Annotated in this window: 127 protein-coding genes and 2 pseudogenes (2 of these 129 running past the window's edge); 100 read left to right on the top strand and 29 right to left on the bottom strand. The window is 35.8% G+C overall.

Annotation, left to right across the window (positions count from 1 at the left end; all coding sequences use genetic code 11):
- The 3 genes from MUA40_RS09530 to sufB all read left to right on the top strand — a co-directional run.
- Positions 1-812 carry the 3' portion of a cysteine desulfurase gene (locus MUA40_RS09530; protein ID WP_262569504.1) on the top strand. The gene continues 430 nt to the left of window position 1, outside the view, so the window shows 812 of its 1,242 coding nt (coding positions 431-1,242); its start codon lies beyond the left edge, outside the window; it ends in the stop codon at positions 810-812.
- Entirely contained in the window at positions 802-1,251 is a 450-nt protein-coding gene (gene sufU / locus MUA40_RS09525) for a Fe-S cluster assembly sulfur transfer protein SufU (RefSeq protein WP_016424581.1), read from the top strand. Before MUA40_RS09530 ends, sufU begins: the two co-directional genes overlap by 11 nt.
- A 96-nt stretch (positions 1,252-1,347) precedes the next feature.
- The gene (sufB, locus tag MUA40_RS09520; RefSeq protein ID WP_016424582.1) at positions 1,348-2,745 is read left to right on the top strand and encodes a Fe-S cluster assembly protein SufB; all 1,398 of its coding nucleotides are present in this window, start codon (positions 1,348-1,350) and stop codon (positions 2,743-2,745) included.
- 67 nt (positions 2,746-2,812) lie between these two features.
- Here sufB and MUA40_RS09515 read toward each other — a convergent pair whose 3' ends face one another.
- The 4 genes from MUA40_RS09515 to MUA40_RS09500 all read right to left on the bottom strand — a co-directional run bounded on the left by MUA40_RS09515 (position 2,813) and on the right by MUA40_RS09500 (position 7,354).
- Positions 2,813-3,862, bottom strand: a complete 1,050-nt coding sequence (locus tag MUA40_RS09515; RefSeq protein ID WP_262569501.1) for a site-specific integrase — start codon at positions 3,860-3,862, stop codon at positions 2,813-2,815.
- 71 nt (positions 3,863-3,933) lie between these two features.
- Positions 3,934-4,587, bottom strand: coding sequence for a CPBP family intramembrane glutamic endopeptidase (locus tag MUA40_RS09510; protein WP_262569499.1), 654 nt, complete (start codon positions 4,585-4,587; stop codon positions 3,934-3,936).
- A 1,003-nt stretch (positions 4,588-5,590) separates the two neighbouring features.
- Entirely contained in the window at positions 5,591-6,631 is a 1,041-nt protein-coding gene (locus MUA40_RS09505) for a 3'-5' exonuclease (RefSeq protein ID WP_262569495.1), read from the bottom strand.
- Between the two features lie 12 nt (positions 6,632-6,643).
- Positions 6,644-7,354 carry an XRE family transcriptional regulator gene (locus MUA40_RS09500; RefSeq protein WP_262569494.1) on the bottom strand — a complete coding sequence of 237 codons (711 nt, stop codon included), beginning with the start codon at positions 7,352-7,354 and terminating at the stop codon, positions 6,644-6,646.
- Between the two features lie 142 nt (positions 7,355-7,496).
- On the opposite strand from MUA40_RS09500, the gene MUA40_RS09495 reads away from it, so the two are divergent.
- Genes MUA40_RS09495 through MUA40_RS09485 form a run of 3 tightly spaced genes read left to right on the top strand, consistent with a single transcriptional unit; the run spans position 7,497 to position 8,723 of the window.
- The gene (locus MUA40_RS09495) at positions 7,497-7,715 is read left to right on the top strand and encodes a helix-turn-helix transcriptional regulator (protein WP_262569492.1); all 219 of its coding nucleotides are present in this window, start codon (positions 7,497-7,499) and stop codon (positions 7,713-7,715) included.
- A gap of 14 nt (positions 7,716-7,729) precedes the next feature.
- Entirely contained in the window at positions 7,730-8,485 is a 756-nt protein-coding gene (locus MUA40_RS09490; RefSeq protein WP_262569490.1) for a phage antirepressor KilAC domain-containing protein, read from the top strand.
- 13 nt (positions 8,486-8,498) lie between these two features.
- The gene (locus tag MUA40_RS09485; RefSeq protein WP_262569488.1) at positions 8,499-8,723 is read left to right on the top strand and encodes a hypothetical protein; all 225 of its coding nucleotides are present in this window, start codon (positions 8,499-8,501) and stop codon (positions 8,721-8,723) included.
- A 2-nt stretch (positions 8,724-8,725) separates the two neighbouring features.
- On the opposite strand, the gene MUA40_RS09480 is transcribed toward MUA40_RS09485, so the two are convergent.
- Complete coding sequence (locus tag MUA40_RS09480; protein ID WP_194746656.1) at positions 8,726-8,902, bottom strand: hypothetical protein; 177 nt, start codon at positions 8,900-8,902, stop codon at positions 8,726-8,728.
- A gap of 86 nt (positions 8,903-8,988) precedes the next feature.
- On the opposite strand from MUA40_RS09480, the gene MUA40_RS09475 reads away from it, so the two are divergent.
- On the top strand, positions 8,989-9,129 hold the full coding sequence (locus MUA40_RS09475) for a hypothetical protein (protein WP_096556146.1): 141 nt from the start codon (positions 8,989-8,991) through the stop codon (positions 9,127-9,129).
- Here the strand turns inward: MUA40_RS09475 and MUA40_RS09470 are convergent.
- Positions 9,122-9,331, bottom strand: coding sequence for a hypothetical protein (locus tag MUA40_RS09470; RefSeq protein WP_262569484.1), 210 nt, complete (start codon positions 9,329-9,331; stop codon positions 9,122-9,124). The genes MUA40_RS09475 and MUA40_RS09470 overlap by 8 nt on opposite strands.
- Before the next feature lie 146 nt (positions 9,332-9,477).
- Between MUA40_RS09470 and MUA40_RS09465 the strand changes: the two genes are divergently transcribed.
- From MUA40_RS09465 to MUA40_RS09435, 7 genes are all read left to right on the top strand, one after another.
- Entirely contained in the window at positions 9,478-9,690 is a 213-nt protein-coding gene (locus MUA40_RS09465; RefSeq protein WP_262569482.1) for a hypothetical protein, read from the top strand.
- Positions 9,680-9,856: a hypothetical protein gene (locus MUA40_RS09460; RefSeq protein WP_262569481.1), complete on the top strand. Its 177-nt coding sequence runs from the start codon at positions 9,680-9,682 to the stop codon at positions 9,854-9,856. Before MUA40_RS09465 ends, MUA40_RS09460 begins: the two co-directional genes overlap by 11 nt.
- 79 nt (positions 9,857-9,935) lie before the next feature.
- Positions 9,936-10,202 carry a DUF1108 family protein gene (locus MUA40_RS09455; protein ID WP_262569479.1) on the top strand — a complete coding sequence of 89 codons (267 nt, stop codon included), beginning with the start codon at positions 9,936-9,938 and terminating at the stop codon, positions 10,200-10,202.
- The gene (locus MUA40_RS09450) at positions 10,202-10,738 is read left to right on the top strand and encodes a host-nuclease inhibitor Gam family protein (RefSeq protein WP_167697123.1); all 537 of its coding nucleotides are present in this window, start codon (positions 10,202-10,204) and stop codon (positions 10,736-10,738) included. The genes MUA40_RS09455 and MUA40_RS09450 overlap by 1 nt, the downstream gene beginning before the upstream one ends.
- Positions 10,739-11,506 (top strand): ATP-binding protein, encoded by a 768-nt coding sequence (locus tag MUA40_RS09445; RefSeq protein WP_262569476.1) that lies wholly within the window; start codon positions 10,739-10,741, stop codon positions 11,504-11,506.
- 20 nt (positions 11,507-11,526) lie between these two features.
- Positions 11,527-12,084: a single-stranded DNA-binding protein gene (locus tag MUA40_RS09440; RefSeq protein ID WP_262569473.1), complete on the top strand. Its 558-nt coding sequence runs from the start codon at positions 11,527-11,529 to the stop codon at positions 12,082-12,084.
- Positions 12,085-12,096: 12 nt separating this feature from the next.
- Positions 12,097-12,771: a putative HNHc nuclease gene (locus MUA40_RS09435; protein ID WP_262569471.1), complete on the top strand. Its 675-nt coding sequence runs from the start codon at positions 12,097-12,099 to the stop codon at positions 12,769-12,771.
- A gap of 11 nt (positions 12,772-12,782) precedes the next feature.
- On the opposite strand, the gene MUA40_RS09430 is transcribed toward MUA40_RS09435, so the two are convergent.
- Positions 12,783-13,256 carry a hypothetical protein gene (locus MUA40_RS09430; RefSeq protein WP_262569470.1) on the bottom strand — a complete coding sequence of 158 codons (474 nt, stop codon included), beginning with the start codon at positions 13,254-13,256 and terminating at the stop codon, positions 12,783-12,785.
- 43 nt (positions 13,257-13,299) lie between these two features.
- Here MUA40_RS09430 and MUA40_RS09425 point away from each other — a divergent pair, with 43 nt between their 5' ends.
- The 46 genes and pseudogenes from MUA40_RS09425 to MUA40_RS09200 form a co-directional block, all read left to right on the top strand.
- Positions 13,300-14,004, top strand: coding sequence for a helix-turn-helix domain-containing protein (locus MUA40_RS09425; protein ID WP_262569469.1), 705 nt, complete (start codon positions 13,300-13,302; stop codon positions 14,002-14,004).
- On the top strand, positions 14,004-14,351 hold the full coding sequence (locus tag MUA40_RS09420) for a replicative helicase loader/inhibitor (RefSeq protein WP_262569468.1): 348 nt from the start codon (positions 14,004-14,006) through the stop codon (positions 14,349-14,351). Before MUA40_RS09425 ends, MUA40_RS09420 begins: the two co-directional genes overlap by 1 nt.
- Positions 14,338-15,585, top strand: coding sequence for a DnaB helicase C-terminal domain-containing protein (locus MUA40_RS09415; RefSeq protein WP_262569467.1), 1,248 nt, complete (start codon positions 14,338-14,340; stop codon positions 15,583-15,585). The genes MUA40_RS09420 and MUA40_RS09415 overlap by 14 nt, the downstream gene beginning before the upstream one ends.
- Complete coding sequence (locus tag MUA40_RS09410; RefSeq protein ID WP_262569466.1) at positions 15,585-15,803, top strand: hypothetical protein; 219 nt, start codon at positions 15,585-15,587, stop codon at positions 15,801-15,803. The genes MUA40_RS09415 and MUA40_RS09410 overlap by 1 nt, the downstream gene beginning before the upstream one ends.
- Positions 15,760-16,209, top strand: a complete 450-nt coding sequence (locus MUA40_RS09405; protein ID WP_316959775.1) for a RusA family crossover junction endodeoxyribonuclease — start codon at positions 15,760-15,762, stop codon at positions 16,207-16,209. Before MUA40_RS09410 ends, MUA40_RS09405 begins: the two co-directional genes overlap by 44 nt.
- The gene (locus MUA40_RS09400) at positions 16,206-16,904 is read left to right on the top strand and encodes a hypothetical protein (protein WP_155976421.1); all 699 of its coding nucleotides are present in this window, start codon (positions 16,206-16,208) and stop codon (positions 16,902-16,904) included. Before MUA40_RS09405 ends, MUA40_RS09400 begins: the two co-directional genes overlap by 4 nt.
- A gap of 186 nt (positions 16,905-17,090) precedes the next feature.
- On the top strand, positions 17,091-17,366 hold the full coding sequence (locus MUA40_RS12145) for a DUF3310 domain-containing protein (protein ID WP_191876928.1): 276 nt from the start codon (positions 17,091-17,093) through the stop codon (positions 17,364-17,366).
- Between the two features lie 5 nt (positions 17,367-17,371).
- Positions 17,372-17,560 carry a hypothetical protein gene (locus MUA40_RS09390; protein ID WP_126496584.1) on the top strand — a complete coding sequence of 63 codons (189 nt, stop codon included), beginning with the start codon at positions 17,372-17,374 and terminating at the stop codon, positions 17,558-17,560.
- On the top strand, positions 17,557-17,778 hold the full coding sequence (locus MUA40_RS09385) for a DUF3269 family protein (RefSeq protein WP_126496585.1): 222 nt from the start codon (positions 17,557-17,559) through the stop codon (positions 17,776-17,778). Before MUA40_RS09390 ends, MUA40_RS09385 begins: the two co-directional genes overlap by 4 nt.
- A 12-nt stretch (positions 17,779-17,790) precedes the next feature.
- Positions 17,791-18,021 (top strand): hypothetical protein, encoded by a 231-nt coding sequence (locus MUA40_RS09380; RefSeq protein WP_126496586.1) that lies wholly within the window; start codon positions 17,791-17,793, stop codon positions 18,019-18,021.
- Position 18,022: 1 nt separating this feature from the next.
- Positions 18,023-18,205 carry a type II toxin-antitoxin system antitoxin HigA gene (gene higA, locus MUA40_RS09375; protein ID WP_155976419.1) on the top strand — a complete coding sequence of 61 codons (183 nt, stop codon included), beginning with the start codon at positions 18,023-18,025 and terminating at the stop codon, positions 18,203-18,205.
- Positions 18,198-18,737 (top strand): dUTP diphosphatase, encoded by a 540-nt coding sequence (locus MUA40_RS09370; protein WP_262569460.1) that lies wholly within the window; start codon positions 18,198-18,200, stop codon positions 18,735-18,737. Before higA ends, MUA40_RS09370 begins: the two co-directional genes overlap by 8 nt.
- Before the next feature lie 36 nt (positions 18,738-18,773).
- Positions 18,774-18,932, top strand: coding sequence for a DUF1381 domain-containing protein (locus MUA40_RS09365; RefSeq protein WP_126496182.1), 159 nt, complete (start codon positions 18,774-18,776; stop codon positions 18,930-18,932).
- The gene (locus MUA40_RS09360) at positions 18,919-19,122 is read left to right on the top strand and encodes a hypothetical protein (RefSeq protein ID WP_126496181.1); all 204 of its coding nucleotides are present in this window, start codon (positions 18,919-18,921) and stop codon (positions 19,120-19,122) included. Before MUA40_RS09365 ends, MUA40_RS09360 begins: the two co-directional genes overlap by 14 nt.
- A complete protein-coding gene (gene rinB, locus MUA40_RS09355) occupies positions 19,115-19,291 on the top strand; it encodes a transcriptional activator RinB (protein ID WP_126496180.1) in 177 nt (58 codons plus the stop codon). The genes MUA40_RS09360 and rinB overlap by 8 nt, the downstream gene beginning before the upstream one ends.
- Positions 19,288-19,467: a DUF1514 family protein gene (locus tag MUA40_RS09350; RefSeq protein WP_236744682.1), complete on the top strand. Its 180-nt coding sequence runs from the start codon at positions 19,288-19,290 to the stop codon at positions 19,465-19,467. Before rinB ends, MUA40_RS09350 begins: the two co-directional genes overlap by 4 nt.
- Before the next feature lie 11 nt (positions 19,468-19,478).
- Complete coding sequence (locus tag MUA40_RS09345; RefSeq protein WP_126496187.1) at positions 19,479-19,901, top strand: DUF722 domain-containing protein; 423 nt, start codon at positions 19,479-19,481, stop codon at positions 19,899-19,901.
- Between the two features lie 230 nt (positions 19,902-20,131).
- Entirely contained in the window at positions 20,132-20,500 is a 369-nt protein-coding gene (locus MUA40_RS09340) for a hypothetical protein (protein ID WP_126496179.1), read from the top strand.
- The gene (locus MUA40_RS12075; protein WP_126496178.1) at positions 20,491-20,868 is read left to right on the top strand and encodes an HNH endonuclease; all 378 of its coding nucleotides are present in this window, start codon (positions 20,491-20,493) and stop codon (positions 20,866-20,868) included. Before MUA40_RS09340 ends, MUA40_RS12075 begins: the two co-directional genes overlap by 10 nt.
- A 92-nt stretch (positions 20,869-20,960) precedes the next feature.
- Positions 20,961-21,434, top strand: a complete 474-nt coding sequence (locus MUA40_RS09330; RefSeq protein ID WP_019165882.1) for a phage terminase small subunit P27 family — start codon at positions 20,961-20,963, stop codon at positions 21,432-21,434.
- A complete protein-coding gene (locus tag MUA40_RS09325) occupies positions 21,434-23,137 on the top strand; it encodes a terminase large subunit (RefSeq protein ID WP_262569457.1) in 1,704 nt (567 codons plus the stop codon). Before MUA40_RS09330 ends, MUA40_RS09325 begins: the two co-directional genes overlap by 1 nt.
- Positions 23,138-23,353: 216 nt before the next feature.
- Positions 23,354-24,610, top strand: coding sequence for a phage portal protein (locus tag MUA40_RS09320; protein WP_019165879.1), 1,257 nt, complete (start codon positions 23,354-23,356; stop codon positions 24,608-24,610).
- Between the two features lie 418 nt (positions 24,611-25,028).
- Positions 25,029-25,628 carry an HK97 family phage prohead protease gene (locus tag MUA40_RS09315; protein ID WP_262570113.1) on the top strand — a complete coding sequence of 200 codons (600 nt, stop codon included), beginning with the start codon at positions 25,029-25,031 and terminating at the stop codon, positions 25,626-25,628.
- A 69-nt stretch (positions 25,629-25,697) separates the two neighbouring features.
- On the top strand, positions 25,698-26,942 hold the full coding sequence (locus MUA40_RS09310) for a phage major capsid protein (protein ID WP_262569456.1): 1,245 nt from the start codon (positions 25,698-25,700) through the stop codon (positions 26,940-26,942).
- 12 nt (positions 26,943-26,954) lie between these two features.
- Positions 26,955-27,113 (top strand): hypothetical protein, encoded by a 159-nt coding sequence (locus MUA40_RS09305; RefSeq protein ID WP_165544995.1) that lies wholly within the window; start codon positions 26,955-26,957, stop codon positions 27,111-27,113.
- A gap of 9 nt (positions 27,114-27,122) precedes the next feature.
- A complete protein-coding gene (locus MUA40_RS09300; protein WP_126496174.1) occupies positions 27,123-27,422 on the top strand; it encodes a head-tail connector protein in 300 nt (99 codons plus the stop codon).
- Positions 27,394-27,726: a phage head completion protein gene (locus MUA40_RS09295; RefSeq protein WP_126496173.1), complete on the top strand. Its 333-nt coding sequence runs from the start codon at positions 27,394-27,396 to the stop codon at positions 27,724-27,726. Before MUA40_RS09300 ends, MUA40_RS09295 begins: the two co-directional genes overlap by 29 nt.
- The gene (locus MUA40_RS09290) at positions 27,726-28,103 is read left to right on the top strand and encodes an HK97-gp10 family putative phage morphogenesis protein (protein ID WP_165544994.1); all 378 of its coding nucleotides are present in this window, start codon (positions 27,726-27,728) and stop codon (positions 28,101-28,103) included. Before MUA40_RS09295 ends, MUA40_RS09290 begins: the two co-directional genes overlap by 1 nt.
- Positions 28,100-28,462: a DUF806 family protein gene (locus tag MUA40_RS09285; RefSeq protein WP_182364543.1), complete on the top strand. Its 363-nt coding sequence runs from the start codon at positions 28,100-28,102 to the stop codon at positions 28,460-28,462. The genes MUA40_RS09290 and MUA40_RS09285 overlap by 4 nt, the downstream gene beginning before the upstream one ends.
- Before the next feature lie 11 nt (positions 28,463-28,473).
- Entirely contained in the window at positions 28,474-29,415 is a 942-nt protein-coding gene (locus MUA40_RS09280; RefSeq protein ID WP_262569455.1) for a major tail protein, read from the top strand.
- Positions 29,416-29,480: 65 nt separating this feature from the next.
- A complete protein-coding gene (gene gpG, locus MUA40_RS09275) occupies positions 29,481-29,927 on the top strand; it encodes a phage tail assembly chaperone G (RefSeq protein WP_262569454.1) in 447 nt (148 codons plus the stop codon).
- Positions 29,928-29,968: 41 nt separating this feature from the next.
- Positions 29,969-30,112 (top strand): phage tail assembly chaperone GT, encoded by a 144-nt coding sequence (gpGT, locus tag MUA40_RS09270; RefSeq protein WP_164905402.1) that lies wholly within the window; start codon positions 29,969-29,971, stop codon positions 30,110-30,112.
- 15 nt (positions 30,113-30,127) lie between these two features.
- Entirely contained in the window at positions 30,128-34,981 is a 4,854-nt protein-coding gene (locus MUA40_RS09265; RefSeq protein WP_262569453.1) for a phage tail tape measure protein, read from the top strand.
- On the top strand, positions 34,981-36,471 hold the full coding sequence (locus MUA40_RS09260; protein WP_262569452.1) for a phage tail family protein: 1,491 nt from the start codon (positions 34,981-34,983) through the stop codon (positions 36,469-36,471). Before MUA40_RS09265 ends, MUA40_RS09260 begins: the two co-directional genes overlap by 1 nt.
- Before the next feature lies 1 nt (position 36,472).
- Positions 36,473-40,264 (top strand): phage tail spike protein, encoded by a 3,792-nt coding sequence (locus tag MUA40_RS09255; protein WP_262569450.1) that lies wholly within the window; start codon positions 36,473-36,475, stop codon positions 40,262-40,264.
- Positions 40,251-40,400 carry a hypothetical protein gene (locus MUA40_RS09250; RefSeq protein ID WP_182364549.1) on the top strand — a complete coding sequence of 50 codons (150 nt, stop codon included), beginning with the start codon at positions 40,251-40,253 and terminating at the stop codon, positions 40,398-40,400. The genes MUA40_RS09255 and MUA40_RS09250 overlap by 14 nt, the downstream gene beginning before the upstream one ends.
- A 46-nt stretch (positions 40,401-40,446) precedes the next feature.
- Positions 40,447-40,722, top strand: coding sequence for a hypothetical protein (locus MUA40_RS09245; protein WP_126496168.1), 276 nt, complete (start codon positions 40,447-40,449; stop codon positions 40,720-40,722).
- A gap of 8 nt (positions 40,723-40,730) precedes the next feature.
- On the top strand, positions 40,731-41,030 hold the full coding sequence (locus MUA40_RS09240; protein WP_262570111.1) for a DUF2951 domain-containing protein: 300 nt from the start codon (positions 40,731-40,733) through the stop codon (positions 41,028-41,030).
- A gap of 138 nt (positions 41,031-41,168) precedes the next feature.
- Positions 41,169-41,567, top strand: coding sequence for a phage holin (locus MUA40_RS09235; RefSeq protein ID WP_262569447.1), 399 nt, complete (start codon positions 41,169-41,171; stop codon positions 41,565-41,567).
- A gap of 1 nt (position 41,568) precedes the next feature.
- A complete protein-coding gene (locus MUA40_RS09230; protein WP_155976414.1) occupies positions 41,569-43,026 on the top strand; it encodes an SH3 domain-containing protein in 1,458 nt (485 codons plus the stop codon).
- A 633-nt stretch (positions 43,027-43,659) separates the two neighbouring features.
- Positions 43,660-44,217 carry a PBECR4 domain-containing protein gene (locus MUA40_RS09225; protein WP_262569446.1) on the top strand — a complete coding sequence of 186 codons (558 nt, stop codon included), beginning with the start codon at positions 43,660-43,662 and terminating at the stop codon, positions 44,215-44,217.
- Positions 44,218-44,699: 482 nt separating this feature from the next.
- Positions 44,700-44,900, top strand: a pseudogene (locus MUA40_RS09220) (helix-turn-helix domain-containing protein); the annotation flags it as partial.
- On the top strand, positions 44,898-45,281 hold the full coding sequence (locus MUA40_RS09215; protein ID WP_262570109.1) for a hypothetical protein: 384 nt from the start codon (positions 44,898-44,900) through the stop codon (positions 45,279-45,281). The pseudogene MUA40_RS09220 and the gene MUA40_RS09215, both read left to right, overlap by 3 nt.
- Positions 45,282-45,601: 320 nt before the next feature.
- The gene (locus tag MUA40_RS09210; RefSeq protein ID WP_126496212.1) at positions 45,602-46,288 is read left to right on the top strand and encodes a CPBP family intramembrane glutamic endopeptidase; all 687 of its coding nucleotides are present in this window, start codon (positions 45,602-45,604) and stop codon (positions 46,286-46,288) included.
- Positions 46,289-46,712: 424 nt separating this feature from the next.
- The gene (locus MUA40_RS09205) at positions 46,713-47,711 is read left to right on the top strand and encodes a hemolysin family protein (protein WP_262569445.1); all 999 of its coding nucleotides are present in this window, start codon (positions 46,713-46,715) and stop codon (positions 47,709-47,711) included.
- Positions 47,712-47,761: 50 nt separating this feature from the next.
- Positions 47,762-47,988: pseudogene (locus MUA40_RS09200) on the top strand (nitronate monooxygenase); the annotation flags it as partial.
- A 236-nt stretch (positions 47,989-48,224) separates the two neighbouring features.
- On the opposite strand, the gene MUA40_RS09195 reads toward MUA40_RS09200, so the two are convergent.
- Entirely contained in the window at positions 48,225-48,428 is a 204-nt protein-coding gene (locus MUA40_RS09195) for a helix-turn-helix domain-containing protein (RefSeq protein WP_228446187.1), read from the bottom strand.
- Positions 48,429-48,512: 84 nt separating this feature from the next.
- Positions 48,513-49,208: an alpha/beta hydrolase gene (locus tag MUA40_RS09190; RefSeq protein WP_016424587.1), complete on the bottom strand. Its 696-nt coding sequence runs from the start codon at positions 49,206-49,208 to the stop codon at positions 48,513-48,515.
- A gap of 180 nt (positions 49,209-49,388) precedes the next feature.
- Here MUA40_RS09190 and MUA40_RS09185 point away from each other — a divergent pair, with 180 nt between their 5' ends.
- The 5 genes from MUA40_RS09185 (at position 49,389) to MUA40_RS09165 (ending at position 53,798) form a co-directional block, all read left to right on the top strand.
- Positions 49,389-50,237: a DUF72 domain-containing protein gene (locus tag MUA40_RS09185; RefSeq protein WP_016424588.1), complete on the top strand. Its 849-nt coding sequence runs from the start codon at positions 49,389-49,391 to the stop codon at positions 50,235-50,237.
- 15 nt (positions 50,238-50,252) lie between these two features.
- Positions 50,253-51,077 carry a sulfite exporter TauE/SafE family protein gene (locus MUA40_RS09180; protein ID WP_016424589.1) on the top strand — a complete coding sequence of 275 codons (825 nt, stop codon included), beginning with the start codon at positions 50,253-50,255 and terminating at the stop codon, positions 51,075-51,077.
- 14 nt (positions 51,078-51,091) lie between these two features.
- A complete protein-coding gene (locus MUA40_RS09175) occupies positions 51,092-52,411 on the top strand; it encodes a bifunctional metallophosphatase/5'-nucleotidase (protein WP_262569444.1) in 1,320 nt (439 codons plus the stop codon).
- Between the two features lie 85 nt (positions 52,412-52,496).
- A complete protein-coding gene (lipA, locus tag MUA40_RS09170) occupies positions 52,497-53,414 on the top strand; it encodes a lipoyl synthase (RefSeq protein WP_016424591.1) in 918 nt (305 codons plus the stop codon).
- A gap of 18 nt (positions 53,415-53,432) precedes the next feature.
- Entirely contained in the window at positions 53,433-53,798 is a 366-nt protein-coding gene (locus tag MUA40_RS09165; protein ID WP_016424592.1) for a YutD family protein, read from the top strand.
- Between the two features lie 317 nt (positions 53,799-54,115).
- Here the strand turns inward: MUA40_RS09165 and MUA40_RS09160 are convergent, their stop codons facing one another.
- Entirely contained in the window at positions 54,116-54,382 is a 267-nt protein-coding gene (locus tag MUA40_RS09160; protein WP_016424593.1) for a DUF3055 domain-containing protein, read from the bottom strand.
- A 100-nt stretch (positions 54,383-54,482) separates the two neighbouring features.
- On the opposite strand from MUA40_RS09160, the gene MUA40_RS09155 reads away from it, so the two are divergent.
- The 3 genes from MUA40_RS09155 to MUA40_RS09145 are packed head-to-tail and all read left to right on the top strand — an operon-like array spanning position 54,483 to position 56,681.
- Positions 54,483-54,917, top strand: a complete 435-nt coding sequence (locus tag MUA40_RS09155) for a DUF86 domain-containing protein (RefSeq protein ID WP_016424594.1) — start codon at positions 54,483-54,485, stop codon at positions 54,915-54,917.
- Positions 54,918-55,703: a TIGR01457 family HAD-type hydrolase gene (locus tag MUA40_RS09150; protein WP_016424595.1), complete on the top strand. Its 786-nt coding sequence runs from the start codon at positions 54,918-54,920 to the stop codon at positions 55,701-55,703.
- A 6-nt stretch (positions 55,704-55,709) separates the two neighbouring features.
- Positions 55,710-56,681 carry a 2-hydroxyacid dehydrogenase gene (locus MUA40_RS09145; RefSeq protein ID WP_016424596.1) on the top strand — a complete coding sequence of 324 codons (972 nt, stop codon included), beginning with the start codon at positions 55,710-55,712 and terminating at the stop codon, positions 56,679-56,681.
- A gap of 338 nt (positions 56,682-57,019) precedes the next feature.
- Here MUA40_RS09145 and MUA40_RS09140 read toward each other — a convergent pair whose 3' ends face one another.
- Complete coding sequence (locus tag MUA40_RS09140) at positions 57,020-57,262, bottom strand: NifU family protein (RefSeq protein ID WP_016424597.1); 243 nt, start codon at positions 57,260-57,262, stop codon at positions 57,020-57,022.
- 101 nt (positions 57,263-57,363) lie between these two features.
- Between MUA40_RS09140 and MUA40_RS09135 the strand changes: the two genes are divergently transcribed.
- Positions 57,364-57,693, top strand: a complete 330-nt coding sequence (locus MUA40_RS09135) for a YuzD family protein (protein ID WP_016424598.1) — start codon at positions 57,364-57,366, stop codon at positions 57,691-57,693.
- A gap of 212 nt (positions 57,694-57,905) precedes the next feature.
- Here the strand turns inward: MUA40_RS09135 and MUA40_RS09130 are convergent, their stop codons facing one another.
- Positions 57,906-58,970, bottom strand: a complete 1,065-nt coding sequence (locus tag MUA40_RS09130) for an NAD(P)/FAD-dependent oxidoreductase (protein ID WP_016424599.1) — start codon at positions 58,968-58,970, stop codon at positions 57,906-57,908.
- A gap of 280 nt (positions 58,971-59,250) precedes the next feature.
- Between MUA40_RS09130 and MUA40_RS09125 the strand changes: the two genes are divergently transcribed.
- The 6 genes from MUA40_RS09125 to MUA40_RS09100 all read left to right on the top strand — a co-directional run bounded on the left by MUA40_RS09125 (position 59,251) and on the right by MUA40_RS09100 (position 65,481).
- The gene (locus MUA40_RS09125; RefSeq protein WP_016424600.1) at positions 59,251-59,487 is read left to right on the top strand and encodes a YuzB family protein; all 237 of its coding nucleotides are present in this window, start codon (positions 59,251-59,253) and stop codon (positions 59,485-59,487) included.
- Positions 59,488-59,500: 13 nt separating this feature from the next.
- A complete protein-coding gene (locus MUA40_RS09120) occupies positions 59,501-59,860 on the top strand; it encodes a HesB/IscA family protein (RefSeq protein ID WP_016424601.1) in 360 nt (119 codons plus the stop codon).
- A 439-nt stretch (positions 59,861-60,299) separates the two neighbouring features.
- Positions 60,300-61,502: an NAD(P)/FAD-dependent oxidoreductase gene (locus MUA40_RS09115; protein WP_016424602.1), complete on the top strand. Its 1,203-nt coding sequence runs from the start codon at positions 60,300-60,302 to the stop codon at positions 61,500-61,502.
- Between the two features lie 357 nt (positions 61,503-61,859).
- Positions 61,860-63,353, top strand: a complete 1,494-nt coding sequence (locus tag MUA40_RS09110; protein ID WP_016424603.1) for a leucyl aminopeptidase family protein — start codon at positions 61,860-61,862, stop codon at positions 63,351-63,353.
- Positions 63,354-63,756: 403 nt separating this feature from the next.
- Positions 63,757-65,070 carry a Na+/H+ antiporter family protein gene (locus MUA40_RS09105; RefSeq protein WP_016424604.1) on the top strand — a complete coding sequence of 438 codons (1,314 nt, stop codon included), beginning with the start codon at positions 63,757-63,759 and terminating at the stop codon, positions 65,068-65,070.
- A gap of 24 nt (positions 65,071-65,094) precedes the next feature.
- Complete coding sequence (locus MUA40_RS09100; RefSeq protein WP_016424605.1) at positions 65,095-65,481, top strand: PaaI family thioesterase; 387 nt, start codon at positions 65,095-65,097, stop codon at positions 65,479-65,481.
- A gap of 196 nt (positions 65,482-65,677) precedes the next feature.
- On the opposite strand, the gene MUA40_RS09095 is transcribed toward MUA40_RS09100, so the two are convergent.
- The 8 genes from MUA40_RS09095 to kapB all read right to left on the bottom strand — a co-directional run bounded on the left by MUA40_RS09095 (position 65,678) and on the right by kapB (position 71,958).
- Positions 65,678-66,034 (bottom strand): Na+/H+ antiporter subunit G1, encoded by a 357-nt coding sequence (locus tag MUA40_RS09095; protein ID WP_016424606.1) that lies wholly within the window; start codon positions 66,032-66,034, stop codon positions 65,678-65,680.
- Positions 66,012-66,305, bottom strand: a complete 294-nt coding sequence (locus tag MUA40_RS09090) for a Na(+)/H(+) antiporter subunit F1 (RefSeq protein WP_016424607.1) — start codon at positions 66,303-66,305, stop codon at positions 66,012-66,014. The genes MUA40_RS09095 and MUA40_RS09090 overlap by 23 nt, the downstream gene beginning before the upstream one ends.
- Entirely contained in the window at positions 66,305-66,784 is a 480-nt protein-coding gene (locus tag MUA40_RS09085; RefSeq protein WP_016424608.1) for a Na+/H+ antiporter subunit E, read from the bottom strand. Before MUA40_RS09085 ends, MUA40_RS09090 begins: the two co-directional genes overlap by 1 nt.
- Position 66,785: 1 nt before the next feature.
- Positions 66,786-68,285 carry a Na+/H+ antiporter subunit D gene (locus MUA40_RS09080; protein ID WP_016424609.1) on the bottom strand — a complete coding sequence of 500 codons (1,500 nt, stop codon included), beginning with the start codon at positions 68,283-68,285 and terminating at the stop codon, positions 66,786-66,788.
- The gene (mnhC1, locus tag MUA40_RS09075) at positions 68,275-68,622 is read right to left on the bottom strand and encodes a Na+/H+ antiporter Mnh1 subunit C (RefSeq protein ID WP_016424610.1); all 348 of its coding nucleotides are present in this window, start codon (positions 68,620-68,622) and stop codon (positions 68,275-68,277) included. Before mnhC1 ends, MUA40_RS09080 begins: the two co-directional genes overlap by 11 nt.
- Complete coding sequence (locus MUA40_RS09070) at positions 68,622-69,050, bottom strand: Na(+)/H(+) antiporter subunit B (RefSeq protein ID WP_262569438.1); 429 nt, start codon at positions 69,048-69,050, stop codon at positions 68,622-68,624. Before MUA40_RS09070 ends, mnhC1 begins: the two co-directional genes overlap by 1 nt.
- Entirely contained in the window at positions 69,031-71,448 is a 2,418-nt protein-coding gene (locus tag MUA40_RS09065) for a Na+/H+ antiporter subunit A (RefSeq protein ID WP_126496208.1), read from the bottom strand. Before MUA40_RS09065 ends, MUA40_RS09070 begins: the two co-directional genes overlap by 20 nt.
- A 129-nt stretch (positions 71,449-71,577) precedes the next feature.
- Positions 71,578-71,958, bottom strand: coding sequence for a sporulation phosphorelay system protein KapB (gene kapB / locus MUA40_RS09060; protein ID WP_262569437.1), 381 nt, complete (start codon positions 71,956-71,958; stop codon positions 71,578-71,580).
- 72 nt (positions 71,959-72,030) lie between these two features.
- Between kapB and MUA40_RS09055 the strand changes: the two genes are divergently transcribed.
- The 4 genes from MUA40_RS09055 (at position 72,031) to MUA40_RS09040 (ending at position 74,458) form a co-directional block, all read left to right on the top strand.
- A complete protein-coding gene (locus tag MUA40_RS09055) occupies positions 72,031-72,624 on the top strand; it encodes a peptidylprolyl isomerase (RefSeq protein ID WP_016424614.1) in 594 nt (197 codons plus the stop codon).
- Positions 72,625-72,645: 21 nt separating this feature from the next.
- A complete protein-coding gene (locus tag MUA40_RS09050; protein WP_016424615.1) occupies positions 72,646-72,777 on the top strand; it encodes a hypothetical protein in 132 nt (43 codons plus the stop codon).
- A gap of 224 nt (positions 72,778-73,001) precedes the next feature.
- On the top strand, positions 73,002-74,192 hold the full coding sequence (gene fmdA, locus MUA40_RS09045; protein WP_016424616.1) for a formamidase: 1,191 nt from the start codon (positions 73,002-73,004) through the stop codon (positions 74,190-74,192).
- The gene (locus MUA40_RS09040; RefSeq protein ID WP_016424617.1) at positions 74,192-74,458 is read left to right on the top strand and encodes an FmdB family zinc ribbon protein; all 267 of its coding nucleotides are present in this window, start codon (positions 74,192-74,194) and stop codon (positions 74,456-74,458) included. Before fmdA ends, MUA40_RS09040 begins: the two co-directional genes overlap by 1 nt.
- A gap of 72 nt (positions 74,459-74,530) precedes the next feature.
- Here MUA40_RS09040 and MUA40_RS09035 read toward each other — a convergent pair whose 3' ends face one another.
- Positions 74,531-74,731 carry a cold-shock protein gene (locus MUA40_RS09035; RefSeq protein ID WP_016424618.1) on the bottom strand — a complete coding sequence of 67 codons (201 nt, stop codon included), beginning with the start codon at positions 74,729-74,731 and terminating at the stop codon, positions 74,531-74,533.
- Positions 74,732-75,098: 367 nt separating this feature from the next.
- Positions 75,099-75,488 (bottom strand): S1 domain-containing post-transcriptional regulator Ygs, encoded by a 390-nt coding sequence (gene ygs, locus MUA40_RS09030; protein WP_016424619.1) that lies wholly within the window; start codon positions 75,486-75,488, stop codon positions 75,099-75,101.
- A gap of 428 nt (positions 75,489-75,916) precedes the next feature.
- Between ygs and pruA the strand changes: the two genes are divergently transcribed.
- From pruA to MUA40_RS09015, 3 genes are all read left to right on the top strand, one after another.
- Positions 75,917-77,461 carry an L-glutamate gamma-semialdehyde dehydrogenase gene (gene pruA, locus MUA40_RS09025; protein WP_016424620.1) on the top strand — a complete coding sequence of 515 codons (1,545 nt, stop codon included), beginning with the start codon at positions 75,917-75,919 and terminating at the stop codon, positions 77,459-77,461.
- A 174-nt stretch (positions 77,462-77,635) separates the two neighbouring features.
- Positions 77,636-78,835: an ornithine--oxo-acid transaminase gene (locus MUA40_RS09020; protein WP_167732574.1), complete on the top strand. Its 1,200-nt coding sequence runs from the start codon at positions 77,636-77,638 to the stop codon at positions 78,833-78,835.
- A gap of 109 nt (positions 78,836-78,944) precedes the next feature.
- On the top strand, positions 78,945-80,189 hold the full coding sequence (locus tag MUA40_RS09015) for a Glu/Leu/Phe/Val family dehydrogenase (protein ID WP_262569436.1): 1,245 nt from the start codon (positions 78,945-78,947) through the stop codon (positions 80,187-80,189).
- A 281-nt stretch (positions 80,190-80,470) separates the two neighbouring features.
- Here the strand turns inward: MUA40_RS09015 and MUA40_RS09010 are convergent, their stop codons facing one another.
- The 3 genes from MUA40_RS09010 to MUA40_RS09000 form a co-directional block, all read right to left on the bottom strand.
- A complete protein-coding gene (locus MUA40_RS09010) occupies positions 80,471-81,439 on the bottom strand; it encodes a glycerophosphodiester phosphodiesterase (protein ID WP_167732575.1) in 969 nt (322 codons plus the stop codon).
- A gap of 301 nt (positions 81,440-81,740) precedes the next feature.
- A complete protein-coding gene (argH, locus tag MUA40_RS09005; RefSeq protein WP_016424624.1) occupies positions 81,741-83,126 on the bottom strand; it encodes an argininosuccinate lyase in 1,386 nt (461 codons plus the stop codon).
- Complete coding sequence (locus tag MUA40_RS09000; RefSeq protein ID WP_126496205.1) at positions 83,119-84,321, bottom strand: argininosuccinate synthase; 1,203 nt, start codon at positions 84,319-84,321, stop codon at positions 83,119-83,121. The genes argH and MUA40_RS09000 overlap by 8 nt, the downstream gene beginning before the upstream one ends.
- Before the next feature lie 193 nt (positions 84,322-84,514).
- On the opposite strand from MUA40_RS09000, the gene MUA40_RS08995 reads away from it, so the two are divergent.
- The 7 genes from MUA40_RS08995 (at position 84,515) to MUA40_RS08965 (ending at position 96,497) form a co-directional block, all read left to right on the top strand.
- Positions 84,515-85,846 carry a glucose-6-phosphate isomerase gene (locus MUA40_RS08995; RefSeq protein WP_016424626.1) on the top strand — a complete coding sequence of 444 codons (1,332 nt, stop codon included), beginning with the start codon at positions 84,515-84,517 and terminating at the stop codon, positions 85,844-85,846.
- A 367-nt stretch (positions 85,847-86,213) separates the two neighbouring features.
- Positions 86,214-86,744, top strand: coding sequence for a signal peptidase I (lepB, locus tag MUA40_RS08990; RefSeq protein WP_016424627.1), 531 nt, complete (start codon positions 86,214-86,216; stop codon positions 86,742-86,744).
- Between the two features lie 3 nt (positions 86,745-86,747).
- Entirely contained in the window at positions 86,748-87,329 is a 582-nt protein-coding gene (gene lepB, locus MUA40_RS08985) for a signal peptidase I (protein WP_016424628.1), read from the top strand.
- 331 nt (positions 87,330-87,660) lie between these two features.
- Entirely contained in the window at positions 87,661-91,119 is a 3,459-nt protein-coding gene (gene addB, locus MUA40_RS08980) for a helicase-exonuclease AddAB subunit AddB (protein WP_126496204.1), read from the top strand.
- A complete protein-coding gene (addA, locus tag MUA40_RS08975) occupies positions 91,116-94,760 on the top strand; it encodes a helicase-exonuclease AddAB subunit AddA (protein WP_126496203.1) in 3,645 nt (1,214 codons plus the stop codon). The genes addB and addA overlap by 4 nt, the downstream gene beginning before the upstream one ends.
- 83 nt (positions 94,761-94,843) lie before the next feature.
- Complete coding sequence (locus MUA40_RS08970; protein ID WP_167732579.1) at positions 94,844-95,755, top strand: fumarylacetoacetate hydrolase family protein; 912 nt, start codon at positions 94,844-94,846, stop codon at positions 95,753-95,755.
- Positions 95,756-96,107: 352 nt separating this feature from the next.
- On the top strand, positions 96,108-96,497 hold the full coding sequence (locus tag MUA40_RS08965; RefSeq protein WP_016424632.1) for a YisL family protein: 390 nt from the start codon (positions 96,108-96,110) through the stop codon (positions 96,495-96,497).
- Positions 96,498-96,747: 250 nt separating this feature from the next.
- Here MUA40_RS08965 and MUA40_RS08960 read toward each other — a convergent pair whose 3' ends face one another.
- Positions 96,748-98,073, bottom strand: a complete 1,326-nt coding sequence (locus tag MUA40_RS08960) for a CoA-disulfide reductase (RefSeq protein ID WP_016424633.1) — start codon at positions 98,071-98,073, stop codon at positions 96,748-96,750.
- Positions 98,074-98,115: 42 nt separating this feature from the next.
- The gene (locus MUA40_RS08955) at positions 98,116-98,937 is read right to left on the bottom strand and encodes a Cof-type HAD-IIB family hydrolase (RefSeq protein ID WP_262569435.1); all 822 of its coding nucleotides are present in this window, start codon (positions 98,935-98,937) and stop codon (positions 98,116-98,118) included.
- A gap of 114 nt (positions 98,938-99,051) precedes the next feature.
- Here MUA40_RS08955 and MUA40_RS08950 point away from each other — a divergent pair, with 114 nt between their 5' ends.
- The 4 genes from MUA40_RS08950 to MUA40_RS08935 all read left to right on the top strand — a co-directional run bounded on the left by MUA40_RS08950 (position 99,052) and on the right by MUA40_RS08935 (position 105,935).
- Positions 99,052-99,360, top strand: coding sequence for a metal-sulfur cluster assembly factor (locus MUA40_RS08950; protein ID WP_016424635.1), 309 nt, complete (start codon positions 99,052-99,054; stop codon positions 99,358-99,360).
- 679 nt (positions 99,361-100,039) lie between these two features.
- The gene (locus MUA40_RS08945) at positions 100,040-101,881 is read left to right on the top strand and encodes an acyltransferase family protein (protein WP_051116759.1); all 1,842 of its coding nucleotides are present in this window, start codon (positions 100,040-100,042) and stop codon (positions 101,879-101,881) included.
- A gap of 300 nt (positions 101,882-102,181) precedes the next feature.
- The gene (clpB, locus tag MUA40_RS08940; protein ID WP_262569432.1) at positions 102,182-104,800 is read left to right on the top strand and encodes an ATP-dependent chaperone ClpB; all 2,619 of its coding nucleotides are present in this window, start codon (positions 102,182-102,184) and stop codon (positions 104,798-104,800) included.
- Positions 104,801-105,038: 238 nt separating this feature from the next.
- Entirely contained in the window at positions 105,039-105,935 is an 897-nt protein-coding gene (locus tag MUA40_RS08935; protein WP_262569431.1) for a 5'-nucleotidase, lipoprotein e(P4) family, read from the top strand.
- 275 nt (positions 105,936-106,210) lie between these two features.
- Here the strand turns inward: MUA40_RS08935 and MUA40_RS08930 are convergent, their stop codons facing one another.
- On the bottom strand, positions 106,211-106,393 hold the full coding sequence (locus MUA40_RS08930) for a DUF2929 family protein (RefSeq protein ID WP_016424639.1): 183 nt from the start codon (positions 106,391-106,393) through the stop codon (positions 106,211-106,213).
- A 149-nt stretch (positions 106,394-106,542) separates the two neighbouring features.
- On the opposite strand from MUA40_RS08930, the gene MUA40_RS08925 reads away from it, so the two are divergent.
- Both MUA40_RS08925 and fabF read left to right on the top strand, forming a co-directional pair.
- A complete protein-coding gene (locus MUA40_RS08925; RefSeq protein WP_016424640.1) occupies positions 106,543-107,484 on the top strand; it encodes a beta-ketoacyl-ACP synthase III in 942 nt (313 codons plus the stop codon).
- 17 nt (positions 107,485-107,501) lie between these two features.
- Positions 107,502-108,746, top strand: coding sequence for a beta-ketoacyl-ACP synthase II (gene fabF, locus MUA40_RS08920; RefSeq protein WP_016424641.1), 1,245 nt, complete (start codon positions 107,502-107,504; stop codon positions 108,744-108,746).
- A 557-nt stretch (positions 108,747-109,303) separates the two neighbouring features.
- Here the strand turns inward: fabF and MUA40_RS08915 are convergent.
- The gene (locus MUA40_RS08915; RefSeq protein WP_016424642.1) at positions 109,304-109,681 is read right to left on the bottom strand and encodes a DUF3899 domain-containing protein; all 378 of its coding nucleotides are present in this window, start codon (positions 109,679-109,681) and stop codon (positions 109,304-109,306) included.
- A gap of 249 nt (positions 109,682-109,930) precedes the next feature.
- Between MUA40_RS08915 and opp3b the strand changes: the two genes are divergently transcribed.
- The 5 genes in view from opp3b to MUA40_RS08890 are tightly spaced (at most 52 nt apart) and all read left to right on the top strand, a layout consistent with a single transcriptional unit that may run on beyond the window.
- Complete coding sequence (gene opp3b, locus MUA40_RS08910; protein ID WP_016424643.1) at positions 109,931-110,857, top strand: oligopeptide ABC transporter permease; 927 nt, start codon at positions 109,931-109,933, stop codon at positions 110,855-110,857.
- On the top strand, positions 110,857-111,918 hold the full coding sequence (gene opp3C / locus MUA40_RS08905; RefSeq protein WP_037559206.1) for an oligopeptide ABC transporter permease: 1,062 nt from the start codon (positions 110,857-110,859) through the stop codon (positions 111,916-111,918). The genes opp3b and opp3C overlap by 1 nt, the downstream gene beginning before the upstream one ends.
- 14 nt (positions 111,919-111,932) lie before the next feature.
- Positions 111,933-113,006 (top strand): ABC transporter ATP-binding protein, encoded by a 1,074-nt coding sequence (locus MUA40_RS08900; RefSeq protein ID WP_167732584.1) that lies wholly within the window; start codon positions 111,933-111,935, stop codon positions 113,004-113,006.
- A complete protein-coding gene (locus tag MUA40_RS08895; protein WP_016424646.1) occupies positions 113,006-113,938 on the top strand; it encodes an ABC transporter ATP-binding protein in 933 nt (310 codons plus the stop codon). Before MUA40_RS08900 ends, MUA40_RS08895 begins: the two co-directional genes overlap by 1 nt.
- Before the next feature lie 52 nt (positions 113,939-113,990).
- On the top strand, positions 113,991-115,343 hold the 5' portion of the coding sequence (locus MUA40_RS08890; RefSeq protein ID WP_037559208.1) for a peptide ABC transporter substrate-binding protein. Its footprint extends 282 nt past the window's final position; only the first 1,353 of its 1,635 coding nucleotides appear in the window; its start codon is at positions 113,991-113,993; its stop codon lies off the right edge, out of view.

The following is a 115,343-nucleotide window of genomic DNA, read 5'->3' as shown; positions in this document are numbered from 1 at the left end:
TCAAATTCATACCGATGTCAGAAGATGGCACATTATCCATTGAAGCGGTTAAAGAAACGATTACCGATCAAACTAAAATTGTGGCCATTGCGCATGTTTCAAATGTCTTAGGTACAATTAATGATATTAAGGCAATTGCTGAAATAGCCCATGCACATGGTGCCATAATCTCAGTTGACGGTGCACAATCTGTACCGCATATGAAAGTAGATGTACAAGATTTAAACGTTGATTTTTATAGTTTTAGTGGCCACAAAATGCTTGGACCTACTGGTATCGGCGTTTTATATGGTAAACGTGAACTATTAAATGAAATGGAACCGACAGAGTTCGGTGGAGATATGATTGATTTTGTTGGTTTGTATGAAAGTACATGGACAGATTTACCTACAAAATTTGAAGCGGGAACACCTCTGATTGCACAAGCGATTGGTTTGCAAGCAGCGATTGAGTACATTGAGTTTATTGGATTTGATGCTATTCATGCGCATGAGCAAGCATTGACGCAATATGCTTACGAACAAATGTCTCAAATCGAAGGTATTGATATTTATGGTCCAGCTAAAGACAATCGTGCTGGTATTATCACCTTCAACCTCAAGGATGTTCATCCTCACGATGTGGCAACTGCTCTAGATACGGAAGCTGTCGCAGTTCGTGCAGGCCATCATTGTGCACAGCCGTTAATGAAATGGCTCAATGTATCATCAACAGCGCGGGCAAGTTTTTATATCTATAATACAAAAGAAGATGTGGATCAACTTGTCGAAGGATTGAAACAAACGAAGGAGTTTTTCTCATATGAATTTTAATAACCTAGACCAATTATATCGTTCAGTTATTATGGATCATTATAAAAATCCTCGTAATAAAGGTGTAATCGAGGATGGTACGATGACAGTGGATATGAATAACCCAACATGTGGTGACCGTATTCGTCTCACATTTGATATCGTCGATGGCATTATTAAAGATGCGAAATTCGAGGGTGAAGGTTGTTCGATTTCAATGTCGAGTGCGTCAATGATGACTGAAGCGATTAAAGGGCATAGTTTAAAAGAAGCAATGCAAATGAGCCAAGAGTTCACAAAAATGATGCTTGGTGAAGATTATGAGATTACTGAAGATATGGGAGATATCGAAGCGTTACAAGGTGTTTCTCAATTTCCAGCACGAATTAAATGTGCCACACTCGCATGGAAGGCACTTGAAAAGGGTACAGTTGAAAAAGAAGGTAAAAGTGAAGATTAACACTAAATGGTGTATACGAGAAAACGTATTTCAAAATAGAGAATTGGGTAGTCAAAGGGTACTCATGTATTAATTAAGAAATAGGAGTGATGATTGATGGCTAAAAAAGCACCTGATGTAGGCGATTATAAATATGGCTTCCATGATGAAGACGTATCTATTTTTAGATCAGAGCGTGGTTTGACAGAAAATATTGTACGCGAAATTTCAAGAATGAAAGATGAACCTGAATGGATGTTAGACTTTCGTTTGAAAGCTTTAAAGTTATTCTATAAAATGCCGATGCCTCAATGGGGTGGAGATTTATCAGAATTAGACTTTGATGACATTACGTATTATGTCAAACCTTCAGAACGTTCAGAGCGTTCTTGGGATGAAGTGCCAGAAGAAATTAAACGTACGTTTGATAAATTAGGTATCCCAGAAGCAGAACAAAAATATTTAGCAGGTGTTTCTGCACAATATGAATCTGAAGTTGTTTACCATAATATGGAGAAAGAATTAGAAGAAAAAGGTATTATCTTCAAAGATACAGATACTGCACTTAAAGAGAATGAAGACTTGTTTAAAGAGTATTTCGCATCTGTTATCCCTGCTGGTGACAATAAGTTTGCTGCTTTAAACTCAGCAGTTTGGTCAGGTGGTTCATTCATCTATGTACCTAAAAATATTCAATTAGATACACCTTTACAAGCATACTTCCGTATTAACTCAGAAAATATGGGACAATTTGAGCGTACACTCATTATTGCTGATGAAGGTGCCTCTGTTAACTATGTTGAAGGCTGTACAGCACCAGTGTATACAACAAACTCTCTACACTCAGCGGTTGTAGAAATTATCGTCCACAAAGATGCACATGTACGTTATACAACAATCCAAAACTGGGCTAACAATGTTTATAACTTAGTTACTAAACGTACGTTCGTTCATGAAAATGGTAACATGGAATGGGTCGATGGAAACTTAGGATCTAAGTTGACAATGAAATATCCTGCCTGCGTATTATTAGGTGAAGGTGCTAAAGGTAGCACACTTTCTATCGCTTTTGCAGGTCAAGGTCAAGTCCAAGATGCAGGTGCAAAAATGATTCATAAAGCACCAAACACATCTTCTACTATTGTGTCAAAATCAATTTCTAAAGATGGCGGTAAAGTGGTTTATCGCGGTATCGTTCACTTTGGACGTAAAGCGAAAGGTGCACGTTCTAATATCGAATGTGATACTTTAATCCTTGATAACGAGTCAACTTCTGACACAATTCCTTACAACGAAATTTTCAATGACAATATCTCACTTGAACATGAGGCAAAAGTTTCTAAAGTTTCTGAAGAGCAATTGTTCTATCTCATGTCACGTGGTATTTCTGAAGAAGAAGCGACAGAAATGATCGTTATGGGATTTATCGAGCCATTCACAAAAGAATTACCAATGGAATATGCCGTTGAAATGAACCGATTAATCAAATTCGAAATGGAAGGTAGTATAGGCTAGTTTTAACTACTGATGTAGTGCGATTTTTATCCTTGTAACATGGGTACTGATACCATTTTGATACCATTTACTTATCGAATATAGAAATAGCATCATGTTTCTTTTGAGTATATAAGTGGCTATATGTACCCATTGTTTCAGTTATTTGAGCATGACGCATTAGTGATTGCAGCACAAATATATCTACTCCATTGTTTGCTAAGAAAGACGCATAAGAATGTCTTAAAGCGTGTATGTTATAATTAGGGAAAGCTTTGTTGAATTTCTTATGAACATGGCTATAGTGCTTAGGTGCTAATCCGCCAAAAATAAAATAATTCTGTTCATCAAAGTATTTGTTCATCTGTTTTTCACGTTGGTAGCGTTCAGATAACATCTCGTTGATGAAATTAGGTAAGGGTACAATATCTTCAGAGCTTTCGGTTTTAGCTCTGGGGTATATAGTCCGATTAGAGATGTCCATTGTTTTATTGATGGATATCTCTTTTTTATATTTATTGTAGTCCGTCCAAACTAAAGCCATTGCTTCACCTACTCGTAACCCTGTGTAAAACATTAAAGTAAAAAGTTCCCGATAGTCCTGTTCTTCTACATCTTTTACACGATCTTCAAATTCTTCCCTCATCATAAATTTTGGTTTCGGTTTAGATCTTGGAATTGGTTTTATAGAAATAGTGGGGTCGATTCGTAAACCAAAATATTTTTTAGCATAATTAATTACAACTTTAAACCCTGACCAAACTGTACGTGCGCTATTAACTGAATTGATATTGTCCATGAGATACTTACGGAATTCTTGGCATTGTTGTTGTGTGATTTTATTCATTTTGATATGTCCGAATTTAGATTGTATATGAAGTTTATATTCATTCTCTTTGCGCTTTTTAGTTTTAGGACGCAAGTCACTGTTTTCTAAATAGTGATAAAAAGTATACTCAAATGTGTTTGAGTCACTATAACCTTCATTAACTTCTGTTAAAAATTCGGCTTCTGCACTTTTAGCTTCACGTTTCGTTTTGAAACCACGTTTAAGTTTTCTTTTATTATTGCCATAAACATCTTTATATCTAGTTGAAAAATACCATTTACCTGTTTTGTTATCTTTATAAACCGCCATTTCACTCAATCCCTCCTTAAAAAAGTAAAAAAATAATAAGGGTACGTGGGAGTACCCTGTATCCAATTAGATTAGTTAAAATATTCAAAAAGAGTTATAAAGTTATTTAAGAAATGAATAATTATAGCAACTTCTAATCTTTTAGTAATAAGATAAGATATACCAACAATAAGACCAAAATAAAAATAAGGGATATAGTCTATAAAAGTATTTCCTTCATGTAATAACGCGAAAATAATACTTGAAATAATTAATCCTATAAATAAATGTCCTCTAAAAACTACACGGAGTAAAAATCCTCTTAAAATAATTTCTTCTACAATAGCAGGAATAAGTGCGATACTAATTATTAGAAGTATAAAAGGTGTTCCTGAGAATTCATGAACAATTAATGTGTCGTTAGGCGATAATCCAGGTTTCAAATATTCAAATATTTCATCGAAAGAGTACAATAGAATGAAACCTAGTATAGTAATTAATATATCTTTTCTGTTTAATGTTTTAAGTTGCAATAAATTAAATTTTAATCTATTAGTAGCCCACACTCCTATTATAATTATAATAATTGCAATGATTGCAAATATATAGTTTTTTGTAACGTAATCACTTAATGCGAATGCATTATAAAAGATATAAGAGAGAAATAAAGCTTTTAATACAGCCTTCCAGTATACATCATTGTTGACTAAGTGGTTATCTTCAAATAATAATTTTAGTTTTTTCATAAGCAATCTCCTTAGATGTTTTAGTGTTTATATTTAAATTATATTAATAATTACTGTGTTGGCAAGAACATTTTATAAATAACGAAATAAGATGAGATATTTTATGTTTGAAATATGTCTATTTGCCCCTTTTCAAATCATCTAGGGATATTGGCGTTCCATTATATTAACCTCAAATATATCTATCTCAAAAATTTGTCACTCTGATATCTCAAATTAATTTAAAAATTAATAAAATTAATAAAATTATAATCGTGATAAGAAATGTTAAAATTTTATAAAAAAAGCAATCTCTGCTACTCTTCAATTTTATTCTCCTTTTTATTTTTAGCAATTAGATCAAAAAACTCTTCTTTTGATATGTTTTTCAACCTTTTTTGTGATTTTTTCAGTAACGTAGGGGAAGCTATTAACTCTTTTTAAAATTTCTACTAAATCCTAACCTATTTCTTCAGTAATTTCTTTTATAGCCATTTTAACCAAACTCCTTTAAGCTAATAAGTCAAATTAAGATAACTAACAAAGGTAGTACAAGTAAAACTAGAGCTAAGGCAACAAATGATAAATCTTCTCCCATGTAATTATCATTTCGTTTATTCAACTTAAACATCTCCCCTTGAAGATTAAAAATGATATTGGTAAAATAAAAACAGTTCATATTATTAATATTGAACTGAGCGCGAGTATACTTTTCACCGTCCTTTCCAGACAGGGGCGGTGTTTTTTATAATTTCCTTAACATAATAGAATTTGTTATAATAAGTTTAGAAGTTGAAAACACTTCTGCGAGGACTTTATACCTTTTTCAAATATTTTTTCCGCCGTCTGATTTTCTATATGTTATCAGGTGGCGGTTTTTGTTTTCTGAAATTGATTTAATTAATCTTCCTCACCTCAAAAACCCTCAACGGCTGAAATGTAATTGCCGTGTTTATAAAATCACTTTGCCTACTAATTAAAAAGGTTTGCGGGAGTAGAGAGAGCATAAAAAAGGGTAGTCGGGCTACCCTGAAAATTGCATTCTCTCAATTAACAAAAGTGCTAATTTTCCCGTTGCTCTTGCATCATTAATAGCTTCGTGAGAATCTCCATCGTCTAAATTAAAGTGATTTTTTAGTGTTTCTAATTTGTGATTAGGTGTCTCGTGTATTAATCTTCTAGATGCCGGTAAGGTGTCAAAAACTCTAAATTTATCGTGTTCAACATTGAAATTGTGTAAATATTTTATTAGATATTTCATATCAAAAGGAGCGTTATGAGCTACTATCGTATTACCTTTTAATAGTTCATATAATTCGACTAAATCATCTTTGTGTATCGAAGGTTTATCTTCTAAAAACTCATTAGTAATACCAGTCTTTTTCATAACGGTTTTACCTAGTTTTTTGTTTGGTTTAAAATATTTACTGTATTCATTAACAATCATTCCGTTTTCAAATACGACAACACCATATTGGAAAAATTCGTTTGTTTTATAATCTATACCAGTGGTTTCGAAGTCTAACACAACAAACGAATTATCGATTTTTCTTGCTTTAGTATAAGTTAAGTCCAAAGGTTTATTTTTATAAATAGGTTCTTCATCGTACTTTTCAATTTCAAAATCATTTTCCTGCGAGTCATTTTGTGAAAATATTTCTAAACGATTTTGTTCTTTTTCGTTCTCGAGCTCCTTAATATAATTTTCTTGTGTTTTTAAAATCTTTTCGTGTTCATTAATTGCTTGAGATAAAACCTCTATAGCTATAACAGATTCAACATTAGTGAGTTTAAATGTTAAGTTCTTAGATGAATTATCATAAGTTAAGTAGATATTGTTTGTTATAAATGTTTTTTTAGTAGAAATAGAGTTTATATCAGACCATGGAATTACATATATAAAATTCTTTTTTTCACATACAAAAGCTATCTCTTTGAAAGAAGATATAATTGAACCGTTGTATTCTGTTCCTTGATAATTTGTTGATCCAGTTGTTTCTATAATGATTCTGAAATCAGGAAATTTATTTAAAAGTGAATCTTTATCCCTTTGTTTAGCTTTCATAATTAATTCCTCCTACAATATAACTTTTCCTGCTACTTTAATATCGTGACTACTATCAAAATTTAAGTCAGGATATTTTGAGTTCAACGAAACCAAACGTATACCTTTGTCACTAATGAACACTTTTTTTAAATAAGCCTCACCATCAATAACAAAGATGCCGATTTGACCACTATTTATTTGCTTTGTTTTATCGATAAAGATAATCTCTTTATCTTCGAACATGGGCTCCATAGAATCGCCGTTGACCTGCAATGCAAAATCGTGATTAGGTATGTGGCCGTTGTATTGTGTTGTGAACTCGACACCATCTATTAACGTTTCTCCAGTACCTGCTGAAGCATAACCGTATACAGCAACTTCTTCGGATATTATATTGTGTGAATTTATATGTAAGACTTTGTTATTTTGCTCATTTAATTGCTCGTTAGCAAAGTCCAGTACGCGTTTTTGACGAGGAGGAGTGAGTTGATTGTACACAGTTGTGATGTCGTTATTCTTACTAGGTCTTTTAGGGAATAAGTCGTCGATACTAATGTTTAAAATATGTGCTATTTCAAATAAATCATCTTGTTTAGGGGTTCTATAACCTGTTTCATAGTTTGAAATAGTAGCTTTTTTAGTATTAAGTTTTTCTCCGAGCTGGTCTTGAGTTAAATTCATTTTAGTTCTATAGTATCTGATTTTATTACCTATAAATCTTGCTAATTCTTTTTTATCCATTTTTTTACCTCCTCTAAATGTACCTATAGTATATCCCAATTATTTTTGGTATTCAACAAAAAAATACACGAAATGCAAACTTTTGTGTTGACTAAGGTACACGATTCGTGTATAGTTAGTTTTGTAAGCAGGAGGTGACAACATGCAATGGAATTTAATAAGACTTAGAAAAGAAAGAAAATGTACTCAAGAAGACTTAGCAAATCTCCTGAATATATCTACTGAAGGATATCGTTTAAAAGAATTAGGAAAGCATCAATTTAAAAACGATGAGATGTTTATTATTGCTGATTTTTTCGATGAAAACATTGGGAATATTTTTTTACCCACAAAGTACACGAAACGCAAACAAAAAACTTAATAGGAGGAAAACAAATGCAAGGTTTACAAAACAAACCGAACATTGGAGAGATGTTCAATATTCAAGAAAAAGAAAATGGAGAAATCGCAATCAGTGGTCGAGAACTTCATCAAGCATTAGAAGTTTCAACTAGGTACGATAAGTGGTTCGAAAGAATGACAGAGTATGGTTTTGAAAACGGAATAGATTTTATTTCGCAAGTTGAAAAAGTACACGGTCAAAAAAGGGCGCGTACTTATGAACAAGTCAATCATATTCTTACACTCGACACTGCTAAAGAAATAGCAATGATACAACGAAGTGAACCAGGAAAACGTGCACGTCAATATTTCATTCAAGTGGAAAAAGCGTGGAACAGTCCAGAAATGGTTATGCAGCGTGCTTTGAAGATTGCTAATAACACAATCAATCAACTTGAAGCAAAGATTGAGAAAGACAAACCTAAAATTGTTTTTGCTGATGCGGTGGCTACTACTAAAACATCAATTCTGGTTGGTGAGTTAGCGAAGATTATTAAACAAAACGGCATCGATATCGGTCAGCGTAGGTTGTTCGAATGGTTACGTCAAAACGGATTTCTCATTAAACGTAAGGGCGTCGATTACAACATGCCAACTCAATATTCGATGGAACGAGAATTGTTTGGAATCAAAGAAACTACGATTAGTCATTCTGACGGACACACATCGATTAGTAAGACACCTAAAGTCACTGGAAAAGGTCAGCAATATTTCATTAATAAATTTTTGAACGAAAAACAACCAACATAAAGGAGGATAAAGAATGCAAGAGTCAAAAATTAAGCAATTAAAAGAAATTGAAAAATCATACGAAGCATTAATTAAAGAAGTGGTTGATGACATCTTAATTAAGTCAGAAAACTACGGAGCAGCAATAAAAGAAGCTTCAAAATTATTGTGGTATACAAATAGCCATGATTTTGTCGAAAAATTAAATAACGAAATTAATAAAAGAATGGAATTAGAAGTCCCGTCGAAACGGGACTGAGATTAAAAACGATTCTTTCTAGCAGTTTCACGTTCGTTGGTTTCTATAATATTTTTGATAAATTGCTTATCTTTTGAGAGGGCATAAGCAATTTCTTTAACTGCATCAGAAACGTTTTTGTCTGATATGCCATGCTTTTCAAGTATGACATCAATCATATTATTTTCAATTTTATTCATAAGTTTTTCACCTCCTTAACAGGAGTATAGCAGAAAACTTATGAACAAAACCCACAATCGAAAAACCAAATTAAGGAGGACTAATAATGTTTAAACTACTACAAATCAGAAGTGAAAAGAATAAATTAAAGCTCAAATTACTAAAGCACGCTAGCCACTGTTTAGAAAGAAACAACAACCCTGAACTGTTGCGAGCAGTTGCAGAGTTGTTGAAAAAGGTTAACTAAATTCTACCGTGAGAATTTGTCCAGCTTCTACACTTAGAGTTTGAGCGCCAACAAACACATAAGCATTTGTAGGTTCTAGAAAAAATGTTTCAATTTGGTCTTTTGTGATAATTTCAATGTTTTCATATCCAGGATAAACAATTTTCTCTAAATCAGAAACATGCTTTTTAGAACCATCTTTTAAAGTAACCAAAACTTTCATACTTATCACCTCCTTTCATAAGGAGATAAGAACATTATACACGAAAGGATTACTTATATGACCACATTAATAATCGCATTAAACATTATCGCAGTCATCACTTGTGTGACGCTGCAATACAAAAATAGATATTAGGAGGTTTAATCATGAAGCCACAATATTTAAACATTAAGCACATCATGTTAATCGCTGGAGTATCAAAAAGCAAAGCGACATCTATTGTCAGAAATTTAAACAAAGAGTTAGAAAAAGAGGGCTACATCACTATATCCGGAAAAGTACCGATTCAATTAGTGCGAGAAAAAATGCCTTACTGGGATTTATCAGACGAGGTAGTGGAGGGATTACATGCAGGATAAATTGATAGCACTATTAATCGCATTTTTAACAAGCTTTGTAATGACTACGCTATTCGCTTTTCACACATATTTCACAACGACGTTATTCGTAGCGATAACAACTGTAGTAACAACTTACTACACTGCTAAATATGTAATCAACACATTAAAAAAGACTGAATGCTAGCTGCAACTAGCAAACAGTCAGGGGTTGGAATTTCTATGAATATCTAGCCTCATTCTACCAAAAATGGAGGAAATTTCAAATGTATTACGAAATTGGACAAGAATTTTCGAAAACAATCACGATAGATGGATTTAAGTTTTACATGTACGTCGCTAAAACTGAATTCGGAGTCGATGTAACAATTCAAGATCGTGATGACAATACTGTTAGTGAAATCACAATCTATGACGTATATGGTATAGAAAGTGCCATTGATATTTTAATGTATGAAACACGTGTATGGATTGCTGAAAATATTGATAACTATGACCGCATAATGAGTAGACTGTTGGGAGGGGTTAAGTAGTGGCTAATTTATTACAGGAATCAGAACTACAAAATGAAGTTAAAAGCACATTCGAAGTTACAGACTTATCTAGTGCTAACTGGGTCTTTAAAAAGTTGGAAGCGATAAGTGCTAAGGAAAAAGAAATTAAAGATTTAGCTCAATCAGAAGTAGACCGTATTAAAGAATGGGAATCTAAAGAGCTTGAGAGCTTGCAGGGCAATAAAGAGCATTTAGAATACCTTGTTACTGAATACTACAGAGCAGAGAAAGAAAAGGATAGTAAATTCAAATTGAACACGCCATACGGAAAGGTAACATCTCGTAAAGGCTCAAAAGTTTTTGAAGTCAAAAACGAACAAGATGTTATTGATCAATTAGAACAAAGAGGGTTTACAGACTACGTTAAGACAACTAAGAAGTTAAATCAAGCAGACATGAAGAAAGCTTTTAACGTATCTGACGACGGTACTGTCATTGACGATAACGGCGAAGTATTAGACGGAATAAGAATGGTTCAAAAACCAACATCTTATTCAGTAAAGGTGGGGTTATAAATGACTGAGCAACAGGACATTTTAACACAATTAGGCATTAAGGATATTAGTCAACAAAACGCTAATAAATTTTACAAATTCGCTGTATATGGAAAGTTTGGGACTGGTAAGACTACATTTTTGACAAAAGACAACAACGCACTTGTATTAGACATCAACGAAGACGGAACAACAGTTACAGAAGATGGTGCTGTCGTACAAATCAAGAATTACAAGCATTTTGCAATGGTAGTAAAGATGTTGCCTCAGATTTTAGAGCAATTAAGAGGTAACGGAAAGCAAATTGATGTTGTTGTTATAGAGACCATTCAAAAATTGCGTGACATCACGATTGAAGACATTATGGCAGGCAAGACTCGTAAGCCGACATTTAACGATTGGGGAGAAACTGCAACACGTATTGTGCACATGTATAGATACATTTCAAAATTGCAGGAACATTACCAATTCCATTTAGCAATTAGTGGACACGAGGGCATCAACAAAGAAAAAGACGAAGAAGGAAGCACGATCAATCCTACCATCACGATTGAAGCGCAAGACCAAATCAGAAAAGCGGTTGTTAGTCAATCTGATGTACTAGGAAGAATGACTATTGAAGAATATGACCAAGACGGACAAAAGGCGTTTAACTACGTATTTAACGCAGAACCATCGCCAGTCTTTGAAACAAAAATAAGACACTCACAAAGTGTACAAATTAACGATAAAAAGTTTATCAACCCAAGTATTGATGATGTAGTACAAGCAATCCGAAACGGAAACTAAATAAAGGACGGTAACTAATTATGAAAATTACAGGTAGAGCAAATCATATTACAGAAACGAATCAAGAAGCATTTATGAAAGGCGGAGAGTTCTTAGGCGCTGGAGAATTTACAGTGAAAGTTAAGGATATTGAAGCAAATGATGCAGAGGGGCGTTATTTCACTGTCGTTTTTGAAAACAACGAGGGTAAGCAGTTCAAACACAATCAGTTTGTTCCACCCTTTGAATTTGACGGACAAGAAAGACAATACATCGAGTTATTGACACGCTTAGGAATCAAATTAAAATTACCTGACTTAACATTTGATACTGATCAACTTATCAATAAGTTTTGTAACATCGTTGTCAAATGGAAGTTTAGAGAGAATCTAGGACGATATATGGCACAACTATCATATATCAAAGTTTGGAATAAAGGTGATGAAGTAGTTAATAAACCAACACCTAAAACAGACGAACAAAGAGCAGAAGAAACTCAAAATAATTCCAATCAACAACAAACACCTATGTCTCAACAAAGTAATCCATTTGCAGGCAGCGACTCATTAGGATATGACGACCAAGATTTAGCATTTTAAGGTGTGATATAAATGCAACATATTACAAGATACCAGGCAGATAACGACGGTACGTATTCCGTCGTTGCTACTGGTGTGAAACTTGAGCAAAGTCATATTGAACTTTTAGAAAATGGTTATTCGATAAACGCAGATGTAGAGGTACACGACAATAAAAGAATTTCGAGCGATCAACGTAAAAAGATATTTGCGCTATGTAGAGACATAGAACTGCATTGGGGCGAACCCGTAGAGTCAACAAGACGAATATTCCAATCTGAATTAGAGATTATGAAAGGTTATGAACATATAAGTCTAAGTAATTGCAGCATGAAAGTAGCAAGTGAATTGATAGAGCTGATTGTAGCGTTTATGTTCCATAATCAAATACCAATGCAGGTTGAAACAAGTAAGTTATTGAAAGAAGATAAAGCGTTGTTGTATTGGGCTACTGTTAACAGAAACTGCGCAATATGTGGTAAGCCTCACGCTGAACTAGCGCATTATCATGCAGTCGGTAGAGGACGCAACAGACGCAAAATAGACCATACAGATAATAAGGTGCTTGCGCTTTGCCATAGACATCATACAGAACAGCACAACATAGGTATGGATAGCTTTAACGATAAATACCACCTACACGACAGCTGGGTTGATGTAGATAAAAGATTAAACAAAATGCTGAAAGGAGGAAAAGCAGATGAATAAAAAAGACTATATTATTTACTTATTCTTAATTGGGCTAAGTTTAACAGGCGTTGTTCTTTCAATACTTTCATTTTTTGTTCAGTAAAACAAACGCCCTTACTTGTAAATATTTTAAATACACAATCATCAATTTTATATTTCGTATCAAAAACTATAAAAGCTTTGATTGAAGAATACGAATTTAAATTAATAGGAAGTGGAGTGCTTTCGTTTCGTATATGTTTTGTTTTAGTTAGTAAAACTCTGTTTTCTTCAGATGTAAAATGATGTTTTTCGTTTACTAAAGCAATCCTAGTTATAGAAACAACATTCTTTGTATTATTTACAAAGTTAGCTTCAATAACATGTCTACCATGAGCAATATAATGGTTCTTTAAATGAACTGAAATATTCAACAGATTTTCTTTATAATCAGTCCAAAGTTTATAGGCGGTCAATCCCAAAGACAATATAGATACAAATAAAGCAGTGATTGAAATCCACATAAATATTCACCTCAGAAAAATTATACCAGAAAGGAGAATGTAAATGACTGAGCAACCAAATTATTATTCGATAATCCCTGCAAACGTAAGGTATGACAAAGAATTAAAACCGATGGAAATCATAATGTATGGAGAAATAACCGCACTAGCAAATAAATATGGTTATGCTTACGCCAGCAATAGTTACTTTGCAGAGTTGTATCAAGTTCATAAAAAAACGGTATCGAATTGGATCAACCATTTAAGAGACAAAGGATACATTCGAACTGTTGTGACAAGAAATGAAGACATGTCTGTAAAAGACAGAAAAATTTATATTATACCCCCCTATGAACAAAAAGATGGAGAGGGGTATCCGCAAAAAGATTCCCACCCTATCCACGAAAAGACGGAAGAGAATAATACAAGGTTTAATAATACAAGTATTAATAGAGACAGGGACGAGACATCTAAATTATTTCAATTAATTAGTAAAAAAATAGAGATGATACAAAATCCTTTAAAAGCACAACAATTAGAACAATGTATTGAGTCTTTTAAAGACAATAAATTAGAGATAGTACAAGTAGCTATTGATTACTGTAAACAGAACAACAAAGGTATCAACTATCTAATTAAAGTTTTGGAGAATTGGAACAAAGAGGACGTTTCTTCAAAAGAAGAAGCAGAGAAAAAGGTTAAGCCTAAAAAACAAACATCAAAATCTGCATTAGATGAAATAGCGGAAGAATTGGGAGTTGGTTACTAATGATGACCAAACAAGAAGCTTTATCAATACTAAGATTGGTCGATGATGCTTTTTCTATGAACTTTAATAAAGAGACTATAAAGACGTGGATAGACATCATTTCAGAAAAGGGCGACTATGAACCGACCTTAAAGAAAACGAAACATTATATCGCAAATAACAGTTACAGACCCAAGATTGCAGACATCGTCGCTTATAAACCTAAATATTTTAATTACAGTAAAATTCCCGAAAAAGAAACAAAAGAATACCGTCTTAAAAACGACCCTAACTACAAAAAGGAATTAGAGGCAGCACGTGAACGTTGGCAGAAAATGAAAGAGGATTTAGGCATTGTCGAACATTGACGTACTAACAACAGAAGAATCTATTATATCCAACCTGATGCGCAATCCAGATTTGCTAAGTAAATTCAAACTAAAGCCTGAAATGTTTCGTGATCCAGACGCACAAAAATTCGTTCAATATATTTTGGAAATTGGAAAGGTAGACGTCAATCAAATCTACTATAAGTCAAGAGAAGATAAAGATTTCGTGAGTACAAAGCGTCTAACAGACTTATTCAATTCTAAGGGCACTGAAAAAGTATTTTTCATGAATGACCAAGAAAACATATTGCAAGAATATGTAGTGAATCAGTCAATTTATGAGATGAACGACTATTTAAAGGCGCCTAGTAGAGAGGATTTAAAGTACCTTAAAGAGAAATTGAGCGAACTTGACAAACTTAAAATAGCCAAATCAAACCCTACCGATTCGTTTTTGGCGGAAATTATGGAAAATGTGTTGAGCGATGAACCAAGAGCGTTTGTTAAAACAAATTACGCAAAGTTAGATAACAAAATTTTAGGTTTTGAAAGGTCTCAACTCAATATATTAGCAGGTCGTCCTTCGACAGGGAAAACCGCGTTTGCTTTAAATATTATGTGGAATATGGCGAGACAAGGATATCCGACAACATTTTTTAGTTTAGAAACAGGCGGGACGAACATTGGAGAACGCTTAATATCTATGATCACTAATATTCCGCTGTCCAAAATAAAACAATCACAAGGATTAAGTACTGATGAGACAAACGCAATTATGGACGCTATAAATCAAATCAAACAATTAAATAAACTGTCTATTCATGATGGTGCTGTTATAACACCGTCAGACATTAGAGAACAAGCAATGATTGAAAGTGATAAACCTCACATTATTTTTATTGATTATCTAACACTAATGAAATCAGATGTTCCAATGAAAGATAGACGATTGGAAGTTGAAAAGATAAGTCGTGATTTGAAAATCATTGCGAAAGAAACGGGTTGCATCATTATAGCTTTAGCGCAATTAAGTCGAGGGGTTGAAAGTAGACAAGACAAACGACCAATGATGAGTGATCTACGCGAAACGGGCGGTATTGAACAAGATGCGCACTTCATCTTTATGCTGTATCGAGATGATTATTACGACAGGGACCTAGTAGACAATCAAACTGGCAAATCGGATATAGAGGTAAATGTGGTCAAAAATAAAGACGGAGAAACCGGAGTGGTTGAAATGGAATTTTATAAAAAGACGCAGAGGTTTTACTGATGACAATTGGAGAAATGCAAGATTTTTTGGGAGGTCTCTATAGAGACACGTACAAAGGCGACACGCTCATTCAAGTCAATTTGGTACAAATGGGTTGGGCGATAGAAAGATTGCTAGCTAGAGGTCGAATAACGCCATTTCACGACTATGATGAAGTAAGTCATTTGATATTTGATGAAATCGACTTTAAGCAAAGGAGTAAACATGAAAGAAACTAGAATAGAAATATTTTATCGAGAGGACGACAGGAACTTAGGTAATCCGAAAGGGTCATCACGCCCCAGATTTACACGAGGCGGGCATACTTACATGCCTGCACCTTATGTAAAGCATAAAAAGTTTGTAGCTGATCAGTTACCAACTTTGATGATAGACAAGCCAATACGGCTCACGATTGAGTTTTACTTTAAACCTAGTAAGTCGTGGCCAAAGCACAAAAAGGAATCGCATATCGGACAACCACACACCATTAAGCCAGACATTGATAATTTGTTGAAAACAATACTTGATGCTGGCAATGGCAAAGTATGGACGGACGATGTGCTGATATCGGAAATCAGAACATTCAAAAAATGGGATGGCGTAGCACGTACAGTACTTGTCATAGAGGAGGAAGAACAGTGATTGAATTACCAGTAATAGAGAACGATAGATCAAAAAGAATTGAACATAAAGGGCAAGTGATAACAATCAAGCAACTTGCTGAAGCGTGTGGTGCAACACCGCAAGTTGTTAGACAACGTTTATTTAGACACGGATGGTCTGTTGAAGATGTGCTGAACAATGGGGCTAATCGTACTAATAAAATTGACCTCACCAAAGAACAACATACTAATTTTGTATCAGCTAACCTAACTTATGGATTGGTAAGGGAACGTCTTTCAGCAGGCTGGGATTTAGACCTTGCTTGCAGACTATCTAAAAAGTTTAAAGGAGACGCAGATAATATTTACTACGATTTCCACAAAGGCGATAGAAAAATCAAAGCACCTTATTCAAGAATGTTAGAAGCACAAGAATATGGCGTTGACATTAAAACGATAACTAGACGTTTGGCTAAAGGATATGACTTGGAAGATGCTTTAAACAAGCCAATTAAAAGAAAATACCAAGAGCCGATATATATCGAAAGGGATTACGCACTCGAAAGTTACCAGGCTTACCAAAGATATATGGCAGAAAAGAGCCGAAACAGAAAGCCTTGGCTTAAAACGGTACCACAACGTCACGAGCGTACGGATTACGGCGACTATTTATTCGAACATGCTGGTACTGCCAAAATTAAAACTGATATGTATGGACATCAACAACTAATTTAAAAGGGGGCGTAATTAATGAACGAGATTTTGAGTAAAGGCGACAGAGTGAGAGTTGTTACAGGTTGTCATAAGGCTAACGATGGAGATAAATGGATTGATGAATCTATATGGGAGACAGGCACTGTAAAAGGCTATTGGGCGCCAGGAATTACAATCATCAATTTGGATAGTGGTGGTACAAAGTGGCTGAAAGACAGTGAAGAGTGGGAAAAATTACCGGTCAATCGAAAAATTGCAACACACAAAGAAGATGTGGTTAACCAACCTGAACATTACACTTACGGCGACATAGAGGTTATCGACTATTGCGATCAAGTGTGCAAAACGTATCCGCCAGAACTAGCACCTTATGTATTTAACGCTATCAAGTATGTGAGTCGTGCGACACATAAAAACGGCAAAGAGGACATTGCTAAAGCGAAGTATTATGTACAGCGATTGTTTGATAAGTGGGAGGCGTAAGCAACATGAGGAATTTAAGTGACACGGTAAAACAACGCTACCGCATTAATACGGCTGGTAAGTCGCCGACACAGTTACAAAAGGAGTTACGCAAGCGTGGTGTAAAAGGTTTTGTGGTTGGTGTAAACCATAATCGTGTAGCAATGCTGATTGATCCACGCGATAAAAAACGGAATAAGGAGTGCATGCTATGAGTATTTTCGACAAATATAACTTATTCGACCAAGACGGTCGCAAGGTTATCAGTGTTGTACCTATTAAGGATAGATACAACGTTGCAGGCGTGGCGAACGCTATCTTTGCAGGGCAAATGTGGGATATGAGCGAGGCGGAATTAATGCGGTTTAAAGCGACGCATAACTTGTTCCTAGAGCAAGAGCTAGGTACGCAAAAGACGATATTTGATTTTTAAGGAGGGATAGGAATGAATGCTTTAGTAAATTTGGGCGAGAGAATAATTCAACTCGAAAAAGAAAGTGACTCACTCATCACAGACGTAGCCAATTTACGTAACCAACGTGACAAGTTGCAGCGTAAGTTAGATGAGGTGGTTGAGTTGTTTAACACACACCTAGCGTATAAAAAGGCGTGGTCGGATAATCCTTACTACGATAAGTTGGAGAATGAATTAAATAGAATATTGGAGGACGAGTGAAATGGCTATCAGTGTAGGAGATAAAGTATATAACCCTGAAACAAATGAAATGTTAGAAATTGTGCAACTGGTTGGAGATATTAGAGAGACGCATTATAAGCTGTCTGATGATTCCGTTATTGGACTTATAGATTTTATCATCAAACCAATTTATTTAATTAAGGAGGACGTAAACAATGACTAATACATTAACAGTAGATCAATTACAAGAGTTGCTACAAATACAAAAGGAATTCGATGACAGAATACCGACTAAAAACCCAGAAGATACCCATAAAGCTTATGTAGAAGAATTTTTTGAATGGTACAACACAATAGAACCTTTTAAGAATTGGAAAAAGAACAAAGGCAAGCCTTTTGAAGAACAACTTGATGAACTGGCAGACATGTTAGCTTTCGCATTGTCCTATTCTTTAATGAGTATTGGTTTTGATGAAAACGGTTTTAAATATTTTTTTAGTAAGATTCCGAAGTTATCACATCAATATTTATTGTTAGCGAACATACTTGATGTAGATGAAGCATATGGCCGAATTGGAGATGCTGACATTAATGATATTCTGAATCTTATGAGAGAAGTAGATTTAGTTTTACCGTTCAAAATTGCTATTCAATACTACACTATCGATGACCTCATTGCAGCGTACAAAAAGAAAATGGAGCGTAACCATGCAAGACAAGACGGAACAGCAGACAAAGACAAAGGATACGTCTAAAGACATACTAACAAGAGTGAAAGAGGTGCTGGGGAAGTGACACAGTATTTAATTACTACCTTTACAGACTCGACAGGACAAACGTTTAAAGAAGTAATTAAACCACAGCATAATCAAACGTTTACTGTCATAGATGCAGATAGTAAGGAGCAGGCACTAAAGATATATGAGGAGGCAAAAGATGAAGCAAATTAATATAATGCTACTCAATGGGACACATTTTGTTTTGGAAGAAGATAAAATAATCGAAAGTCCTCTAAAAATTTTAAAAGATTACCAAACTACATACGCTTACTTGGTGATTGATAAAATTTCTTGTGGACAACTCGTATTAAACAAAAAATATATAGTGGCTATAAATGTGGAGGAGGCAGACAATGATTAAACGTATTATAAACTTACTTATCACATTAGCGTTATATGAGTTAGGTAAATACCTAACAGAGCAAGTGATCATCTTACTAACAGCGAATGACAGTGTGGAAGCACCTAATGATTTTTACATTGATAATCATATACATTTAAACGATTTTAAAGCAGAGGTGAGCGAGTGATTTGGATTATCATATCGGTAATACTTGGATTAATAGTATTAATACTATTGGCAGACAATAGCCTTTTGCGGAAAGAGAATGACGCCCTAAAGTATACCAATATCTATTTAAGCTTTAAGTTTAAAGACGATGTTGATCCTAAAGAATTCGAACGCTTTACTGAAAGATATAAATAATGGAGGTAAACATGACTGATATTAAACCTGGTACTTTTAGATATATAGAATCAGAAATATACAATCTTGATAATACAAAAAAAGACATACAACGATTAAGATTAGAGATACTTAATCCAACTCAACCCGTCGATAATAATATCATCTATGGTCCGCTTCAGTCAGCTGAACCTGCAAGAACAACAGAGATTATGGCAACACGGTTAATGACAAATAAGATGCTGCGGAATCAAGAAGAAATGGTTCAAGCAATCGAACGTACGTATAGCAAACTACCTGTCGAACATAAGAAGGTTATACAACTTAAGTACTGGTCGTCTAATCATTTGAAGATGGAACACATTGCTGACGAGTGCCACATGCACCGTAATACTGCAGGCAAGATTCGGAAGAACTTTGTAAAGGCTGTCGCGTTGGAAGTAGGAATGAAATAATGGTGTGTGCATAGCGTGTGCATAGAGCGTATTATTTAATGATATTATGATATTATCAGGTACTATATTATAGAGCGTTTAGGTTCACCCCTTAGCCTAAGCGCTTTGTATATTGATATGAGTCACACACGTGTGATTGATATGAGTGTACAACTCAAATAAAATACCCAAAACAAAATCACTAGGTACTGTTAACCGCAGTACCTTTTTATTATGCAAGGAGGTAGACAATGGAATTCAATAAGTACCAATCATTAAAGCAACCAACTGATCAGCAGACACATCTACTGTCACTTATGAATGTGGTAGGAAAACTCACACACAACAATGACATCGATACATTAACTGTATTACTAGGTGATGCACTAGAACATATTACATCTATTGCTACACTCAATAACATTACACTCGATACTGTTGCAGGTATCAACGCTAATTCCTATCAACCTAACTTGCATAAGATGATTAACAAAGGCGATACGATTATCTATCAAAAAGATAAATACATTGTGCATGATGTGATTGGTAATCAATTACTTGTGGCTAATCAAACAAGAGATATGGTGATTGATATAAACGATGTGAGCTTATGCCAGTAATGCGACGTTGTAGTCATCCGACATGCAACAAACTAATTAGCTTTAACGAAAGCTATTGCGATAAGCATAAGACGTATACAAACGCTAAATACAACGATGTAAGGCAAAGGAATGACCCAGAATACCTAAGGTTCTATAAATCAAAACAGTGGCAGAATTTGAGGGAAATCGTGATGATGGAGAACGATTATATTTGTCAATCGTGTGGAAGACAAGCAAATGTCGTTGACCATATTATCCCGACAAAAGTAGATTGGTCAAAACGATTGGATAAAAACAATTTGCAACCATTATGCAACGAATGCCACAACAGAAAAACGAAAAGAGAGCAGAAGGAAGTCCCCCACATTAATGAACGGGGGCGGTGAGGAAGGCGCTGAAGAACGGCGCCCACTCTTTTTCTTAAAGATTTCCCTTAATTTTTAATACCAGGTACTAAAACATAATGGAGGTGCTAAAAATGGCAGGTAGACCTCGTAAACTTCTGCATAATTCGAAGAAGAATTACACCAAAGAAGAAATAGTCGAAAAAGAGCGTCAAGAAGCGCAATTAAACAAATTTTCAAAGATAGATTCACATCCACCTGACTTTTTAGATGATATCGCGAAAGAAGAATACCTAAGAATATTACCTTACATGCAAGAATTGCCAATATCAAATTTGGATAAAGCACAACTTTCACAATACTGCAGTTTTTACAGTGATTTTGTAAGAGCAAGTCTGCATTTAGAAGCAACAGGTGGCGTCGTTATTGAAGGAGCGAATGGAGAATCTAAAGTAAATCCTGCTTTTACTGCTAAAGAGAAAGCGGGTACTCGAATGCAACAAGTAGCTAACACGCTAGGATTAACAATCGATAGCCGATTACGCATCGTCGTCCCTGAAGAGAAAGAGGATGATGACCCATTCAAAGAGTTTGTGAGTGACGATTGATGTTAGATTACACAACAATTTATGCACAAAAAGTAGTCAAAGGCGAGATACTTGTAAGTAAGAAGAATTTTAAAGTGGCTGAACGTCATTTGAATGATTTAAAATATCCACCTGAAGGTTGTTATTGGGATGTGGATAAAGCAAATAAGGCAATCAAATTCATCGAGATGTTACCTGACCCTAAAACGAATGAACCTATGCCTTTAATGCTCTTTCAGAAGTTTATCGTAGGGAGTATTTACGGTTGGCGACGTGATGGTGGCTTTAGGCGGTTTACTAAATGTTATGTAAGTATGGCACGTAAACAAGGTAAATCGCTAGTGGTATCGGGAATGTCGCTTAATGAGTTGCTTTTTGGTCAATATCCGAAATACAACCGACAAATATATGTATCATCATCAACTTACAAGCAAGCACAAACGATATTTAAGATGGCAAGTCAACAAATCAAATTGCTACGTTCAAAAAGCGATTACATTCGTAAATCAACAGATGTACGCAAAACAGATTTAGCACATATTGATTCAACAAGCGTGTTCGAACCGTTATCAAACAATCCTGATGCTGTTGATGGTAAAGACCCAACTGTAGCTATACTGGATGAATTGGCAAGCATGCCAGACGATGAAATGTATTCAAGATTTAAAACGGGTATGACACTGCAGAAGAACCCACTCACCCTCTTAATTTCGACGGCAGGGGATAACCTCAATAGTCAGATGTATCAAGAATATAAATACATCTCGAAAATATTATCGGGCGAAGTTAAAGCGGATAATTACTTTGTATACTGTGCCGAAATGGATTCAGAAGATGAAGTGAATGACGAATCACTGTGGATTAAGGCAATGCCGCTTTTAGAGTCTGAGGAACATAGAGACACAATACTGAGAAATATTAAAGCGGATATTCAAGATGAATTAGAAAAAGGTACGTCATTCCATAAGATTTTGATTAAAAACTTTAACCTTTGGCAAGCGAACAAAGAAGATAGCTTAATCAATATTAATGAATGGGAATCAATCGAAGTGAATCGTGATGATTATAGTTTGTACGGCAAAGACGTTTATATCGGTGTCGATTTATCACGACTTGACGACTTAACTTCTGTAGGGTTTATATTCCCAACAGATGATGGTGATATGTTAATCGACAGCCATTCGTTTATTGGATTAAGGACCACGCTCGAACAGAAGTCGAAACGTGACAAGATTAATTACGAAAAATTAATTAATACAGGAGAGGCGGAAGTGACCACATCGGAAAGTGGCATGAATGATTACAAGCGTGTTATTGAGTATATATTCGACGTTGTGGAAGAGTATCAGTTAAACGTAAAAGCGTTGTGTTATGATCCATGGAATGCACAATCATTTGTGACCACGCTAGAATCCATGGTGATTGATTGGCCTCTAATTGAAGTTGGGCAAAGTTTCAGAAGCCTTTCACAACCTATTAAGCAATTTCGAGTATGGGTTGCTGAAAAGACGATTAAACATTTTGGTAATAACCTATTAACCATTGCCGTAAATAACGCTGTTTTAATTTACGACGGAGAGGACAACGTTAAGATTAACAAGAAGATGAATCGACAAAAGATTGACCCTATCATCTCTGTCATAACTGCTTTTAGTGAAGCGAGTATGCATGAATTCGAGGTGGATTGGTCATCAATATATGAAAATGAAGAATTCGGATTTTAAAAGGGGGTGCAATGATGAAATTGAACAAGCTTTTAATACCGTTAAAACTATTGGTTGTTAACATTGTTAGCATCCTTTTTTTATTAGGTTTAATCATAATGAATACCGCAACTTACTTAGCATTTGGGGTTGAGTTAGGACTAGCTAACACAGGCGTTTTCCTAGTGGTTATTGCATTAATCATTGACAACGAATCACGGGAAAGGAGGTGATTAAGTGGGTATCTTCTTAAGAAACGAAAATAGAGATTTACAGTATAACGAAGACGATTTACAAATGATGGTTCAGACGTTACCTGGTTTTCAGGGTACTAATTTAAGACAGTATACGCCTATAGATGCCATTAAGCACAGTGACATTTTTACAGCAGTAATGATGATTGCGTCTGATTTAGCACGTATGCCTATTAGATTAAACGTTAACGGTCAGATTGATTATAGTAATAAGGTTGTTAATTTGCTTAATACTAGGCCGAATTCACTGTATAACGGCTATATCTTTAAATTGGTTGTATTTGCCAATGCTTTATTGACTTCTCATGGTTACGTTGAAATCACGCGTGATAAGTTAGGTAACCCTATTAGTTTAACTTTTAGAAAAACTTCAGAAGTAGAATTAAAATCCGACCGAATGGGACGTCCTTATTATTCACATGAACGTACTGATGATAACGGTAAGTTTATTAGGCGAAACATTAAATATGAAGATATGTTAGACATTAAATTCTATTCATTAGACGGGATTCATGGATTGTCGTTACTTGATACACTGAGCAAGACTATTGATTCTGATAACAATGGTAAGGACTTTTTAAACAACTTCTTACGTAATGGCACGCATGCAGGCGGAATACTTAAGATGAAAGGCGTCTTAAACGATAAAAAAGCAAGAAACCGTGCGAGAGAGGAATTCCACAAAGCGTTTAGTGGTACAAAGCAAGCAGGTAAGGTTGTTGTACTAGATGAGTCAATGACGTTTGATCAGCTAGAAGTGGATACAGAAGTTTTAAAACTAATCCGTGAGAATAAATCGTCCACACGTGAGATTGCCGGTGTATTCGGCATTCCGTTGCATAAATTCGGTATCGAAACTACGAACATGAGCATTACAGACGCAAACTTGGACTATCTTTCAACGTTAAAACCTTACATTACATGTGTGTGTGCAGAGTTGAATTTCAAATTTAATGATGAATACACAGACAAAGTTTGTGAATTTAAATTCGATACGACTGAAATACGTGTAGTTGATGAAAAGACACAAGCTGAAATCGATAAAATTAATATTGATTCAGGTAAAACAAACATTGACGAAGTCCGTAAGCGTGATGGTTTACCACCTATACCTGGGGGTTACGGTAGTATCCATCGTGTTGACCTCAACCACGTGAATATTGCGCTTGTTGATGAGTACCAAATGAATAAATCACGTGGCACTGACAACAAATTGAAAGGTGGTGAGGAAGATGGCTAAATTAACTGTAGTCAAAGGACCACCGTGTGCTGGTAAATCTACTATGGTTCAACAAAGATTAACGGACAAAGACGTTGTGTTCGACTGGGATTTGATGCAACGCGCTATCACTCATTTGGATATTCATGATCATAATGAAAATGCTAAACACATAATCGCGGGTTTTCGAAAAATATTTATAAATGATTCGCAGACAAATAAAGACTTTGATAATTTTTATCTTTTAACATGTAATATGACCGAATCGCTTAATCGACAACTTGAAGGTTGTGATTATGACATTGAAGAAGTTGAAGCAACGGAAGAAGAATGTTTAAGTCGTCTTGAAAAGGATGAAAGTAGACCCAATAAGGAAATATTCAAACAACGCATTCATGAATATTTCGAGCAAAAGACTTCTGAAGAGGAGGTGAGGAAGATGGCAAAGGAAACGAGAATCGGAAATATCACAGAAGTCCGTTCGAATGATGATAATGAAATGGTCATCGAGGGTTACGCTTTGAAATTTGATACCTGGTCAGAGAATTTAGGTGGATTTAAAGAAACTATATCACGTAGCGCTTTAGAAAACACTGATTTATCTGATGTACGTTGTTTAGTAGACCACGTGCCATCACAAATTATTGGTAGAACGAAGTCTGGAACTTTGGAACTTGAAACTGATGATGTTGGCTTGAAATACCGTTGTAAGTTACCGAATACAACGTTTGCACGTGACTTGTACGAGAATATGCGTGTGGGTAACATCAATCAATGTTCATTTGGTTTTATGCTCGATGAGCAAGGTGATGAAATGCGTTTTGACCAACAAGAAAACATCTACAAACGTACTTTAAAAGCGATACGTGAGCTTACAGATGTATCTGTGGTGACCTATCCGGCATACAAAGATACGGATGTTAAACCGGCATTACGTAGTATTGAAAACATTGAAAATGAAGAACGTAAGAAGGCTTTAGCATTAAAACTTAAGAAACATTCTATTACAAATAAGCTTGGTGAAGTTGGACACCGTTAACAAATGCAACCATAGGACGTGCTTAAAAGCGACGTCTATTTTTTATGTAAGAATTTAGGAGGAATTTAAATGAATAAAAAAGATATTTTACATTCTGAAATTTCGGATTTAAAACGTAGTATTGACTTAAAAATCAAATATGCTACACGTGCATTAGACAATGATGAATTAGAGAAAGCAGAGACTTTAGAAAAGAAAATCGCAGACTTGCGCTCTCAAATTCAAGAGAAAGAAGCAGAGCTAAAGAAATTAAAAGATAAAGTCGATGAAGCAGAAAATGCAAATCCACAACCTGTAGTGGTTGAACAAGAACGTTCATACCGTCAAGCGCCTAACTTAAATGATTTAGGTATTTCAATCCAAGATACTAAAGTAACTTCACAAGAAGTTAGAGATTTTACTAATTATCTTGAAACACGCGAAGATATTAAGGGTGGTTCTTTAAAAACAGATTCAGGTTTTGTAGTTATTCCGGAAGAAATCGTAACTGACATTCTTAAATTGAAAGAAGTAGAGTTTAACCTTGATAAATATGTAACTGTTAAACGTGTTACTAATGGTTCTGGTAAATACCCTGTTGTACGTCAATCAGAGGTTGCGGCGCTTGAAAAGGTAGAAGAATTAGAAGAAAACCCTGAATTAGCGGTTAAACCATTCTTCCAATTAGCATACGACATCGACACACACCGTGGTTACTTCCGTATTTCTCGTGAAGCAATCGAAGATGCGAAAGTTAATGTACTGCAAGAATTAAAATTATGGATGGCACGTACAATTGCGGCTACACGTAATAAAGCGATTATTGATGTAATTACTAAAGGTTCGACGGGTTCTAAAGATAGCGGTTTTGAAAAAGAAGGCGCTAAACTTGAAACTAAAAAAGCAAAATCATTAGACGATATTAAAGACGCTGTGAATTTAAATGTTAAACCTAATTACGAACATAATGTTGCCATTGTATCTCAAACAATGTTTGCCAAATTAGACAAAATGAAAGATAAATTAGGTAACTACTTAATCCAACCTGATGTTAAAGAAAAAACGCAGCAACGTTTATTAGGTGCTAAAGTGGAAATTTTGCCTGATGAAATGCTTGGTGAAAAAGGCAAGAATACGATGATTATCGGTAACTTAAAAGATGCAATCGTATTATTTGACCGTTCACAATACCAAGCGTCATGGACTGACTACATGCACTTCGGTGAGTGCTTAATGGTTGCTGTACGTCAAGATTGCTGTATTTTAGATTATAAATCAGCTATTGTCATTGAATATGACGATGCTTCATCAGAAGAAGATTTGCAAGAAATGTAAGAGGTGATTATCATGGCGAAATATAAAGTGCTAACACGTTATAAAGATAAAGTTATCGGTAAAATCTTGGAAGTTGGAGATGAAGTCGATATGACAGTCAAACGTGCAAACGAGGTCAATAAAAAAGGCCAACCTCAAGATGGTATTTTAGAACGTATCGATAATAAGTAGGTGGTTGCAGTGAGTGATTTAGAGTTGTTAAAAAAACATTGTAAAATCGACCATTCTTACGAAGATGATTTGTTGATAATGTATTACGATTGGGCAAAACAAGACATTGCAGACGCGGTTACTGATGATTTAGATTGGCTCGAGAAACAAACGTTGTATAGAGCAGCGGTTTTTCCACTCACTGCATATTATTTTGAAAACCGTCTTGCTTACACTGAAAGAAACCTAAACTACGCACCACACATGGTTTTAAGTGTTGTGCATAAATTGAGGGACGCCTATGCGGTTCAATCCGAACAGATTAAATGAGCGCGTAACTTTTTGTGAGGATGTCAGCCAATCAATTAGAGGATTACCTCAACGACCTATTACAAAAGAGTTGTACAGTTGTTTTGCTTGTATTCAAGATTCTAAAGAGTCCGATACACAAACAAGTTTAACAACAGGCACTCAATTCATTAAAACAGTTATCATACGTGATCCACGTGGTGATTATCAGCCGAATAATAAGCACTATATTATTCACGACGGCGAAAAATACCCGATAAAATACGTTAAAAAGGATTACCAAGACAAATCTTACTTACGTGTTTACTGTGAGGTGGTGCTATAATGCCCGCAAAAATCGAGAAAAATACCGTTGAAGAAGGTTTGTTACGTAAAAAGGTTGAGTTTAGCGCAAATCAAAGTCGAATTCTGAAAGCAGGCGCGCGCGCTTTAATACCGATACTCGTAAAAAATACGCCCAAAAGTGATAGACGAGGTCATGCACGCGACCATATTGCTGTATCTAATGTAAAAACCGACAGAGGTTCGGGAGAAAAATACGTAGACATTGGATATACAAAAGGTTATGCACACCGTATACATGCAACAGAATTCGGAACGATGTATCAAAGACCGCAATTGTGGATTACTAAAACTGAAAAAAGTAATAGGCAGTTAGTGTATAGTGCCATGTTAACTGCGATGAAGAGGTCATTAAAATGAATGTAACCGATAAAATTTATGATGCAATCGTAAGTAACCCAAGTATTACTGTGGAAGATAACGTCTTTAAGTACGTTGTTCCTGAAAACTTCCACACTAAAACAAATCAGCCTATCGTAAGAATTACTCCATTGCCATATAATCCGAACGATTATGCTGACAATGAAGAAATGACGCGTGAGTACGACTATCAAATCGATGTTTGGTGGTCTGAAAACGAACCCGAGCAGCAAGCAGAAAGTATTGTGAAAGCATTAAAACAATTAAATTTTAAAGTTTATTACAGAGAACCCTTGTACGAAGTTGAGACTCTAACTTTTAGAGAAATCATTCGTGCAAACGGTTCTCTATTTATTTAGGAGGAAGATTAATGGAAAAATTAAAATTAAACTTGCAACATTTTGCAGAATCAACTGGCGTATCAGGTATCGCTATTGGTGTAACTAACTTTTACTGGGCGCCAATCGAAACTGATACGGATAAAGAATGGAAAGTAAAAAGCGGACACCGTACACGATTTTTAAAAGAAATCGAAGTGGACCGTCCACAAGAAGTTGAAGAAGAATACGGCGATAATATGGTTGCTGCAACTGCCGTCTCTAACGGTAAGTTATCTGTTAAAACAACATTCGTATCAATTCCCGCAGAACAAAAAGCATTCTTAGCAGGCGCTAAAAAAGGTAAAAACGGTTTTAAATACGGTGCGAACGACATTCCGCCAGATGTAGCTGTTGTATTTGAACGTACTAACCATGACGGTTCATCTGAATGGGTAGGATTATTCAAAGGTAAATTCACGCGTCCGAACTTATCAGGACAAACGAAACAAGATAAAGTTGAATTCCAAAATGATGAAGTAGAAGGTTCTTTCGTAGATCGTTTATATGATGAGTCATCACACGTTACTGGATTTGATAAAAAAGGTGTGAATGAAGGACGTGATTATGTCTTTATGGAAACTTTTGGTAAAAGTTATGAGGATTTCATGAAAGATGTTAATGGAGAATTAGAAGTGGATGAGGTTGAAAAAGCGATGCCGGGAAAGACGAGTGAGAAAGAGGTAACAAGTGTGTCTCTTTCTAAATCGTCAACAACAATTAAACGGGGCCAAACAGAACAGTTAAGCGCTACAACGGAACCTGAAGGCCAACCGGTAACGTATAAAGTTACTGAAGGTGAAGAGTATATTGAAGTTACACCTGAAGGGTCAGTGACTGCAAATGAAGTTGGACATGGCGTTGTAACCGCTACTTCTGGCGACCAATCAGACACAATCAGTATCGAAGTACAAGACGAGTTACAATCTATCTAATTCAAGAGGGGGCAAACCCCTCTTTTATTTTTGCGCAAAAATAAAAACGAAAGTAGGAATCTATTATGGCAAGACCATCAATTGAATTAATTACAGGATACACAAAAGCAGGTAAACCACAGACGAAAAAATACTTAGCAAAACCTATCATTACATTATTTGACACAATCCAAGGGACTAAACTAGCAAGAAAAATGCAAAACCTTTACGCAGATTCTAATTTTAAAGAATTAACAGAAGAAGAATACGCAGTTTTATCAGAAACAGAAAAAGAAGAATACAACGACAAGTTGCAAGAACAAGAGAAGAGAACGCTTGAAATGTTTGATGCGATTGAAGAAATTACGACTTTTATTGCAGAAATGTTTGGGAATCAATTTACATCAGAAGAATTACAAAAAGGTTTAGAGAGTGGAGAAAAAGGTTTTGAAACCCTTTCTGAAGTTCTAGGAACACTCATCGCAGGAGATGTGGACGAAACAAAAAAGTTCGTGACAGAGAAAACGAAATAGACCCCGAAGACCTTACACCAGAAGGACAATATAAAAATTACATGAAACTAGCAAAAAAGTTGATTGAAGAAGGCATGGACCCCGATAAAGTCGCAAACATGCCTATTCACTTCTTTTTAAATATTGTCGCGTCTGAAGTAGAAACAAAGAAAAAAGCCAAAAGTTTTGCAGAAATCTTTGGCTAGAAAGGAGGTTACGCTATGACAACACCTGCGGGCAATATGGTTATACGTGTTGATTTAGACGGTAGTGGCTTTAATAAAGGTATTGCAGGTTTAAATCGACAAATGAGGCTTGTTTCTAAAGAATTGAGCGCCAACTTATCAAAATTTAGCCGTTATGACAACTCTTTAGAAAAATCTAAGGTAAGAGTTGACGGTTTAACCAAACGCCAACAAGTACAAGCTCAAAAAGTTAGAGAGTTAAAAAACAATTACGATCAGTTATCAAAAGAAACTGGAGAAAATAGTGCAAAAACACAAGCGGCAGCCGCTGAGTATAACCAAGCATATGCCGAATTAAATAAATACGAACGCGAATTAAATGAAGCAACAGCTGAGATGAAACGTTTAGAAACGCAACAACGTGCTTTAAACACAACAATGGGTAAAATAGGTTCTAAATTTAGTCAGTGGGGACCTAAACTACAAGACATCGGTAAAAAGATGCAAGCTGTGGGTAAATCAATGACTCTACACGTTACTGCACCAGTAGTAGCAGGTTTTGGTTTAGCCGCTAAAAAAAGTATAGACTTTGACGACTCTATGCGTAAAGTTAAAGCCACATCAGGTGCAACGAGCGGAGAATTCCAACAACTTCGCGATAAAGCGCTTGAAATGGGTGCAAAAACTAAGTTTAGTGCCAGTCAATCAGCAGAAGCTTTGAATTACATGGCCTTAGCCGGGTGGGATACCAAAGATATGCTTAACGGTATCGATGGCGTCATGCAATTAGCAGCTGCATCTGGCGAAGATTTGGGAGCGGTGTCAGATATCGTTACTGACTCGTTAACAGCATTCGGATTAAAAGCTAAAGATAGTGGTCACTTTGCCGATGTGTTAGCACAAACAAGTTCTAAAGCAAATACAGACGTTCGTGGTATGGGTGAAGCCTTCAAATATGCTGCACCAGTAGCAGGGGCATTAGGATACACTGTGGAAGATACATCAATAGCTATTGGTTTGATGAGTAATGCAGGGATTAAAGGTGAAAAAGCAGGTACAGCATTACGTACTATGTTTACCAACCTTGCAAAACCTACGAAAGCAATGAAAAACGAGATGGAAAATTTAGGTATATCTATTACAGACAGTAACGGTAAGATGCTACCAATGCGTGATGTTATGGATCAATTACGTGGCAAGTTTAAAGGACTATCAAAAGACCAACAAGCAAGTGCTGCTGCTACCATTTTTGGTAAAGAGGCAATGAGTGGTGCGCTTGCTGTCATCAATGCATCAGATGAGGACTACAAAAAATTAACTAAGTCTATTGATAATTCAACTGGTGCATCCGAACGCATGTCTAAAGAGATGGAAGGCGGTATCGGTGGTTCTATTCGTCGAATGAAATCAGCTATTGAATCAATGGCTATAAGCATAGGCGATGTTTTAGCACCCCATATACGTAGAGCGGCAGATTTACTTGCATCTTTAGCAGATAAATTTACAAGCATGCCAGGTTGGGCAAAGACAGCTGTTGTGGGTATAGGTGTTTTTGCTGCAGCTTTAGGTCCATTAATACTTACGGTGGGTGCTTTTACAGCATCAATTGGTAGTATTATGGCTACATTAGGACCTTTAATGATAAACATCAAAATAGCAGGCGGTTTAATGGGGTTTTTAGGTACAAAAGCACCATTAGCAGCTAAAGGTTTAACTTTGGTTGGTACTGCATTTAAATTTATGTTAGGACCAATTGGATTAGCTATTGCAGCAGTAGCAGCAATCGGTACAGCATTTGTGATAGCCTATAAAAAATCAGAAACTTTTAGAAATATCGTAAATAAAGTAATTAATCCAGTTGTAAATGGTTTCAAAAAACTTTGGGGCGTTGCACAATCGGTATTTAATTCATTAAAAAGTTTACTATCTGGTAATACACTACCAACTGTTGACTTACTCTCTAAAATAATGCCTAAAGCAAGCGCTAAAAAAGTCGCATTAACATTACTTCAAATTAGACAAGCTTTTATAGATGCTTTTGGTGCGATTTGGCGTTTTGCTCAAGAGATAGGTAACAAGCTCACTCGCTTTTGGAAAGATAATGGTAAAGACATTATCCAAGCGTTCAAAAACATAGGAGAGTTTTTTAAAGGCTTTTTTATTGAAGCTCGAAACCAAATAGGACCTAATCTAAAAGAGTTTGGCGACTTAATAAAATCTATTTTTAACGGCGTAATTGTTCCAACCATTAAGATTGCCATGAAAGTGATATGGCAAATCATGAAATTTACATGGCCACTTATTAAAGTGTTGATTGTAGATACGTGGGATAATATTAAAAGTATTATTAAGGGTGCTTTAGATGTCATACTAGGCATTGTCAAAGTATTTAGCGGTGTATTTACAGGACAATGGGGCAAGGTTTGGGAAGGTGTCAAACAGATATTTAAAGGCGCAGTTGTATTAATTTGGAACCTTATTCAATTATGGTTTATGGGTAAAATACTCAAAGTCGTTAAAATATTTGGCGGTTTCTTTAAAGGTATTATCAGCAAATCCTTTAATGGCGTCAAAGGCGTTATAGAAACTGTGTTGGAGTTTATATGGTCTATTATTAGCTCCATATTCAAACGTATATTGTCATTTTCGCAAGGTATTTTTACTGCTTTACGTAAGTTTATAAAGTCTATTTGGACAAGTATTAAAAACGTAGTTGTTTCTATCGTAAAATCCCTTTGGTCTCGTATCAAAAGCACTTGGGATACTTTATATAGTGGCACAAGAAGTATATTTAACAGAGTGAAATCATGGTTAAGTAGTATTTGGGATTCGATAAGAAAAAACGTCACGCGTATAGCATCTAACTTATGGTCGAGAGTTAAAGGGACATGGCAAAAGCTTTGGAATGGAACTCGATATATCTTTAACAAAGTAAAAAGTTGGATGACGAATGTTTGGGATTCAATTAAAAATTCCGTAACTGGAATCGCTTCAAAATTATGGGGTTCGGTACGACAAACGTTCACAAACATGAAGGATGGTTTGCGTAATATCATAGACAAAATTAAAAACCACATTACTGGAATGGTTGATGCCATTAAGGAAGGTTTAAACGGCTTGATTAAAGGTCTTAACTGGGTAGGTTCTAAATTAAGCTTACCTAAAATACCTAAATTATCTACAGGGACACAACGCATAAACAGACATATACGTACTACATCTGATGGACGATTAAAACAAGGTACTATGGCTGTTGTGGGGGACAAAGGACCGGGTAATGGTAAAGGTCTAGATGGACGTCGTGAGTTAATACAGTACCCTAACGGACGCACAGCTTTAACTCCTGCAAAAGATACAACGACATGGCTCCCTAAAGGCTCACGCGTTATTAGTGGTAGCATGCGACAACAGATGATGCCACGTTTAAGCGTAGGTACATGGTTTAATAACGCTAAATCTTGGGTTGGGAATAAAGTTAAAGGTGCTGGTGAATGGCTCACTGATAAAATCGGTGATGTAATGGATTATATCGATAACCCTGCTAAGCTATTTAATAAACTTTTATCAAATTTAGGAATAAATTTTGACTCTATAACGAAAGGCATGGGGATTGTCGGTCAAATTACACGAGCGGCATTTGAAAAAATCAAAAAAGGTGCAATTGAGTGGATGAAGGGTGGCTTTGATTCTCTCGGAGGAGAATTGGTTGGTGGTATTTTAGACCCTGATAAAATTAATTACCATTATGGTCATACGGCAGCATATACTGCTGCAACTGGTAGACCGTTTCATGAAGGTGTCGACTTTCCATTCATCTATCAAACAGTTCGCACCCCTATGGGCGGACGTTTGACGCGTATGCCATTTATGGCGGGCGGTTATGGTAACTATGTAAAAATAACGAGCGGTGCAATAGATATGTTGTTTGCCCACCTTAAAAACTTTAGTAAGTCACCACCTTCCGGCTCAACAGTTAAACCAGGTGACGTAGTAGGGTTAACAGGTAATACTGGTTTTAGTACAGGCCCACATTTACATTTTGAAATGAGACGGAATGGTAGACATTTTGACCCTGAACCATATTTGAGAAGAGCGAAAAAGAATGGTCGTTTATCTGTTGGTGGTGGTAAAAGTGGTAATTATCCAAGTGGCTCGGGCGCAGCATACGCAAGTCGAGTAATCAGTCAAGCTCAACGTATATTAGGTGGTCGATATAAATCAGACTGGGTACATCAACAAATGATGCGTCTTGTAAAACGTGAATCAAATTACCAACCTAACGCTGTAAATAATTGGGACATCAATGCGCAACGAGGTACACCATCAAGAGGTTTATTCCAAATGATTAAACCGACTTTCGATTACTATGCTAAGCCAGGATATACAAACTTTAACAATCCGTTACACCAAGCCTTATCATCTATGCGTAATATCGCAAAAAAATACGGTGGTATTTATGGTTTTAACGGTGCGTTTAAACGTGCAGCAGACTATGCCTATGCAACAGGTGGCAAAGTGTACAACGGCTTGTATCATCTTGGAGAAGAGGGTTATCCTGAATGGATTATCCCAACTGATCCATCACGAGCGAGTGACGCTGCAAAATTGTTAGCGTTAGCTAGTAAAGATATTAGTAAGAATAAGCGCCCTAAAAACTTTAGTAATGCAACGTTGAGCAATAATGACAACAGTAAGTTAGAGAAAAAGTTAGACACAATGATTGGCTTATTAATCAAACTTGTTGGTTCTAATGAAGAAATCGCAAATAAGGATTACGAACCAGTGATTGATAATTTTGGTTTGGGTGAGTTTATAAATAGAACCGTAGATAAACGTGAGCGCGATGTATCACGTAAACAAAGATTTAATACAGGAGGTGTATTTGCTTAATGAACGATACAGTAATAGTAAATGATAAAACGCTTCCGTGGCTTTTTGTTCAAAGAGGGTTTAAAATACCCTCTTTTAATTTTGAGGTGAAAATTGAAGAAGTACCCGGTAGAAGTGGTTCAGTTTATCAAGGGCGAGAGTTGAAACAATACGAATTTGAATTACCACTGATCATACACAACGACTATTTATCACATAGTGGGATTAAATCACACGACGATATTCTAAATGAGTTAGTTAAATTCTTTAACTACGATAAACAAGTTAAACTTCAATTTAAATCAAAACAATGGTACTGGAACGCATATTTTGAAGGACCAATCGAGTTGTTCAGTAAAACTGAAAATCAAATCAATATAGTTAACTTAAAAGTCGTTTTAACTGACCCTTACAAGTATTCGACTAAAGGTAGTAAAAATACCGCAATTAGTGATGCAGTCAGTGTGGTTAATGCTGGTACTGCAGATACACCGATATTAGTTGAAGCAAGGGCGTTAAAAAATTCCAATTATTTTATGATCACTAAAAAAGATGAAGATTACTTTATGATTGGTGATGATGACGTAGATAAAAAGGTTAAAGATTATTCTCCTTTAATCTTGGGTGACGAGTTAAGGAGTTTAAAAGGTTGGAATAAACAATCTTCTAATAATATCAACGATAAATACACTGGCGGTGCTGTTGGGGGTACTTTTAGTCAGTCCACAAGTAAAGAAAGCGTTTATTTAAACACAGAAAGTATTAACGGTAGCGGTTGGCAAGGTGGAATGTATAAGCGTAGTTTTAGTAAGCAAATCAACAATTTCAGTGCTACATTTAAAATTGCAGTGAATCAAAAACGTAAGGGTGCAAACCGAACAGCGCAGTATTTATATGATACTGATGGTCGTGTAATTGCGTCGATTGGATATACTAATCCTAATGCCAATCAAGCAATTGGGCGTATTATCATTTGCTTGTACAATCAAAGTGGTGAACCTAAAAAGATTTATGACTATAAAAACAATCCAACGATTTACGGTATGGACGAATTTGTTGTATACATGCGCTTAACACGTATTGGCAAGGAGTTCACGATTAAGACTTGGAAGTATAGAGAAATACCTTATCCGTTACGTAAGATTGCGTTTGATACACATGAAGTTACATTTACTGATAAAGGCGATTTCTATAATCGTCCAATAAGTGCAGTTTCTATTTATTCTGCCAAAAATGGAACGAATAACTTTATGCCAGTGTATTTATTAGGTAGTTACATTCGTGAATTATTAGAAAAGCCAGCTGGAGAAAATGATATGATCATAAAAAGTGGTGATGACGTTGTGGTAGATATGAGCAGCAACTTAGTCATGGTTAACGGCGAACCATTCATACACGAAAAAACATTTGGTAGTGATTATTTTAATGTTAATTCGGGTCATACAGAATTGATTATTCAACCGCCTGATACGTTTGATACGACAATAAAATGGCAAGATAGGTGGTATTAATATGTTACATGTATTGGACTTTGAAGGTAATATTATAGATTTCATTAGCAAAAATGATAAATCACTTATTGATGTTAAACATGAGCGCAACATTAAAGATTATACTGAAATACTAGACATTACGATTTTAGCAAGCAGGGCGGTTAAGTTTAAAGAACGTAACAGAGTGATTTTCTTAGATAGCCGCAATGAACCGCGCGAATTTATTATTAATCGTATAGAGCAAGACAGCACAAGTAAGTATTCATTAATCGAATGTAATGCATCATACTTAGAAGACATCGCAACAGCCGTACCATACCCTCCTCAAAAGTTTGAAAAGTATACAACTACTCAAGCACTTAGTGATGTATTAAAAGATACGGGTTGGAAAGTAAGCGGTGATACTGAATATAACGGTACACGTACAACGTCATGGACAAGCTATCAATCAAGATTTGATGTCCTTAAACAACTGACGACCACATACAAAATGGTTATAGATTTCCACATTGATTTGGATAGTCGTAAAGTTAAATCACGATACGTAAGTTTGAAAGAACCAAAACCTTTATTTAAAGGGAAAGAAATTGTGCGGGGCAAAGATTTACTAGGATTGAAACGTACAGTAGATGTATCTGAAGTGCGCACAGCATTAGTTTGTTTAGGCCCTGAAAAAGAAAATGGTGAACGTATTAAATTAATCGTAAAAGATGATGAAGCTCAAAAACAATTTGGATTACCTACACGTTACATTTGGGATATATACGAACCTGAATCTGAAGACGAGAATATGACTGAACGACGCTTACGCACTTTAGGTAATACTCAACTCAATAAAGTAAAGAGTGCAGCAGTAAGTTATGAAGTGACGTCTTTAGATATTAAAAAAGCTTATCCGCACGAAATTATCCGCTTAGGGGACAAGGTGCGTGTGAAAGATAGAGAATTTACTCCTGCACTATATGTTGAGGGGGAAGTTATATCTGAAACATATAATCCTTTGACAAATGTAAGTGTCTATTCGTTTGGGAATTATGTTGAATATAAAGAAGCTGATCTACGTGTAGAATTTACAAAAAAAATGGAAGCCATCGCACAAAAATTAAACGATAATTTTACAAATGTAAATACTATTGTCGCTGATGTAGTTGAAGGTAAACTCGAATACTTTGAACGTAAGATATTTAAAGGTTCTGAACCGCCTGAAAATCCCGTAAACGATATGTTGTGGTTAGATACACGTAATCCTGATGTGGCAGTATTACGACGTTATTGGGAGGGACAATGGGTTAATGCAACGGCAGAAAAGGCCGAAGATATAGGTGCGATAACACGTGAAAAAGCACTATATAGCGAGTTAAATAACACATTCGTTAATTTATCCATTCAACATAGTAAATTGCTTAATGAAATGCATGAGGTTATTAATAGTGAGTATTTAGTGGACTTTGATTTGAAAAATGAATTAAATGCCAAACTTGACGCTACTGTATCAATATATAACAACATTAAAAGCAATCTTGAAAGTATGACAGATAAAACTGCTACTATAGGTAAATTAATCGATACACAAACGTTATTCTTAAATTATCGAACGGCTATGCAGAGATTATACAATGTGGTTGAACGTGCAAAGATAGCGATTGATGAACGATTTAAATTGTTACAGTCGCAATATACTGAAAAAAAATTTAGAGACGCTTTGCAAGAAATAGCCGATGCATTCGGTTTACAAGTAAATGACAAAAATCAACTTGTCGGTGAACCTAATGTAGTTGAAAAAGCAGTAATTGCAGCACGTGAAGATACGAAAGAACAACTTAGAGATTACGTAAAGTCAATTGATTATCAAAGCAATCAAAAAGGATTAATCGAACGTATGGAATCGGCAGACGCAGAACGAAAGACACTAGCCGGTCAAATTAGTGATAAAGTCACATTGAATGAATATCATAGTGGTTTAGAGGAACAACGCCAGTATACAGATAATCAATTAAGTGATATAGCAAATAACCCTGAAATTAAAGCAAGTATTGAACAAGCAAATCGAGAAGCGCAAGAAGCTTTGCGTTCTTATGTTGATGCTCAAGATAACCTCAATAAAACAGAGTTACAAGCCTATGCTGACGGCAAAATTTCTGAAGAAGAACAACGAGCTATACAAGATGCGCAAGCCAAACTTGAAGAGGCTAAACAAAATGCTGAATTAAAAGCTAGAAATGCAGAAAGAAAAGCTAACGCTTATACAGATGATAAAGTAAAAGAAAGTTTCGATAATTTTAGAAAAACAGTAACACGCTATGGGTCACAAATACTTCAAAACGGTAAAGAGATTAAATTAAGAACTACCAAAGAAGAATTTGACGCTACAAATAAGACGTTGTCCAACATCATGTCTGAGATTGTTCAAAATGTAACCACAGGTGCAACAATCCGATTTGATGATAATGGTACAGCGCAATCGTTGAATGTGGGTCCACAAGGCATTCAGCTTAATGGTGATAAGATTAACTTAAATACAAGTAGAGAATTCAACTTACTTGTGTCCAACATGGATAACAAAGTGGACAAAGACGCTGTTGTATCGTCTATTAACGCGACGCCTGAAAAAGTTGATATTAATACTCGAAATGTAGGTATACGTGGTGGTTCAGGACAGGCTTATGTAGATATTAGGAATGACCAAATAGAGTTAGGTGGCGGTTTTAGAAGAACTTGGAGGGGACGTTCAACAAGGCATAATATTTTCACACGATTAAAGGATGGTCACTTACGATTCAGAAACAATGCTCTTGACCGGTCACTATATATGTCCGAATTTGGAATATCCACATATATAGACGGCGAGGGAGAAGGACTAGGTTCCTCGGGTACAATTCAATGGTGGGATACAACATATTCTGAATCCGATGCTAACGGAATTACTATTAACAGTTACGGTGGTGTGGTTGCATTATCGAGTGATAATAACAGAATTGTTTTAGATGCTTATGCGTCATCAAACGTCGAAAGCAAAACAGCTGCAGTATATATTCACCCACACAAAGAGACACGGCCGGGTAACAATAGATTTGCATTTACTGTATCAAATGCAGATCACTCATCAAATACAGATGGTTACATCATGTATGGGTCAGACACAAACTATAATTACGGTGCAGGCCTACGATTCAGTAAATCTCAAAACGGAAAGACAGTTCAAGTTGTAGACGGTAATTATTCAACCGGCGGCGATACTACAATCGAGGCTGGATATGGTAGTTTTAACACTATATCTAAAAGAGATGGAAATAAATATGTAAGGATTATAAGTGATGACGGCTTTCTCGTCGGACGTGATAACGCAGGGAATCGTATAGCATCAAAATTTATCTATAATAGAACCTATTCGGGGTCACCAAATTTACACATTACAGGTGAAGGGACTTTAGGTCGTTCAACGTCGGCTATGAAATATAAAGCACTAATTGAAAAACAGTTTGATGACAGTAAAAGACAATTGGAACACTCTCAACACATTTTAGACTTAGATGTAAAATCATGGTTTGATAAACATGAAGTGGAAAATTATGCTAAAGAAATTGTCGAGGGAGAAAAATTAGACGAAGATAAATACAAAATATCACGACACGTTGGTTTAATTGCTGAGGACTTAGCAGAGGCAGGTTTAATCGAACATGTTGTGTATGGTTCTGATGGAGAAATTGAAGGTATCGAATACGATAGACTGTGGATACATTTGTTGCCAGTCATTAAAGAGTTAAAAAACAGAATTAAAGTATTGGAGGAAAAACAAAATGAATCAAAATAATCAAGGGTTGCAAGCAGACCCTCATCTCGTGATCAATAATTTGACGCAGGAAGTAGCAAGGCTTTCACAAGAAAACGCAATGTTAAAAGCAATTATTCAAGAACAAAATAACGATAGTAAAACGTCTGACGAATAAACGTTAGGCGTTTTTATTATAAATAAAAAAATTAGGAGGAATTATCATGGAACAAATTACAGAATTTTATTTAGTTGAGGTTAATGAAAGAGGAGAAGAAAGTTGTTTAATGCAAAACTATTCAAACAGTTTTGTACGTGGTGCGTCACCAAATAGCGCATACAAATTTAAAGATGAGGAACAGGTTAAAAAAGTATGTAGTATGCAAAACATGCTTGCAACAATCTTTAACAACGGTACTAAAACGTACTATGTAAAGCAAGACATTACACGTAACAGTTTTGATGAAAAAGGCGAACCATATACAGCTAAAAAAGAGTAGGTGGCATGATGTTTGGTTTTATCAAACGACGGGAGCATGAATGGCGCATTTTGCGCTTGGAAGAAAATGATAAAGATATGTTTAAAAAACTAGATAACATTGAACATAGTCTTCGAACGCAAGAAAAAGTTTACGATAAGCTTGATAGAACTTTTGAAGAATTAAAACGCGATAGATTGAAAGATGAGCAGAATAAGAAAGAAAACGCCAAAAACATTAAAGATTTGAAAATGTGGATGCTGGGTGTTATAGGCACGATTGCAAGTACGATCATTATTGCTATTCTACGTACATTTTTTGGCATTTAAAGGAGGTGATTGTTATGAAATTTGCGTACAGTTTTTGGAGTTGTTTTTGGTTCGGCAGATGTAAACGATAACTAAAGCGGATTAAGTCGACTATTAGCGTAGTCGGCTTTTTATTTTGCTAAAAAAGGAGATAACAATATGAAAATCAATTGGACAAACCGACTTAAAAATGGAGCAACTCTATCTGCTTTGATAGGGTTGCTTTTTTTATTAGCTAAACAAGTTTCTGAAATTTTCGGCGTAGACATTTCCGGTCAACTACAAACAGCCAGTGGCATTGTAGGCACGATTCTAACACTTTTAGCCTATTTGGGTGTTATTACCAATCCAAACACAAAAGGCGTGTCTGACGCTGGCATAGACATGCAATTGAGCAAGCCGCGTGACCAAGATACACACCCAGTCTCTTTTGAAGAAGATAGCAATAGTAAAACCCCGAAATTTTACGATACATCACAACCTTTTACAGACGACAGCACAGACGTTGTCTTTGATGTTAACCAGTATGAGGCAAACGAAAGAGAAAGAGGGTTATAACATGGTTGCTAATCTTTCTAAAAAAGAATTCCTATCTTTTTTAAATTCGACTGAAGGCAAACAGTTCAACGAAGATGGGGTTTTTGGCTTTCAATGCTTCGATTATGCGAACACCGGGTGGAAAAAGCTTTTTAACCATATGCTAATGGGACAAGGTGCAAAAGATATACCATTTAACTCCATCAACAAAAACCACTTTAAAACAGAGGCGAAAATTTATTCAAACACGCCTGAATTTTTAGCAGAACCCGGCGACATGGTGGTTTTTGGTTCGAATTATGGCGGTGGCTATGGTCACGTTGCGTGGGTCATTGAGGCGACACTAGATTACATTATTGTACTCGAACAAAACTGGTTAGGCGGTGGATGGACTGACAATATAGACTATCCTGGTTGGGGTTGGGAGAAAGTAACGCGTCGTAAGCATGCGTACGACTTTCCGATGTGGTTTATCCGACCTAATTTTAGACCAGAAGGCGTTCAAAAAACAGCGCAATCCGTTACTAATTCAAAAGAAAAAGCCGTTAAGCAACCGCAAAAGCAACCTAAAAAATTGACTTACATCCGTGATGAGATAAAAGGTTACAACATGGATAAACGCGGTTATAAACCACGCGGTATCGTTCTACACAATGACGCAGGTAGTGCAGGGGCAACAGCAGAGGCGTATCACAACGGATTAGTTAATGCCGATTACAACCGTTTAGAAAGAGGCGTCGCACACGCATACATCAGCGGTAACACGGTGTATCAAGCTATACCAGAGGGCAAGGTGACGTGGCATGTAGCTAATCGTGCAGGTAACCACGACTATTATGGTATCGAGATATGTCAATCTGTTGGTGCAACCGATAAACAATTTTTGGCAAACGAGCAATCAGCTTTCCAAGAATCGGCACGAATGCTAAAAAAATGGGGATTGCCTGCCAACCGTAATACAGTACGTTTGCATGTTGAGTTTTACAATACAGCTTGTCCACACCGTAGCATGTTATTACACACAGGTTATGATCCAACAACAAAAGGTATCGCGCCAGAGTCAATGCAATTAAAATTGAAAGATTACTTTATTAAGCAAATACGCGCTTACATGGACGGTAAAGTACCAGTAGCCACTGTATCAAACAAAACGAGTGCTAGCAGTAACACAGTAAAACCAATTGCAGGTGCATGGCGAGTAAATAAATACGGTACTTACTATATGAAAGAAAGCGCCACTTTTGTTTGTGGTAATGAACCGATTAAAGTTAGAACTGTTGGACCGTTTACCACTTGTCCAGTAGGCTATATGTTCCAGCCTGGTGGCTGGTGTGAGTATGACGAAGTGATGTTACAAGACGGTCATGTTTGGGTTGGTTATGACTGGCAGGGTCAACGTTACTACTTACCCATACGCAAATGGAATGGTGTAGCCCCACCGAACCAAGGTTTAGGCGATTTATGGGGAACAATTAAATAGAGTGTGTTATAATAATTTTTCCAATAGTAATAATTGAGGGTAGTCGTATTGCCTGCCCTCTTTTTTGTTTTAAGATAGTTGTGTAACTTAACATTAATATGTTACAGTATAAGCAGGGAGTGTTCTTGGGAGAAACTCTATCACATTATGTGAATACCTTTTAACTCTGGACAAGCAGATTATTCAATAACTCTTTTAATTATAAGAGGGCGGTCATTGCGACTGCCCTCTTTTTTTATGCTATAATACATATAAATTACCGGTAACCAATCCGGCTTTATTTACCGCCAGCCATACTAGTTAAGGGTGGTTTTTTGTATCTAACTAAAGTTAGCGAAAACCAACTAAATTTAACAAAATGCGAAAAAAATTAGTCATAACTGTTGCGTATAAGAAGGAAAAATATTATAGTTGTTTATGAAGAAAGTCAACTCTCTTTGTCGTTCTTTCTTCCATGTACATGCTTATCGTTTAATAGTATATAGTAGGAGTGAACTATATAGCCCGTTAAGTGGCCTAAGTAACTTAACACTTATCCCGGCAATTGATACCCTTTTTGCCCTTCACTCAATACATATTTGCCCTACAATGATGTAGGGCTTTTTTATTAAATTTATGGGGAGCATTTGTATAATGAGGGATTATTATAAAGTTGAAAAAATTAATGATATTAATTTGCAAATGCTTCTTAACGATTATATAGAAGTCTTTACTAAACGAAAGCTAATAGTAAAAACTTCTTATTTTAAGCTTGAACAATTAGAAATTAGATTTAACAAGAGAGATATACATCATTTGTTAGGGTTTCACAAGATACAAAATAAGAAGGTTAATGCAACAAAAACACTTCAATTAATTTTGGAGGGAAATCTAACAATAAGTGAAATAAAAGCGCATCATAACTTTGGAGAGATTCGAAATAGATTACTAAACTATAATTTTTTACATAAATGTTTTATTAACCAAGAAATTAGTTTATGTGTTATACCTAAAGAAAGCAGTAAAAATCCTCAGAATCTATCTGTGTTATTTATCGATAAGTACAACAATATTAATATGATGATTGGTCTGAAATTAGATAGTAGAGGTAGATATTATGTTCCTGCTACAATGTATCAAATAAATGATTCAAGTATTTATCAAAGGACTAAAAGAACAAGAATCACAAATATGTGGTGGGAAGACTATTAATTATTTTTTATGCTATAATAAAGTAAAAATAGCGGTACACATCTGCGGAGTGTACTTGAGGTTGACTGTTACTGACGGTTGCCTATTTATCTACCACGCCCTAACCGGTGTGGTATTTTTTTATGCGAAAAATTAAAAAAATAAGCGAAAAGGGTTGTTTTATATCTCATATGTGATATAATTGTATTATAGAAAGGAGGAACAAGAGTGAAACGTTCTGAAAGAATGAAAAAAGAACGCCGAGAAGAGCAAAAATTTTGGTTAGCCGTAGCAAGCTTAATAATCCAAATAATTACACTTCTCAAAGCGCTCATGTAAGGTAAGGGCGAAAGCCCTTTACCTCATTATAAACGGAGGTGGCTAAAATGAAAAGAGAAACAAAAAGTACATTAACTTTTTATATCATGATAGCTGTATTAATTTTATCGATAATTAACTTTATATTGTTGTTTTAAAATAAATAACGTTTCACTCGTATTATTATGAATAACTTTACAGAAGTAGTAGACACTATCACTAGGCTTATAGATTCTAAAAAAGTATCAAATTATAGGATACAAAAAGATACAGGCGTGTCTTACGGAGCGATAAGCGAGCTTAGAAATGGTAAAAGAAAAATTAAAAATTTAACATTAGAAACTGTTGAAAAGCTTTATAATTATCAAAAGGGGTTGGAAGTAATGGATAAAATTATCAAATTAGACAACGAAAACGATGTAGAATTAGTTGATAGCTTAGGTCAATTCTTCACAGAAATTGAGAACGATAATAACGGTCGTTACAATGTCGAATACGTTTTGTTGAATGAAGTGGAACATGACGGCAACACGTATTACGAAGTGGGAATATTTAGAACCGAAGAAATTCCGTTTGGCGAAAAGGTTACTCAAGATAATGTTGAATTGCTAGAAGATAAATGGCTCGAAGTAGATCAGTCGGGCGAGAATTATATCGAAAGCGTCTTTTTCGAAAATGAAGAAGATGCGAGAGAGTATATCAAATTAGTTCTGAAAGGTTATAGCACATTTAAAGAAGCAGCGGAAGCGATTAGCGTGATTAAATAATAAAAACCCCACCTGCATTAGGTGGGGTGATACCAATTTTGATACCATTTTAGTTGGAAACAGAAAAATACAAAAAATCCCACTCCTTGAAAATCGCATTAAATCAACGTTTTGATTTTAGAAAGTATTAAAAAAACGCACTCTTAATCGAAATGGAAGGCTCTATTGGATAGAGTTACTCTTCGTTAAAATAGGCATTTAATGATTAAAGGATAGTCTCGCATTAGAGACTATCCTTTTTTAATAGTTATCATTTTATATATTGTATAATATTGGGCTAAATGTTATGCTTGTAAAAATTTGTATAATAGGAGGTATTTATGTCAAATCTTACAATAAGACGACAGAAAATAAGATATCAAGATTTTATATTATTTCCACTTTTTCTTTTGCTTCAATTCTTTTCTCCCTTATTAGCTGAGCAATACTTGCCAAATATGTTATCTACGGTGATGAATTATCATTTAACCCCTGAAATGCAAGCACTGTTATTCAATATTATTATGTTTACAGCACAGCTGATTATTATCCTACTCTTCATTTTTTTAAAAAGAGATTCAATTTTCAAACATTTTCAACACAGGTGGATGGAATTACATTTTTATATTAAGAAAATCATTTTTGTTTACATCATTTGGAGTGCTTTTATTTTGATTTATCAAAAAGTAGCCCCACTTGCAATATTGGACACTCAAAATTATATTTTTATATTGAGCTTATTAACAATAGGTGGACTGACGCCAATTGTCGAAGAAATACTCTTTCGTCATTTACTTATCGGCGAATTAGGGAAGAAATGGGGCTACCTAACAATGTCTTGTGTGTCTATCTTATTATTTGGTGTTTCACACTTTTTACATTTTCAATCTATTTGGACATTCTTACCTTTTATTTTAGGAGGTATTACACTTACTTATGTATATTTAACATCAAATCGAAACCTTCTCGCTGTGATTGCATTGCACATGCTTATTAATACAGTGTCGCATATTTTAAATTCAATTTAACAAGTATCAAAGTATTGTTCCACTCGTATGGAACAATTCATCAAGTATCATAATCAAAGTCTACAATACATACTATGAATTTAAAACTCATTGTTTTAATTGTTCTTTTTAAGTGTTACTGAGGAGCGTTAACATGCTGCTTTGAAATGTTACGAGATGCGATTGCATATGCCTAACTATTATGGGTATAAACTTAGTAATCTTTTTTGTCAGTAGTTAACTTGCAATTTAAATGCGCATCATAGACAATAAAGTTAATATGATTTATGATTTAAAATTTTTTCGATTTTAAGATGATTTTAAAGGTAGAAAGTTCAACTAGAAAACACTGTAGGCCGAGTTTTTTGTCGTTTTCGATGAATGCTTAAATAACTGGGCTAGAGGCTTGTTGACTTTTACTGAAAATTAGAGGGGGAACCGATTAATGATCATTGCGATCATTTTATTAATTTTTGTATCTTGTTTCTTTTCAGGAAGTGAAACTGCACTCACTGCAGCAAACAGGGTCAAACTCAAATCTGAAGCAGACCAAAATAATAAAAAGTCCGCAAACTTATTAAAGCTTTTAGATAAACCGAGTGCGTTTATTACGACCATATTGATTGGTAATAATATCGCAAATATTTTATTACCGACGTTGGTGACGATATTGGCGGTTGATTTAGGGTTAAACGTCGGGATTGCTTCGGCGATTTTAACTGTAGTGATTATTGTTTTTGCGGAAGTGATTCCAAAATCAATAGCTGCCACATTTCCAGATCCGATTGCTCGACTTGTCTTTCCTATTATTCGCTTTTTTGTCATTATATTAAAGCCAATTACCGTTGTTTTAAATGCGATAACAGATGGGATTAATCGCTTATTGTCTCGCGGTCAAGAGAACCAAGGTATGTCTAAAGAAGAAGTGCGTACAATGGTTTCTATTGCGGGGACTGAAGGCGCCTTTAATGAGATGGAGCGTAATCGTATCCAAGGTGTCATGAACTTTGACCGTTTGAAAGTGAACGATATTAACAATACGCCGCGCGTGAATGTGACCTCGTTATCTGTGGAAAATGATTATGATGAAGTGTATGACATTGTCACTAATCATCCTTATACGCGCTATCCGGTTTATGAAGGCGACATCGATCATGTTGTTGGTGTATTTCATTCAAAGTATTTACTTGCATGGAGTAAAACGCCTGAAAAGTCAGTTTTAGATTTCTGTTCAGAATCACTTTTTGTTTATGAGCATAATCGTGCAGAATGGGTACTCAGAAAAATGACCATTACAAGAAAACATATGGCGATTGTGTTAGATGAATACGGAGGCACAGATGCAATTGTCACGCATGAAGATTTGATTGAAGAAATGTTAGGTATGGAAATTGAAGACGAAATGGATCGTGAAGAAAACGATAAATTGAATCAAGTTCGTTAATCCGATTAACGAGTGTCATCATTGTTCTCAAAGACAAAGGGGAGATTTTGATGTGGTATCAAACCGAATTGACACTGCGACTTCGTATAAAATATCCAATCATACCAGCAGGAATGGCAGGTTCAACAACACCAGAACTTGTAGCAGAAGTGTCTCGAAATGGGGATTGGGGACGATAGGGGCAGGTTATTTGTCACCTGATGATTTAGCCACTTCTATTAAACAAGTTAAAGCGCTGACGTCAAAACCATTCGCAGTTAATCTATTTGTTCCTGAAACTTTTTCAAATTGCTTCTGTCAGTACACATATGTAGCCTTTGGAAATTTCAAAGCTTCAAGGATAACTTTTAATCTGAATTCTTTTCAGAGTTCTTCAATAACTCTTGATTCGATTTTAGCAGTCGGCTCGGTATACTTATCCCTGAAGCTTTCAACTTTTTTATATAGGCAAGTTCAGCTCGTAAAAGTTCGTTTTCATATTCAAGATTTATTACATAATTATTATTAAGCTTATTAATCTTTTTCTTCTTCATAGATGGACGTCCTTCCTTTTTTTCTTTCAAGTCCTTCAATGCCGAATGCAATGTATGCATGATACCATTTTCTTACTATAGATCTATTAATACCATGGCGTTTTCCAATGGCACTATAGCCGCCTAATCCATTAATATAATCATTAACTACTTTCATCTTGAATTCCAAATCATATTTAGCCAAAATAAAACACCCTAAATGTTAGATTTTAGGTCTAACTTTTGGGGTGCACATCAAAGTTCAACTTGTAATGGGTTGTTTCTTTATCTATGAGGCACGATGAGAGAGCCATTCTAACAACATATTTTGATGCGTCGCTGTTGGATTAATACAGTCTAGATGATCTAAATAAGGCAATGCATAAAGTGTTATATAATGCCCATTTTTATAATTTTCTTGTACATAAGATAATGTCGTGTCTATATGCACAAAAGTATCATTAAATCCGTGAATGATTAATGTTTCCACATCAATCGGTGTTTGAGTGAGCGGTGAGGCTTCTCGTAGCGTATGTGTGGCAGAAGTATTAAAATATTCAGCTACAGCATCTTGACCTAAATGTTGATGCAATGTGTAAAGTAAATCGGTGACAGGGGCAAGTGCGACGATTTGATTGAATAAATCAGCTTGAAGGAGCGCAAGTTGTCCGCCAACAGAATGGCCTATACCAATGACTTGTGTGGGTGCGTAGTTTGAATCTTTAAAATGTGAGACAGCTTGTGCAACATCTTCAGTTGGACCAGGCCAAGGGTGTTCTGAGCCACGACGGTATTCGATATTGACAACTGAATAGCCTGCATCAATAAAAAAATCGATATAAGGATCCATCATTGATTTGCTATATTTTTGGCGCCAATATCCCCCGTGAATCAGCACAATCCATGCATTGAATTGAGCCTGTTGGTTTTCGTAGACATCGTAGTGTTGATCTTCATGTGTGCCATATTTGATTTGTTCAACCATGATTGAAGCTCCTTTATTGTGAGATTATTTTCTTCACTTATACCCTGCTTTCATATTAGTCAACCGTAAAGATAGTTGTGATGCACGTTAATAACTCAGTTTGATAAGAAGATGATATTGTTCAAGTGATTAAAAGGCAAGTCCCAATGTTGATATGATAAAATAAATACGGTGATTAAAATGATAGAAATTGGTCTAACAGGGTGGGGCGATCATGACACCTTGTACGAAGATTTACAAAGAAAATCAGATAAATTAAAAACATATGCAAGTCACTTTCCAGTTGTTGAATTAGATGCTTCATATTATGCAATTCAGCCTGAACATAATATTTTAAAATGGATTAGAGAGACACCTGAACGGTTTAAGTTTGTTGTGAAAATCCATCAAGCATTAACGCTTCATGCTGATTATCATGATTTTGCGGATTCGATTGCGCAATTGTTCAACGATTTTCGATTAATGATTGAACCGCTTGTTGAAGCACAAAAACTAGCGATGGTGTTAGTCCAATTTCCACCGTGGTTTGATTGCTCTACAAAGAACATTCAATACATTCGTTTTGTACGCGAGCAGTTGAAGCAATTTCCTGTATGTATAGAATTTCGACATCAGTCTTGGTTTAAAGGCGACATGAAAGAGCATACGCTTGCCTTTTTAACAGGACATCAACTCATCCATTCGGTGTGTGATGAACCTCAAGTGGGTGAGGGCAGTATTCCTTTTGTGAATCGAATTACGCATCAAACGGGATTAGTTCGATTTCATGGGCGAAATCAATACGGGTGGACTAAAAAAGATATGTCTGATCAAGAATGGCGTGATGTACGCTATCTTTATGATTATTCTGAAGTGGAACTTCAACAATTAGCTGACAAAATCAAGTTATTAGATCATAAAGCAGAGCAAGTCTATGTTGTTTTTAATAATAATTCAGGTGGACACGCTGCAAATAATGCAAAATACTTCCAGAAATTATTAGGAATAGACTACGAAGGACTTGCACCGCAACAACTTAAATTATTTTAAAGGGAGGTTACAATTTTGAGTATAGTTATTCTTATATTAGTGGGTTTTCTCTCCGCTATTATCGGTTCACTCGTTGGAATCGGTGGCGGTATTATTATTGTCCCTACGCTCATTTACTTTGGTGTCACCATGAATGTTTTAGATGGGATTACGCCTCAAACTGCAATTGGGACATCCTCAATTATTCTTATTGCGACCGGTCTTTCTTCAACGATTGGTTATTTGAAACAAAAACAAGTTGATATCAAAAATGGCTTTTTATTTTTAATTGGTATTATTCCTGGTGCGTTAATCGGTGCGTATTTAAGCCAATATTTAACAATCCATTCATTCAATTTATATTTTGGGATCTTTTTAATTGTAGTAGCAGTAATGTTGATGATACGTCATCGCATTCCACCAATCAAAGCGTTTCAACAAGAACGTTATATGAAATCTTTTACTGATGCGCATGGAGAACACTATCGCTATGGTGTCGTCCCTTCCATCGCTATTATCGCTTCATTCGTCATTGGTTTAACGGCAGGGTTATTTGGCATTGGTGGGGGTGCATTGATGACACCGCTCATGTTGCTCGTCTTTAGATTCCCACCTCACGTGGCTGTGGGTACGAGTATGATGATGATATTTTTCTCGAGTTTAACAGGTTCAGTAGGTCATATCGTTCTTGGTCATGTCTTATGGGGGTACAGTATTATCCTAATCATTTCCAGTTGGATTGGTGCACAGATAGGTGTAAAATTAAATAAAACCGTCAAGTCTGACACAGTCGTATTGATTCTACGACTTGTCATGTTAGCATTAGGCGTATATTTAATTATACGTTCATTCTTTAATTAAAGTGAGGCGATATTATGCGTTTAACGATTTATCATACAAATGATATTCACAGTTATTTGCATGCCTATACACGTATTACAGCATACCTCCAAGCAACGCGACCAACATTAACGCACGCTTCACGTTACGTCGATATTGGGGATCATGTCGATTTATCACTTCCTGTGACAGAAGGCACATTAGGTAAACGGAATATTGAATTATTAAATGAAGCAGGTTGTGATGTGGCGACAATAGGAAATAATGAAGGCATGACGATTTCTCATGAAGCGCTTAACACGTTATATGACGATGCGACATTTAAAGTGACTTGTACGAACGTATTAGATGAATCAGGCAATTATCCACGGCACTTTTTGTCGTCTTATATTGAAGAAATAGAAGGCGTTCGTATTATGTATGTAGCCGCAACAGCTGCTTTCACGCCGTTTTATCGTGCATTGGATTGGGTTGTCACAGATCCATTTGATGCGATTAAAAAAGAAATAGACGCTAAAAAAGGACAATATGATGTTTTGATTGTACTCAGCCATGTCGGCATCTTTTTTGACGAAAAACTATGCGAAGCGATTCCAGAAATTGATGTCATTTTTGGCGCACACACACATCACTATTTTGAACATGGGCAAGTGGAAAATGGGGTATTAATGGCTGCAGCTGGCAAATATGGTCATTTTCTAGGAGAGGTTACGCTCGATATTGAGAATCGAAAAGTTGTCTCTAAACAAGCGATTTTACATCCGTTAGATACGTTACCTGAAGTGGAAACGCATTTTGAAGAAGAAGGCCGCGCATTATTAGATCAACCGATTGTGACAAAGAGAATGACATTGCCTCGAGCTATGAATTATATTACGCAAACAAGTTATATACTTGCACAAAGTGTCCATGAATTTACAGAAGCTGATTGTACAATAATTAATGCAGGGTTAATCGTAAAAGGCTATGAAAATAAGTATTTAACAGAATATGATGTGCATCAAATGTTGCCACATCCGATTAACGCGGTACGAGTGAAACTCACAGGTGCGCAATTAAAAGAAGTGCTGTTGAAAGCGCGAGAACAAGCCTATATGTATGAACACGCACAGGGATTAGGTTTTCGTGGCGATGTTTTTGGAGGCTATATTTTATATGATGCTGGTTTTATCGCATCTAGTGAGCGCTATTTTGTTAAAGGTTTAGAGATTGACGATGATGAAATATATACGTTAGGCACGGTAGATATGTATACATTTGGGCGTTATTTCCCAATGTTGAAAGATGCAGAAATTACGTATTTAATGCCTGAGTTTTTAAGAGACATCTTTAAAGATAAATTATTGACAATATAAATAATAAGTCTCGTACATTTTAATTTTGTGTGAAGTTCGTTATAATGTATTGAGACCTATAAATTACGGGAGGTTATCCGCTGTTATGGCTACTAAAAATGAAGAAATTTTACGTAAACCGGATTGGTTAAAGATAAAGTTAAACACGAACGAAAACTATACAGGGCTTAAAAAAATGATGCGCGAAAAAAACTTACATACCGTTTGTGAGGAAGCTAAATGTCCTAATATTCATGAATGTTGGGGAGAACGTCGTACGGCGACATTTATGATTTTAGGTGCGGTATGTACGCGTGCTTGTCGTTTTTGTGCTGTTAAGACAGGTTTGCCGAATGAGTTGGACTTAGGTGAACCGGAACGTGTTGCACAATCAGTAGAAACAATGAATTTAAAACATGTCGTTATTACTGCTGTTGCACGTGATGATTTGAAAGACGCTGGTTCTAATGTATACGCTGAAACCGTACGTAAAGTGCGTGAACGTAATCCATTTACGACAATTGAAATTTTACCGTCTGATATGGGTGGTGATTATGAAGCGTTAGAAACGTTAATGGCTTCAAAACCTGATATTTTAAATCATAATATTGAAACAGTACGACGTTTAACACCAAGAGTACGTGCACGTGCGACGTATGATCGTACTTTAGAATTTTTACGTCGTTCTAAAGAATTACAACCAGATATTCCAACAAAATCAAGTATTATGGTGGGATTAGGAGAAACAATTGAAGAGTTGCACGAAACAATGGACGATTTACGTGCCAATGGCGTTGATATTTTAACAATTGGACAATATTTACAACCTTCTCGTAAGCACTTAAAAGTACAAAAATATTATACACCTTTAGAGTTTGGTAAATTGCGTAAAGTAGCTATGGAAAAAGGTTTCAAACATTGTCAAGCAGGACCATTAGTACGTAGTTCATATCATGCAGATGAACAAGTTAATGAAGCGGCGAAACAAAAACAACAGCTTGGTGACCAACAACTTAAAATATAAAATCCAGGTGATAGCAACATGATAAAAGTAGGAAATCACTATTTTGAATTAATTGAGTCTTATAAAGATGGATTTAATGAAGATGATTTTATCGCGAGATATTCTGAGATTCTAGATAAATATGATTTTATCGTAGGCGATTACGGTTATGAGCAATTAAGACTTAAAGGGTTTTATCATGATTCGTACAAAAAGGCAGACTTTAATAAGCGTTTTTCAACGATACAAGATTATTTATATGAATATTGTAACTTTGGTTGTGCTTATTTTATTGTCCGTCGTTTGTCGAAGCGCGAAGCTGAAGCGCAACTGGGGCATGAAGGGGCACCTTCAGAAGAGAACAAGCTGAAAGATGTTAAAATTCAGCCAACAATTCAAGATTAATACCATTTTATGATTAGCGTGTAAAAATAGAGAGATAAGCGGATAGACACGCAAAGGTCAGAAGATGTTTAGGCTTGGTTGTGTATGTTTTGGTAAAAACTATGCCCAACTTGAGTCATCCCTTATCAGGTGAGGCGAAATTTTAGCCTGTATACAAAAAGGGAGGTTGGGACAGAAATCCCAAAATAAATAGCGCTCAGATGATTTTTAATAGAAAATCGTCTGGGCGCTTCCTTGTTTCTTACTATTACAGTTAAAAATAAATTACTTTCGTATCATTTAATTCATAACGACGAAATCTAAAAGACCGATGGATTTTATTGAATCACTTCATTTAAATAAGCAGTAATTTCGTCTGCTTCTTCATCACTGACACCTAATATATAGGAAATGTAACCTTCCTCTTCTAAATCATCAGTTCCAATAATGCCAAACTTATTTGTCTGTGTATTTAACACCAAAGTTTTCCCATAATGACGATCTGTTTGAATCAACACGAGATCATAGCGGCTATGTTCGCCGACAAAGCCAACGAATCTAATCTGAGAAGGCTCAACATCATCATATAAAAACATATCTATCATCTTGTATACTCCTTTAAAATCATACTATGCCAAGTATAGCGATAAATGAAGTTGCATGCAAAATTGTGATATGATAGAGAAGAATAGGGGTGACATAAAAGTGTATTTCGTTGACAAAACACAATTAGAAACTAAACTCAAATATTTAGACCAATTAACCCAAGATTATCCAGAAGTAAAATCCAATTCATACGCATTTGAGCGTGTGGCACAAATGTTGATCGAGTCATCTGTTGACATCGGCAATATGATTATTGATGGCTTTATATTAAGAGACCCTGGAAATTACAAAGATGTGATTGATATTTTGGAACTTGAAGGTGCAATTTCTAAAGAGACTCAAAATATCTTACATGAAACGATTGATGTGAGACGTCAGTTTGTTCATTATTATGACAAGCTAGATGCGACACAATTAGTACCTTTATTTGATAAAGCCGTGCCGTACTATCAACAATTTATTAAAGAAATTGTCCAGTTTTTAGAAAATGAAAATGTACCAGTGACAGCATTTGGTAAAGGAGAGAAAGCGTGAATGAAAGCTTATAAAGGCTATTTAATCGACTTAGACGGAACAATGTATAAAGGCAGCCAAAAAATTGAAGGTGCTGCGGAATTTATTGATTATTTGAATCAAAATGATATTCCGCATATTTATGTGACGAATAATTCTACAAAAGCACCCGTAGATGTTGTCGATAAGTTAGCGAGTTTTGACATTTCAGCTCAACCAGAAGAAGTTGTGACCTCTGCAATGGCGACTGCGGATTATATTAGTGGAGAACACCCAGGCGCTACAGTATATATGCTAGGTGGAACAGGCTTAGCAACAGCTTTAGAGGAGAGCGGACTTCAATTGAAAGATGATATTCATGTGGACTATGTGGTAATCGGTTTAGATGAAGCGGTCAATTATGAAAAATTAACAAAAGCGACATTAGCTGTTCAAAATGGGGCGACATTCATTTCAACCAACCCAGATCCGTCTATCCCTAAAGAACAAGGCTTTTTGCCGGGGAATGGTTCGATTACAAGTGTAGTGACTGTATCTTCTAAGCAGACACCCATTTTCATTGGGAAACCTGAAACACCTATAATGGAAAAAGCACTTGAAATGTTGCAATTAGATAAAAGTGAAGTGGCCATGATAGGCGATCTTTATGATACAGACATTATGTCAGGCATTCATGTAGGAATGGATACCATTCACGTCCAAACAGGTGTAACTTCAAAAGAAGAGGCAATGAATCGAGAAACACCGCCTACATATAGTGTAAAAGATTTAAATGAATTGCGTGAAAATCTTATAAAAAGCGAGTGATTATTCATGGAGAAAATTTTAGTCACAAGACGTATTCCTCAAAAGTTTTTAGAACGATTAGAAGGATTAGGTGAAGTTGAGATGTGGGATCATGAACTAACACCTATGCCTCGCGAACAGTTTTTGGAAGCGGCGAGAGATAAAACAGCATTACTCGTAACATTAAGTGAACGTATCGATGCGGTGCTTTTTGAAGCAGCGCCACAATTAAAGGTTGTCGCGAATATGGCTGTCGGTTATGACAACATTGATCTTCAAACAGCTGAACAAAATCATGTGCAGGTTGCTAATACACCAGGTGTTTTAACTGAAACGACTGCTGAACTAGGCTTCGCTTTAATGATGGCCACTTCAAGACGAATTGTCGAAGCAGAAAAATATGTGCAACAGGGACAATGGGAAAGTTGGGGTCCATACTTGCTTGCAGGAAAAGATATTTATCAATCGAAAGTAGGTATTTTCGGCATGGGCGAAATTGGGCGTGCCTTTGCGAGAAGACTTAAAGGCTTTAATGCGGATATTTTATATCATAATCGCTCAAGAAATATGAAAGCGGAACATGAACTGGGTGCTTTTTACACCTCATTTGATACATTAATTAAAGAAAGTGATTTCGTCATTTGTACAGCACCTTCTACGCCTGAAACGCAAAATACGTTTAATAAAGAAGTGTTTAAAAAAATGCGAAATGATGCCATTTTCATAAATATCGGTCGCGGAGACTTAGTCGTTGAAGAAGATTTAGTGGAAGCAATAGAAAATGGTGAGATTGCGGGTTGTGGATTGGATGTGGTACGTGATGAACCAATTCCTACAGATCATCCACTATTAAAATATCCAAATGTGATTGTGACACCTCATATTGGTAGTGCGTCAGTGTTAACAAGAGATCAAATGATTCAAACCTGTATTTTAAATATTGAAGATGTCATTCAAGGTTATTTAGCGCGTAATCAGGTTGTCACGAATACACATTAATTTTAAAGTGCCTTTGAAGAAGTTAAGCACGAAAAACTTATCCATTTTGATATATCTTTTAAATATTAAAATGGATGTGGATGAGTCAATTCATCATTCATTTAGTTTTTGTCGTTATGAACTAAATGATATAGAAGTCATTTATTGTAACTATAATAGTGCGTCATGGCATGCATAAACAAAGTCATACCATACGAAGTTTTATTATAAAAAAGTAGCGCTAAGGTAATTTTCTATTAAGAAAATCATCTTAGCGCTATTTATTTTGGGATTGCTATCCCCAGTCTCTGTTTCCTTTTATATCCCGTTAACAATCTAATTCTATATTGAGTTTATGATTAGAATACTTGTTCTACCTCTACAACACCAGGTACTTCTTCTATTAAAGCACGCTCGATTCCAGCTTTTAGTGTGATGGTACTACTTGGGCAAGTCCCACATGCACCGAGTAATTGAAGTTTTACGATACCATCTTCAACGTCGACAAGTTCACAGTCCCCCCCGTCACGTAATAAGAATGGACGTAGTTTTTCAATCACTTCTGCAACTTGATCGTACATTGTCGCATTTTCAGTTGGCATGGATAATGCCTCCTTTCAAGTTAAATGGTTCTATTTGAGCTTATTTTTTTATTATAATAGAAGTAGAACAAAAAATCTATTGAATCAATTAGGGGGCATACATGAGAAAAGTGAGTGTGGTTGTCTATGGCGCGGATGTTATTTGTGCAAGTTGTGTGAATGCACCAAGTTCTGAAAACACGTATGATTGGTTGAAAACATTATTACCTAGGAAATATCCAGATATTGATTTTGAATATACTTATATTGATATTGAAAAAACAACTGAAAACCTAACAGATCATGATGTGCAGTTCATTGAACAAATTCAAGAAGACGAATTGTTTTATCCTCTTGTAACAATGAACGATGAATACGTAGCTGACGGATATATTCAGCTTAAACCGATTAAACGTTTTGTCGAACAACATTTTGATGTCACTGCAGAATAAAAAAAGCGTCAACGAAGCGTTAGAAATTAAAATTGACATGTTGTGGTAGGGTGATAAGTAAAGTTTGCCTGTTTATGGTGACACATACAATGGATTGAATGGGGAATAAATGTTAGCCTATTTCTAAATATTTAAGCGGTACAGCGTCAAAAGTTCGACGTTTGTACCGCTTCATTTTAGTTATGTTACATGTATAGAAAAAGCGTTGAGGATTAACCATTATGGTGTTTATACAACCATAGCACACCGGATTTTAATATGGATGCAAGTCGGCCAGTGACAGTTGTATCCATCAAGTAAGCAAAGCCTTTTTTCTCTCCTAATGAACCTAAAAAGCCCGGGATTTTAATTTCTGGCATCTGTTTAGGTAACGGTTTGCCAGCCCATTGTGTTTTTAAGACCATCGCAATTTGGTCTGCTTGTACTTCAGCAAGTTGAGCGCTCGGAGCGTGCGGTAGATTTGCGCAATCTCCAACAACATAAACGTTTGGATATGTTGGAATTTGATGATACTGATTGACCATAACGCGATTACTACGGCTGAGGTCAACTGGTAAATTCCTTACGATTTCAACAGGTTGTATGCCAGCTGTCCAAACAATTAAGTCATGTTTGTTTTCAGTTTCTTTATTGTAAAGGATGCCCGGTTCAACTTTAACAATATCTGAATTAGGGACGACTGTAACATCGTTCTCTTCAAACCATTTTTTAACATAATTACTTAGTTTTTCTGGAAATTGATTAAGGATGCGTTCGCCACGATCGTATAAATAAATTTTTAAATCGCTACGACTTTCTCTCAATGCACTTGCCAACTCAATGCCACTTAGTCCCGCACCGACAATACCCACTTGAGCGTTAGAAGGGAGTTCACTAATATCGTGGTATGTTTTTCTAGCTTTTTGCAGTGTTTGAATACTATAAGTATAAGCTTTAGCCCCTGGCACATTATGATACTTGTCTTCACAACCTAAGCCAATGACAAGTTCATCATAATCCACCTTGTTTTGTCCTACTGAAATAATTTGATTATCTAAATCGATATCTGTAATTTCACCATAGACTGTATTGGTTCTGTCGTGATGTGGAAAATTAACACGTACTTCTTTGTCAGACTTTGAGCCAGCTGCTAATGCATAGAACTCGGTTTTAAGTCCATGGTAAGGCATGCGGTCGATTAACGTAATATGATAATCTTCTGGAAGCGCATCAGGTAGAATTTTAGACATAATACGCATATTGCCGTAACCGCCACCTAACAAAACTAAATTCTTCATTTTTGAATACCCCTTTAGAGATGAAATTTACTATTCACACATTAAACATTTACCCCTTATGATCAATGCGGATAGTTGCATAAAATCCTACTTTCTTAATACTAATTATATCTTTTTTTCGAAAACCATACAAACATACTCAAAGTAAAATAATTGTAAAATTTCAATTATATATTGATTGTATTCAATAGAAACAGGATGTGGAAGGTGAGCGACTCCATAGAAGAAAAGGTTAAAGTTTGTTATAATGGCATCACTAAAAAATAGAAGAGGGTGTAAAATGAATCCGATTGTCGAATTCTGTATTTCCAATATGGCAAGAGGCTCAGAATCAGTGTATCAAACGTTAGAGAATGATCCGAATGTTGACGTTCTTGATTATGGATGTTTACAAAATTGCGGCATTTGTTCTTCTGGTCTTTATGCGCTCGTCAATGGAGATATGGTAGAGGGTGACACACCTGATGATTTATTACAGAATATATACGCACACATAGAAGAAACATGGATTTTTTAAGGGAGGCTTTGCTATGGCTACAGTAAATTTAACAGAAGCAGCAGCTTATGAAGTGAAAGATATGTTGGAACAAAATGATATGCCAGAAGGTTATTTAAAAGTTAAAGTTCAAGGAGGTGGCTGTACAGGCCTCACATATGGAATGACTGCTGAACCAGAACCAGGCGAAAATGATGAAGTTTTAGAATTTTTTGGGCTAAAAGTCCTTGTGGATAAAGCGGATGCTCCAATATTAAATGGCACAACAATTGACTTCAAACAATCATTAATGGGCGGTGGCTTCCAAATTGATAATCCGAATGCTATTGCTTCATGTGGCTGTGGAAGCTCATTCAGAACAGCACAAGTCGCAGGTACACCTGAAGATTGTTAATTAGGAAGTTTTGAGAATGTGATTAAAGCAGTAGGTATCGAGTTTGTTTCTCAACAAACCCAATACCTACTTTTTTAGTTGTCATTTTTTAACGGTTGGTGAAACATTCGCTAACCGTTATGTTAATTATTATGACCTAATATAGGAAAACTAGAGAGTTGGAACTATGAAATCCTCATACATACTAAAAAAGGCCATTTGTATCGTTTATAATTGAATTTTTGACGAAAACATATTGGAGATGAGAAAATAGAAAAGTATATTAAACAACAAAGTCGGAAGCTGTTACAATCTTATGACATATTAACTTGAATTCAATTCTAAAAAACTATACACTTATTAATGACATTATTTTTACAATTGATATACTGTAAAATTTCGAGGGTATACAGTATATACAAATCATTAGATTATATTATGAAAGAATAGGTGAATACAAATGGCAGAACGCAAAAAAGTACTCGTTTTAGGTGCTGGTTATGCTGGCTTACAAACTGTGGCTAAACTTCAAAAGCAATTATCTGAACAAGATGCACAAATCACATTAATCAATAAAAATGACTACCACTATGAGTCAACTTGGTTACATGAAGCTTCAGCTGGTACGATTAGCTATGAAGATGCATTATATCCAATTCAAAGCGTGTTGAAAAAACATGTTGATTTTGTGTGTGCTGAAGTGACTAAGATTGATCGTAATGCAAAAAAAGTTGAAACAACACATGGTATTTTTGAATATGATATTTTAGTCGTAGCATTAGGTTTTGAATCAGAAACTTTTGGCATTTCTGGTATGAAAGAACATGCTTTCCAAATCGAAAACGTGCATACTTCACGTCAAATTTCTCGCCATATTGAAGACCAATTTGCGAATTATGCCGCTTCAAAAACTAAAGACGATAAAGATTTAGCTATCCTTGTTGGAGGCGCTGGTTTTACAGGTATCGAATTTTTAGGTGAATTAACTGATCGTATTCCAGAATTAGCGAATAAATATGGTGTAGATCCAAGTAAAGTTAAAATGACTTGTGTTGAAGCCGCACCAAAAATGTTACCAATGTTCTCTGATGATCTGGTTAGCTATGCTGTGAGCTACTTAGAAGAACGTGGCGTTGAATTTAAAGTTGGTACACCAATTGTAGCAGCGAATGAAAAAGGATTCGTTGTAAAAGTAAACGATGAAGAACAACAACTTGAAGCGAATACAGTTGTATGGGCTGCAGGTGTAAGAGGTAGCCATTTAATGGAAAAATCATTCGAAGGTGTAAAACGTGGTCGCATCGTAACAAAACAAGATTTAACAATCGAAGGTTACGACGATATCTTTGTTATTGGTGATGTTTCTGCATTTATTCCTGAAGGTGAAGAACGTCCATTACCAACAACAGCACAACTTGCAATGCAACAAGGTGAAAAAACGGCAACAAACGTTGCTAAAATATTAAAAGGTGAATCTACTGAGCCATTTGTATACAATGATCGTGGTACAGTATGTTCATTAGGTCATCGTGATGGTGTAGGTGTTGTATTTGGTCGCGAAATCACTGGTAAAAAAGCTGCATTCTTAAAACGCGTGATTGATACACGTGCTGTTTTCAAATTAGGTGGTATCGGCTTAGCATACAAAAAAGGTAAATTTTAATAGATTGAGTTGAAATGAAACTGTTTAAATGCTAAAACAAACACAACTTACCTGTCTCTTTCATGGTATCAGTGGCTCACAGATATTTTTTCATCAGTCTGATTAAGTGATGCGCTAAGTTGCTGAGTTGTCATAAGCTTATCATCACCGGTAACGACACAATTATATTTAGAATAATGACAATGAATATATTGTTTGATGAAGCATAAAAAAAGTATATGCAAATGAGAGCAGAAGTCCTTTGCCTATACAAAGACTAAAATAGTCAGCCACATGGGGGCGGGAGTTAGGAATCTTAATCAATGATAGGATTTCTTTTCCGCCCCCCTATTTACATACTTGAAAGGAGTGAATGTAGTGGGAACACAAAATACAGCGCATGCGACAGTTATTGTTGCAGGAATCCCAGAACATTTAAATCAATATTTTGATGAAGTAAAGCAAGAACAATCACTTTATGATGCATTAAGTGATTTGAAAGCGAGCCATATTATCAGTTCTCAACGCGGTGAGGTTGCTTCAACTGCGGTATCGATTGATAATGAAGTACGCCATTTGATTACTGTTGGATTAGGGAATATCAATCAAATGGAAGAAAAAGATTATTTAAAAATTTGGGGTAATTTATTCCAATACTTACAAAAGAAATCTATCTCTAAAATAGAGCTTAAAGCGAATACATTTTTATCAAAATCTTTAGAATCTAGTACCGTTTTTAATTTAATGGGTCTACAAAGCGAGCAATCAATTTATCAATTTGATGATTATAAATCTGATAAGAAACCCGCTTTTCGTTTAAAAATGACATCTACAGATCAGTATTTGCAAGATGAAAAGAAAGCAATTGAAGCGGGTCAAAAATTAGGACGTGCCATTAATAAAGCACGTGATTTAGGTAATATTCCGCCTAATATTATGACACCTCAATATTTAGCTGAAACAGTGGAACAATACTTTAAAGATTCAGCTGTTAAAGTCGACATTAAAGATGAGCAAGCCATTCAACAAGAAGGTTTTGGTTTAGTTCATGCTGTCGGTAAAGGTTCAATTAATCCACCTAGAGTCATCACTTTAGAATATTATGGTGACCCTGACAATTCAGACCGAGTGGTCGCACTAGTCGGTAAAGGGATTACTTATGATTCAGGTGGTTATACCATTAAGACACGTACAACAATGCCGACGATGAAGTTTGACATGTGTGGTGCAGCAAATGTTATTGGGATGATTGAAGCGGCAAAAGAGCTTAAACTAAAAGTCAATATCGTCGCAGTCATTGCTGCTGCAGAAAATATGGTAGCGAACAATGCAATGAAACCTGATGATGTATTTACTGCGTTAAGTGGAGAAACAGTTGAAATTCCAAACACAGACGCAGAAGGTCGACTTGTTTTAGCGGATGCGACATTCTTTGTGAATCAATACCAACCACAAATCATTTTAGATTTTGCGACTTTAACAGGTGCAGCGATTGCAGCTCTAGGTGAAGATAAAGCTGCAGTATTTAAAAAGAACGTTGATCCTAAAGCATTAGAAGAAGTACTTCAATCAGCACAACGATATGAAGAGCTTGTTTTTGAACTGCCTATTACTGAAACTGAACGTAAAAAGTTAAAATCTTCAGATGTTGCTGATATAACGAACCATGTGAACTCACCGGGCGGCGCTTTATTTGCAGCTGCTTTTGTGACACATTTTAGTGGTGAAACACCCCACTTACACTTCGATATTGCAGGGCCTGCGACAACCGAAAAAGCATCACATAGAGGGCCTAAAGGACCAACAGGTTACATGATTCCAACTGTTGTGGATTGGTTAAAAACACAATACGGAACAATTGATAGTGAATAGGTCTAAGTAAAAATCATTGAGAAAAACGTTGAGGTTTGAGACATGATGACCTGAAGTATATAGGTTTGTTACCAAAAAGAGTCATCACGTACATCATATCCGAAATAGTTTTAATTCACGTATTAATAGACATGAGAGTGAGAAGGTATCTAAATGTATAAGATATCTCTTCTTGCTCTCTTTGTTGTTTGAACTGCCTGTTACCGTTTGATTTTATAAGTGGCTTGAAATGATTTTAATTAAAAAGGGCTTATATTAAGTTTTAGTGGCTTTTTAATAACGCAATAACTTTTTAGTGCTTCAACAAGTCCTAGATTTTACAGTCGATTGACGAAATGTATGATAAATGTTAGTATATTAAACATACACTTTAACTCGATAATGAACTAAAGGTGATTTTGGAATGAATTCTGTTTTAATTGCAGTTGTCATTATGATTATACTTTGCTTATGCAGACTAAATGTTGTCATCAGTTTGTTTATCAGTGCGCTTATAGGTGGTTTACTTGCAGGCTTACCTTTGCATCATACGATTTCTACGTTCACTGATAATATTGTAGATGGCGCAGAAGTGGCGTTAAGTTATGCATTACTTGGTGGTTTTGCTGCCTTAATTTCATATAGTGGTATTACTGACTATCTTGTAAAAAAGATTATTCAATCGATTCGTGCAGAAGAAACGAAAGTATCCCGAATTAAGATAAAAGTCTTAATTATTGTGAGTTTACTGATGCTCAGTATTATGAGTCAGAATGTCATTCCAGTACATATTGCGTTTATTCCTATTGTTATTCCGCCTTTACTCAGCTTATTTAATGAGTTGAAAATGGATCGACGTTTAATTGCAATGATTATTGGTTTTGGTCTCTGTTTCCCATACGTGTTGCTGCCATTTGGTTTTGGTCACATCTTTCATGAAATCATTCAAAAAGGTTTTGAAAAAGCGCATCATCCAATTGCTTTTAACTCGATTTGGAAAGCGATGCTTATTCCAGCGTCTGGTTATATCATTGGCTTAATTGCTGCAATGATTTATTATCGTAAACCTAGAATTTATAAAGAAATTAAAACTGATCAAGCAGAAGCAACTGTAGAACTTAAGCCATATGTGCTTGTTGTAACCATTGTCGCGATACTTGCAACGTTTACCGTTCAAACTTTGACGGATTCAATGATATTTGGCGCATTAGCTGGTGTCCTTGTTTTCTTTGTTTCAGGACTATACTCTTGGAAGAATTTAGATGACCAGTTTGTCGATGGTATTAAAATTATGGCCTATATTGGTGTGGTCATATTAACTGCTAATGGTTTTGCTGGCGTGATGAATGAAACAGGGGATATTCAGAAGTTGGTCAATAGTCTGACGCTTATCGCAGGAGACAATAAATTTTTAAGTATTATTTTAATGTATATTATTGGACTTGTTGTGACGTTAGGTATCGGTTCATCTTTTGCGACGATACCGATTCTTGCAGCATTATTTATTCCTTTTGGAGAATCTTTAGGAATGAGTACGATGGCATTGATTGCTTTAATTGGTACAGCAGGTGCATTAGGGGATTCAGGTTCACCAGCAAGTGATTCAACATTAGGACCGACAGCAGGATTAAATATAGATGGTCAACACGATCATATCCGAGATACATGTATTCCTAACTTTGTTTTTTATAATGTGCCGTTGATTATTATGGGAACAATTGCAGCACTTATATTATAATAAACGAGAAAGGGGGACAATAAGATGACACATCTTATGGAACTATTAGAGATTAAAAAAGTGAGTGAATCACCAGGCTATGTTAAATTGTCTATGCCTGTATCCGATAAGGTTAAGCAGCCTTTCGGTTATTTACATGGTGGCGCGACAATGGCGTTAGGTGAAACGGCATGCTCAATAGGATCATTCAATTTATTAGAACCGAGTCAAGGTATCCCTGTAGGCTTAGAAATGAATACAAATCATATTAAATCTGCACGAGAAGGTATGATTTATGCTGAAGCGCGTATTTTACATGAAGGGCGATCCACGCATGTTTGGGATATTCGTATGACGAATGAAGATGACGAATTGATATCAGTAATGCGCGGCACACTCGCAATTAAACAGATTAAACGTGAGTCAGTTTAGCTACGATTATACAAATACGAATCATATGTGTGAAAGCATTCAATCACATTCTTGTAGTAATAAAGATGTGTGTATGCACGCCTTACTTAATACGAATAAAAACCCGAGATGATTTCGTGATTTTCACGAAAAATCTCGGGCTTATTAATGTTGTTCATATAGCCTCAGTAGATAATCAAATTAAATCAATGAAAAACTATAACTTCGTACCTTTCATGTCATCTTTAACTTCATCTAGCTTTAAACGCTTTGAAGCGGGTGTCTTGAGATTATAAGCTGATTTCAAGACTAAATGACTTGAGAGCGGACCAGTCAAAAATACAAATGCGATACCGATTAAGAGTTGAAAATTGACGTAACCTTCTTTACCAATAAAGTAAATAAAAGTTCCTGTTAGTAAAAGCATTGTACCTAAAGTTGCTGCTTTACCCGCTGCATGTGCACGTGAATAAACATCGTCAAGTCTTAACATCCCAATCGCAGCCAATGCACTAAATAATGCACCAATGATAACAAGTATCAATCCTATACTAATCACGATTGTCTCTGTCATGTTCAATCACCTGACCTTTGTCCATAAATTTCGCGAAAACAGCAGTGCCTAGAAAGGCGAGAATACCAATTAATAAAATCGCAACAATCATATAATGTGTATCGAGTATGATTGAAAACAGGCCGACGATAGCCATTAACTGTATACCGATTGCATCTAACGCTACAACGCGATCAGGTAAAGTTGGCCCTAAAATCACACGGACAAGGATGGCTAAAATCGAGAGGACGACAATAACTAAAGCGATAATAATAAAAACATCAAAGTTCATTACGATTCACCCACCTCTCTCACTGCTTTTTCAAGAGAACCTTTAATACTCGCCACTTCTTCTTCTTTTGTTGAAAAGTTTAAACAGTGAATATATAAGCGTTTCATATCATCATTCACACCGATAACAACCGTACCTGGAGTTAATGTGATGAGATTGGAAAGTAACGCGACTTGCCATTTATGTTGTAAATCTGTTTCATAAACAAAGAAAGCAGATTCATTTTTAATTCGCGGTTGAAGAATAATACGCAATACATCGATATTTGCTTTAATTAATTCGATTAAGAAAACAAAGATAAGTTTAATGATTTTGTATAGCGTAATGATATAAAATCGGCCGGGCAAGATTTTGCGCATCAAATAAACTAATAGTAACGCGAAAAGGTAGCCTAGGACGAAAGAATTCATCGTATAACTATCTGATAAAAACAACCAAAATATTGCTAAAATCAAATTAATCACTATTTGTACTGCCATATTACTTCACCCCCAATACGCTATGAATGTAAGTGTCAGGTTGATAGAACGACTTAGCTGCTTCTGCGACAATAGGGTATAATTGTCCAGCACTTAAACCGAAAGCAACAGCGATGACAACGGATAGGATACCGACAGCGAGTAATCCACGGTGATGCAGTCTTGGATTATAGACATAGCCATAACTCTTTCCGAAGAATCCTTTTAAGAAGATATTCATCACAGAATAGAGCACGACTAGACTTGAAAGTAAGACAATGATACCTGAGGCATAAAAGCCTTCTTCAAAAGCAGCACGAACGATATAAAGCTTACCGTAGAAACCACTAAATGGTGGAATCCCAGCTAAGCTCAGCGCAGCAATAAAGAAAGTCCATCCTAAAACTGGATAATGATGGATTAATCCGCCAAAGTTTCTTAAATCAGTAGTCTTCGTAATTTTATACATAATACCAATTAAAAAGAATAATGCTGCTTTGATAAGCATATCGTGCAGTGTGTAGTAAATGGCACCGATAATGCCAGATTTGGTCATCATAGCGACACCAACGAGAATCACACCGACAGCAATCATAATATTATATAAAATAATACGTTTGGTATCTCTAAAACCGACAGCCCCCACACAACCAAAAATAATGGTTAATAGGGCTAAAGCTAACACTGTGTAATGTGAAAACGTCAGTGTATCATGGAAAAATAAACTCATTACACGTGTCAATGCGTAAACACCGACTTTTGTTAATAGGGCACCGAAAAATGCGATGATTGCAAATGGCGGTGCATAATACGCGCCAGGTAACCATACATACATAGGGAAAGCACCCGCTTTAGTAGCAAATACAAATATAAAAAGAATGAATGCAATGCTGAGTAAGCCGGGATGATCTTTACCCACAACAGATAGCTTTTGACTAATATCGGCTAAATTTAACGTTCCGACAATTGAATACAAGATACCAACAGCGATAACGAAAAATGCAGATGAAACCACATTGACAAGGAGATACTTAACACTTTCTTGAAGTTGGATTTTTGTTCCACCAATGACCATTAAACCGTAAGAAGCCATTAAGAATACTTCAAAAAATACAAACAAGTTAAAAATATCGCCTGTGATAAATGCCCCGTTGATTCCAGTGAGCATCATCATAACAGTGAAATAGTAATAATACGTTTCACGATGTAACCCAATCGATTGGTATGAGAATAATATAATCATCATCGTGATAATGGTACTCGTTGTAACGAGTAAAGCACTATATAAGTCTAAGACAAAAACAATACTATATGGGGCTTTCCAAGAACCTAATTCTAAAATAATCGGATGACCGGCTTGCCAAACATGAGTTAAATTGAGGATTGAAAAGCCTAATGTCACTAATGTCCCGATTAATGCAATATAGCGTTTAATAAAAGGGCGGAGGCCACTAAAAATTAAGAGTATCGCGGTAATAATAGGGACCACTAAAACCGCTACGAGTAAATTCTCAGTTATCATCTTCTTGTGGCACTCCTTTCATTCTTTCTACGTTATCTGTACCTAATTCTTTATAACTTCTAAAAGCTAATACTAAGAAAAAGGCTGTGACTGCAAAAGAAATAACAATTGCAGTTAAGATGAGGGCTTGTGGAATAGGATCAACATAATCTGTGACCCCTTTTTCATAAATCGGTACATTTCCGTTTTTAAGCCCACCCATTGTTAACATAAATAGGTTTGCAGCATGTGAGAGCAATGTCGTACCAATGATAATTCTAATTAAACTTTTAGAAAGAATGAGATAGACACTGATTGAAGTCAGTATGCCGCAAACAATAATCAATACAATTTCCATTACTCATTCTCTCCAATCGTTAAAATTATAGTGAGTACAGTGCCCACTACTACAAACAATACACCTGTATCAAAAATAACAGCTGTATGAACGTGCATAGGTTGTAACAATGGTAAAGGAATATCGAAAGCACGATGTGTAAAAAAGTTTTTACCATATGTCCAACTTAACATTGGTGCACCGACACAAAATGTTAAGCCTAGTGCTATAAGCTTTTTAAAGTCCCAAGGAAACACTTTACGTAAAGTCTTAACGTCAAATGCTACAGCAATAATAACGAGCGCACTTGAAACGAGAAGTCCACCAATAAAGCCGCCTCCAGGTGTGTAATGTCCAGCTAAGAAAAGTGAGAAGCCAAACATCATAATCAAGAAAAAGATAATCAGTGATGAATATTGTGCAATGAGATCATTTTTCTGTCTGTTCAATCTTCTCAACCCTTTCGTATCCATTTTTGTGTTTCGCACGTAATTTAATTAATGTGTAAATCCCCATACCAGCAATACCGAGCACAGAAGATTCAAATAATGTATCAGTACCACGGAAGTCTACAAGTATAACGTTGACCATGTTTTTACCTTGTGCCAAGTCATACACATGTGCTTTATAAAAAGCACTAATAGATTCGAAATGACGATTACCGTATGCAATCAAGCCAAGGATAGTGACCACAGCACCAACCCCAATAGAGATAATTGCATTACCGACTTTGTATCTTACTGACTCATTGTAGCGACTCATATTTGGTAAGTGATAGAAACAAAGTAAGAAGAGTGCTGTTGAAATTGTTTCAACTACAAATTGGGTTAATGCTAAATCTGGCGCATTAAAGAAAATAAAGAATATCGCCATAGAATAGCCGACAGCACTTAACATAATGATGCTAAAGAGTCGTGATCTAGCAAAAATGATCATAACTGCAGCAATAACAATCGTCACAACTGAAATAAATTCGTAAGGTCTAATAGGTGAGACTTTCACAAAATCAAAAGAAAATGGTAACGATACGAGTGTGATGAAAGTCAAGAGAATCATTGTTGAAAAAATAATGACTAGGTTATTACGGTTGAATCCTGTCATATAAGTGCGTGTAATTTGAGTCGCATAATATGGTGTATAACGACCCGTTTGATCGTACCAGTGGTTTAATGTAAACCATTTAGGTATACGTCTCAACACAGGTGCCCAAGAGTTGAATGTGAGTAATAAGCCTGCGCCGACAATATAAATCACTAATGTTGATAGGAATGCTGGTGTGAAGCCATGCCATAAGTGGAATGAGGCTTCAACTTTATCAACGTTGGCAATAGATTGAACAGCGGGTTCAACTAATGGAGAAGACACAATACTTGGGAATAAACCAAACAATATCACTAATGTAGATAAAATAATTGGTGGAATATTCATCAGAATAGGTGCTTCATGTGCTTTATTAGGCAACGCATCAGGATGATGTTGTCCTAAAAAGATTTCCGAAATAAATTTAAATGAATAAACAAAAGTAAAAATACTTCCGACGACTGCCACAATTGGAATTAAAATACCAATTGTATTCAAACTGAATAGTGAAGCATGTGTGACCCCAATCATCGCTTCTAAAAATTGCTCTTTAGATAAGAAACCGTTAAATGGTGGCACCCCAGCCATACTTAAAGAAGTAATGATGGAAAGCGTAAAGGAAATAGGCATAATCGTCATTAAACCGCCCAATTTACGCGTATCTCTCGTACCAGTCGCATGATCGACGGCACCTGTAATCATAAATAAAGCACCTTTAAAAGTCGCATGGTTGATTAAATGAAAAATCGCCGCACTGTAAGCGACAATGTACAACTTACTGTCGGCACCTTCAAAGTGATAGCTCACGGCACCTACCCCGAGCATCGCCATAATCATACCTAATTGGGAAACAGTTGAAAATGCCAAAATCCCTTTAAGATCTTGTTGCTTAGTCGCGTTCAGTGATGCCCAAAATAAGGTCACTAAACCGAATAGCGTCACAGTCCATATCCAACCTTGTGACACAGCAAAAATCGGTGTTAAGCGAGCTACAAGATAAATTCCTGCTTTTACCATTGTTGCCGAGTGAAGGTAAGCGCTGACTGGTGTCGGTGCTTCCATCGCATCCGGTAACCAAATATAAAATGGAAATTGTGCAGATTTAGTCATTGCACCTATAATGACAAAAATCATTGCTAATATAAAAATAGGAGATGACTGAACTTGATCGACATGCTCGATGATTTCACGAATACGCCATGTGCCTGAAGCGAGGTAAAGTAAAATAAAACCACCCAATAATGAAAGACCACCAAAAACGGTAATCATCATAGACTTCATTGCACCATATAATGATCTTTCTTTATGTCTCCAGAATGAAATTAATAGGAAACTTGAAAATGATGTTAATTCCCAAAAGAAATAAAGTATGAGTAAATTGTCAGAAAGGACGACGCCTAACATCGCACTCATAAACATTAATAAATAGCAATAGAAGTTACCCAGTTGTTCAGACTGGCTTAAATAACTAATTGAATATAGTACAACAAGACTCCCTATGCCAGTAATGAGCAAACTGAATAATAAGCCAAGGCCATCGACATAAACATCAAAGTTCATTCCGATTTGTGGCATCCAAGCAACTGATCGTTCAGTAAATTGCCCGGACATTGTTGGTTTAATATATGAAAAAAAGTAAACAAACAATACTACCGGTATAGGTAATACAAACCAACCCAGATGAACCCGTTTATAGAAACGATATAAGATTGGAATGAGTATTGCGAATATTAACGGTAAAAGGACCGCAATATGTAACCAACTCATAGATTGACCTCCTTTTAAAAAAACTACGATAAGAATATTATACATGATTATGAAACTTGTGAAAAACATGGCAGACCAATGGTTGGCTCGATTTTCATATCCTTTTAAATAAGAAGAAACTCGTCTATATTAAACAAAATTTATTTTATACTGACGTGAATAATCGGTCTTTAAACGTGTTAAACAATCTAAAGATGCATGCGCATAAGCGGTATCCAATTCATTGAGTTGTGTTTCCAAGTTAGTGATTGCACGTTGTAATGTTACGGTGTAGTATTCAACTTCTCCGTCAAAAGGTTTCAATCGACTTTGTGGTGTGTATCTTTTTTCGTACAAACTCAAAGCTTTACGCTCGTGGAAAAATACACCTTCCACTTCATTCGGATGATGAAGGTCACCTTGTTTAGGATGTTTAATAACTTGTAATACTTGAACTAAACATTGGTCTGAGCCTTCTTCAACAATTTTTACAACATAAACCCCCGTTTTGTGAGCAAATCGGTAAAGCATGATAATTCCATCCTCTCTCAAATATGTTAAAATGATACGTATATATCAGTTTATCACGAATGGAGTATGAAAATGACTAACTATCCACAATTGACAAAAGAAATACAAGAAAATGAAATTAAAGTTGTAATGCATACAAACAAAGGAGATATGACATTAAAACTATTTCCAGACATTGCACCTAAAACAGTGAAAAACTTCATTGAATTAGCACAAAAAGGCTATTACGATGGCATCACTTTCCACCGTGTCATTAATGACTTTATGATTCAAGGTGGAGACCCTACTGGAACAGGTATGGGTGGCGAAAGTATTTATGGTGGACCATTTGAAGACGAGTTCTCTATGAATGCATTTAACCTTTATGGTGCATTATCAATGGCGAATGCAGGACCAGGTACAAACGGCTCTCAATTTTTCATTGTACAAATGAAAGAACTTCCAGCTCAAATGGCGAGTCAACTTGAAGATGGCGGTTGGCCAAAAGAAATTGCTGAAGCCTATAAAGAAAAAGGTGGGACACCTTGGTTGGATCAAAAGCATACTGTTTTTGGACAACTTGTTGAAGGTGAAGCGACTTTAGAAGATATCGCAAATGTAAAAGTGGGTGCACAAGACAAACCTGTTTATGACGTTGTGATTGAATCTATCGATGTTGAAGAATAATCAATGAATGGAGGTCATCATTTGTCAAATAATGGTTGGAATATTCGATTTTATCATTATTTAGCGGATTTAAATCCTACACAATTGAATGACCCAACAATGGCATACGCAGATGTTAACGAAAAGATGGTTGTAGTACATCAAATAGGCTAGACAGAAGCGGTCAACATGCAAATAGAATGTAGTATTTCATAAGGAATAGTAAAGTCGGTAAAAATCGCGAGTGGTTTTTATCGACTTTTTCTTTGTAGAGCAAATAGTGTGTATAGAAAGTGATTTAATTTAATGGCTAAAATAGTGTACTTTTTAATTTTTAAGGTAAAATAATTTTAAATGACGGAAGATTCTGTCATATCTAATCAATGGAGGGATTTGTCATGCCGAAAAAGCTATTTAGTATTGATTTGAGTAAGAAAATGGATCAACAAGCACAACCTGGACACAATCGTTGGCACCCAGATATTCCAGCAGCGTTTTCAGTTGAGCCAGGTGAAGCGTTTCGTATGGAATGTTTAGACTGGACAGATGGGCAAATTTCAAATAATGATGATCCTAGTGATATTAAATATGTGAATCTCAACCGTGTTCATGTTTTAAGTGGTCCCGTTTATGTGAACAATGTCGAGCCAGGTGATTTGTTAGTCGTTGATATTTTGGATGTTGGTGCCTTTCCAGAACATGAATGGGGATTTAACGGTATTTTTGACAAGACAAATGGGGGGAGTTTTTTAGTCGACCATTATCCGAATGCACAGAAATCGATTTGGGACTTTCAAGGTATTTTTGCATCCAGCAGACACGTACCTGGTGTTGAATTTGCAGGTGTCATTCATCCTGGTTTAATTGATGTTGCACCCTCTCACGACATGCTAGCAGAGTGGAATAAAAGAGAACGAGCACTTGTGGACACTGACCCGAATCGAGAGCCTCCGCTTGCGAATTTACCTACTGAAGATGCGGTCGTACTTGGCACTTTAAAAGGAAAAGACTTTGATCGCGTTGCTAAAGAAGGGGCGCGTACAGTACCACCACGTGAAAACGGCGGGAATTGTGATATTAAAAACTTATCGAAAGGTTCGAGAATATATTTTCCAGTATACGTTAAAGGTGCAAAATTATCAGTAGGTGACTTGCATTTTTCACAAGGTGACGGTGAAATTACATTTTGTGGCGGTATCGAGATGCCTGGGTGGATTGATTTAAGAGTGAATGTGATTAAAGGGGGCATGGAAAAGTATCAAATTAAGAAGAATCCAGCGTTTAACCCAAGCCCTGTGCTGCCGAACTACTCGGACTATATAGTGTTTGAAGGCATTTCGGTCAATGAATTTTCAGGAAAACAAACATATTTAGATGCAAATACAGCTTATCGCAATGCTTGCCTGAATGCGATCGAATTTTTAAAAACACGTGGTTTTACAGGTGAACAAGCATACATGTTACTCGGATCAGCACCCGTGCAAGGAACTGTTGCAGGCATTGTTGACGTTCCGAACGCATGCTGTACGATAGCCATACCACGTGAAATTTTTAAACCAGGCGTCCTGCCAGAGAAGGATGAATTCTAATGCCAAATTATTCTTATACATGTACGAACTGTGGTACTTTTACGATTCGGCAACACATTTCTGAGCAGCATGAAACTGCGTCATGTCCGTCGTGTCAGCAAATCGCCAAACGAGAATTTCTCGCCTTTCAAACGTATAAGATGGATGCGAATGTTAAACAACGTATTGAAAAAGGTCAACAACCGCGTCTTGTCAAAAAAGAAGATTTGCCTAAAAAAATCACTCAATCACCACAAGTTACACGACCGTGGATGGCAGGACATTAAAAATAATATGAAATAACACAAAAAAGAGACGGGGAAGTCACGCCTCGTCTCTTCTATATATAAAGGTTTAAATTACATTTTAACAACGTTCGCCGCTTGAGCGCCACGTTCGCCTTCAACGATATCAAAGTCAACACTTTGACCTTCTTCTAAACTTTTGTAACCATCTCCAACGATTGCTGAGAAATGTACAAATACGTCGTCTCCATTTTCTCTTTCAATGAAGCCGAAACCTTTTTCTGAGTTAAACCATTTTACTGTACCGTTATTCATAAAGAATACCTCCAAGTGCTTTTGCACAAATATTTGCAATAAATTGATTGATTAAAAAAGAGGATATTCTAAAAAATACACTACAATTAAATTCAAGATCTTTTATTACGTGAGATTAACTATACACGTAGTTATCAATAAAGTAAAGCTTTTATTTTTTTGAGTTTGAAAATAGAGGTTAAGAAATTAAGTATATCTATGGAAAATGGCCTTAAAATTGAACATAAATCCACCAACATGCATTTAAAAGATAAGCGTATACGTAAAGCTAATAGTGTGACATGTGCAGGCGAATGGTTTTTATAAATCAAAGCGGTAAAACAATAGAAAACCGATATACAAGTCTCGCTTATACATCGGTTTTTGATTATTTTGATTCATATTGCATTCTTTTTTTTGACTGTTTCACCCAATAAGGCAAGCGTTCTTCTAAAGTCTGAAACCCATATTTCTCAGTTTCCTGAATTTCATCCAATACTGAATATTTTCCTTTTCTACGCTCATAATTTTTAAAGTAATCATTATCTTTAAGTGATAAATTTAGCTTTCCATTACTATCAATGGAAATGATTTTTGCTTTCACAATTTGACCAGGTGATAAAAGCTTTTTTAAATTATGCACATAATCATCCATAATTTCGGATATATGAATAAGTCCTTCAGTACTGTCAGGGGTCTCAACGAAAGCGCCGTAGGGTTGTATACCAGTCACACGCACTTTGACATGTTGTCCAACACGATACTGTCTTTTCAACATTCATAACCCCTTATTGAATTGATATTAACACTTTAATCATAGCATACATTTTTCTAATATCCTAACTATTCGGTGCAAGACTGACTTTTTCTAGTCATTTCATACGCATCACTCTCTTCAATAATAAAATATTGAACGATGTTTGATATGTGTTAAGCCATATTCGTGAAGCTTTGTAAGGGTACTGGAACTGTATGTCGGATAGTTGCAAATGACGATTCATCCACGCTATAATGCAAGTAAATGAAAGCGCTTAACATTTACTTAAAAACATGCCTCTGTTCATTGGATGATGTGTTTTTAAAGTGATATTAAGTGATCGTTTTTTTTATGAATGGTTTGGTTAAAGATTTTCTTTTACAAACAGATACTTCATATGTCATGATATATGTAAGGGCTTTCTAAAATAAACAAAGGAGGATTTTTGAATGATTCCATATCAACATGAACCATTTACAGATTTTACTAAAGAGGAAAATCGTGAGGCATATTTTCGAGCATTAGAAAAGGTGGAAAGTGAACTTGGAAAAGAGTATCCATTAATCATTGGAGGAGAACGTGTTTTTACAGAAGAAAAAACACGAGTTTACAACCCTTCTAATCGTGAAGAAACAATCGGTTACGTGTCTAAAGCGTCACAAGCGCATGCAGAGAAAGCGTTAGAAGCAGCGAAAGAAGCGTTCAAAACGTGGAGAACTGTAGATCCTAAAGTACGTGCAAATATTTTATTCCGAGCTGCAGAGATTACACGTAAACGTAAACACGAATTTTCTGCATTACTCTCTAAAGAGGGCGGTAAACCTTGGAAAGAAGCAGATGCAGATACAGCAGAAGCGATTGACTTCATGGAATATTATGGTCGACAAATGCTTGAATTAAAAGATGGTAAGCATGTTCATAGTCGTCCAGGCGAATACAATCAATTTGACTATTTACCAGTGGGTGTCAGTGTCGTGATTTCGCCATGGAATTTTGCATATGCTATTATGGCCGGGACAACTTCAGCGCCAATTGTAACTGGAAATACCGTATTGCTGAAGCCTTCATCCAATACACCTATTATCTCCTATAAATTTATGGAAGTTCTTGAAGAAGCAGGTTTACCAAAAGGGGTAGTTAACTGGATTCCTGGTTCATCAAGTGAGATTGGAGATTTCTTGATTGAAAATAAAGATGTAGGCTTGATTTCATTCACAGGTTCTAAAAATGTAGGTAAAGAAATTATTCAAAAAGCAGCTGTGATACAAGAAGGACAAAATCATATTAAACGTGTTATTGCTGAAATGGGTGGTAAAGATGCCATTGTAGTTGATAACGAAGCCGACTTACAAATTGCGACAGATGCTATTGTTTATTCCGCGTTTGGATTCTCTGGTCAAAAATGTTCAGCATGTTCTCGTGTCATTGCCCATCAAGATATTTACGATGAGCTGTTAGAACGTGTTAAAGAAGCAGCAGAAAAGATTAAAGTAGGTAACGCTGCAGAACCAGACACTTATGTAGGACCGGTTATCGATCAAAAATCATTAGATAAAATTAAAAAATATATCGAAATTGGTAAAGAAGAAGGACGTATCGTGACAGGTGGTAACACAGATGAAGAAAAAGGTAACTTTGTCTATCCAACGATTATTGCTGATTTAGATCCTAATTCACGTATCATGCAAGAAGAAATTTTTGGACCTGTCGTCGGTTTTACAAAAGTAAAAGATTTTGATGAGGCGATTCAAGTTGCCAATGATACAGAATACGGCTTAACAGGTGGTGTCATCTCAAATAACCGTATGAAACTAGAGCAAGCACGACGTGACTTCATGGTCGGTAACTTGTACTTTAACCGTGGTTGTACAGGTGCGGTTGTTGGCTATCAACCATTTGGTGGCTTTAAAATGTCAGGTACAGATTCTAAAGCAGGCGGACCAGATTATTTAGTCTTACACATGCAAGGTCGTTCAGTTTCAGAGCATCTCTAATATTTAATTAAATAACAATGGTATGAAATCTAAAGAGGTTCATATCAACTGTAGGGTAAATCATTAAGAAAGACGTTCAAACCTTAGATATGAAAAGGCCATGAATGATATTTATCGATTTACCCTATACTTTCATATAAAAAATTTCAGAATTGCAGAAAAGGGGTAGACGGCATGAATACAAAATCTGAAAAAATTATCGAAAAAACAAACCATTATGGTGCACACAACTATCTTCCTTTACCTATCGTGATCTCAGAAGCTGAAGGGGTTTGGGTTAAAGATCCTGAAGGTCATCGCTATATGGACATGCTAGCCGCATATTCAGCAGTAAATCAAGGACATAGACATCCTAAAATTATTCAAGCAGTAAAAGAACAAGCCGATAAAGTTACACTTGTGTCACGTGCATTTCACAGTGATAATTTAGGAGAATGGTATGAAAAAATATGCCAATTATCAGGTAAAGAAAAAGCATTACCTATGAATACCGGTGCAGAAGCGGTTGAAACCGCATTGAAAGCTGCACGACGTTGGGCTTATGAAGTCAAAGGGATTAAGCCAAATGAAGCGGAGATTATTGCGATGGAAGGGAATTTCCATGGTAGAACAATGGCGCCAGTTTCTTTATCATCAGAAAAAGAATATCAGCGCGGGTATGGCCCACTTTTAGAAGGTTTTCAAAATGTTGAATTTGGAAATATTGCGCAATTAAAAGCAGCAATCAATGAAAACACGGCAGCTGTATTAATTGAACCGATTCAAGGGGAAGCGGGTATTAATATTCCGCCTGAAGGCTATTTAAAAGAAGTGAGAGACTTGTGTGATGAGTATAACGTTCTTTTTATTGCTGATGAAATTCAAGCAGGTTTAGGGCGAACTGGTAAATTGTTTGCGACAGACTGGGATAATGTTAAACCAGATATTTATATTTTAGGTAAAGCATTAGGGGGCGGTGTTTTACCGATTTCGGTTGTATTGGCTGATAGCGAAGTACTGGATGTCTTTACACCAGGCTCACATGGTTCTACTTTTGGAGGCAATCCTTTAGCTTGTGCGGCTTCAATTGCTGCGCTTGATGTGATTATTGATGAAGACTTACCAGGTCGTTCATTAGAGTTGGGAGAATACTTTAAAAAGGCATTACTTGAAATCAATCATCCAGCGATTAAAGAGGTGCGAGGACGTGGCTTGTTTATAGGTATAGAACTGCATGAAAATGCACGTCCGTATTGTGAAAGACTTAAAGAAGAGGGACTGTTATGTAAAGAAACACATGATACAGTGATTCGATTTGCACCGCCATTAGTAATTACAAAGGAAGAATTGGACTATGCCATTGAAAAAGTGAAAAAAGTGTTTTCTGAGGGATAAAATGACTCCTAAACATGCAGAGTGAAAAGAACTTTAAAATAAAATTGCTTGTGTTACAATACTCATGTAAACGAAAACATTATAGTAGGAAAAAGAGGCGAAATGGATCATGGCTGAAAAAAATAATTTAGTGACGTCAACGCAAGGTATCATAAAAGAAGCAATGCATAAACTGGGTTTTGATGATGGTATGTACGAATTAATTAAAGAACCTTTACGTTTTTTAACTGTCCGTATTCCAGTCAAAATGGATAACGGTACAGTAAAAACTTTTACGGGTTATCGCGCACAACATAACGATGCTGTAGGACCTACTAAAGGGGGCGTACGCTTTCATCCTGATGTAGATGAAGAAGAAGTAAAGGCATTATCAATGTGGATGACATTGAAATGTGGCATTGTAGATTTACCATATGGTGGGGGTAAAGGTGGTATTGTCTGCGACCCACGTCAAATGAGTATTCATGAGGTAGAACGCTTGTCACGTGGCTATGTTCGTGCGATTTCACAAATTGTTGGACCAACAAAAGATATTCCAGCGCCAGATGTATTTACAAATTCACAAATCATGGCGTGGATGATGGACGAATACAGTCAAATGGATGCCTTTAACTCTCCAGGATTTATCACTGGGAAACCGATTGTTTTAGGGGGATCTCAAGGTCGAGATCGTTCAACAGCATTAGGTGTTGTTATCGCGATTGAAGAGGCTGCAAAACGTCGTGGTAAAACAATCAAAGATTCACGTATTGTCATTCAAGGTTTTGGTAATGCAGGTAGCTTCTTAGCGAAATTCTTGTATGATCAAGGTGCTAAAATCGTAGGTATCTCTGATGCATATGGTGCATTACACGATCCAGAAGGTTTAGACATTGATTATTTATTAGACCGTCGTGATAGTTTTGGTACGGTAACAAACTTATTTGAAGATACAATTTCTAATAAAGAGTTATTTGAATTAGATTGTGATATTTTAGTGCCTGCAGCAATTGCAAATCAAATCACATCTGATAACGCGGCTGATATTAAAGCTGAAATCGTTGTAGAAGCGGCAAATGGTCCAACAACACCATCTGCAACTAAAATATTGACAGATCGTGGTGTATTACTTGTGCCTGACGTATTAGCAAGTGCAGGTGGCGTAACGGTTTCTTACTTTGAATGGGTACAAAACAATACAGGTTACTACTGGACTGAAGAAGAAGTAAACGAAAAATTACGTGAAAAATTAGTGAATGCATTCGATACGATTTATAACTTATCTCAAAATCGTAAAATCGATATGCGTTTGGCAGCCTATATTGTAGGAATTAAACGTACCGCTGAAGCTGCACGTTACCGCGGTTGGGCATAATATTAGCTGCATCAATTCACGATTTAATACTGGATTGAAAACCGTATTAAGCATGATATTTTCAATTGCAAAAAGTAAATAAACATACAGCATTGTGTTGTATTTGACGTCAATAAAGTTCGAAAAAACACCCCTGAACATAGAGCCACCAATCTCTAAATGTTCAGGGGTGCTTTTCGGTTTTACATATTTAAAAAAATAAGTATAAAGTCTATAACGATGACATTATCTTTTGTTAGCGAATCTGACTTAGCTATTTTTGGAGTGATGAGAGACCTAACTTATGACGAAGGTTTGACCTGTTTTGTAGTAGTCGATTGATTTACATCGCGATAGACATCTGGGTAGTTCGTAAAGAGTCCTGTCACACCATAATGATTTAAGCGTTGCATCGTTTGACGATTATTAACAGTGTATGGGTGAATGTACAAACCTTTTTGTCGTAAAGCTTTCGTATTTTGAGCATTTAAATCTCTATAATCAGGACCAAGACCTACTGCATAACTTTGCCAGTTGTTTACTTGCTGCTGATAATGATGTTTTAGTTGTCCTCTATTTAACAATTGAATCAGCGGGACATTTGGATTGAGGTGATGTATTTTTTTCAAGCTGTCTGATGAAAAAGACTGTATAACAACTTTTCCATTTCGCAATTGGCATTGATGGTCTAAACCATATTCATGCAATTTTTTTAGAAGTTTTTCTTCCATACCAGGATAAACGTTAGGTGATTTTGTTTCGATATAATAATTGGCATGGTGGCCATAACGTTTAAATATTTCATCTAAAGTAGGGACCTTTTGGCCGACATATTGCGGGTTTTGTAATTTAGGATGTGCTTTATTAAACCAACTGCCTGCATCTAATTTTTTTAGCGCTTTAAGTGTATACTGATTAACGCGTCCTTTACCATTGGTAGTTCTATTGACCGTTTCATCATGCATCGCAACAAGATGACCGTCTTTTGTCATTTGTAGGTCAATCTCAAGGTAATCAGCGCCCATTTCTTTGATGCTTTTATCATAAGACGCAAAGGTATGTTCAGGTGCATAGCCACTCGCACCACGATGGCCGATATTGACATGAGGTTTGTTTAAAACATTATGTAATGATGGAGACAATGGGGTTGCTTTCGCTTGATGAGGCGTCTCTTGTGGTGATGTGCTTGCTTCAGCAGTATAGGAAGCTGATCCTAAAAGCATTGCTGACATTAAAGTGGTAGTGGCGATATACGTCGTTATTTTTTTCATAAATACCCTCCTTACGCTATGTGTATAATTCCAAGTTAAAGGAGTAGGGAAGAAAAAACAATACTTTTAATTGAAAATTTAAAAATAATTAATATCATCATTATAAAATGGGAAAGTGTAAAATTCATCTTTTTATGCTTTGCCCCAGACAATCTCGTACCGTATCAAACAAAAATTGTAAGAAAGTATATAAATTTAGAATAGGTTACATAGCTTTTTTAGAAACCTGAAATGTTGACGTTTCGTTTGTTACATAAAAAACCAATGAGATCACAATAGATGAGACCTCATTGGCATATTTTTATTGCTTTTGAGTTAAACACTGATGAGCAACTTTGAGTTGATGCTTAACAGCTTCTTGGCCTGTAGAGCCATAGCTTGTTCTTCTTTTTACCGCTTCATCTGGCTGTAAGTATTGATAAATATCAGATTCAATGCTTTCGTGGTGCGATTGATAAATGTCGAGCGGTACATCTAATAAATACATCTTATTTTGAATACACCACAATACAATTTTTCCAACAATCGCATGTGCATCTCTAAAAGGGACACCTTTGACAACAAGATAGTCAGCTAATTCAGTGGCATTGGAGAAGTCTTGTTTTACAGTGGTGTTTAAGCGCTCCTCATTCACTGTCATTGTCGATAGCATACCTTCAAAAATACGTAACGACCCTTTTAAGGTAAGAATTGCATCAAATAAACCTTCTTTATCTTCTTGCATGTCTTTATTATAAGCAAGAGGCAAGCCTTTTAATGTTACCAACATACTTACAAGGTGACCCGTTGTACGTCCAACTTTACCGCGAATCAATTCAGCCATATCTGGATTTTTCTTTTGTGGCATAATGGATGACCCAGTAGAAAAAGCATCAGATAAAGTAATAAATTGAGCTTCTTCAGAAGACCAGAAAATGATTTCTTCAGCTAAACGTGATAAATGGACCATAGTTAAGTTGATGTGATGCAAAGTCTCGACAATATAGTCTCGGTCACTCACCGCATCGATGCTATTTTCATACAGAGATTTAAAGTTCAGCAGTTCTTGTGTTTCATGACGATCAATCGGATAAGTAGTACCGCTTAAAGCAGCAGCCCCTAAAGGTGAAATGTCAATGCGTTTAAGCGCATCTTGAAAGCGTGATTGGTCTCTTTCAAGCATCCAAAAATAGGTCATGATATGATGTGCAAAAGAAATAGGTTGCGCACGCTGTAAGTGTGTATAACCAGGCATAATGGTATCAACATGCTTTTCAGCGAGATCCAAAATCGTCTGTTGAAATGAGTGGATCATGTCGATGATGATTTGTACTTCTTTTTTAGTATATAAGTGCATATCCGTTGCGACTTGATCATTTCTACTACGACCTGTATGTAATTTTCCGCCCGTAGAACCGATACGTTGAATTAATTCATGTTCGATATTTAAGTGAATATCTTCTAATGACTCTTGAAATTCTATCTTTCCATTATGAAAGTCTTGCTGAATCGATTTTAATGCACGCACAATTTCCTGGCTTTCTTCGGTTGTAATAATTTTTTGATGAGCAAGCATTGTCGCATGTGCAATACTTCCTTGGATGTCTTCATCAATTAACGTTTGATCGAAGTGAATGGATGCATTAAACGCATCGACCCACGCTTCTGGTTTTTCTTCAAATCTACCGCCCCAGGCTTTTTCACTCATGCGCATACCCCCCGTGAAGCATTGCGTTAACTTGAGTAGGTAATCCGTAAAGTTCAATAAACCCTTCAGCTGAAGCTTGGTTGAATGCATCTTCTTTTGTATAAGTTGCAAGTTTTTCATTATATAATGTGTATTCAGATTTTCTACCATTCACAATCGCATGACCTTTGTATAATTTCACACGTACCTCACCAGTAACATATTTTTGCGTATGGTCGACAAATGATTTAAGTGCGTCTGTTAAAGGTGAGAACCACAGCCCATTATACACTTGTTCAGCAAGTTGCTTTTCAATAATAGGCTTAAAGTGTGCAACATCTTTAGTTAAAGTAATGGTTTCTAAACTTTTATGTGCATTAAGAATAACTGTCGCACCAGGTGTTTCATAGACTTCACGAGATTTAATCCCTACAAGACGGTTTTCAATATGGTCAATTCTTCCAATACCGTGTTTTCCAGCTAAATCATTTAAGTACAAGATTAAATCATCAAGAACATAACTTTTGCCATTAACATGAGTTGGAAGCCCTTCTTTGAAAGTAATCAATATTTCTTCAGGTGTGTCCGGTGTATCTTCGAGCTCTTTTGTTAAATCATATGCATCTTTAGGAGGTGCAACGTAAGGGTCCTCTAAAACACCACATTCATTACTACGTCCCCATAAGTTTTGATCAATAGAGTAAGGTGATTCTTTTCCAATTGGTACTGGAATTTGATGTTTTTTAGCATAATCAATTTCTTCTTCACGACTCCATCCCCACTCACGGACAGGTGCAATCACTTTTAAAGTAGGGTCTAAAGCTTTAATAGCAACTTCAAAACGAACTTGATCGTTTCCTTTACCTGTACAACCATGTGCGATTGCACTTGCATCAGTTGCGTGAGCGATTTCAACTAATTTCTTTGAAATAAGAGGACGAGACAATGCAGATACAAGTGGGTACGTTTGTTCATACATTAAGTTTCCTTTAATCGCATAACTCACATATTCTTCTGCAAATTCTTTTGTTGCATCGATGATATGTGATTCAGTAGCGCCCATGTCTAAAGCTTTTTGATATACAAGGTCTAAGTCTTTGCCTTCACCGACATCTAAACAGCATGCGACGACTTCATAGCTCTGTTCAATAAGCCACTGAACCGCGACACTCGTATCTAATCCCCCTGAATATGCTAAAACAACTTTCTTCTTCATAAACGTTCACCTCTGTGTTGAATTTAATATTTGTTAGAACCACTATAACACAAATGATTTAATATGCAAATATCTAAATAAATATACATTTAGCGTTTTGTGACTTTTGTCGCCCCAGTTGTAACTCAATTGAATTTGTTCACATAACTTAGTAAAATAAAACCGAGTTTAGTAAATATAGGAGGTAAAATGCATGACACATATCCAATTAGATTATCAAAAAGCTTTAAAGTTTTTTGATCAACATGAATTAGAGCAACAACAAGATGCTGTTAAGTTAATTCACCGTACAATTCATGAAGGTACGGGTGCGGGAAGTGATTTTTTAGGTTGGGTTGACTTACCTGTTAATTACGATAAAGAAGAATTTTCACGTATTAAAGAAGCAGCTAAACAAGTACAATCACATTCTGATGTCCTTGTAGTAATTGGTATCGGGGGTTCTTATTTAGGTGCACGTTCAGCCATCGAAATGTTGACACCAGCATTTAGAAAAGACACATCATACCCAGAAATTATCTTTGCAGGTAACCATCTTTCTTCATCATATATTCAATCGTTAATCGATTATTTAGCAGATAAAGATTTCTCAGTGAATGTCATTTCTAAATCAGGTACAACAACTGAACCAGCTGTTGCTTTCCGTATCTTCAAAAAATTATTAGAAGAAAAATATGGAAAAGAAGAAGCAGTTAAACGTATTTTTGCGACAACTGATAAAGCAAAAGGTGCGTTAAAACAATTAGCTACAAATGAAGGCTACGAGTCATTTGTAGTACCTGATGATGTTGGCGGTCGTTTCTCTGTTTTAACAGCAGTAGGTTTATTACCAATTGCTGTAGCAGGCATTGATATTGATGCAATGATGGGCGGCGCAGCGAAAGCACGTGAAGAGTTATCTTCTGATGACTTGTCATCAAATATTGCATATCAATATGCTTCAATACGAAATATTTTATATGCAAAAGGTTATACAACTGAAATGTTGATTAACTATGAGCCTTCATTGCAATACTTTAATGAATGGTGGAAACAATTATTTGGTGAATCAGAAGGTAAAGACTTGAAAGGTATTTATCCTTCAAGCGCAAACTTTACAACAGACTTACATTCTTTAGGACAATATGTTCAAGAAGGACGTCGTTTCTTATTTGAAACGGTATTAAAAGTTCAAACACCAGAACACAATATTACAATTGAAGAAGATGCAGAAGACTTAGATGGCTTGAATTATCTTGCTGGTAAAACAGTGGATGAAGTTAATACAAAAGCATTCGAAGGTACACTTCTTGCACATACTGATGGTGGCGTTCCTAACTTGGTTGTTACATTACCAAAATTAGACGCAGAAACTTATGGTTATGTGGTTTACTTCTTTGAATTAGCGGTTGCGATGAGCGGCTATCAATTGGGTGTAAATCCATTTAATCAACCAGGTGTGGAAGCATACAAACAAAATATGTTTGCACTTTTAGGTAAACCTGGTTACGAAGATAAGAAAAAAGATTTAGAAGCACGTTTATAAATAAAAATGCACTGTTGCCGAAGTAAAGTCGGTAAATCAAGCATATGAAGAAATAGACTTTGAGCGGATGAACAACGCATATGGTGATAATTCATTTTTGATTCGTTCGTAATCTGCTTTCAATGGGGATGGGATGTTGAAATCTAATGGTAATTTAGATTTCGCACCCGTCCCTAAATTTTTGGGTCAACAATGAAGGTGTATCGATTTTAAAGAGATGACTTCAGACTTGAGTAGGATGACAGTGTTCGATTTTAAAGATATCATTGTAAAACTATTTTGCGTATGTAAAAATGTACGTAAATATGCTTTTTTATGATAAGATAAAATTTGTTGCAGTGAATGATGTACGATAGGATGTGCGAAATTGAAGTTTCTAATTAGAACTGTTTTTGCTGGTCTACTGGCATGGGGTATTTTAGCGTTGTTAATATTATTTGTCGCAATTCCTTATCAAGTTAAAACGCCTGCTATGCAACCCACACTTCATCCTAATGATCGACTGATTGTTAACAAAATCGCTACGAGATTTAATGATATCAAGCATGCTGATATCGTTGTATATAAAAATAAAAATCAATATCATATAGGTAGAGTGATTGGTAAACCTGGACAATCTGTTGTGTATCACAACGGCCAATTGCAACTGGATAATACGCCCGTTGCTGAGCCTTACCTTCGTCATCATTATCAAGCATCGTGGTCTTTAAGGTCATTACCGCATGCGGAAAGTGATATTATTCCTCCAAATGCTTACTTAATTCTTAATGATGACCGCGGTCAACAAAATGATTCGAGAAAGATAGGGTTGATTAACAAGTCCGACATTGAAGGGAAAGTATTTATGCGTTATTATCCTTTTGATAATATTACGATTAATTTGAGACAAGAGGTGTAAACTTTGAAAAAAGAAACAGTTGAATGGTTGATTTCTATAGGTTTAGCTTTATTGATTGTAGGTTTATTATATGCATTTGTCATTAAACCTTATAATGTTAAAGGGGACTCCATGGATCCTACATTAAAAGATGGCGAACGTGTCATCGTTAATAAAATTGGTAAAACATTCGGCCACCTAGAAGACGGCAATGTTATTGTTTTCCATGCTGATGAGAAAAGTGACTATGTCAAACGAATTATTGGTAAACCAGGAGATCATGTCGTATATAAAAATGATCAACTTTATTTAAATGGTAAAAAAGTAAAAGAGCCTTATTTAGACTATAATTTAAAACACAAAACATATGACCAAATTACAGGATCATTTGATTCTAAAGACTTACCGGGTAGTGACGGTCAAAAAGAGATACCTAAAGGGAAATATTTAGTTCTGGGTGATAACCGCGAAGTCAGCAAAGACAGCCGTGCGTTTGGTTTAATTGATGAAGATCAAATTGTAGGGAAAGTTGCCATTAGATTTTGGCCATTTAGTGAATTTAAAATTAACTTTAATCCCGATCACACAGACACACAAAATGGATAAAGCATAAATTACTTAAAAAGTAGGATGGCAAAAGTCATCCTGCTTTTTTTATTGAATCGTAGCCTGCATAGTTTAAAATATTGAAAAAAGATCTATATTCGCTTAGTCAAAATTTGAGGCGATGTTAACAGGACAAGTTATATTGAGCGTTGGATTTAATAGAGATGGAGTAGAAGATAATGCTATAATGAGTCGTATACTCAACGCTCATGGTCATGGCTTTAATATTTTAAAGCGTACAAGTGAACGAATAGTTTGAACCTATTTTACAGAAGTAAAAATGAATGTTTGAACGTGTAATTAATCAAACACGGATAAGAGGGGGGATTCGATGTTTAGAACATTTATCGGACGTGCAGGTACAGGGAAAAGTACTGAAATGTTAAATGAAATCAAGCAGAAAATGAAAGAACAACCATTAGGACACCCTATTATCATCATTACACCTATGCAAGGGACCTATTTATATGAGCAGTCATTAGTCAGCGATACTGAACTTATGGGAAGTATCCGAACAGAAGTCTTGCACTTTGAGAGATTGAGTCATCGTGTATTTCAAGAATTGGGGGGAGTACATGAGAAAAAATTATCTTCTATTGCCATAGAAATGATGATTTATGATATTTTGCAAGCGTATCAACAACAACTGAAATTATACCGTTCTCAAGTTAAATACTTAGGTTTTAGTACGAAGGTACGAGAGCAAATTCAAGATTTTGAAAAATATGCAGTGACGCCAGAAATTGTTATGGAAATGGCTCAAGACCAACAATTGGAGCCACGTACGCGTGATAAGCTTCATGATATCGGTCTTATTTTCAATCAACTGAAAGCACGGATGTCATCGGAGTATATTTCGAGTGAAGATTTAATGACACGATTCGTTGATCTGATTCCGAATTCAAATTGGTTAAAAGAAGCGGAAATATATATCGATGGGTTTCATAACTTTTCTACGCAAGAATATCAAGTGATTGAAGCACTTGTTCGACATACACGCGCTGTTACAGTTTTACTGACGACGAATGGGGATGAAGACAGCTTTAGTATGTTCCGTAAACCCTCTGAATCACTGCAACATTTAGAAGAAATTGCACAGGACACACATCAACCTCTACAACGCCAATTTTTCAATCAGCCGATGCGATTTAAAACGGACATGTTAAAAACACTCGAATCACAATTTGATGCGCTTCAACCGTCAGAACATCCATTCGCAGATGGCAGTGTCGAAATACGAGAAGTAGCAACGACGCGTGATGAGGTGAATGATATAGCGCGCACAATCATAAGAGATGTAAGAGAAAAACAGTATCGCTATAAAGATATAGCGATACTGTATCGTGATCCGTCTTACGTCTATTTGATGGAATCGATATTGCCTCAATTCGATATACCTTTTAATATCGATGTGAAAAAATCAATGACGCACCATCCTATTATGGAAATGTTACGTGCATTAGCAGAAGTCATTCAAACAGAGTGGCAGTTTGAGCCGTTAATGCGCTTGTTAAAAACGAATATTCTGACTGAATCCATTCCGCGTAGTCGATATTTAATCGATATTCTTGAAAATTTTGCGATTGAAAGAGGCATTTATGGCAAACGTTGGATTGATCCAAAATATTTTGAGCTAGAACAATTTCGTAAAATGGGGCTTCGTAGACATGACAAAATGACACGTGAAGAAGCTGAAACATTTCAACGTGTAATCGATTTAAAAAACAATGTCTTTAATAAACTTTTGAAGTTCCAAGAAAAGTTATCACAAGGGAAAAATGCGAGAGATTTTGCGACTTATTTTTATGAAACTTTAGAAGACTTTGAAGTACCTAACCAACTCATGACACAACGTGATAGGTTAGATCAGCAAGAGAAACATGAAGCTGCAGAAGAAATTGATCAAATTTGGAACGGCTTTATTCGTGTGCTTGATGATATTGTGACAGTCTTTGATACACGCGAGATGACTTTGAAGCGATTTTTAGAAGTTTTAGACGTTGGGTTGAATGAACTTGAATTTTCTATGATTCCACAGACGATCGACCAAGTGACCATTGGTTCAATGGATCTTGCAAAAGTGGATAATAAAAAGCACGTTTATTTAATTGGTATGAACGATGGTATTATGCCTCAACCTATCAATGGGACCAGTTTAATTTCTGATGAAGAGAAAAAAGATTTTGAATTATATGCTGGGATTCAGTTGAGCCCTACAGCGGATATCTTGCAAATGGACGAAGCATTTGTGTGCTACCATGCCATGACGCGAGCATGTGAGCAAGTCACTTTTTCTTATAGTTTGATGGATACAAGTGGGGGAGACCGAGAAAAAAGCCCATTTTTAAGTGATATCTTTGCGATGTTTCCTCATTTAGAAACAACATCATTATCAAAAGTTCATGAGAGAGAAACGTTGACTTTAGTTGAGCATCCGCATCAGACAAAAGTCCATTTATTCGAAGCATTGAAAACATGGTTGGATGATGGTCTCGTGTCAGATATATGGTTTACGGTTTACCATGTGATGTCAAATTATGAACAACTTAATGAAGGGCTTAGTCATTTAAAAACAGCGTTAAGCTACAATAACGATACGGTTCAATTAGATACACAATTAACTTCACAATTGTATGGTCAATCTATCCATGCAAGTGTTTCACGTTTTGAAGGTTATCAAAGTTGTCCTTTCAAGCATTATGCATCACATGGATTAAGACTAAATGAGCGAACAAAATATCAATTGCAAAGTTTTGATTTAGGTACGATTTTTCATGATGTTTTACGATATATTGCAGAAAAGGTAGAAGGCCATTTCAATCAGTTGACGCAAAGTCAGATTGAACGTTTAACACAAGAAGCTTTAGATGAATTGCTTCCATTAGTGCAATTTAATTTATTGAATTCAACGTCGTACTATCGTTATTTATCGCAACGCATTGGCACAATCATTCAAGCGACCTTGATGGCTATGAAACATCAGACCGAGCATTCTCAATTCAGACCGATTGCATTTGAAAAATCATTTCGTAAAACGCCAAAAAATAGCAATGAACTTCAAGCTGAGACGTTGAAAACAAAACAAGGTGTGCCTATTTATATCAGAGGTCAGATTGATCGTATTGATACGTTTCATAAAAATAATAAAAGCTTTATCAATATTATTGACTATAAATCATCAAAAACAGCCGCTACCTTGGACTTGGTAAAAGTATATTATGGCTTACAAATGCAAATGATGACTTATATGGATATTGCACTTCAAAATAAAGAGCGGTTAGGCTTAATAGATGAAGTAAAACCGGGTGGCTTTTTATATATGTTTGTGCACAAATTTAAAGATGAAAAACGAGCTTGGAATAATGTGAATGATGATCAAATAGAAGCTGAATTTTTAAAATCTTATCAACTCCAAGGGTTATTAAATCAAGATGCCGATGTAATTGATGCCTATGATAAAAGACTGACGAACAGTTTCAAATCAGATATTGTGCCTTTAGGTATGAAAAAGGATGGTCAATTATATGCGACGAGTCGCGTTACGGATGAGGACACCATTCATAAATTGATTCATCATAATAAACGTAATTTTATAGATATTGCGAGTCGCATTATGGATGGTCATAATGAAGTCGCACCTATGCAATATCAAAAGAAACTCCCATGTTCTTTTTGTCAGTATCAATCAGTGTGCCATGTAGATAGTATGATTGATAGTCCTAAATATCGACGTGTCGATGAAAAAATTGACCCCCTTGAAATACTTGCAGCAGAGGAGGAGGAATCATGATTCCTAACAAGCCAAATGATGTGCAATGGACAGATGCACAGTGGGAAAGTATCTATGCGAAAGGTCAAGATGTACTCGTTGCTGCTGCAGCGGGTTCCGGTAAAACAGCCGTACTAGTAGAACGTATTATTCAAAGGATTTTACGGGATCATATTGATGTGGATCGCCTCCTTGTTGTTACGTTTACGAATCTTAGTGCGCGAGAGATGAAACAACGTGTAGAAGCACGCATTCAGCAAGCTGCGATAGAGGATCCGACCAATCAACATTTAAAGAATCAACGCGCTAAAATACATCAAGCTCAAATTTCAACGTTACACAGTTTTTGTTTGAAACTAATCCAACAACATTATGATGAATTGGAAATTGATCCAAATTTTCGTACAGCTAGTGAAGTAGAAAACGTTTTGCTGCTAGAGGAAGTAATTGATGAAGTTTTCGAAACGCATTATGCGCGGTTGGACCCTACATTTGTCACTTTAGCAGAACATATTTCAACAGATCGAGATGACGCTGCATTAAGACAAATGGTTAAAAATCTCTATTATTTTAGTATTGCCAATCCAGATCCCATAGATTGGTTAGACCGTCTAGAACGTCCATACCTTGAATCTCATTTACAACAGCATTATTTAGATATTTTAAATAAGTATATTTTGCTTTATTTAGAAGCGGCTCAAAATGCAATTGAAGAAGCTTACCAACAACTTGAAATGATTGGGGATTACCCAAAACACACTAATTTTATTGATCAGCATCGCCAATTCATTCGTCAAATACGCACAGATGATCAGCTGAATAAGAAGTTGCTCTTTGAATATCAGTTTGGACGTATGCCAACGAAGCCTAAAGCAGTTCGAGAAGATGAATCTTTAAATGAAGCGTATGATATTTTTAAAAGTAACTATGATCAATTTAAAGACTATTTGAGTCAAGTCCAAACTTTATTTGTAGGCCGAGAAGATGACACATTATTAGAAGAATTAAAAGATTTAGCACCGCGTGTTAAATATTTATCATTACTGACACAAGATGTAATTCATGCTTTTCGTGAGGCGAAAAAGGCGCGTAATATTTTGGATTTCTCTGATTATGAACATTATGCTTTAGAAATTTTACTTAATGAAGATGGCACGCCTTCTGAAATCGCTGAAATTTATCGACAACGTTTTGATGAAATCTTGGTGGATGAATATCAAGATACTAACCGTGTCCAAGAAAAAATTATTGCGAGTATTAAGCGTGGCAATGAATCAAATGGTAATTTGTTTATGGTCGGTGATGTAAAACAATCCATTTATAAATTTAGACAGGCCGATCCAAGTCTTTTTATCGAAAAGTATCAAAGATTCAATCAGCCAAATCAATCAAGTGGTTGGCGTATCGACTTATCTCAAAACTTCCGTTCACGTTCGGAAGTCTTAGCAACGACCAATTATCTTTTTGAACATATGATGGACACTGAAGTAGGAGAGATAGAATACGATGCAGCTGCTAAATTGTATTACGGTGCCCCATATGATGAAGTCGATATGCCAGTACAGTTCAATGTTTTCATGGTAGATGAAAATAATGAACAGACCGCGAGTGAACAAGAGGCGTATGGGATTGCTGAACAAGTTGAAGCGATACTTAAAACTAAAAAAGTTTATGACATGAAAACAGGTTCATATCGACCTGCACAGTATAAAGACATTGTGATATTAGAAAGAAGTTATAGCAATGCACGCAATATTCAACAAGTGTTTAAAGATAAAGATATACCTTTATTTGTTAATAGTAAGCAAGGTTATTTCGAGCAAACTGAAATTCGACTGATGTTATCTTTCTTGAGAACAATAGATAATCCTTTGCAAGATATTTATTTAGTCGGTTTAATGCGCTCAGTCATATACCAGTTTACAGAGGATGAGCTTGCGAAAATTAGAGTCGTGGCACCGAAAGAAGACTACTTTTATCAGTCCATTCAACATTATTTACAATATAAAGATGCAGAGCCTATGATCGTAGCTAAATTAGAGCGTTTTTTAAGTGATTTAGAAGCGTACCAATCATTCAGTTTGAGTCACCCAGTTTATCAATTGATTGATAGATTATACAATGACCATTACATCATTCAGTATTTCAGTGGTTTGATTGGTGGCAAAGGAAGACGTGCCAATTTACATGGCCTGTTTAATAAAGCGGTAGATTTTGAAAATTCAAGCTTTCGAGGTTTGTTCCAATTTATTCGCTTTATTGATCAAATGATCGAGCGAGGTAAAGACTTTGGGGAAGAAAATGTCATCGGCCCAAACGACAATGTCGTTCGCATGATGACAATCCATAGCAGTAAAGGGCTCGAATTCCCATTTGTGATTTATTCTGGTTTGACACGAGAATTTAATACGAATGATTTAGGTAAACCAGTCGTATTAAATCAACATGAAGGATTAGGTTTGCAATATTATGATGAGTCAAAGGGACTTTTTTATCCATCGTTGATATCCATGAGCATTGATTTAATCAATAAGAAAGAGTTAATCTCGGAAGAAATGCGGTTAATCTATGTCGCGTTAACACGTGCAAAAGAGCAATTGTTTTTAATTGGAACAGCCAAGCAAGAAAAGCATCTGCAACAGTTGGCGACTTCTCCGATTACGAATGGTAAATTAACCGCTATTGATCGTTTTAATGCGAAAAATCCATTTTCTCTCATCTATAGTGTGTTGAGCAAATATCAAAATAATGCTTTACTAAAACATCAACGTTTTGAGTCTGATAATGAAGTTTTAGATGCTTCTATTAAACCTAAAGTGATACAGCAACATATTTTAGCAGAGGAGATACTTCCTGCTGAGGCGGAATCAGCACAACAATTTGATCATTCGTTAGAAGCATTAGAAACAAAACTATCCCAAGAACCTTCTAATGAAGCAATACAACTGCAAATAGAGCAACAACTTTTATTTTCTTATCCTTATCAAGAAGAAATATTAAAAGCATCCAAACAGTCGGTTTCAGAATTAAAGCGACAATTAGAAACTGAACAGGCAGATACGAATTATGAAAGGGTTAGACAATACCGATTGGGTGTTGCGACTTATGAGCGTCCTCAGTTTTTACAAGAGGAAAAGCAAACGGCAGCAGAATTTGGGACTTTGATGCATACAGTTATGCAGCACCTTCCGTTTAAAAAAGAGGGATTGTCAGAAGCGGATTTAAATCATTATCTTGACAGCCTTGTTGAGCAATCTATTATTGATCATGCATCGCGACGTTTGGTCAAAACAAATGATATTCAAACCTTTATTGATAGTCAGCTGTATCGACGTATTGCAGAGAGTGATGAAGTTTATACTGAAATTCCATTCGTTGTGAATCAAGCACATGTAGAATCAAATGTAAATCAAGAGGAGCCTTCAATCATTCAAGGTATGATTGACCTTGTTTTTAAAGAAAATGGACAATACTATTTTGTTGATTATAAAACAGATGCATTAATGAAAAGAAAAGGAATGTCAGACGAAGCATTCGGAGAGATGTTAAAAAATAAGTACCGTATACAGATGACTTATTATCAACGTGCATTAGAGACATTATTAAAAAGTCCGGTGTCCGGCTCTCTGTATTTCTTTCAATATGGTGAATTAAAGATTTAACTTGATTAACCTTTAAAAATTTGTGATTTGTCTAAATTTTTCGTTATAATATCACTAAGATATACGTTAGGAGCTGATGATGAATGAAATTCTTATCATTCAAACATAAAGATGAAACTTCATATGGAGTGAAAGTAAAAAGAGAAGAAGCAGCATGGGATTTAAAGAAAGTATTCGCTGATTTTGCGGAAGGTGACTTTCATCCAAAAACACTACTTGAAGGTTTACAACAAAACCAAACATTAGACTTTCAAGAACAAGTGCGTAAAGCAGTTGTTGCTGCAGAAGATAGTGGTAAAGGTGAAGAATATAAAGTACAGTTTGAAGATATTGAATTTTTACCTCCAGTCACACCAACTAATAATGTGATTGCATTTGGTCGTAATTATAAAGCACATGCTGAAGAGTTAGATCATGAAGTCGATCGTTTATATGTATTTACGAAAGCAGCTTCTTCATTAACTGGGGATGAAAGTACGATCCCTCATCATAAAGATATTACTGATGCATTAGATTATGAAGGGGAGTTAGGTGTTGTTATCGGTAAATCCGGTGAAAAAATCCCTAAAGGTTTAGCTTTAGATTATGTTTATGGCTATACAATCATCAATGATATTACAGATCGTACAGCGCAAAAAGCACATGATCAAGCCTTCTTGTCAAAAAGTTTAACAGGTGGCTGCCCAATGGGTCCTTATATTGTTACAAAAGATGAATTGCCTACACCTGAGAATGTGAACATCGTTACGAAAGTCAATAACGAGATTCGTCAAGATGGTAACACTTCTCAAATGATTCTTAAAATTGATGAATTAATTGAAGAGATTTCTAAATATGTAGCGCTTCACCCTGGAGATATCATTGCGACAGGTACGCCTTCAGGTGTCGGTGCGGGGATGAATCCGCCGAAATTTTTACAACCAGGTGATGAAGTGAAAGTTACAATCGATAATATCGGTACATTAACTAATTTCATTGCTAAACAAGAAGATTAAAAATCAAATAGCGTATATGCAGCGTTGGTACTGTAAAATAACGTTAAAAATTATATGCCTTTCAACGGCGCACTAGCGCTATTTAAGTCACTTATATTAGAGCGGGATGACGAAGTCAAATCGACTTTTGTCTCGCTCTTTTTGTGTTTAAATAGCTTATTTTTCTTATATACTTGTACGGCGCATCGCCTCCTGTTTATTTGTATTTTGTTTTAAATCGTTTTAATATAAAAGATGAAATGTTTTATTTTGCCTAAGGTTTGAAATTGATAAAATAGGCAATTTAAAATGTATAGAAGCAATCTATAGGGTGAGATGGGGAAGATTGTTTAATGAAGGAGGTTACATGGATATGGTTTTAGTTAATTTGCATATTATTAGCTGGATTATTTTATTGATTTTATTCTTTGCGGCTTATGAAAACTATTCGAGTAAACAAGGGCCAACACCTTTATTTAAATCGTTACATATGGCCACACGTTTATTTATGGTGTTTGTATTGATTACAGGTTTTTGGCTTTTAATTAAGGCATTTACTACAGCAGGCGCAAGTCATATGTTACTCACTTTAAAAATGATAGGCGGCATTGCTGTTGTCGGATTAATGGAAGTGACGATTGCCCGTAAGAAAAAACAAACGCCAAGTCGTGGCTTGTTTATTGCGACATGGATTGTAGCAGTGATTACGATTATTTTAGGGGCTATTTTACCATGGGGTCCGATTACGGCACTTTTTAAATAATACGAAACTTAAAAGATTAAAAAAAGACGCGATGGGTCGTTTTACGCCTATCGCGTCTTTTTTGCTTAATCGCAAGGTTTATACAAATAAAGAGCAAAAGATTTCTAGATTACGCCAGCGCTTATTTTAAGCTTTGTACAATCTACACTATCTTCGTCAAAGTAGGCCAACAAAATTAAATTGATTGCATTGTCCTACTCTGTGCTTCAAACGACAAATTGTGAATCTATTTCGCTCTTTTATTAACGCATTAAAGGTTTCTTGCTTTATAGCCAATCATATTGATTAAATCTTTAGGATGACTGAAAGGTGGGGCATACGCAACTTCAAATTCTGTCAATTCATCGACAGTCATACGATGCATCATGGCCATCGTGAGCACATCGATACGCTTATCGACACCCATTTCTCCGACAGCTGCTGCTCTCAAAAGTTGACGTGTCTTTTTATCGAAATAAACGCGAAGATGAATGCGTGCATTACGAGGGTAATAATTTGCGCATGCAGGACTATTCACTTCGACCATTTCATAATCATAATTTTTAAGTTCTCTTGGTGAAAGACCTGTACTTGCTAAAGTATAATCGAAAAATTTAACGATACTTGCACCGAGATACCCTTTAAAAGTAATCGCATCATTACCCGCAACTTGTTCAGCTATAATACTAGCGCCTCTATGTGCACCCCAAGCTAATGGTACATGTGCAGGTTGATCAACATGACGGTAGAAACTTGTAATAATATCCCCAAGCGCGTAAATGTTTGGAATATTTGTTTGGAAACGTTCATTAACTGGAATATAACCTCTCGCATCAAGTTGAACACCTGAATCTTGAATAAATTCAGAGTTCGGTGTCACGCCTACACCTGTAATGATTAAATCATAATCTTCTACTGCACCAGAAGTAAATGTGACTGTTTTTCCTGAAATGTCTTTAATTTCTTCATTCAAACGGTAAGGAATGTTTCGTGCTTCTAACGCATCAAATAGAACTTGATTCATATCTTGATCCATTAATTTATTAACACCTTCGGAACGGTGGATGAGTGTAGGTTGTAAGCCACGCTCATACAAGTTTTCAAGCACTTCTAGACTCACATAACCCGCACCTACAATAAGGACACGCTGAACGTTATTTTGTTCAATGAAAGTATCAATTTTATCTGTATCTTCCATATTACGTAATGTAAAGAGGTGAGGCGCTTCGAAGTTAAGATGACACGCGCGTGCACCTGGACTTAAAACGAGAATATCGTAGTCATCTTCAAAAACTTCACCCGTTAAATGATTTTTAACTTGAATTTTATTAGATGCACTATTAATTTGAATAACTTCATGGTGCACTTTTACCGTTATATCTTTGCTTTCTTTAAATTGCTCTGGATTTGTTGCTAACAATTTAGAACGGGACTCAACAACATTTCCGAGGTAATAAGGTAAACCACAATTCGCGAAGCTCATATCGCGGTCTTTTTCATATACTGTGATGCTACTTTCTCTGTCTAAACGTCGTATTTGGCTCGCACATGTGGCGCCACCAGCGACAGCTCCGACAACAATGATTTTTTTGGACATCTTTTTTTTTCTCCTTTGTGTCTTTTCTATTGAATTCAATTTTTATTCTTTCGAAATATTCAAATTAAAAAATTCATTTAAATATAAACCTATACCATCTTCATTATTAGACAGAGTTGTCTCTTTTGCAACATGTTTTAATTCATCTATTGCATTTCCCATAGCCACACCGTGTTCAGCATACTTTATCATTTCGATATCATTGTCCTCGTCACCAAATGCGATAATCTGGTCGTGATCAATTTGAAGATAATCTTTAACGTAATCAATACCGACAGCTTTACTAATCCCTTTTTTAACAATTTCAATCACTGGGAAAGGGGCGCCCCAACGACGATGTTCGATATTTTCAGCGTAAAAGCGTGTGAGCATTTGTTTAATACGTGGAATCATCATTTCATCTGCTTCAATGAGTAAGCTCGTTGGATCTTCATTTAAGTTTTCTCTTAAATCTCCAACTTTTGTGACAGGGTTTCCCATACTAAAGCCCTCAAAAAGGCGATGATAAGGTTGATCTATAAAGACACAGTCTTTAACTTCAGCAATTAAATTTTGAATTTCCATTTTTTTAAGTGATTCGATGATACTTGTGGCAATTCCTTCATCTAAACGATGATGTTGCGTTTGGAATTGGGGATCATGCGGATGATGTACAAAGGCACCATTAAAATTCACTACAGGTGTATTGAGGCCAAGTTGTTCATAATATAAGCGACTGGCTCTGTACGGTCTACCTGTAGCGATCATAATTGCATGTCCCTGTTGTTGAAGCGTTTTTAGAACACGGAAAGTGTAGGGTGATATTTCTTTTTGGTCATTTAATAATGTCCCATCTAAATCTAAACAAATTAAAAATTGCTTCATTCATAATTCTCCTTAATACCAAGTTTCAATGTATCAATATCATAGCATTTTATTGTCGAAAAGTGGGGATTTTGATATATTGTTACTAGTAATAAGATTAAAGAGGTGATACGGATGGAAGAGGCACTTAAAGATAGCATACTTGGTGCATTAGAAAATGTAATAGATCCTGAATTAGGTATAGATGTCGTTAACTTAGGACTTGTTTATAAAGTAGATTTAGATGATGATGGATTGTGTACTGTTGAGATGACATTAACTTCAATTGGTTGTCCGCTTGGACCGCAAATTGTAGATCAAGTGAAAACAGTATTAGCAGAACTTCCAGAAATTCAAGATACAGAAGTGAATATTGTTTGGAATCCACCATGGAGTAAAGACATGATGTCACGTTACGCAAAAATCGCACTAGGCGTAAGTTAAATGCGTTGTAAGGTGAGCCATCATTATAAAGAGTTCGGGATATAAAGGCATAGGTAACTATGCCTTCTTGGACTTTCTTGTATAGGTGCTAAAGTCTCAACTCAATTTGGTTTAATTGAAGTACAAACTACGATGAAGCCAAATTGAATTTTGGATGCAATACAGAAATCTCATATAATCTTCTTGTTAATTATGACAATCATGTTGTAAACATGAAGATAAAGAGGGCAATTTTATGAGACGATGAAAGCTTTTTAGAAAATCAAAACCGCAAAAATGATAGAGACGCATCGAAGTGAATGTATTTTCAATTAAATATCGTTTATTTCGATATGCATATATTTTAAATCCTAAACGTTTATGATGTGGATAAATCAATTCATCGTTAATTTAGTTCTTGTCGCTATTCATTAAATGATGCCAAAGTGATTATTTTTAACTATATTAGTGAGTTATGACACGCATAAACGAAGTTTTATCATAAAAAGGAAGCGTTCAGACGATTTTCTATTAAAAATCATCTGAGCGCTATTTATTTTGGGATTGATGTGCAAACCTTTTTTATCATATAAATTCTTTTTAGTTTTGAAGGCTAAATTAGAATTGCGCGATTTGAAATAAGAGTATACAATAAATAATCAATACATAGTTTGTACAATATTACATTAATTTGGAAAGAATGATGCGTGTGTGGGATTTTGAACATAGAGGGAAAAGTCATTTAAAATCACGATATATGCCAGGGTTAGACGGATTAAGAGCTGTGGCGGTCATCGCTATTATCATTTACCATCTCAATCCACAATGGTTACCAGGTGGTTTTTTAGGGGTAGATACATTTTTTGTTATCTCAGGTTATTTGATTACGAGTTTATTGCTAACAGAATATTACAATACGGGCAAAATTGATTTAAAATCATTTTGGTTGAGACGGTTTAAGCGACTCATTCCAGCGGTATTTTTTCTGATTATGAGTGTCTTACTGTTGACGCTCATTTTTGAGCCTTCAGAAATCAAACCGATTCGTGCAGATGCGGTTGCTGCGGTTTTTTATGTTTCAAATTGGTGGTATATCATTCAAAACGTAGATTATTTTGAACAATTTGCGGTTGCACCTTTTAAACATTTATGGTCACTCGCAATTGAGGAACAATTTTATCTTGTTTTTCCAGTTGTCCTTTTAGGCTTATTGACTTTCGTACGACGAACAAAATGGATTCGAATCACTTTTTATACATTACTCTTTATATCACTTGTGACAATGGCGGTATTATATGTGCCACAAGAAAATGTCGCACGTGTCTATTTTGGTACGGATACACGTCTACAAACTTTATTAATGGGGGTTATTCTTGCATGGATATGGCCGCCTTTTAAGTTGAGTGCTAAAATCAATCAAACTTTAAAAAGTATAATCGATGCTGTTGGATTAATCGGCTTAGTGATTCTAATCTTATGTTTTAAAAATGTTGAAGAAGCAAGCAATTGGTTATATTATGGTGGCTTTTTTCTTATCTCAGGTGTCACTTTATTCATCATTGCAAGTAGTGTACATCCTTCAGGCTATTTTGCTAAATTATTAGGTAATCGGGTTTTTACATATATTGGAAGTCGCTCATATAGTTTATATCTTTGGCACTATCCAATCATTGTATTTATTCATCACCAATTTGTACAAGGACAAATACCGACGTTTGTCTATTTAATTGAGCTTCTGCTAATGTTTGGTATGGCAGAATTTTCATATCGCTTCATTGAACAACCTTTCAGAAAAATGGGGTTCCATGCTTTTACTTTCAAACAACTTAGAAACTGGCGATCGCAAAAAGTTTTACGGACTTGGCTTGTACTTATTTTACTATTACCTACTGTGCTCGTTTTTGCTGGTGCATTCAATTCACTATCAAACCATAAGGCACAGCATGTCACTGAGGTCAATACTGAAGAATTAGACAAACTTATTGTCAGACCATTACCTCTGCCACAACTTGAAATCAATGGTTTCACTGTTAAAGGAGATCATAGTCAGTATGCTTCATGGAAACCACTACTTATTGGTGATTCAGTTATGGTGGATATTGGAGATTACTTTAAATCTTATGTATCCAATGCGGATATTAATGGTAAGGTTGGACGAAATCTCATTCAAGCGATTCCGTTAGTCAAAGAGAACTACAAGCAATATAAAAACAAAGATGATATTGTCGTTTTAGAGTTAGGAACAAACGGAGACTTTACAGAGGACCAGCTTGATACGTTGTTAGACTTATTTGATAAAGCAGATATTTATGTTGTCAATACAAGAGTCCCGCGTTCTTATGAAGGACATGTCAATGATGTATTGAAAAAGGCAGCTAAAAAACGTGGAAATGTGACATTAGTCGATTGGTATCAAAAATCTGCAAATCATACAGAATATTTTGCGCCAGATGGCATTCATTTAGAGCCACCGGGTGTAAGAGCATTAACGCATAGTATCATTCATGAAATAGAAAAAAATCATCCTACAGATAAAAAATAGTACCAGTAGTAAAAGGATGAAAAAAAGAATGATGTATTACAGTCGCGATGAAAACGACCAGTTATCAGGTGGGTTTTGTCGCGACTTATTTTATAAGTAATAAATCGCAATGTTTTAAATTCAAAATACCAGGCAAATGCATAGATGTACCTTTCAAAGCGCTAGAAATTTAATTTTTTAAAAAGGTCAAAAAAAGTCAAACTAAGCATTGATTTTTCTGATAGCAAGGGGTATAATATAACTAAGGTCAAAGAAAGTCAAAGTCAACATTGACCTATTTTAATAGAGGGGTGAGCCATTTTGGATATTAATCAAATGACACATGCAATTCAAAATGCACTTCAGAAAGCAATTGATTATGCAAAAACCTATCAATTAACCAATATAGAAGTAGAAGCTGTACTTAAAGCAGTTCTCGAAGAACCAGATAGTTTATTTAAAAGTGTATTAGAGCGTGCAAATATTAATATAGAAGAGTTAGAACGCGCTTTAGATAATAAATTGAAAAGTTACCCAACAATGAAAGGCGATCAAGTACAATATGGTCAGTATATTTCGCCACAAACGAATCAACTTTTTACAACTGCAGAAAACTATATGAAAACGTATGATGATCAATTTATATCAATGGAGCACATTTTGCTAGCAGCGATAGATATTGATGAAACGATGAAACGTTTTGTTGAACATAAAAAAGAAGTGATTGTCGAAATCATTAAAAAGATAAGAGGAGGGAATAATGTGACTACACAAAACCCTGAAGTCAACTATGAAGCATTATCAAAATATGGACGTGACTTAGTGGAAGAGGTACGTAAAGGCAACATGGATCCTGTTATTGGACGAGATGAAGAAATTCGTAACACAATCCGTATTTTGAGTCGTAAAACAAAAAATAATCCAGTATTAATCGGAGAACCTGGTGTAGGTAAAACAGCAATCGTTGAAGGCTTAGCACAACGAATTGTAAAAAAAGATGTTCCTGATTCATTGCTTGATAAAACGGTATTCGAGCTCGATTTAAGTGCACTTGTGGCTGGCGCAAAATACCGTGGTGAATTTGAAGAAAGATTAAAAGCAGTATTAAAAGAAGTCAAAGAATCAGACGGACGTATTTTGTTATTTATAGATGAAATTCATATGCTAGTAGGTGCAGGTAAAACTGACGGTGCTATGGATGCAGGTAATATGCTTAAACCGATGTTGGCACGAGGAGAGTTGCACTGTATCGGTGCCACAACTTTGAATGAATATCGAGAATATATTGAGAAAGATTCAGCTTTAGAACGACGTTTTCAAAAAGTGAATGTTGCTGAACCTAATATTGAAGATACGATTTCTATTTTACGTGGTTTAAAAGAACGTTATGAAGTGCATCATGGTGTACGCATTCAAGACCGTGCGCTCGTTGCTGCTGCAGAGCTATCTGATCGTTATATTACGGATCGATTCTTGCCAGACAAAGCCATTGACCTTGTCGACCAAGCTTCAGCAACAATCAGAACTGAAATGGGTTCTAACCCTACTGAATTAGACCAAGCGAACCGTCGTGTGATGCAATTAGAAATTGAAGAAAACGCATTGAAAAAAGAATCAGATGAAGCAAGTCGTATTCGTTTGAAAGAGTTACAAGAAGAACTCGCTGAAGAAAAAGAAAAACAAGCGGCTTTACAAGCGCGTGTTGAAAATGAAAAAGAAAAAATTGCTAAAGTACAAGAAAAACGGGCAGAACTTGATGAAAGTCGTAAAGCTTTAGAAGATGCAGAAAATAATTATGACTTGGAAAAAGCAGCGGTATTACAACACGGTAAAATACCAGAGCTTGAAAAAGAATTGAAAGCACTCGAAGCTTCATTCCAAGAAGAACAAGGCGAAGATTCTGATCGCATTATACGTGAAGTTGTAACTGATGAAGAAATTGGAGAAATTGTAAGTCAATGGACAGGTATTCCAGTTTCAAAACTTGTTGAAACAGAACGCGAAAAATTGTTGCACTTATCTGATATCCTTCATCGTCGTGTGGTAGGACAAGATCAAGCCGTTGACCTTGTATCAGACGCTGTTGTACGTGCAAGAGCGGGGATTAAAGATCCTAACCGTCCAATTGGTTCATTCTTGTTCTTAGGACCTACGGGTGTTGGTAAAACAGAGCTTGCTAAAGCATTGGCTTCATCATTGTTTGATTCAGAAAAACATATGATTCGTATCGATATGAGTGAATATATGGAAAAACATTCTGTCTCAAGATTAATTGGTGCACCTCCGGGATACGTTGGACACGATGAAGGTGGTCAATTAACTGAAGCAGTGAGACGGAACCCTTATTCTGTTATTTTGTTAGATGAGATAGAAAAAGCACATACGGATGTATTTAATGTGTTGCTTCAAATTTTAGATGAAGGTCGACTTACTGATTCTAAAGGTCGTAGTGTAGATTTCAAAAATGCAATCATCATTATGACAAGTAACATTGGTTCACAAATTTTATTAGAAAACGTAAAAGATACAGGTGTTATTACTGAAGAAACAGAAAAAGCAGTCACTAGCAGTTTGAATGCATATTTTAAACCAGAAATTTTAAACAGAATGGACGATATTGTGTTATTCAAACCGCTTTCTATTGATGATATGAAAATGATTGTTGATAAAATCCTCAACAATTTAAACATGCGCTTAATGGATCAACGCATCCAACTCGAAATGAGTGATGAAGCTGAAAAATGGATGGGTGAAGAAGCATACGAACCACAGTTTGGTGCACGTCCATTAAAACGTTTTGTTCAAAGACATGTCGAAACACCTTTAGCAAGAATGATGATTAAAGATCATCTTCCAGAAGGTACAAAAGTGTATGGTTATTTAGAAGACAATGAAATACACTTTAAAGTCGAAAAACCGACGACTGAAGTAGAAGTTTAAAGCTTCATCTAATATAACTGAAATTAACTGAAACGTAAGAGTAGGACTGAAAGCAATTGTATTTTCGTGTCCTACTCTTATTATTTCAATTGTGCACAGATGTATTGTAAAAAATGTTAAAAATTTTATAGAAATATTGAGATTTACTATAAAAGCATATAATATATATGTGTGGATAAGATAATGACTTTTTATTTCTGTTTCGCACATAATACATAGGAAAAAGGTGACAAAATACATGAATAAATGGACAAAGACGACTGCAGCACTTTTAGCTTTAGGTATTGCTTCTTCAAGCGTACCTTATCAAGCATATGCAAGAGGTGGCCAAGCGACTCAAGCACAACAAACGACAGCACAAGCAGAAACTCAAGCGACAAAAGAACTAGCACAACAAAACATGATGAGTGTTTCTTGGTATCAAAATTCTGCTGAAGCTAAAGCGTTATATGCGCAAGGTTATAATACAGCTAAAGAAACATTGAGCAAAAAAATTAAAAATCATAAAGGTGGTAAAAAATTAGCCATCGTTCTTGATATTGATGAAACAGTACTTGATAATTCACCTTACCAAGCTGCGAGTGTTTTAAATGGTAAAACATTCCCAGAAGGTTGGCATGAGTGGGTAAAAAGCGCACAAGCAAAACCAGTATATGGTGCTAAAGACTTCTTGAAATATGCGGACAAGCATGATGTAGAAATATTCTATGTCTCTGACCGTTCACATGAAAAAGATCTTGACGCTACGATTAAAAACTTGAAAAAAGAAAAATTACCACAAGCTGACAAAAAACACGTATTGTTGAAAAAAGAAGGCGAAAAGGGTAAAACAGAGCGCCGTGATAAAGTACGCACTGATTACAACTTAGTGATGCTGTTTGGTGATAACTTGCTTGATTTTGATGAGCCAAAACAACCGACAGCAAAATCACGTGAAGAACTTGTAAGACAACACGAAGACGATTTTGGAAGCAAATACATTATTTTCCCTAACCCAATGTATGGTAGCTGGGAAGCGACATTGTACAACAATGACTACAGTATCAGCGCGAAACAAAAATTAGAAAAACGTAAACAATCACTTAAATATTTCGATCAAAAAACAAACAAAGTTAAAACAATTGATATGAAATAAGTATAGTAAAAGAAATAGCCATTAGAAATCTTGAATAAATGATTTCATGGCTATTTTTATTCGGTTTATATTTAAACAAATTACGATTGTAAGATCCAGCCGTTAAGCGATGGAGACTGAGTAATTCAACATACTTCATAATATTAAAGAGATAAAAACGAAGCCCGAGATGAATTCGTATAGAATACGAAAATCTCGGGCTTTATCGATGATTGAGAACGTGGGTCTCTTGCATAGTAAAGGCAATTTCAATGCCCTACTCAATAAGGCTATCGCTAATGCGAATCGTGGTTCGGTCTACCAGCGACATCCAAGAGTGCAATCACAATAACCATAACTACAGCAAGAAAAATTGGTGTGATAAGGTTAATTGGCCCTCCACCATTAAGACTATTTAAAACAAAATTGACCATTTCTAAAAGTAAAATAGCCCAAATCAATGTGATGAAGTATTTCATTTTATATTGCCTCCATATGATTGATATTTTCATTATAATATTCTTGTAGTGATTTGTATAGCTATCCTAGCATCTCGCTTGTCTTTTTTTATCATATTGTGGTAAATTAATACCTGGTATTAAAAAATTTAAAAGAAGGTGTTCAAACCATGAATGTAGGTATTAAAGGATTTGGCGCTTATGCACCTGATCGAGTAGTTGATAATGCATATTTTGAATCGTACCTAGATACATCTGATGAATGGATTTCTCAAATGACTGGGATTAAAGAACGTAGATGGGCTAATGAAGATCAAGATACTTCTGATTTAGCTTACGAGGCAAGTGTGAGGGCGATTAAAGATGCAGGTATCAATGCGCAAGATATAGACATGGTTATTGTTGCAACATCTACAGGCGATCACCGATTCCCAACAGTAGCAAATATGTTACAACAACGTTTAGGATTAAATAAAGTGGCTTCTATGGATCAATTAGCAGCATGTTCTGGATTCATGTACGGTATTGTGACGGCACGTTCGTTCGTACTTTCTGGAGAATATCAAAATGTACTTGTTGTGGGTGCAGACAAACTCTCTAAAATTACTGATTTAAACGACCGTTCGACAGCTATTTTATTTGGTGACGGTGCTGGAGCAGTTATTATTGGCGAAGTATCCGGAAATCGTGGTATTCTGAGCTATGAATTAGGCTCTGATGGCATTGGAGGAAAATACCTCTATCAAGACCAAGAGACGAATTTTATCCGTATGAATGGGCGTGAAGTTTTTAAATTTGCTGTACGCGTAATGGGAGAATCCTCACAACGCGCAGTTGAAAAAGCACATTTGAATGCGGAAGATATCAATATGTTTATACCACATCAAGCAAACATTCGCATTATGGAATCAGCGCGTCAGCGTTTGGATTTGCCAAAAGAAAAAATGAGTGTCTCAGTTGATAAATACGGGAATACTTCTGCAGCGTCTATTCCGCTCAGTGTGAAGCAGGAATTAGAAAATGGACGTATTAAAGATGATGATATTGTTGTATTTGTTGGATTTGGTGGCGGACTCACTTGGGGTTCGATTGTACTCAGATGGGGTAAATAACAGAGGAGGAAATGAACATGACAAAAAAACATCGTGTTGTAGTTACAGGCCTTGGTGCCTTGTCACCTATTGGAAATGATGTCCCATCAATGTGGGACAGCGCCCTGAAAGGCGTAAATGGTATCGATAAAATCACTAGAATTGATACAGAACCTTATCAAGTGCATATTGGTGGAGAATTAAAAGATTTTAACGTAGAAGATTTTATTCCTAAAAAAGAAGCACGTAAAATGGCACGTTTTACACAATATGCAATTGTAGCGGCGCGTGAAGCATTACAAGATTCTGGTTTAACAATTGATGAAAAGAATGCAGATCGTGTAGGTGTATGGATTGGTTCTGGTATTGGTGGTATGGAAACTTTTGAACAAGCCTACGATCAATTAAAAGCACGTGGTCCACGTCGTGTGAGTCCATTTTTTGTACCGATGTTAATTCCGGATATGGCTTCTGGTCAAGTTTCAATAGATACAGGCGCAAAAGGACCAAATGGTGCCACTGTTACAGCCTGTGCGACAGCAACAAACTCTATCGGTGAAGCTTTTAAATTTATCGAGCGCGGTGACGCTGATGCAATGATTGCTGGTGGAACAGAAGCACCAATCACACATATGGCTATTGCTGGATTTAGTGCGAGTCGAGCGTTAACAACGAATGATGATATTGAAACAGCTTGTCGACCTTTCCAAGAAGGCCGCGATGGCTTTGTAATGGGTGAAGGTGCAGGGATTTTAATACTTGAATCACTTGAGTCAGCACAAGCGCGTGGTGCTCGAATCTATGCTGAGCTTGTTGGTTACGGTGCTACTGGAGATGCATATCATATTACTGCACCGGGGCCAGAAGGTGAAGGCGGTTCTCGTGCAATGGAAGCAGCGATTCAAGATGCAGGCATTCAACCTCAAGATATTCAATACTTGAATGCACACGGGACAAGTACCCCTGTTGGTGACTTATCTGAAATCCAAGCTGTTAAAAACACATTTGGTGACGCTGCAAAATCACTGAAAATCAGTTCGACGAAATCAATGACAGGTCATCTTTTAGGTGCAACAGGCGGTATTGAAGCGATTTTCTCAATTTTATCAATTCGTGATGGTAAAATTGCGCCGACAATTCACGCTGTATCACCGGATGCTGAAATTGATTTAGATATTACGCCAAATGAAGCTGTAGATCATGAAATTGAATACGCGATGAGTAATAGCCTTGGCTTTGGCGGTCATAACGCAGTACTCATTTTCAAAAAATATAGCGAATAAAATAGCGAATTTAAATTAAAAATGCGTTCACTCTCAAAATCATTGATGGGTGAACGCATTTTTTGATTTCTCTCTTATTGGTGCCGTCCAATTTATGAATATAATAAGCAATAAGCAACGTAAAATGATAGCGAATAGTTATTCAAAGATGTTTTTTCTACAAATACAGTGTTCATATATATAATAGAAGAAACACGTCAAAGAGATATACTTACATATGGTATATTGTTAACAATAATAAAATATAAGAATTAAGAAAAATAACATCTTTATACGACTATATATAAGAGTTGAACAAGTTATAGATATTTTTAAAATGATTGGATACGTTTATTTAAAAGGTTGAAAACGTTTCAAATAAACGTATTTTTAAAATTTTAATCATTAATCAAAAGTAAACCGTTTTAAAGTAAAAGCATAAAGTTGTTCCGGGAGATAAAACTGACTGCAGAATAAATGATCAATTTGAACTGAAATTTCCATTGTAAAATAATTGAATTATCTGAAATTATCGTATTTCCTAGGAAAACACTCGCCTTAAATTTATTCATTTTTTATTATGCGAGATATGCGAGTATAATAGCGATGACAAAGTAAACGACATGAATAAGAAGCGCAGGCATAATCCAAGGTGATACAAAGTATTCCGACTTTTTAGCATGCTTTGGATTAAAAAAAGCATCATCTTCAAAGCGTGAGCGATTCTTTTTACGCATCATTTGATAACGGAACTTTCTAAATCCATAACTTGTGACATCGAGTATGCCTTCTTGAATAATTAAAAAAGTGAATAGTAATATCGCGACCATGATTGTTATGGTGAAGAAGATATTGATGAAGTGTGTCCATGTATGGGTGGATAAAAGCCATATGACCAAACTTGCGATTGGTGTAAATAAGATATAAATTAAAGCATTTTTGTTTATACGTCTCATAGTTTCATTCCTCATTTAGTATTTACTCAAATTATTGTAACTTATATCCTCTCAATATACACCTATATATCTATTTTAAAAGTGTGAATTTCTTTAAATAAAACAGTGAAATATCGAGCATAGCCTATAAATTTTTATTGCGTTAAATCAAAATGTTATTGATTAAATTTTGCGAAAAGTCTATAATGACATTAATATTTCTGAAAATTTAGAAGGGAATGTTAATTTAGATTAGGGGGTATTACGCTTATGCTTAGATATACATTAAAACGTTTATTGTATATGGTCATTTCATTGTTTATCATTATTACCATTACATTTTTCTTAATGAAATTAATGCCTGGTTCTCCATTTAATGATGAAAAATTAAGTGACGAGCAAAAAACAATATTGAACGAAAAATATGGACTTAATGAGCCATTACCAGTTCAATATGCGAACTATATGAAAAATGTTGTCAAAGGAGATTTTGGTAACTCTTTCCAATACGATAATCAGCCTGTTTGGGATTTAATCAAACCAAGATTAGTGCCCTCATTGCAAATGGGGCTTTTTGCAATGGTAATAGGTGTCATCGCAGGTGTCATCCTAGGGGTTGTAGCGGCCACCCGGCAAAATACGTGGGTTGACTATTTAGCAACCTTTATTTCGGTTATTGCGATATCTGTGCCATCTTTCGTATTGGCAGTCTTACTACAATATATCTTTGCCGTACGTTTACAATGGTTTCCTGTTGCGGGGTGGGAAGGTATTTCCACAGCTATATTACCGTCGTTGGCTTTATCAGCTGTTGTTTTAGCAACAGTCGCACGTTATATTCGAGCAGAAATGATAGAAGTGTTGAGTTCAGACTACATATTACTTGCCCGAGCAAAAGGGAACTCAACTTCAAGAGTATTATTTGGTCATGCATTAAGAAATGCATTGATTCCAGTTATTACTATTCTTGTACCGATGCTAGCGGGTATTCTCACAGGAACATTAACAATTGAAAATATTTTTGGTGTACCTGGATTAGGGGACCAATTCGTTCGATCAATTACGACAAATGACTTTTCTGTCATTATGGCGATTACATTATTATTTAGTACATTATTCATCGTCTCTATTTTCATTGTCGATGTTTTATATGGCTTAATTGATCCACGAATTCGTTTGCAAGGAGGTAAGAAATGATGTCAAATGAAGAACGCAATTTACCAAAAGACGATTATTCAGGTGCAACGGTTGCTCAAACTTCAGGGATTATGAATGAAGATTTCGTTCGCACTGGCGCGCCAGACGGAAGTGAGCAAGAGTTTCAAAGAGAAGGTCGCACATTTTGGCAAGACGCTTGGTCGCAACTGACTCGAAATAAATTGGCTGTAGTCGGTATGATTGGGCTAGTCATTATTATTTTATTTGCATTAATAGGTCCATTATTGAATAGCCACGATTTTGCTGAACAAGATGTTCAACGACGTAACTTACCACCTAAAATTGCTGTATTAGATAAAGTGCCGTTTTTACCATTCACTGGTGAAGGTGTCGATGGTAACGCATATGATAAAGCACATGTTAAAGAAAATTTTTGGTTCGGTACAGATCAATTAGGACGTGACTTATGGTCTCGTACTTGGCAAGGGGCTCAAGTTTCATTATTTATTGGTTTTGTAGCTGCCTTTTTAGATATTTTTATTGGTGTCATATACGGGGCGATTTCTGGTTATTTTGGAGGCCGCGTCGATGATATTATGCAACGGTTTATTGAAATTATTTCATCTATTCCAACATTAATCGTTGTTATTTTATTCGTATTAATCTTTGAACCATCTATTTGGACGATTATTTTAGCGATGACCATTACCGGATGGATAGGCATGAGCCGTGTTGTACGTGGCGAATTCTTAAAATTGAAAAATCAAGAGTTTGTATTGGCTTCTCGTACACTTGGAACATCCGATTTCAGATTAATTTTTAAACATATTTTGCCTAACACGTTAGGTGCGATCATTGTAACATCAATGTTTACAGTGCCTAATGCGATATTCTTCGAAGCGTTTTTAAGCTTTATCGGTATCGGGGTCCCTGCACCTAGAACTTCACTCGGTTCACTTGTAAATGAGGGGCGTGCAATGTTACTTATTCACCCGCATGAATTATTTATTCCGGCAATCATTTTAAGTTTATTAATCTTATTCTTCTATCTCTTTAGTGATGGATTACGTGATGCATTTGACCCTAAAATGCGTAAATAAAGGAGGAATTTACAATGTCTGAACGTGTATTAGAAATTAATGACTTGCATGTTTCCTTCGATATTGAAGCAGGGGAAGTGCAAGCGGTAAGAGGCGTTGACTTTTATTTAAATAAAGGAGAAACGCTTGCTATTGTAGGTGAATCAGGTTCAGGGAAATCTGTTTCTACTAAAGCTATTACAAAATTGTTCCAAGGGAAATCTGGAAGAATTAAAAATGGAAGTATTATTTTTAATGGTGAAGACCTCACACAAAAATCAGAAAAAGAGTTAATGAAATTACGCGGTAAAGAGATTTCAATGATTTTCCAAGATCCTATGACATCTCTTAATCCAACTATGAAAATTGGTAAGCAAGTCATGGAGCCTATTATTAAACATATTGGTTTAAGTAAATCAGAAGCGAAAAAACGTGCCATCGAATTATTAAAGTTAGTGGGTTTAAAGCGTGTGGAAGAACGCTTCAATGCATATCCACATCAATTTTCAGGTGGTCAACGACAACGTATCGTTATTGCATTGGCGCTTGCTTGTGAACCTAAAGTGTTAATCGCGGATGAACCTACTACCGCATTAGATGTGACGATGCAGGCTCAAATTTTAGATTTGATGAAAGAATTACAACAAAAAATTGATACGTCTATCATTTTCATTACACATGATTTAGGGGTTGTTGCTAATGTTGCAGATCGTGTGGCTGTGATGTATGGCGGTCAAATGATTGAAACAGGGAATGTGGATGAAATATTCTATGACCCTAAGCACCCTTATACATGGGGATTACTTTCATCAATGCCAGATTTAGAAACAGGGAACGACACAGAATTATTAGCAATTCCTGGTTCACCACCGGATCTAATTCACCCACCAAAAGGCGATGCATTTGCACCACGAAGTGAATATGCTTTAGCGATTGACTTTAAAGAAGCGCCTCCATGGTTTAGAGTTTCGCCGACGCATTATGTTCGTTCTTGGTTGTTAGATGAACGTGCACCTCACGTTGACCCGCCAGAAATGGTAAAACGTAAGCAACGTCCAATGCCGAACAATTTTGATAAACCAGAACGTGTAGAAAGGGTGTCGTTTTAATGGCTGAAAAAGAGGTATTATTAGAAGTTAAAAACTTAAAACAGTATTTCAACCATGGCAAGCGTAATGAAGTACGTGCTGTTGAAGATATTTCTTTCAAAGTATTTAAAGGTGAAACATTTGGCCTTGTGGGAGAGTCAGGCTCTGGTAAGTCAACGACAGGTAAAGCAATAATTAAATTAAATGATGTAACTGATGGCCAGGTGCTATACGAAGGAATCAATATTCAAGATATTAAAAAGCATAAAGACTTACTTAAATTTAATAAGAAAATACAGATGATTTTCCAAGACCCTTATGCTTCACTCAATCCAAGACTTAAAGTTATGGATATCGTCGCTGAAGGGATAGATATTCATGGTTTAGCATCAGATCGGAAAGATCGCAAAAAGCGTGTTTATGATTTGTTAGAAACAGTAGGCCTGCGAAAAAGCCATGCGAATCGTTATCCACATGAGTTTTCAGGTGGTCAACGACAACGTATTGGGATTGCGCGTGCGCTTGCAGTGGAACCAGAATTTATCATTGCGGATGAACCGATTTCAGCATTAGACGTATCGATTCAAGCACAAGTTGTTAACTTAATGCAAAAATTACAACGTGAACGTAACATCACATTTCTCTTCATTGCCCATGATTTGTCGATGGTAAAATATATTTCAGATCGTATTGCTGTAATGCACTTAGGGCGCATTGTTGAGTTGGGGACTGCAGACGAGATTTATAGTCACCCTATCCATCCATATACAAAATCACTACTATCGGCTGTTCCACAACCTGACCCAGATAGTGAACGTACAAGAAAACGTGTTGAGTATAAAGAAGATGCTTCTAAAAATGATCAACGTACGTTAAAAGAATTCACAGAAGGTCATTTTGTTTTTGCGACAGACGAAGAATTTGAAAAATACCGTGAAGCGCACGGCTTATAAATGTGGGAAGGTGGAATGACAATTGAATATTAAAAGCACATTAAAAATAATAATGACTGCTATTGTAGCAGTACTTGTTTTGTCTGCCTGTGGCAATGCTGGAAGTGTCTATGATGATGAAGGGCAAGTATTTCGAAAAGTCATACCACAGGATATGACATCATTGGATACCGCTAAAGTTACAGATAGTGTGAGTTTTGATAAATTCAATCAAGTTTATGAAGGGCTTTACACTTTAAATGGTAAAGATGAAGCGGTACCTGGTGTTGCAAAAGGAGAACCTAAAATTACAAATGGTGGTAAGACTTGGACAATTAAGTTAAGAGAAAATGCGAAATGGTCCAATGGTGATCCGGTAACGGCACATGATTTCGTCTTTGCATGGCGTCGTGTTCTAGATCCAAATACAGCTTCTGAATATGCTTATATTATGTATGATTTGAAAAATGCTGAAGAAATTAACATGAGCAAAAAGAAACCGAAAGAATTAGGTGTGAAAGCTTTAGACGATCATACATTACAATTTGAATTAACTAAACCAATTCCTTATTACAAGGAAATGTTAGCTTTTGGTACATTTATGCCACAAAACGAAAAAATCGTTAAAAAGTATGGTGATCGATACGGTACGAAAGCAGATAAGGCAGTCTACAACGGTCCATTTAAAGTAAAAGAATGGGCAGTTGAAGATAAAATCTTATTAGTTAAAAATAACGACTATTGGGATAAAGATGCTGTTAAACTTGATAAGGTGAATTATAAAATTTTGAAAGATGGACAAGCCGGTGCATCTTTATACGATACAGGTTCGGTAGATGATACAGGCATCTCATCTGAACAAGTAGATAAATATAAAGATTCTCCTGCATTGAAAAAACGTTTACTCGCTTCAACATTCTACTTGAAGTTGAATCAAGATAAAGTACCTGCTTTTAAAAATAAAGATATGCGGATTGCATTTTCACAAGCCATTGATAAAAAGGCTTACGTAGATTCAGTTTTAAACAACGGTTCTGCACCAAGTGATGCGTTTACAGCTAAAGCAACTGCTAAAACACCGGATGGCAAAGATTTTGCTGATCAAATTAAGTCACCATTAAGTTACAATCCTAAAAAAGCACGAGAGCATTATGACAAAGCGAAAAAAGCATTAGGTCAAAGTGAATTTACATTTAAATTAAATACAGAAGACACACCTGCATCTAAAATATCAGCTGAATTTATTAAAGCACAAATTGAAAAGAACTTGCCAGGTGTGACTATAAAAATTCAACAGTTACCGTTTAAACAACGTGTTGCTCGCGAACAAAGTCAGAACTATGAGATTTCATTATCTGGTTGGGGACCTGATTATCCGGATGCACTCACATTCTTAAATATTATGACAACGGGTAATGCATCGAAC

This window comes from Staphylococcus schleiferi, from assembly GCF_025558325.1.
GTDB classification, from domain to species: domain Bacteria; phylum Bacillota; class Bacilli; order Staphylococcales; family Staphylococcaceae; genus Staphylococcus; species Staphylococcus schleiferi.
This window is presented reverse-complemented; position numbering and strand designations above follow the sequence as displayed.

Bases quoted from the DNA above. Each gene is read 5' to 3' on its own strand.
- sufU (WP_016424581.1), top strand. From the start codon at position 802: ATGAATTTTAATAACCTAGACCAATTATATCGTTCAGTTATTATGGAT.
- sufB (WP_016424582.1), top strand. From the start codon at position 1,348: ATGGCTAAAAAAGCACCTGATGTAGGCGATTATAAATATGGCTTCCAT.
- MUA40_RS09515 (WP_262569501.1), bottom strand. From the start codon at position 3,862: ATGGCGGTTTATAAAGATAACAAAACAGGTAAATGGTATTTTTCAACT.
- MUA40_RS09510 (WP_262569499.1), bottom strand. From the start codon at position 4,587: ATGAAAAAACTAAAATTATTATTTGAAGATAACCACTTAGTCAACAAT.
- MUA40_RS09505 (WP_262569495.1), bottom strand. From the start codon at position 6,631: ATGAAAGCTAAACAAAGGGATAAAGATTCACTTTTAAATAAATTTCCT.
- MUA40_RS09500 (WP_262569494.1), bottom strand. From the start codon at position 7,354: ATGGATAAAAAAGAATTAGCAAGATTTATAGGTAATAAAATCAGATAC.
- MUA40_RS09495 (WP_262569492.1), top strand. From the start codon at position 7,497: ATGCAATGGAATTTAATAAGACTTAGAAAAGAAAGAAAATGTACTCAA.
- MUA40_RS09490 (WP_262569490.1), top strand. From the start codon at position 7,730: ATGCAAGGTTTACAAAACAAACCGAACATTGGAGAGATGTTCAATATT.
- MUA40_RS09485 (WP_262569488.1), top strand. From the start codon at position 8,499: ATGCAAGAGTCAAAAATTAAGCAATTAAAAGAAATTGAAAAATCATAC.
- MUA40_RS09480 (WP_194746656.1), bottom strand. From the start codon at position 8,902: ATGAATAAAATTGAAAATAATATGATTGATGTCATACTTGAAAAGCAT.
- MUA40_RS09475 (WP_096556146.1), top strand. From the start codon at position 8,989: ATGTTTAAACTACTACAAATCAGAAGTGAAAAGAATAAATTAAAGCTC.
- MUA40_RS09470 (WP_262569484.1), bottom strand. From the start codon at position 9,331: ATGAAAGTTTTGGTTACTTTAAAAGATGGTTCTAAAAAGCATGTTTCT.
- MUA40_RS09465 (WP_262569482.1), top strand. From the start codon at position 9,478: ATGAAGCCACAATATTTAAACATTAAGCACATCATGTTAATCGCTGGA.
- MUA40_RS09460 (WP_262569481.1), top strand. From the start codon at position 9,680: ATGCAGGATAAATTGATAGCACTATTAATCGCATTTTTAACAAGCTTT.
- MUA40_RS09455 (WP_262569479.1), top strand. From the start codon at position 9,936: ATGTATTACGAAATTGGACAAGAATTTTCGAAAACAATCACGATAGAT.
- MUA40_RS09445 (WP_262569476.1), top strand. From the start codon at position 10,739: ATGACTGAGCAACAGGACATTTTAACACAATTAGGCATTAAGGATATT.
- MUA40_RS09440 (WP_262569473.1), top strand. From the start codon at position 11,527: ATGAAAATTACAGGTAGAGCAAATCATATTACAGAAACGAATCAAGAA.
- MUA40_RS09435 (WP_262569471.1), top strand. From the start codon at position 12,097: ATGCAACATATTACAAGATACCAGGCAGATAACGACGGTACGTATTCC.
- MUA40_RS09430 (WP_262569470.1), bottom strand. From the start codon at position 13,256: ATGTGGATTTCAATCACTGCTTTATTTGTATCTATATTGTCTTTGGGA.
- MUA40_RS09425 (WP_262569469.1), top strand. From the start codon at position 13,300: ATGACTGAGCAACCAAATTATTATTCGATAATCCCTGCAAACGTAAGG.
- MUA40_RS09420 (WP_262569468.1), top strand. From the start codon at position 14,004: ATGATGACCAAACAAGAAGCTTTATCAATACTAAGATTGGTCGATGAT.
- MUA40_RS09410 (WP_262569466.1), top strand. From the start codon at position 15,585: ATGACAATTGGAGAAATGCAAGATTTTTTGGGAGGTCTCTATAGAGAC.
- MUA40_RS09405 (WP_316959775.1), top strand. From the start codon at position 15,760: ATGAAATCGACTTTAAGCAAAGGAGTAAACATGAAAGAAACTAGAATA.
- MUA40_RS09390 (WP_126496584.1), top strand. From the start codon at position 17,372: ATGAGGAATTTAAGTGACACGGTAAAACAACGCTACCGCATTAATACG.
- MUA40_RS09385 (WP_126496585.1), top strand. From the start codon at position 17,557: ATGAGTATTTTCGACAAATATAACTTATTCGACCAAGACGGTCGCAAG.
- MUA40_RS09380 (WP_126496586.1), top strand. From the start codon at position 17,791: ATGAATGCTTTAGTAAATTTGGGCGAGAGAATAATTCAACTCGAAAAA.
- higA (WP_155976419.1), top strand. From the start codon at position 18,023: ATGGCTATCAGTGTAGGAGATAAAGTATATAACCCTGAAACAAATGAA.
- MUA40_RS09370 (WP_262569460.1), top strand. From the start codon at position 18,198: ATGACTAATACATTAACAGTAGATCAATTACAAGAGTTGCTACAAATA.
- MUA40_RS09360 (WP_126496181.1), top strand. From the start codon at position 18,919: ATGAAGCAAATTAATATAATGCTACTCAATGGGACACATTTTGTTTTG.
- rinB (WP_126496180.1), top strand. From the start codon at position 19,115: ATGATTAAACGTATTATAAACTTACTTATCACATTAGCGTTATATGAG.
- MUA40_RS09345 (WP_126496187.1), top strand. From the start codon at position 19,479: ATGACTGATATTAAACCTGGTACTTTTAGATATATAGAATCAGAAATA.
- MUA40_RS09340 (WP_126496179.1), top strand. From the start codon at position 20,132: ATGGAATTCAATAAGTACCAATCATTAAAGCAACCAACTGATCAGCAG.
- MUA40_RS12075 (WP_126496178.1), top strand. From the start codon at position 20,491: ATGCCAGTAATGCGACGTTGTAGTCATCCGACATGCAACAAACTAATT.
- MUA40_RS09330 (WP_019165882.1), top strand. From the start codon at position 20,961: ATGGCAGGTAGACCTCGTAAACTTCTGCATAATTCGAAGAAGAATTAC.
- MUA40_RS09325 (WP_262569457.1), top strand. From the start codon at position 21,434: ATGTTAGATTACACAACAATTTATGCACAAAAAGTAGTCAAAGGCGAG.
- MUA40_RS09315 (WP_262570113.1), top strand. From the start codon at position 25,029: ATGGCAAAGGAAACGAGAATCGGAAATATCACAGAAGTCCGTTCGAAT.
- MUA40_RS09310 (WP_262569456.1), top strand. From the start codon at position 25,698: ATGAATAAAAAAGATATTTTACATTCTGAAATTTCGGATTTAAAACGT.
- MUA40_RS09305 (WP_165544995.1), top strand. From the start codon at position 26,955: ATGGCGAAATATAAAGTGCTAACACGTTATAAAGATAAAGTTATCGGT.
- MUA40_RS09295 (WP_126496173.1), top strand. From the start codon at position 27,394: ATGCGGTTCAATCCGAACAGATTAAATGAGCGCGTAACTTTTTGTGAG.
- MUA40_RS09290 (WP_165544994.1), top strand. From the start codon at position 27,726: ATGCCCGCAAAAATCGAGAAAAATACCGTTGAAGAAGGTTTGTTACGT.
- MUA40_RS09285 (WP_182364543.1), top strand. From the start codon at position 28,100: ATGAATGTAACCGATAAAATTTATGATGCAATCGTAAGTAACCCAAGT.
- MUA40_RS09280 (WP_262569455.1), top strand. From the start codon at position 28,474: ATGGAAAAATTAAAATTAAACTTGCAACATTTTGCAGAATCAACTGGC.
- gpG (WP_262569454.1), top strand. From the start codon at position 29,481: ATGGCAAGACCATCAATTGAATTAATTACAGGATACACAAAAGCAGGT.
- gpGT (WP_164905402.1), top strand. From the start codon at position 29,969: ATGAAACTAGCAAAAAAGTTGATTGAAGAAGGCATGGACCCCGATAAA.
- MUA40_RS09265 (WP_262569453.1), top strand. From the start codon at position 30,128: ATGACAACACCTGCGGGCAATATGGTTATACGTGTTGATTTAGACGGT.
- MUA40_RS09260 (WP_262569452.1), top strand. From the start codon at position 34,981: ATGAACGATACAGTAATAGTAAATGATAAAACGCTTCCGTGGCTTTTT.
- MUA40_RS09255 (WP_262569450.1), top strand. From the start codon at position 36,473: ATGTTACATGTATTGGACTTTGAAGGTAATATTATAGATTTCATTAGC.
- MUA40_RS09250 (WP_182364549.1), top strand. From the start codon at position 40,251: ATGAATCAAAATAATCAAGGGTTGCAAGCAGACCCTCATCTCGTGATC.
- MUA40_RS09245 (WP_126496168.1), top strand. From the start codon at position 40,447: ATGGAACAAATTACAGAATTTTATTTAGTTGAGGTTAATGAAAGAGGA.
- MUA40_RS09240 (WP_262570111.1), top strand. From the start codon at position 40,731: ATGTTTGGTTTTATCAAACGACGGGAGCATGAATGGCGCATTTTGCGC.
- MUA40_RS09235 (WP_262569447.1), top strand. From the start codon at position 41,169: ATGAAAATCAATTGGACAAACCGACTTAAAAATGGAGCAACTCTATCT.
- MUA40_RS09230 (WP_155976414.1), top strand. From the start codon at position 41,569: ATGGTTGCTAATCTTTCTAAAAAAGAATTCCTATCTTTTTTAAATTCG.
- MUA40_RS09225 (WP_262569446.1), top strand. From the start codon at position 43,660: ATGAGGGATTATTATAAAGTTGAAAAAATTAATGATATTAATTTGCAA.
- MUA40_RS09215 (WP_262570109.1), top strand. From the start codon at position 44,898: ATGGATAAAATTATCAAATTAGACAACGAAAACGATGTAGAATTAGTT.
- MUA40_RS09210 (WP_126496212.1), top strand. From the start codon at position 45,602: ATGTCAAATCTTACAATAAGACGACAGAAAATAAGATATCAAGATTTT.
- MUA40_RS09205 (WP_262569445.1), top strand. From the start codon at position 46,713: ATGATCATTGCGATCATTTTATTAATTTTTGTATCTTGTTTCTTTTCA.
- MUA40_RS09190 (WP_016424587.1), bottom strand. From the start codon at position 49,208: ATGGTTGAACAAATCAAATATGGCACACATGAAGATCAACACTACGAT.
- MUA40_RS09185 (WP_016424588.1), top strand. From the start codon at position 49,389: ATGATAGAAATTGGTCTAACAGGGTGGGGCGATCATGACACCTTGTAC.
- MUA40_RS09175 (WP_262569444.1), top strand. From the start codon at position 51,092: ATGCGTTTAACGATTTATCATACAAATGATATTCACAGTTATTTGCAT.
- lipA (WP_016424591.1), top strand. From the start codon at position 52,497: ATGGCTACTAAAAATGAAGAAATTTTACGTAAACCGGATTGGTTAAAG.
- MUA40_RS09165 (WP_016424592.1), top strand. From the start codon at position 53,433: ATGATAAAAGTAGGAAATCACTATTTTGAATTAATTGAGTCTTATAAA.
- MUA40_RS09160 (WP_016424593.1), bottom strand. From the start codon at position 54,382: ATGATAGATATGTTTTTATATGATGATGTTGAGCCTTCTCAGATTAGA.
- MUA40_RS09150 (WP_016424595.1), top strand. From the start codon at position 54,918: ATGAAAGCTTATAAAGGCTATTTAATCGACTTAGACGGAACAATGTAT.
- MUA40_RS09145 (WP_016424596.1), top strand. From the start codon at position 55,710: ATGGAGAAAATTTTAGTCACAAGACGTATTCCTCAAAAGTTTTTAGAA.
- MUA40_RS09140 (WP_016424597.1), bottom strand. From the start codon at position 57,262: ATGCCAACTGAAAATGCGACAATGTACGATCAAGTTGCAGAAGTGATT.
- MUA40_RS09135 (WP_016424598.1), top strand. From the start codon at position 57,364: ATGAGAAAAGTGAGTGTGGTTGTCTATGGCGCGGATGTTATTTGTGCA.
- MUA40_RS09130 (WP_016424599.1), bottom strand. From the start codon at position 58,970: ATGAAGAATTTAGTTTTGTTAGGTGGCGGTTACGGCAATATGCGTATT.
- MUA40_RS09125 (WP_016424600.1), top strand. From the start codon at position 59,251: ATGAATCCGATTGTCGAATTCTGTATTTCCAATATGGCAAGAGGCTCA.
- MUA40_RS09120 (WP_016424601.1), top strand. From the start codon at position 59,501: ATGGCTACAGTAAATTTAACAGAAGCAGCAGCTTATGAAGTGAAAGAT.
- MUA40_RS09115 (WP_016424602.1), top strand. From the start codon at position 60,300: ATGGCAGAACGCAAAAAAGTACTCGTTTTAGGTGCTGGTTATGCTGGC.
- MUA40_RS09105 (WP_016424604.1), top strand. From the start codon at position 63,757: ATGAATTCTGTTTTAATTGCAGTTGTCATTATGATTATACTTTGCTTA.
- MUA40_RS09100 (WP_016424605.1), top strand. From the start codon at position 65,095: ATGACACATCTTATGGAACTATTAGAGATTAAAAAAGTGAGTGAATCA.
- MUA40_RS09095 (WP_016424606.1), bottom strand. From the start codon at position 66,034: ATGACAGAGACAATCGTGATTAGTATAGGATTGATACTTGTTATCATT.
- MUA40_RS09090 (WP_016424607.1), bottom strand. From the start codon at position 66,305: ATGAACTTTGATGTTTTTATTATTATCGCTTTAGTTATTGTCGTCCTC.
- MUA40_RS09085 (WP_016424608.1), bottom strand. From the start codon at position 66,784: ATGGCAGTACAAATAGTGATTAATTTGATTTTAGCAATATTTTGGTTG.
- MUA40_RS09080 (WP_016424609.1), bottom strand. From the start codon at position 68,285: ATGATAACTGAGAATTTACTCGTAGCGGTTTTAGTGGTCCCTATTATT.
- mnhC1 (WP_016424610.1), bottom strand. From the start codon at position 68,622: ATGGAAATTGTATTGATTATTGTTTGCGGCATACTGACTTCAATCAGT.
- MUA40_RS09065 (WP_126496208.1), bottom strand. From the start codon at position 71,448: ATGAGTTGGTTACATATTGCGGTCCTTTTACCGTTAATATTCGCAATA.
- kapB (WP_262569437.1), bottom strand. From the start codon at position 71,958: ATGCTTTACCGATTTGCTCACAAAACGGGGGTTTATGTTGTAAAAATT.
- MUA40_RS09055 (WP_016424614.1), top strand. From the start codon at position 72,031: ATGACTAACTATCCACAATTGACAAAAGAAATACAAGAAAATGAAATT.
- fmdA (WP_016424616.1), top strand. From the start codon at position 73,002: ATGCCGAAAAAGCTATTTAGTATTGATTTGAGTAAGAAAATGGATCAA.
- MUA40_RS09040 (WP_016424617.1), top strand. From the start codon at position 74,192: ATGCCAAATTATTCTTATACATGTACGAACTGTGGTACTTTTACGATT.
- MUA40_RS09035 (WP_016424618.1), bottom strand. From the start codon at position 74,731: ATGAATAACGGTACAGTAAAATGGTTTAACTCAGAAAAAGGTTTCGGC.
- ygs (WP_016424619.1), bottom strand. From the start codon at position 75,488: ATGTTGAAAAGACAGTATCGTGTTGGACAACATGTCAAAGTGCGTGTG.
- pruA (WP_016424620.1), top strand. From the start codon at position 75,917: ATGATTCCATATCAACATGAACCATTTACAGATTTTACTAAAGAGGAA.
- MUA40_RS09020 (WP_167732574.1), top strand. From the start codon at position 77,636: ATGAATACAAAATCTGAAAAAATTATCGAAAAAACAAACCATTATGGT.
- MUA40_RS09015 (WP_262569436.1), top strand. From the start codon at position 78,945: ATGGCTGAAAAAAATAATTTAGTGACGTCAACGCAAGGTATCATAAAA.
- MUA40_RS09010 (WP_167732575.1), bottom strand. From the start codon at position 81,439: ATGAAAAAAATAACGACGTATATCGCCACTACCACTTTAATGTCAGCA.
- argH (WP_016424624.1), bottom strand. From the start codon at position 83,126: ATGAGTGAAAAAGCCTGGGGCGGTAGATTTGAAGAAAAACCAGAAGCG.
- MUA40_RS09000 (WP_126496205.1), bottom strand. From the start codon at position 84,321: ATGAAGAAGAAAGTTGTTTTAGCATATTCAGGGGGATTAGATACGAGT.
- MUA40_RS08995 (WP_016424626.1), top strand. From the start codon at position 84,515: ATGACACATATCCAATTAGATTATCAAAAAGCTTTAAAGTTTTTTGAT.
- addB (WP_126496204.1), top strand. From the start codon at position 87,661: ATGTTTAGAACATTTATCGGACGTGCAGGTACAGGGAAAAGTACTGAA.
- addA (WP_126496203.1), top strand. From the start codon at position 91,116: ATGATTCCTAACAAGCCAAATGATGTGCAATGGACAGATGCACAGTGG.
- MUA40_RS08970 (WP_167732579.1), top strand. From the start codon at position 94,844: ATGAAATTCTTATCATTCAAACATAAAGATGAAACTTCATATGGAGTG.
- MUA40_RS08965 (WP_016424632.1), top strand. From the start codon at position 96,108: ATGGTTTTAGTTAATTTGCATATTATTAGCTGGATTATTTTATTGATT.
- MUA40_RS08960 (WP_016424633.1), bottom strand. From the start codon at position 98,073: ATGTCCAAAAAAATCATTGTTGTCGGAGCTGTCGCTGGTGGCGCCACA.
- MUA40_RS08955 (WP_262569435.1), bottom strand. From the start codon at position 98,937: ATGAAGCAATTTTTAATTTGTTTAGATTTAGATGGGACATTATTAAAT.
- MUA40_RS08950 (WP_016424635.1), top strand. From the start codon at position 99,052: ATGGAAGAGGCACTTAAAGATAGCATACTTGGTGCATTAGAAAATGTA.
- MUA40_RS08945 (WP_051116759.1), top strand. From the start codon at position 100,040: ATGATGCGTGTGTGGGATTTTGAACATAGAGGGAAAAGTCATTTAAAA.
- MUA40_RS08935 (WP_262569431.1), top strand. From the start codon at position 105,039: ATGAATAAATGGACAAAGACGACTGCAGCACTTTTAGCTTTAGGTATT.
- MUA40_RS08930 (WP_016424639.1), bottom strand. From the start codon at position 106,393: ATGAAATACTTCATCACATTGATTTGGGCTATTTTACTTTTAGAAATG.
- MUA40_RS08925 (WP_016424640.1), top strand. From the start codon at position 106,543: ATGAATGTAGGTATTAAAGGATTTGGCGCTTATGCACCTGATCGAGTA.
- fabF (WP_016424641.1), top strand. From the start codon at position 107,502: ATGACAAAAAAACATCGTGTTGTAGTTACAGGCCTTGGTGCCTTGTCA.
- MUA40_RS08915 (WP_016424642.1), bottom strand. From the start codon at position 109,681: ATGAGACGTATAAACAAAAATGCTTTAATTTATATCTTATTTACACCA.
- opp3b (WP_016424643.1), top strand. From the start codon at position 109,931: ATGCTTAGATATACATTAAAACGTTTATTGTATATGGTCATTTCATTG.
- opp3C (WP_037559206.1), top strand. From the start codon at position 110,857: ATGTCAAATGAAGAACGCAATTTACCAAAAGACGATTATTCAGGTGCA.
- MUA40_RS08900 (WP_167732584.1), top strand. From the start codon at position 111,933: ATGTCTGAACGTGTATTAGAAATTAATGACTTGCATGTTTCCTTCGAT.
- MUA40_RS08895 (WP_016424646.1), top strand. From the start codon at position 113,006: ATGGCTGAAAAAGAGGTATTATTAGAAGTTAAAAACTTAAAACAGTAT.